This is a genomic window from Nocardiopsis sp. YSL2 (assembly GCF_030555055.1).
GTDB lineage: Bacteria > Actinomycetota > Actinomycetes > Streptosporangiales > Streptosporangiaceae > Nocardiopsis.
This window is the reverse complement of record NZ_JAMOAO010000001.1, coordinates 3095759-3207003: the sequence shown is the minus strand read 5'-3', so window position 1 is coordinate 3207003 and position 111245 is coordinate 3095759. Positions and strand designations below refer to the sequence as shown.

Here is a 111245-nt window from a genome sequence, read left to right as displayed (position 1 = left end):
TCCCACACCCGGGTGGGTCAGGTGAGGCGGACGGGGAGTGACCGCACGCCCCCGACGATGAAGGACGGAAGCTGCTCCAGGTCCTGCTCGGCCACGGCGAGGTCGAGTCCGGGGAAGCGCGCGAACAGGCGCGGCAGCAGTTCCAGGACCTCCATCCGGGCCAGGCTCGCGCCCAGGCAGTAGTGCCGGCCGTGGGAGAACGACAGGTGGGCGGAGTCCTCGCGGGTGATGTCGAACAGGTGCGCGGTCCCGCCGTATCGTTCGGGGTCGCGGCCCGCGGAGCCGTAGCCCAGCAGCAGCGGCTCCCCGGCGGGCACGGTCACCCCGGCCAGCTCGACCTCCTCGGTGGTGTACCGCATCGGCACGAACGCGCTGGCGCCGTCCCAGCGCAGGACCTCCTCCAGGGCGCGGTCCCACCCGACCTCGCCCGACAGCACCAGGTCGAGCTGCGCGCGGTGGCCGAGCAGCGCCCGCACCGCGTTGGCGATGAGGTTCATCGTGGTCTCGTAGCCCGCGCTGATGATCAGCACCAGGCTCCAGACCAGTTCGTCCTCGCTGAGCCTGTCGCCCTCGTCGCGGGCGGCGATGAGGTCGCTGGTCAGGTCGTCGCCCGGTTCCGCGCGCTTGGTGGCGACCAGCTCCGTCAGCAGCGCCCACATCTCCATGAAGGTCGCCATGGCCTCGTCGGGGCCGATGCTCTGGTCGAAGAACACGCTGACCTGGCGGTGCAGCTTCGGCCGGATGTCCTGGTCCAGTCCGAAGAGGTCGCTGATGACCGTCACCGGAAGCGGCTGTGCCACGGTCGCCTTGAAGTCGACGACCCCGTCGCCGGCCGCGGCGGCCTCCGCCGCCAGGGAGTCGAGGAGGCCTTCCACGAGTACGACGATGCTCTCGCGGAGCCGTTCGAGTCGGCGCGGGGTGAACGCGCGCGAGACCAGCTTGCGCAGCCGGGTGTGCTCGGCGCCGTCGCTGGTGAGCATGTTCTCGGCGATGATCCAGGAGATGAGCGGCCAGTCCGGGGGAACCTCACCGGCGTTGAAGGCCGTCCAGTGCTTCCTGTCCTTCTGCACCCTCGGGTCGGCCAGCGCCTCGTCGACGGCCGCGTGCGTGGTCACGACCCACGCAGCAACCTCACCAGGAAGTTCGACAGGGACGACAGGCCCCAGGGCGCGGAGGTGCTCGGTCTGGGCTCGGAGGTTTCCAGGGGCGAGTCGGACGGCGTCCACGACTCTCCTTCCTCGTGTGGGGAGCTGAGCGGGGACTGCGGCGTGAAGCGGACGGGCAGGTGCAGGGGGAGCCAGGTCAGCGTGGAGAGCTGGTAGCGCAGTTCGTCGGGCGCCACGGCCAGGGTCAGGCCGGGCAGCCGGGTGAGAAGTGTGCGCACGGCGATGGCCACCATGGTGGTGGCCTCGTCGATGGCCGGGCAGCGGTGGGGGCCCGCGCCCCAGGCGACGTGCGCCCGGTTGCTGGTCTCGGCCATCTCCTCGGCGTTCTCCTTGAGGAAGAAGTGGTCCGAGGCGGCGAAGCCCAGCAGGACCGGTGAACCGGCCTCGATGACGCGCCCTCCGCCGAGGGGCACGTCCACGCGCGGGTAGATCACGGGGTAGTTGGTGATCGGCGGGTCCTTCCACAGGACCTCGTTGACGACGTCGTCCAGGGCCGCCGCCGACAGCGAGGCGTCCGAGCCCGTGGTGACGCCCGGCCTGGTCAGGACCTCGCGGACGGTCGCGTACAGCAGAGCGGCCGTGGGCTCGTTGGACGCCGAGATGATGAGCAGGAGCTGGTGGAGCACCTCCTCGTCGGTCAGGGCCGCGCGGTGCTGGATCAGCCGGGTGGTGAGGTCGTCCCCGGGCACCCGGTGCTTGGCGGAGACCACCTCCGACAGTGCCCGCTCGGCCTCGGCGTTGGCGCGCTCGCTGTCCACGCCCGCCCAGATGTTGCGCATGGCGGAGGCGAAGCGCAGGCCCTGGTCCTCGCTGAACCCGAAGAGCTCGTTCATCACCAGCAGGGGCAGCATGCGGCCGTACTCGTTGAGGACGTCGGCCTCGCCGCGCTCGCAGAACTGGTCGATCAGGCTGTCGGCGTAGCGCCGGGTGGTCTCGGACAGCCGGCGCTCACTCACGCTGCCGAGGCAGTCGGTGAGGGCGCGGCGCAGGCGCTGGTGCTCGCTGCCGTCGACGAACAGGGCGTTGGGGCGGGGCGCCATCATCGGGATGAGGCCGGAGTCGACCCCCACCCGGCCCTCGCGGTAGTCCTTCCACAGCCGGGAGTCGTGCGTGAAGGTCGTGGTGTCCCGGGACCAGGAGATCAGGGTGGAGTAGTCGGTGACGAGCCACCCGTGCACGCCGGGTTCGAGCTCGACGGGGACCACGGGGCCGTGGTCGGCGCGCATCTTCTCGTACACGGCGTAGGGGTCGGGGTGCGGCTCACTGTGGTGGAGCGCTACGTGTGGGCATCCAGATGTCACGGGACCTCGGCTGGGGGGTGGGGTCGGGGACGGGAGGGGCCGTCCTTCCAGGGCTCGGGCACGGCGAAAGGCCGCGCGGGTTGGCGCGAGAACCCCCGACTACGGGGAGTTCTCGCGCAAACCCTAGCGGCCTCGTGCCCGGGAAGCGAGACCCCGGTCACCATCAGGGCACACTCCGTTGCTCGGGGCGCTTCACGCCGGGGCCCTCGTCGTCGCTACTGCCTGGCTCGTTCCCGCACCGTCGCCCGCCACCACCCTCAACGGACGCCTGCGGCGCGGCCCTTCCTGCTTTGGCCCGGACAGACCCCCTGTGGTCCCGGCAAGCGGGACCGCTTCGGCCAGGCCACCCTGGTCAGTCCTGGGGTGCGGGCTCGGTGAGCGGCCGGAAGCGGCGCAGCCGCTGGCTGTTGGTCACCACGAACACGCTCGACATCGCCATCGCCGCACCCGCCAGCATCGGGTTGAGCAGGCCCGCCGCGGCGATCGGCAGCGCCGCCGCGTTGTAGGCGAAGGCCCAGAACAGGTTGCCGCGGATGGTCTTGAGCGTGCGCCGGGACAGCCGCACCGCGTCCGCGGCGGCCCGCAGGTCCCCGCGGACGAGCGTCAGGTCGCTGGCTTCGATCGCCACGTCGGTACCGGTGCCCATGGACAGCCCCAGGTCGGCCTGGGCCAAGGCGGCGGCGTCGTTGACCCCGTCGCCGACCATGGCCACGGTGCGCCCCTCGGCCTGCAGCCGGGTGACGACGTCGACCTTGTCCTTGGGCAGGACCTCGGCGATGACCTCCTCGATCCCGACCTCGTCGGCGACGGCGCGTGCCACGGCCTTGTTGTCGCCGGTGAGCAGGATCGGGGTCAGTCCCAGGTCGCGGAACTGCCGGACCGCCTCGGCGCTGGTCGGCTTGACCGTGTCGGACACCACCAGCACGCCCCGGGCCCGGCCGTCCCAGCCCACGGCGACGGCCGTGCGGCCCCGGGTCTCGGCGGCCTCGACCGCGTCGGCGAGCTCCTCCGGCAGGTCCTGCGACCACTCGGCGAGCAGCGCGACCCGGCCCACGAGGACGGCGTGGCCGTCCACGACGCCCTGGACGCCCCGGCCCTCGATGTTGGCGAAGTCCTCGGGTGCGGGCAGCGCCCCCACCCTCTCGGTCGCGCCCTTGGCGATCGCCCTGGCGATGGGGTGCTCGGAGGCGTTCTCCAGCGCTCCGGCCAGGCGCAGCAGTTCGTCCTCGTCCTGCCCGTGGGCGGCGGTGACGGCGGCGAGGGCCATGGTCCCGGTGGTGACGGTGCCGGTCTTGTCCAGGACGACGGTGTCGACCCGGCGGGTGCTCTCCAGGACCTCGGGGCCCTTGATGAGGATCCCGATCTGGGCGCCGCGGCCCGTGCCCATCATCAGCGCCATGGGCGTGGCCAGGCCGAGCGCGCAGGGGCAGGCGATGATGAGGACGGCGACGGCGGCGGTGAACGCGGCGGCGGTCGGCTCGCCGGTTCCGAGCCAGAAGCCGAGGGTGCCGACCGCGATCATGATGGCGACCGGAACGAACACCCCGGACACGCGGTCCGCGAGCCGCTGCACGGCGGCCTTGCCGTTCTGGGCGTCCTCGACCAGGCGCGCCATCTGGGCGAGCTGGGTGTCGGAGCCGATCCGCGAGGCGCGCACGACCAGGCGGCCGCCCGCGTTGACGGTGGCGCCGACGACGGTGCTGCCGGGCGCGACCTCCACCGGGACGGACTCGCCGGTGAGCATGCTCATGTCGACCGCGGACGTGCCCGTCTCGACGGTACCGTCGGTCGCGATCTTCTCCCCGGGGCGGACCACGAAGAGGTCGCCGACGGCGAGCCGGTCGACCGGGACGAGCTCCTCGCGGCCGTCCCGCAGGACCGTGACCTCCTTGGCGCCCATTTCGAGCAGGGCGCGCAGCGCGGTCCCGGCCCGGCGCTTGGAGCGCGCCTCGAAGTACTTGCCGAGCAGGATGAAGGAGGTGACGCCGGCGGCGACCTCCAGGTAGATGTTGCCGGAGCCGTCGGTGCGGGAGATGGTGAACTCGAAGGGGTGCACCATGCCCGGCGTCCCGGCGGTACCGAGGAAGAGGGCGTACAGCGACCACAGGAACGCGGCGGTCACGCCGAGCGAGACCAGGGTGTCCATGGTGGCGGTGCCGAGCTTGAGGTTCTTCCACGCCGAGACGTGGAAGGGCAGGGCGCCCCAGACGATGACGGGGGCGGCCAGGGCCAGCGAGGCCCACTGCCAGTAGGTGAACTGCAGGGCGGGGACCATCGCCATGGCGATGACGGGGACCGAGAGCGCCAGGGAGATGACCACCCGGTCGCGCAGCGCGCGGGTGGGGTCGGCCTCCTCCTCGGACTCCTGGGCCGCGGACTTCTCCGTGCGGGGGACGGCGGCGGTGTAGCCGGCCTTCTCGACCTGGGCGACGAGCTCCTCGATCTCGATCGGCGCTCCGTCGAAGTTCACCCGCGCCTTCTCCGTCGCGAAGTTGACGCTGGCGGTGACACCGTCGAGCTTGTTCAGCCGCTTCTCGACGCGGTTGGCGCAGGCGGCGCAGGTCATGCCGCCGATGGCCAGTTCGACCGACCGCTCCTGGGTTCTGCTGGTCGTCACGTCACCGCTCCATGTCCGTGTCGTCGTGGCCGCCCGCCTCGTCGGGGTCGGCGGTGTCCTCGTGGCCCTGGTCCTCCGCGTGCTCTGTGTTCTGCGTCCGCTCCGGCAGAACGGGGCCGGCCAGGGAGCCGGCCCCGAACATCACGGCGAACACGGCCACGAGGCCCAGAACGTAGAGCCCGAGCTTCGTGGTCACGTTCATGTCAGGCACGCACCTCGTAGCCGGCCTCGTCGATGGCGGCACGCACCGAGGCGTCGTCGACGTCGCCCTGGCTGGTGACGGTCACCTTGCCGGACTCCAGGTCCACCTGAACGTCGGTGATCCCGTTGACCCCGGTGACCTCCTCGGTCACGGAGTTCACGCAGTGCCCGCAGGTCATGCCGTCGACCGTGTAGACAGCGGTAGCCATGTCGCCTCCTGATTCGTGTGGCGGCCCCTGATGCGGACCGCTCCAACAGGACCCGACTATACCCCTAGGGGGTATCCGTCCGTCAAGTTCCGCCGTCGCACGTCCGCGACCCGCTTCCTCACAGTACCCCAGGGGGGTACCAAGGAACGGCAAAGAAGCCCCCGCCCGGACGCGTCCGGATCTCGCGGGGGCCTGCGCTGGAGAGGAGGTGGGTGGGGGTGGGTGGGGGTGGGTGGGGGTGGGTGCGGGTCGGACCGGGACCGGGACCGGGACCGGTGGGATCGGCTCGGCCTCGGCGTTTCCGGGGCCGGTGGGGACGGCGGCCGGAGGCGGGCCTACTCCGCTTTGAGCTCCAGGCGGGCCACCACGCGCTCACTCAGGTGGTGCCCGGCCAGGGTGAAGCCGGCGCGGCGGAACATCTCCACCGTCCCGGTGTAGACCTCCGCGCTCGGGGCGCGCCCGCCCGCCGTGTCGACCGGGTAGGCCTCCAGCACCCGGGCGCCGTTGGAGCGGGCGTAGTCGATCGCCCCCTCCAGGAGGCGGCTGCCCAGTCGGCGCCGACGGCGGCGCGGCGGGAGCCAGAAGCACACCAGCGACCACACACCGGGCTCATGCGGGTCGGCCGGGCGCAGCGAGCGCGAGCGGGAGAGGCGGATGAAGTCCTCCCGGGGCGCCACCGACACCCAGCCGCACGGGCCGTCCTCGTCATAGGCGAGGAGCCCCGGCACGCGCCCGTCGAGGGTCAGCCGCCGCAGCTCCTCCCTGTTGTCCACACCCCGCTGCGACCGCTCGCACGAGGTGCTCGCGGTGTGGTCCTTGGCCCGTCTTCGGAAGAACGTGCACCAACAGTGCCCGTAGGCTCCGGTCGGCCCGAACAAGTTCTCCAAGTCTTCCCACCGCTCGGCGGTGGCGGGCTCGATTGAGACGATGGACATCGGACTCCCTCGACGAGACACACTGGCCGCCACAACTGTGATCCAGAACACTAGCGGTGATTCGCCGTGACCGAAAGAACACGCTTGCCCGCGAACGCCCGTTCCCGGGCCCTCCTGATGGCTTCGCCGCACGTCGGGCGCGAGAAGGGGCGGACCCCGACGGGATCCGCCCCCCGCGCCATGGTCGGGGTCAGGCCCGCGTCCCCTCGGACACGTCCGCGTCCTCGGTCGCCGGGTCCCAGCACTCCACGCCCTTCAGCCCCGGCACGCGGTCGCGCGTGAACACCGGGTCGCGGCCCTCGCGGCGCTGGTCGTTGTAGTCCTTGAGCAACCGGAACACGATCATCGCCAGCGGCGTGATCGCCACCAGGTTGACCAGGGCCATCAGGCCCATGGTCGTGTCGGCGAGCGTCCACACCAGGTCGATCGAACCCAGGGCGCCCAGCATGGTGGCCACCAGGAACACCACCTTGTAGCCGAACAGGACGCCCTCGTTCCGCGTCAGGTACTCGATGTTCGACTCGCCGTAGTAGTAGTTGCCGAGCACCGACGTGAACGCGACCAGGATGATGATCAGGGTCATCAGGTGCAGCGCCCACGGCCCCAGGGACGCCATGACCGCGTGCTGGGCCAGGTCGCCCTCCAGCCCGCCGTCGAGCGGCTCGTCCCCCCTGCCCAGCAGGACGATGCAGGCGGTCACCGTGCACAGCACCAGGGTGTCGAAGTACACGCCCAGGGTCTGGACCAGGCCCTGCTTGACCGGGTGGGTGACCGAGGCGCTGGCCGCGGCGTTGGGGGCGGAGCCCAGGCCCGCCTCGTTGGAGAACATGCCCCGGCGCACACCCTGGACGATCACCGTGCCCAGCGCGGCGGCGCCGAACTCACGGAGGCCGAAGGCGTGCTCGAAGATCATCACGAACACACCGGGGACCTCCTGGTAGTTCATCGCCATGATGACCAGGCCGATGACGACGTAGAGGGCCGCGAAGGCGGGGATGAGCGCCTGGGCGGTGTGCGCGATCCGGCGGACGCCGCCGAAGATCACCAGCGCGGTGGCCACGACGACCGCGACGCCGACGGCGGCCGACAGCCACAGGCCCGAGCCGGTGCCCAGGGCGTCGGAGGAGTTGGTCACGGCACCGGCGATGGTGTTGCTCTGCGCCGCGTTGAAGACCATCGGGAAGGTCAGGATGAGGATGATCGCGAAGAGGACCCCCAGCCAGCGCTGGCCGAGTGCCCGCTCCATGTAGTAGGCGGGGCCGCCGCGGTAGCCGGTGCGGTCACGGACCTTGTACAGCTGGGCGAGGGTGGACTCCACGAAACTGGCCGCGCCCACGATCAGCGCCATCGCCCACATCCAGAACACCGCGCCGGGGCCGCCCAGCGAGATCGCCACGGCCACACCGACGATGTTCCCGGTCCCCACCCGGGCCGCGGCCGAGATCATGAACGCCTGGAGCGAGGAGACGGCCTTCTTGCCGTCCGGAGCGATCTCGGGCTCGCCTCTGACGACCTTGAACATCTCCGGGATCATCCGGAGCTGGACCAGGCCCGATCCGAAGGTGAAGTAGAGGCTGACCACCACGAGCAGGGGGATCAGGATCCATGCCCAGAAAACGTCGTTGACGCCGCCTATGGCCTCGGTGAGACTCGCGCTGAGGGTGGGTGCTGCGTCTGCGGAAATCACGGGGGTCGAGCTCCTTCGCTCAGGTTGAGGGACAACCGCCCACTCATACCCGTGCAGAGGGCTCGTATCACCATGTGGACGACCCTTGTCTGGACATTGTCCGCCCGGTGATATTTCCGTTATACGGATCTTTGTCCAGATTCATCTCGCCGACCGATGCGCACCCGCCCCGGATCAGCCCTGGTGAACGAGGTCCGCGTACTCCGGGTGACGCTCCAGGAACGCCTGGACGAAGGGGCAGATGGGCACGATCCGCAGCTCCCGCGCACGGATGGTGTCCAGGGACTCCCGGACGAGGGCGCTGCCCACGCCCCGGCCCTCGTAGGCCGGGTCGACCTCCACATGGGGCAGGGCCAGCACCCCGTCGTCGATCAGGTGGTAGGCCGAGAACCCCGCCAGGTTCCCGTCCACCCTCACTTCGAACCTCGACCGCTCCCGCGCGTCCTCGACCGTCAGCTCCATGGCCATCATCGCTCCGTGCGTCGGCCCCGCACGCGGCGCGTGCGGGGTACGTGCGCCCCACAGAATGCCACGTTCCCGTTGCCGGTTCCGTGGTCGGATACCAGCGTTCCCGCCCTTTCCACCCGTGAAGTCCGTTCCGGCCACCACGACGGGAACGGCACCGCGGCCTCCTGACGACGGCCTCCGGCCCCTTCCCACGCGGTCGCGGACGTCCCCGCCCGGCCGGGAGGGAGCGGCGTCACCCCCGGACGACGTAGGGGTCGGTCACCCCGCCGGGGCACGCCAGCGCCGAGATCTCCCATCCGGCCAGACCGGCCCCCGCCCGGTAGGAGCTCTCCAGGAACTCCAGGACCGAGGCACGCGGGTCCGGCATCCGGCGCACGTCGGCGTAGCGGAGCAGCGCCAGGTGGCCGTTCCCGCTCTTGGTCCACTCCGCGGCCACCGGAGACAGCGGCTCCTGGGCCAGACCGTCCGGTTCCGGCGCCGTGTAGGAGTAGAAGCAGGGTTCGGGGACGGCGTCGTCGCCGAACCAGAAACCCGAGCTGACGACCTCCCGCGAGTAGGCCTCCCGGACGAGTCCGCCCGCGTCCCGCGGCTGCGGAACGGGGTGCGGGGAGAAGCGGGTGACGGCGATGTCGAAGGTGTGCCAGAAGTGGTGCACGGGGCTGATCTTGCCGGAGAAGCCTGACGAGAACTCCTCCAGCACCAGGTTGACCTGGCTCAGCACCTGCCAGTACCGCGTGGCGTGCTCGGGGACGTAGGTGGCGTGCTCGTGGTCCTGCGCGAAGGGCCGGTCGGAGTCCGGCAGGTCGAAGGGGCGCGCCACCGAGATCGACCCGTCCACACCCACGCCGTCCAGCAGCGACTGGAACCGCAGGTAGAAGTCGGCCACGCTCAGCCCCTCCAGCGGAAGGGAGGCCTCCTGCCCGTCGAGCGTCGACACGACCAGCCGGTGGCGGACGAAGTCGAAGTCGACCGTGAACACCGGGTTGCCGTCGCTCAGTCCCATCGGCCGGGAGGTGAGGCCGGACCCGGTCAGGTGGAAGGGCACGTGCCACCAGTGGTTGCGGCGGGGACTGTGCTCCAACCGCACCTTGCCGACGATCTGCTCGAAGCGGTGCAGGGTCTGCTTGGTGTCGTACCAGGAGTCGAGCGGGAAGTCCGGGAACAGTTCCATGTGGTGCTCCGTCTCTGTGTGACCAACGCTTCGGCACGCGCGCGGCGCGGCCCCTGCCCTGGGGAACCCGCCGCGCCGGCCGCCGGGGCCCTCAGGGCACGGGCGGGCCGCCCTCAGCCGACGCCTCCGGTGCCGAGCCCTGTCCCACCACCCCGCTCGCGCGGGTCCGCGGCGGTGGAACGCCGGCGCCGCAGGGATCCGCGCCGGCGTTCTCGGCGGGCGGGCGCTGCGCGGCCGGTCGGCGGGCGGCCTCGCGTTCGCCGTGCCCGGACGAGGGCAGCGTGAGGCGGACCGCGTCGAGCACGCGCGCGTAGACCGTCCCGTGGGCGTGCAGGGCGGTGCCCAGGAGTTCCAGGCAGGGCCGGAACCGCACCAGGAGCGCCTCCCCGGCGGCGGTGTCACCCCGGGCGGCGAACTCCAGGACCACGGCCAGATGGTCGGAGAGTGCGCCGTCGCTCACCCGCCACCCCGCCCGGGTGTAGGCGTCGGCCGCCTCGGCCAGTGCGTGGCCGCGCCGCCGCGGGTCGCCGCCGGTGTAGTGGGCCAGGTGCAGGGTCCTGCGGCGACGCGGGTCGAAGACGTCCGCGTAGTGCTCGCAGAGCTCCGGCTCCGGCGTGGTGGTGGCGTACTCGCAGAACTCGTCGAGGGCCTCGCGCACGGCGCCGCGCGGGATCCCGGCGACCGCTCGGGCCACCAGCGGCAGGCGGTCGAAGAAGAGCTCGTCCGGGTAGCCCAGCAGGACCGCGGCGGCCTGGCGCGTCACCGCGACGCGGTGCGCGCGCCGGGCGGCGCGCCCGGCGGCAGCTTCGGCGGCGTCGCCCCCGGGACCCCCTGGGCTCCCGAAGCCCCCTGGGCCCCCGGTGCCCTCCGTGGCGTTGGTGGTGGTGTCGGTCATCCCCGCTCCTCCTCCCGGATTGCGGTGCCCGCGCCGCGGTCGCCGTCGGTCTCCCGCGGCGGGAGCAGGCCGTCGGGCCGTCCGTTGCCGTCCCAGTCGAGGGGATCGGCGCGGTCCGGCCGCGCGGCCCTCCCGTCGCTCGTCCGGCGGTCGCGCGGCGCGTGGGACATCCGCACCGGCACGCCGCGGCCGTAGGTGTGGCGCACCCGGGCCGACGAAAGGGCGGACCAGGAGCACGTGGCGCCGCGCGGACCATCCCGCGGTCCGTGTTCCGGCCGTTCCGTACCCGCCGAACGGTCATCGGTCACCTGGTTCTCCCAGGTGATGGTTGCGTCCTTGGCATGAGCATTCCAGGAACAGAATCCCGCGCGGGTCACACCGCGGGCGGAACGCACCGCCGTGTCATGGCTCCACCGGCCCCGGTAGCACACGTCACCCTCTCCGAGCTGGGATCTCGTGCCGCCAACGGGCTCCGGCCGGGCCAGGGACGAACCCGCGCGCGGCGGGGCGCCGCCCCTTCCGCCGCCTTGACCTCGTACCGCCATCGCGAATACACCTCGTTGACCTGGGCGCCGCCCGGAAGGGACGAGCCGGAGCCGGCCTCCCACGACATTCCGTTCACGAATATGCCCCGCGTCGTGCCGAACTCCCACTTCCCACACCGCCCGGGACGACAATCGTGGTGAATCGCCGACAAGGGGTCCGTATGCGAGCGGAAGTGGGAAAGCCGTCAGACGCACCGGAACAGCGCAGGGCGACCCCGCCCCGGGGCGCGCCGACCGGCCGCCTCCGGCCCGAACGGTACGCGCCTCGGCGGGGCCTCCGGCCCACCCCCGGACGCCGTCCACAGCCTGTGGACGACGCGGCGGCGCGACTCCGTCAGGGGGCCACGTCGCGGGCGCGCACGAGCACGGCCGCGCGGTTGCCGACCTTCACCCGTTCCAGGGCGCGCACCCCGGGAGGCAGGACGACCCGGCGCGTGCGCGCGGTCACCACCACCACGGCGTGCGGGGGCAGGACCCGGCCCAGGGAGGCCAGCAGTGCCCCCATGGGGTCGTCACCGGGGATCCGGCCCCGCCAGTGCGTGAGATCGCCGTAGGGCACGTCCGTCACCACCAGGTCGGCCTCGACCGGCTCCGACAGCGTGAACACGTCCGCCACACCCGTCTCGTGGGGGAGGTCACCGCCCATCGCGACCAGACCCGCCGCCAGGGCTCCGGCGGTCTCGGCCCGCCCGACGAACTCCGCGCGGCCGAAGTCCAGCGCGGAGCGGCGCAGCTCCTCCTCGCGCTCGGCCAACCCGGCGCGCGTCAGCAGTGCGAGGTTGCGCGCGGCCAGGGCGACCGCGTCGGGGTCCACGTCCGTGGCCCGCGCGTGGACGATCCGGTCCCGGTGCAGCAGCCCCAGCACGGTCACCAGATAGCCGCTGCCGCAGCACGGGTCCCACATCCGGACCCGGGTCTGGGGAAGGTGCGCCAGGCCCCGCTGGAACAGCTCGCTGGCCAACCGCACCGGGAACCCGGGGAACCCCGGCGCGGACCGCAGCACGTTCCCGCTGGCCAACGCCGAGTGGTCCGCCCGTTCCGTGGCGTACCGGTAGACCACAACCGCCCCCTCGACTTTCCCCACAACAGCGAAGGCCCGGCGTCCTCAGACGCCGGGCCTTCCTCTGCGGTCCTGACGGGATTTGAACCCGCGGCCTCCACCTTGACAGGGTGGCGAGCACTCCTAACTGCTCCACAGGACCTCGCTGCGTGTACAACTCTAGCGCGACTTCGGAGTACTTCGTACCGGAGCCGTCCTAGAGTGACGGAGAACGCTCAACTCTCCAGAAGGGAACCGGTGTGAACGAGTCCTCGGCTCCCCTGCCGCCCGGCCCCGACTCCACCCGGGTCGACCGCTGGCTGTGGGCCGTGCGCCTGGTCAAGACGCGCGCGGACGCCGCCCAGGCCTGCCGCGGCGGGCACGTCCGCGTCAACGACCGCCCGGCGAAACCGGCCACGACCGTCAAGCCCGGCGACGAGGTACGGGTCCGCCTGCACGGGACCACGCGCATCGTCGACGTCGCGCACGTGCTGGCCAAGCGGGTCGGCGCACCCGTCGCCGCGCGCTGCTACGTCGACAGGACGCCCGCACCGCCCCCGGAGGCGGCGGTGCCGTTCGTGCGGCGCGACCGCGGCGCGGGCCGGCCGACCAAGCGCGACCGGCGCCAGATGGAGCGTATGCGCGCGGAGCTGCCTCCGCCGGTGTGAGGCCCCGGAAGTGGCCGTCAGGCGTGCAGCCGGCGGCTCGCGGGGCCGTGCTCGGCCAGGCTGTGCTGCTCCAGGAAGGACAGGACCGCCCGGGTCGAGTCCGGCTCGTCCTCGTGCAGGTAGCCGTGGCGCATCCCGGGCCGTGTCAGCAGGCGGGCGTCGGGGATGCGCTCGGCGAGCAGGACGGCGTTGCCCACGGGCGTGAGTTCGTCGTCCTCGCCGTGCACGACCAGGGTCGGCGCGGCGATGCCGGGCAGCAGGTCCCATCCGTCGTAGCCCGTGCTGGCCCCGAAGTGCAGGCGCTGGGCGCGCAGGGGCCCGCGCGGCAGGACGCGGGCGACGGTGTCGGGATGCTCGGCCGCCCAGGCGGGCGTGTAGAACAGGGGGCCGATCAGGTCGCGTCCGGCGGCCGTGCCGGCCTGGCGCAGCGCCAGCGTGGCGGACCGGGGCCGCTCCACCTCGCGGTCCCCTCCCGGCGCGGTCGAGCCCAGGACCAGCGCGCCGAGCCGCTCGGGCGCCAGCGCGGCGAGGGTCTGGGCGACCTTGCCGCCCATCGAGAAGCCGTAGACGTGGGCGCGACCGATACCGAGATGGTCCAGGACGGCGAGGGCGTCGCGGGCGAACAGCTCCAGGCTGTAGGGCTCCCCCAGCGGGGCGTCGCTGCCGCCGGTGCCGCGGAAGTCGGTCCGCACGACCCGGTGCCGTCGGACCAGGCCGGTGTGGACGCCGTCCCACATCTCGTGGTCGAGCGCCTGGCCGTTGAACAGGAGGAGGGGGTCGCCCTCTCCGTGGACGTCGTACCAGAGGCGGGTGCCGTCAGCGGCGATCAGGTGGCTCACGGGTCCGGACACTACCCGCGGGACCCGGATCGCGCCGCGTCGCGGGTCACACCCGGCCGGAGCGGCCGTCGGCGCGCACCGCGGACCTCGTTCATCCAGGACGGCGCCGCACTCCCGGCTCAGGTGGGCATGTGCGCGGGATTGCGCACCAGCGGCGAGAGGCTGGGCGTCCCCGTGACCGGGTCCGGGAAGACCTCGGCGGACAGCCCGAAGACATCGCGGACCAGGTCCTGGGTCACCACGTCCCGGGGGCGGCCGGCCGCGTACACCGAACCGTCGAGCATCGCCACCAGATGGTCGGAGTAGCGCGAGGCCAGGGTGAGGTCGTGCAGGACCATCACCACCGTGGTCCCCTGCGTCCGGTTCAGCTCCAGCAGCAGGTCCAGGACCTCCACCTGGTGCGCGATGTCGAGGAACGTGGTGGGCTCGTCCAGGAGCAGCAGGTCGGTCCGCTGGGCCAGCGTCATGGCGATCCACACCCGTTGCCGCTGCCCGCCGGAGAGCTCGTCCACCGACCGCTCCGCCAGGTCCAGCGTGCCGGTGGCCTCCAGGGCTTCCTGCACCGCCTCGTCGTCGCCGCTCGTCCAGCGCCGGAACCAGCCCTGGTGCGGGTAGCGGCCGCGTCCCACCAGGTCGGCGACGGTGATCCCGTCCGGAGCGACCGGGCTCTGCGGCAGCAGGCCCACGGTCCGGGCCACGTCGCGGGTGGGCAGGGTCCGGATGTCGGTGCCGTTGAGCAGCACGCGGCCCCCGCGCGGCGGCAGCAGGCGGGCCAGTCCCCTCAGCAGGGTGGACTTGCCACACCCGTTGGCGCCGACGATCGAGGTGACGACGCCGGGCGGAACCGCCATGCTCAGACCGTCCACGATGGTCCGGTCGCCGTAGCCGAGCGAGAGGTCCTCGGCCGCCAGGGCCGAGAACGCGGCCGAGCCGGCGGTGTGCGCGGTGTCGGACGGGATCATGTCAACCACCTGCCCCGGACCGGTTGGTCCGCATGAGGAGCCAGAGAAGGTACGGCGCGCCCACGATGCCGGTGACGACCCCCACGGGGAGGACGATGTCGGGGATCGTGAACTGCGCGAGGAGGTCGGACGCGAGCATGATGAGCGCTCCGATCAGCGCCGCGGGCGGCAGCGCCAGACGCCCCGACCGGACGGTGCGCCGGGCGATCGGAGCACTGACCAGGGCGACGAACGCGACCGGTCCGGTCACCGCGACCGCCGAGGCGGCCAGGGCGACCGAGGTCAACAGTAGCCAGAGCCTGGACCGCTCGGCGGGCACGCCGAGCGAGGTGGCGGAGTCGTCGCCCAGTTCGAGCGAGCGCAGGCGCCCGCCGAGCAGGACCAGGACCACCACCAGGACGGCGAAGCAGGCCAGCAGCGGGTTGAGGGTGGGCCAGTCGGCGCGCGCGAGGCTGCCGGTGATCCAGGTCAGGGCCACACGGGCGTCGCGGATGTCGCTCTGGGTCAGCACCCAGGAGACGACGCTGGTCGACAGCGCCGCCACCCCGATACCGATGAGCAACAACCGGTAGCCGACCACGCCCTGGCGCCAGGCCAGCAGGTAGATGGCCGTCGCGGCGGCGAGCGCGCCCAGGGACACGAACCCGGCCAGCGCGAGCCCGCTGAGGCCCAGGTAGACCACGCCCAGGACCCCGGCCGCGCTCGCGCTGTGGGTGATGCCGACGATGTCGGGACTGGCCAGCGGGTTGCGGACGATGGTCTGCAGGAGCGCCCCGGACAGGCCGAGACAGGCGCCCGTGACCACCGCGGTGAGCAGGCGCGGGAGCCGCAGCTCGATCAGAACGAACCGGGTGACCTGGTCGGCCCGCCCGGTGAGGAGGTCGAGGAGTTCGGGCAGGGACACCGACGCCCGGCCCACGCTCACACCGACGACCATCGCTCCGAGGAGCAGCAGGACGAGGACGGCCGTGACCGCCGCCTCGCGCCGGGCTCCGCGCCGACGCACGGCACGGACGGTCCGGCCCTGGCCGGTCGGACGGGTGGTGATCACAGCCGGACCGCCTTCCCCTTGCGCACCAGCGCGATGAACAGCGGCGCGCCGATCACCGCCGTGACGATCCCGACCTGCAGCTCACCCGGCCGGGCCACGACGCGGGCGATGACGTCGCAGGCCAGCAGCAGCGTCGGCGCGGCGAGCGCGCTGAAGGGGAGGATGAGCCGGTAGTCCAGGCCCACGATGCTCCGGGCGACGTGCGGTACGAGCAGGCCGACGAAGGCGATCGGTCCGACCGACGCCGTCGCGGCGCCGCACAGCGCGACGATCGCCACGGCCGCCGTGATCCGCGTCCGCGCGATGTTCTGGCCGAGCCCCCGGGCGACATCGTCGCCGAGCGCCAGCCCGTTGAGCGAGCGGCCCAGCAGGAGGGCGAGCAGCGCGCCACCGACGATGAACGGGGTGGTCTGGGCGACCACCGGCATCCCCCGCGCGGCCAGCGCCCCGACCTGCCAGAACCGCATCTGGTCCAGCGAGGACTGGTCGACCAGGAGCACGGCGGTGACGATCGAGGCCAGGGCGGCGGTGACCGCCGCTCCGGCCAGCGCCAGCTTGACCGGGGTGGCGCCCTCCCGGCCGAAACTCGACACCCCGTACACGACCACCGCCGACAGCGCGGCACCCCCGAAGGCGAACCACACGTACTCGCCGGGCGAGGTCACGCCCAGGAGGCCGATGGCGCCCACGACGAAGAGCGAGGCCCCGGCGTTGATCCCGAGCAGCCCGGGGTCGGCGAGCGGGTTGCGGGTCAGGCCCTGCATCACCGCGCCCGCCATGCCCAGGGCCAGGCCCGCCGTGAGTCCGACCAGGGTCCGCGGAAGGCGCTTCTCGATGACGACCAGGTGGTCGGGCAGGGCCGGGTCGGTGCGCAGCACCGCGTCGAGCACGACGCCCGGCGGCAGGGGGTTGGCCCCCACGGCGAGGCTGAGCAGCGCGGCCACCGCCAGGGCCAGGCCGAGCAGCGGGAAGCCGAACGCCACGCGCGGCCGAACGGGCTTGCGGGTGGCAGGGGCGGTGCGGGCACCGCCCCCGGTGGTGGTGGTCATCGGGGTGCCGCGCTACTCGGCGTTCTCGGCGGCGGCGACCAGCTCGGGCACGTACCGGTCGAGCATCCACGGGATGGAGAGCACGGTCGGGGCGCTGCTGGCCATGACGAAGTCCTCGCCCACGATCGGCGCGAAGCGGCCCTCCTGGACGGCGGGCATGGCGGCGACGAGGGGGTCGGAGGTGAACTCCTCCAGCGAGGCCTCGTCGGCGAAGTACATGACCAGGACGTCGGTCTCGATCTCCTGCAGGTTCTCGTAGCTGACCTGGAAGAAGAACGAGTCGTCGGGGTCGGAGTCCAGCTCGGACACGCTGGCGCCGGGCTCCATGCCCAGGTCGACCAGCATCTCCACGCGCGGGTCGTACTCCCGGTACACGTTGAGCACGTCGGCCTCGTTGGCGGCCGCGTAGAAGAAGGTGGTGCCCTCCAGCTCCGGGTTCTCACCGGCCAGGGCCTCGACCTGCGCCTGGGTGTCCTCCAGCAGCGCGGCGGCCTCGTCCTCCCTGCCGAGCGCACGGCCGACGATGTCGACCTGCTCCTGCCAGGTGGTGGCCCACGGCTGGTCGGGGTAGGCGACGGTCGGGGCGATCTCCTGCAGGCGGTCGAAGTCCTCCTGCGTGAGGCCGGAGTTGGGGGCCAGGATCACGTCGGGTCGGGCCTCGACGATCTCCTCCAGCGGCGGCGCGTCGGCGTGCGCGCCGGAGAGGATGGTGGGCTGCTCGCCGCCGAGCTCCTCGATCTTGTCGGCGTCCCACTCGAAGACGCCGTTCTCGTCACCGCCGTAGTCGTTGCGGGGCATGGCCACCGGTACCACGTCCAGGGCCAGCACGACGTCCTGCGCGGACCAGCCCCAGGTGACGACGCGTTCGGGCTCCTCGGCGATGACCGCCTCGCCCAGGGCGCTGTCGATGGTCACGGGGAAGGTGCCGTCGCCGCCATCACCGCCGGCCTGGGCGTCGTCGCCGGGGCCGGTCCCGGAGCAGGCGGTCAGGAGGGCGGCGCCGACGAGGGCGGCGGCGGTGATCTGGACGGGTCTGGACAGGGCGGTCATGCGGTGGGTCTCCTCGACGGGGGTACGGCCTCTGCCGACCGTGTCGGCACGGAGAGGGTTGGTTAGGCAAGGCAAGGCTAACAACACCTGACCTGCGCTTCGCCCCTGGCCCCCGCCGCCTCCCCCGGATGTGCGCCTCGCACCGCATCTTGAAAACAAAAAACCGATCTGTTCAAATAGACACACGAGGGCGGGTCACACCCGCCGCCGCGACAGGAGGGGAGCCGTCCCATGCCCGCCGCCTTCAGCGAGGCCGAACGCACCCGGATCACCGAGCGGCTGCTCAGCAACGGGGCACGGCTGTTCACCGCCCAGGGCCTGCGCAAGACCTCCCTGGAGGACCTGGTCGAGGGCACCGGTATCGCCAAGAGCAGCTTCTACCAGTTCTTCGCCGCCAAGGAGGCGCTCTACCTGGAGCTGATGATGCGGCAGGCCGCCGACGTCAAGCGCGAGGTCGTCGACGAGGCCCTGCTCAGCACCGAGGACGTCCGCGAAGGGCTGCGGCGCTTCCTGCACGCCACCCTCCGCCGACTCGAGACCGACCCGCTCTACCGGCGCCTCATGACCCATCCCGAGGAGATGGCCGCCGTCATGCGCCGGCTCGGCACCGCCGACCCGGGGACCGTCTCCGCCTTCGCCGCCTCGCCCGACAACCCCGCCAGGGCACTCGTGGACTTCATCTCCCGCCACCAGGAGGAGGGCGAGCTCCCCGGGCACGACCCCGCCGTGCTCGTCGGCGTGGTCCAGGCGGTCCTCGTACTCCCGCTCAACCGGGAGCTCCTCGGCGACCCCGGCCTGCTCCCCCGGATCCAGGACCTGCTGGTCGACATCGTCGCCACCGGCCTCACCCCTCGGAAGGACTGACCGCCATGACCGCCCGCGACACCCCACCGTCCGGCGCCGGGAGCGCCCTCATCGTCGGCGGCGGCATCGCCGGCCAGGCCGCGGCGCTGCGCCTGCACCAGGCGGGCTGGCGCGTCCGGATCATCGAACGCGCCCCGCGGCGACGCGGCGGAGGGTACGCCGTCTCCTTCGCGGGGATCGGCTACGACGCCGCCGAGCGGATGGGCGTCCTGCCCGACCTGCTCGACCGGCACATCACGCCGGACGCCCTGGTCTACGTCGGGAAGGACGGGACGGAGGCGTTCACCGTTCCCGGCCCGACCGTGCGGGCCCTGGCGGGCGAGCGCAACCTCAACCTGCTGCGCGGCGACATCGAGGACGTGCTGCACCAGAGGGTGCGCGATCACGCCGAGTTCACCTACGGCACGACCGTGGAGCGCGTCGAGCAGGACGCCGACGGCGTGCGCGCCACGCTCAGCGACGGCACCGAGGCCACCGCCGACCTGCTCATCGGCGCCGACGGACTGCACTCGGCGACCCGTGCCCAGGTCTTCGGACCGGAGTCGGCCTACCGCCGGGACCTGCGGCACATGGTGGGCGTGTTCATGCTCGACCGCCTGCCCGAGGGCCTGTCGCCCGGCGCCACCGCCTCGGTCACCGACACCGGCCGGACCCTGGCCGTCATCGACCTGGGCGTGAACGGGGCGGCGGCGTTCTTCGGCTACCGCTCCGACGACTCCGACCGTGAACTCGCCGAGGGCCCGCACACCGCCGTCCCGCGCGCCTACGGGGACATGGGCTGGGTGGCGCCCCAGGTGCTGGAGCAGCTCGCCGCGGCGGAGGACGTGTACTTCGACACCGTCAGCCAGATGGAGGTGGACGGGTGGAGCCGCGGCCGGGTGGTCCTGCTCGGCGACGCCGCCTGGTGCGTCACCCTCTTCGCCGGGTACGGCTCGGCCCTGGCCGTCGGCGGCGCGGACGCCCTGGGCACCGCCCTGGAGGAGTACCCGGACGACGTCCCGGCCGCCCTGGCCGCCTGGGAGCGGCGGATCCGCCCGGAGGCCGAGCGCAAACAGCGCCTGGGCCGCCGGGTCAAGGGCCTGTACGCGCCCAAGGACCCGTTCCGGCTGTGGCTGCGCGACCTACCGCTGCGCATGGCCTCCCACCCGCTCATGAGCCGGTTCCTCCAGCGCCGCCTCCAGATCCGCGGCTGAGCGGTGTGCCCCTGCCGCCGGGCTGTTCCGGTCAGGAGGACCGCTCCTCCTGGAGCAGCCAGGCGGCGGTTCCCCCGACCACCGCGCACCCGAGCACCATGAGCAGGAAGTGCCGACCGGTCTGCGGGTCGGCGACGTCGCTGAAATAGTCGGATTCCGCGGCAGCGGCCGCGGCCACCGCCCACTCGACCAGCAGGACGGCCGGCGGCACACACGCCAGCGCCACGACCGCCCCCAGCAGGAAGCGGGACGGACGGAGCAGATAGCGCACCACGACCCCCGCCAGCGCGGCCAGGGCCACCCAGAGGAGGACGGCGGGGAGCGTGGTGTCGTCGCCCGACGGAACCCAGCTCTCGTCGCTCGCCCACGGCAGAGCGCGCGACAGCAGCGCGACGACCATGCCCCCGGTCAGCAGGGCCGTGGCGGCCCGCAGCCGTTCCGCGTCGTAGGCGTGCGCGTGGAAGCGCACCTCCAGACGCTGGAGCCGCTGTCGGAGCTGTTCGGTCTCACTCGGCCGGTCGGCCGGGGAAGGCGCCATGGGGTCTTCTCCTGGGGGCGTCGTCGATGGAACACCCGTATGGGACCACGGCGGCGCGGCTCAGGTTCTCGCGGGTCCCCCGGGACGGCGCAGACCGACCTGGGCGTCGCGCACGTGCAGCGCCAGGTGCGTCTCCAGGCGGCGCGGGGAGGCGTCCCACCCCGCGCCGATCAGGACTCCGATACGGGTGAGCCGCTGCCGCACGGTGTTGCGGTGCAGGTGCAGCAGCTCGGCGACGCGCGCGACACTGCCGTCGGTCTCCAGGTAGTGGAAGGCGGTCCGGGCCAGGTCGGTGCCCCGCTCGTCGTCGTAGGCCAGCAGCGGGTCGACGGCGCGGGTGAGCGACCGCGGAAGACCGCCGGTCCGCGCCAGGTCCAGAAGCGCGTGAACCATGCCCAGCCGCTCGCCGTCGAGCACGCCGTCCCGGCCGAGGGTGACGAGCGACCCGAGAGCGAGCGACGCGCGCCGGTGCGCGTCGGGCAGGTCCCGAGGCGCCGTGACCGGCCCGGCGGCGCCCGCCCGCAGCGGCCAGCCGTGGCCGGCGAACGCGGCACGCAGCCCGTCCTCCCACGCGGGCGAGGCGGTGAGCAGGCACAGGTGGTCCTCGTGCACGATCATCACGGTCCGCCCGACCGCGGCGCGCAGCACCTGCCGGCACCGCCGCGCGTCCGCGAAGGACACGTCCAGGGCCACGCACCACAGGCGGTCGTCGGAGCGCAGGCCCCACCGGCGCATCCGCCGCTCCAGCCGGTCGTGCGGCAGATCCACCCCGGACAGCAGGTCGTCGACCAGCTCGTGCTGGCCGCGCAGGTCGGCGTCCTCCTCCGCACGTGAGAAGAGCAGGGCGAGGGCCGCGTGCACGGCCACCCTCTCCAGCAGCGCCCTGCCATCGGGGTCCAGGACCGACCCCGTGTGCAGGGTGCCCAGCGTCTCGGCCGCCGCGGTGATCGCGACGGCGGTGCCGGGCTCGGGGACCGCGTCCGCCGCCGCCCGGTCCACCGTCGCGGCGAGCAGCCCGCCTGAGGCGTCCCGCAGGTAGAGGTCGTCGTCGAGCGCGCCGCGTCCGATGGTGAGGACGCGGTCGACGTCCGGGGAGACCATCACCGCGTCCAGGAGCCTGCGGTCGAGCTCCAGCATCCGGGTGGCCAGCTGCAGCTCGGCGGCACTGCGCCGGTGCTCCACGTTGAGCAGTTCGGTCCGGCGGGCCATCTCCTCGAAGCGCAGCGAGTTGTCGATCGCGACCGCCGCCTGCTTGGCGATCGACTCGACGCAGCTGACCTCCTCCGGCTCGAACCGGCGGGACCGCCGCTCGGCCACGATGAGCGCGCCGATCACCCGGCCCGCCACGGTGAGCGGGGCGCCCATGATCGTCTCGACCGCCTCGGCCCGCACGATCTCGTCCACCTCCGGGTCGTGGACGACCGACGCGTCGCCCAGGTAGTCGGAGGTCTGGAACGGCGCCAGGCCGGTGGCCACCTGCCCCAGCACCCCGACCCCGAGCGGCATGCGCAGGGCCCGGTAGGCGGGCGTGGTCACGCCGTCGGACTGGCGGATGTAGGTGTCGCCGCGCTCGGGGTCGTTGAGGCTGATGTAGGCCATGTCCGCGCCGACGATGGCGCGCGTGCGGCGCACGATCGCCTGGAGGACGGCCTCCACGTCCCGCAGCGCGGTGAGGTCCGTGGCCGTGTCGAGGAGGACCCTCAGCAGGTCCTCACGCGAGCGCCGCATGGTGTTCGCCATGCACATAGCGTACGCGGATCAGTGGTCGCCAGCACATCGTGCCTCACATCACCGCCGCGTTAAGTTTCCGTAAGTTGCCTGGTCATCCGCCACGCGGTGGTGCGCACCGGGCCCCACGACCCGGAGGCCGCCCTCGCGCGGGCCGACACGAAAGGACGGACGACGGTGCAGATCACCGGGGCGGTACTGGAGCAGATCGGGCGGCAGCGCCCGTACGCGGAGTCGACCCCCATCAGCGTGACCAGGGTGGAGCTCGCCGACCCCGGCCCGACCGAGGTCCGGGTACGGATCGAGGCGGCCGGAGTGTGCCACTCCGACCTGTCGGTGCTCGACGGCAACCGCGTACGCCCGGTCCCGATGCTGCTCGGGCACGAGGCCGCGGGCCGCGTCGAGGCCGTCGGCTCGGAGGTGTCCGATATCGCCGTCGGCCGCCGCGTGGTGATGACGTTCCTGCCGCGCTGCGGTGCGTGCGACGGCTGCCGGACCGATGGCCGGCTGCCCTGCGGGCCCGGCAGCGCCGCCAACAACGACGGCCGGCTGCTGCACGGATCGCGCCACCTCACCCGCGACGGCGAGACCGTCCACCACCACCTGGGAGTCTCCGGATTCGCCACGCACGCCGTCGTGGACCGCGCCTCCCTGGTCCCCGTCGACGACGACGTACCGGCCGAGATCGCGGCGGTCCTCGGCTGCGCGGTGCTCACCGGTGGCGGCGCGCTCCTCAACGCGGTACGGGCCGCGGAGGGCGAGAGCGTCATGGTCGTCGGCCTCGGCGGGGTGGGCGTGGCCGCCCTGCTGGCCGCCGTAGCGGAGGGGGCCGGTGACGTCATCGCCGTCGACACCCTCCCCGAGAAGCTGGACCTGGCGCTGCGGCTGGGCGCCACGCACGCCTACACCCCCGACGAGGTGGCCGACCTGGGGATCAGGGCCGCCCACGCCATCGAGTGCGCCGGGCACCCGCGCGCCCTGGAGACCGCGTTCGCCGCCACCGCCCCGGGCGGGCGCACCGTGACGGTGGGCCTGCCGAACCCGACCGCCACGGCTCGGCTCTCCCCGCTCACGATGACGGCCGAGGCGCGCACCGTCATCGGGTCCTACCTGGGCTCCGCCGTCCCCGCGCGCGACATCCCGAAGTTCGCCCAGTGGTGGCGCGAGGGCCGACTCCCCGTGGAGCACCTGATCAGCCGCCGCATCCGGCTGGACGAGATCAACGAGGCCATGGACGAGCTCGCCGAGGGCAGGGCCGTCCGCCAGGTCATCGTCTTCGACGAGTGACCCCCGAGTAGCCACCGACCCGGGCACGACCGTGCCCGGGGATCACGAAAGTACTGGTCAATGAGTCAGACACCCTCCCGGCCGGACGCGGCTTCGGCGCACTGGAAGGCGGGCCCCTTCGAGGTCCGGCTGCCCTTCGTGCACTACAGGTTCCAGTGGCAGGACTACACCCAGGGCCTGGTCATGTGCGCGGTCGACCTCGCCGCGATCCCGCTGCTGACCGAACTCCTCGGAATGCCGTTCGAGGCGGCGCTCGCCGTCGTGGTCCTCAACGGGCTCCTCTACCTGGTCCACCACCTCCTGGGCGACCCGGTCGTGCCCGGCTGGATCACCCCGGCCATCCCGCTGCTGATGGTCTACTGCCAGCAGTTCCCCGAGGGCCCCGAACGGGTCCAGGCACTCGTCGCCTTCCAACTCGTCCTCGCGGCGCTGTCGATCACCCTGGGGGTGACCGGCCTGGCCTCGAAGGTCGTCCGCTTCATCCCGAACGCGCTGCGCGCGGGGATCGTCGTGGGCGCCGGCTTCGCGGCGGTCCAGAGCGTCTTCGCCGAGGGCGGCCGGTTCGAGACCTTCCCGTGGACGATCTCCATCGCCGTCGGTCTGGCCTTCGTCCTGCTGTACTCCAAGGGCTTCGCCAGGGCCCAGGCACACAGCCGGGTGCTGCGGCTGATCGGCAGCCTCGGCATCCTGCCGTGCATCCTGCTCGCCGTCGTCGTCGCCCCGCTCTTCGGCGAGGCGCCGTGGCCGACCCTGGAATGGGGCTTCGCCACACCCGACTTCGTCACCCTGTGGACGCAGTACACCGTCTTCGGTGTGGGCTTCCCCCCGGCGATGATGATGCTCAGCGCGATCCCCACCGTGGCCGCCGCCTACATCGTGGTCTTCGGCGACGTCCTGCAGGCGCGCGCCGTCCTCGACGAGGCCTCCGAGGTCCGCACCGACGAGAAGGTCACCTACAACCCGAACCGCGCCCACATCATCTTCGGCGGGCGCAACGCCATCATGGGCATCATCGGCCCGGACGTCACCATGTGCGGCCCCCTGTGGGCGGCCATGCACGTGGCCATCTCGGAGCGGTACAAGAAGGGCCGCGACGCCATGCAGTCCATCTTCGGCGGCGCCGGATCGTTCCGCTGGGGCACCAACACCGGCCTGTGGCTGCTGCCGATCGTCTCGCTGGTCGAACCCGTCCTCGGCGTGGCGCTCGCCCTGACCCTCATCATCCAGGGGTTCGTGAGCGTCAAGGTCGGCATCCTGGAAGCCCGCAGCCGCACCGACCTGGGCATCGCCGGTGTCACCGGCGCCGTCCTGGCCCTCAACGGTGCCGCCTGGGGCTTCGCCGTGGGCATCGTCCTCTGCCTGCTCGTGTACGGCCGCCGGTTCTTCTCCGGCGAGGACGACGGCGTGATCAACCACGACGGGAAGTCCATCGGCACGTCCCCCGACAAAGTCATGGAGGCCTGACCGGACGGTGGCGAGCTGACCGCCGACCCGAAGGGCCCGGACCCCGCGTCCGGGCCCTCAGCCATGCCCCGGGAGACCCACCCGACGCGCACCCCCTGAAGCCGCCCCCCGACGCTGGGCACGAAAAACGCCCGGAGCCTGTGGGCTTCCGGGCGTTGGTGCTGCTCAAGGTGAGTGGCTAGGGGCGGGGTCGAACCGCCGACCTTCCGCTTTTCAGGCGGGGTAAGTGGTGGGTCGGGGTGCTGGCCTGCGGGGTGGATATCCGCGTGGGTCCGGGTGAGTCCAACGCCGGTTGCTGTCGTTGCTGTCACCGCTGCTGTCAGACCACGGCTCTCCCCGCCTGCCCAGACGGAGCCACAGACCGCCCGCCACAGGGGTGCCGCACGGGCGCTCCTCCCCCGCCATCGCTCGATCAACCACAGGACGCCGGTCACCACGCCGCCGTGCCGAGGTGCCCGATAGCGCCGGGGCCGGCCACCCCAGACAGTCGCACTCCGCTATCGGGTACCTCGGGATCTGAGCACGTCATCAACCATTGGCACTCAAAGCTCTGCGCAACGGGTATGGCCTGCTTCACCATGGTTCTCTTCGGCAGCTCTGGCCCCACTCGCCGTGTGGACCTATCCGAACGGCCATGGAGCGCACGGCCAACGGCCGTGCGCTCGGGACCGGGCGGCAGCCCGCAGCCCGAGCGGCGGCCGAGGGCCGCTGCGACGGCGCTTGCGCCGTCGCCTTGATCCCATACAGCCCAATTCGGCACTGCTCAATCGATGAATACGGCTAGTGGATCAACTACCACAACCGGCCCCTCGATCACGAGAGAATCATGGCCGACCGAGGGCCCCAAACCCAGCTCTTTTGGCCAGTCTTCAAACATCTTCATCAAAGATTCCCTCATACCCTGGTTCCTTCTAATGGAACGAGGAAGAATGCGAAGATGGCTCAGAAGGTCAAGGCTATCCCCCTCTTTGATGACCTTGGTTGCCTTCCCAACCAAGGTAGCCTCCCCCTCCAAATCCTTAAGGTTTCGCAGCATGTACTGCTGCTGAGCAGAAAAGACCACAGACAATTCTCCGTCATTGCCCATCGAAACCAGCGAAGTTTCATCCTTCTTTTCATCGGGGTTCTGAAAGAGCACGGACATCATTGTAATGATTTGCCGCGATTCCGCGTCTTTCAGTTCAGGGGCATCCATCGACTGCATCATTTTGATAAGCTGAAAAAGTGAGTCGATCATATTGTTAATAGGGGAAAGCTCAAACTCCCTAGTAACCTCTACTGCACTTCTCTTCAGCGAAGAAACATCAACATCATCATCGATTTCAACCAAGCTCTCCTGCATCTTTCCATACAAGAGATTAAAGGAGTGCTTTTCTGAAATCTGAAGCACCCTCTCCCGCATCTTTTTCTGCGGCATTTGAACAATACCAGGATCAGCGTCCAACTCGACCACCCCAGGACCCTGGTCACTCTCCTGAGTTATAGTCTCCCTTATTTCTTTCGTGTCCCCAGGATCGAGATTTGAAATATAGTCAGAAAGTCGGGCGGTGTCCAGGTAGTAGAAGTCACGAAGGATCATTTTTCGTTCCTCTTTTTGCTTGGTGTTGCCGCCTGGTTCAAGGCTGCCTCAATCTCTACAACTTCAGCCTCAGTCAAAACGAGAGGAGAATTAGAGTAGGCAGCGTAGCTCCCAGGATGACGAACTCGTTCAAGATGAAGCGGAAATTTTCTGAGCAAGGACCACTTTTTTCTATGGCCCAACTTTACTCTCAGTCGAACATTAAATTCCTTGGGCGCCAGGATCGACTCAAAGCCCTCGCCCTTAAATTCCAAGAAGAGCTGCTGGGCACTCCTCCCTGGAACAAAAAAGACTGCCGGGAGATCCATCTTGTCTTCAGCACCTCTTGCAGCCATAAGAGTGGTTCTCACGCCATGCCACTTCATTTCGCGCCCTTGGGCGGCGTCAAATTTCATTGAAAGATTTTCTATCACCAAAGGCTGGGCACCAGGGTTATAAAAAACAAATGGAAATCGAAGCAAGATCGAATCGGGTGAAACCTTGGCTGCAAACGAGTGGGGAGGAAAGCACTTCAACCTCCCCCTTCTGGCATTCAACCACCAGAAAGAAGAAGCAGTAAAAAGGAGAGCCAAGACAGAGATTCCCACGCCTGGCTCCTTTTTGAGAAACCTGGCTAGACTGAGAACTATGTCCTGCAGTTGGTCTATCCACACCTAGCTATCATCACACAGAAGACCCAAGTTAGGCGAGGTCTGGAGCAAAATTGACCATCCGCCGAGAGCATGTTTGAGAGGTGTTCTACTTTTAGTACCACATAGTCCTAATTTTCCATTAGATTTCAAACCAGGTCTTGCGGCCGGAGAGGGTGGCGTGGCTGCCCCATGAGGTGGCCAGGGCGTCAACGAGGAACAGGCCGCGACCGTGTTCGGCGTCGGGTTCGGGCTGCGCCACATACGGAGCGTCGAAGTACGAACCCCCATCGTGGACAGTGACGCGCACACTGTGGCCGTGCTCGTGCTCGATGAGGACGCCGAACCCCGCCCCGGGAAGGTTGGACGGGGTGTGCTGAACGGCGTTGGTCGCTAACTCGCTCGTGAGTAGTACCGCGTCATCCACGACCGGGCAGTCGCCCAGGCGGTCGGCGACGAACGCGCGTACAGCGGCAACCTGGTCGGGGCGGCCGTAGAACCACCCGTGATGGATGGTCACGGTGTGCTGGGGCCTGTCTGCATGGAGGGACATGGGGTTTCACCTCGTGCTCTGAGCGCAGGGGGCGGACACTGAGCTGCATGACTAGTACTATTAGTACGGCTACCGTACATTGAATGCGTGTGTAGCGCACTGGTTTGCGCGCACAATAAGTACGGGTCTTGTAGTCGAAGTGAGGGAGAGTGCCCCATGTTCGGACTGTCTGTGCGGTTCACGCTCAAGGACGAGGCTGCTGCCGACGGCTTCGACGCCCTGGTGGCGGAGACGCTCCCGCACATCCGCCAGAGCGAACCGGGGACGCTCGTGTACGCGGTCCACACGGTGGAGGGCAAGCCGCTGGAGCGGATCTTCTACGAGCTGTACGCCGACCGCGCCGCCTTCGAGGCACACGAGGAACAGCCGCACGTGAAGCGGTTCCTGGACGCTCGCGGTGCCTTCCTGGCCTCGGTGGACGTGGACTTCCTCGCGCTGATGGACGGCAAGGGTGTCCAGGAATGAGCACCGACTACCAGAAGGCGCTGGGCCGCAAGGTGGCCAAGCACCGCAAACAGCGCGGCCTGTCCCAACGCGAGTTCGCCGGACTCGTCGGACGTTCCGAGACCTGGGTGTCCCAGGTAGAACGCGGGGTGCGCAAAGTCGACCGCATGGTGGTCCTCGAAAAGCTGGCCGAGGTCCTGGACATTCCCGTGTCCGAGCTCGCCGCGGAGGCTCCCATCGTCGCCGCCTCCAACGAGGAACCTCCGGGCAGTAGCCGCCTGCGGCTGATCCTGAGCGGATCGCACGCCCTGGCCGCGCTGCTGCGCCGCAACCCCGCGACGGTCGACATGGACGACCTCCGCCAGCGGGTCGATCGTGCCTGGGAGCTGACGCACGCCAGCGCCTACATGGAGCTGACCGAGATCCTGGAATCGCTGATCCCCGACCTGGAGTCGGCCGCACGCTCGGTCCCCAACGGCGAACGCCTGGAACTGTTCCGGCTCCTCAACGCCGCCTACCGGGCCTGCTCGTCCACGCTGTCCCGCCTGGGCGAGTACGAAGCGGCCTGGATCGCCGCCGACCGCGCCATCACTGCGGCCGAGCGGGCGGAAGATCCGCTCCTCATGGCGGCTGGCGAGTTCCGCCTGTGCCTGACCTTCCAGGGTGCGCGCCACTACGACCAGGTGGAGGCCACAGCGCAGACCGCGTGTGAGGCACTGGGCGGCCTGGTGGAGGAGGGCAACCCCGAAGCGATGTCCGTCTTCGGCGCACTGACCCTGCAACGGGCGGTCGCCGCCGCACGCGGCAACAAGGCCACGGTCGCCTATCGGCACGTGGCCGAGGCGAAACGCATCGCAGACGCCATCGGCGGAGAGCGCAACGACTTCAACACCGAGTTCGGACCGGCGAACGTGGGTCTGCACGAGGTGTCCGTGGCCGTGGACCTGGGCGACGCGGGCGTGGCACTGCGGGCGGCGGACGAGGTGGACGTGTCCATCCTGTCCCCGGAGCGCCGGGGCCGGTTCCTCATCGACGTGGCACGCGCCCAGCTCCAACGCCGCAACGCCGACACGGCCGTGTCCACGTTGGAGGAGGCCGAGCGGATCACGCCTGAACAGGTCCACTCGCACCCGATCGTGCGACAGGTCGTCGGTGACCTGCTGGCGATCCAGGACCCGGCCGGCACAGCGCTGACCGGCCTGGCTCGAAGGGTAGGCGCACTCTGAGTGCTAGCTAGTACTTCATGTACTAGACAAAACAAAAAGTGCGGATTAGTGTGTGGTAGGTCGCACGATCCTTCCTGCTGTGGAGGGGTGCGGCCGACCACACACTTTCGTTTGCGCCAACAGGCGTGGTGAGGAGTCCGCATGGCTATCCAGGGTGCGTTGCCGGTCGCGTTCGGGACGGTGTTCCCACACGGTGCGTTCGCGCTGGGTGTGGAGGCGATCACCGATTTCGAGACCAAGCGTCCGCAGATGGACAAGGAGTCGGGGTTGCCGCTGTGGGCGGTGGACGTGATCGACGCCGACCCAGAGGCGCGGGGCAAGGCCAAGTCGGTGAAGGTCAAGGTTGCCGCCGAGGTGTGCCCGACCCTGCCCGATGAGGTTCCCGGGCTGCCGTTCCGGCCGATCGAGTTCGAGGCGATGGCGGTCATGCCCTACGTCGACGACAACGGCCGCCGCCCCCGGGTGGCGTACTCGCTGCGGGCCCGTGGCGTGAAGGCTCCCGGTGGTGCTGCGGGCGGTCGTCGCGCCCCCGCCAAGGATGCGGCCTGAACGCCGCATGACATGAGACGGGGCGGCCTGGTGCTCCAACACCTAGCCGCCCCTACAACCCTCCCGGAAGCTTCCCAACTTTCAGAAGAGGTGTCCTCAGTATGTCCGAAAACCGACCCGACGTGTCCACGCTGACCGGCTCGCAGCTCGTCCGGGCCTTCCTCGCAGAGTTCGACAAGCCGCGCACGACCACGGCCGAGCGTGCGGCGTTCTTCGACTTCAAGGCGCGCGTGTTCGCCGCCATCGCCGAGCGGGACGACAACCCCGAAGCGGGCCGCGCCGCTTCTCGGGCCCGGGTGGCCCGTGACCGGCTCCTGGCAGAGATCGACACCGTGAACGGCGGTGAGGTGTGATGCTGCGTCAGCCCAAGGTGGGCGCTGCCCAGACCTCTCCGACGCTCCCCACTCCCGCCCAGGGGGTGCGGTTCACGACGCCAATCGTGGAAACCCCGGGCATCGTCGTGCTGGCCTCCTGGATCTGGCGGCTGACCCGGTTCCTGGTCGCGCTGCCGTTCCGGTTCCCCGTCCTCGTCGCCACCGTGACCGTGTCGTTCGCAGCGTGGTGGTGGCTGGGCTGGCCGGGTCTGGCCGGACTCTGGGCCACTGCCGCTGTAACCTCGCTGGTGTGGTGGCGCACCTGGCCCGACTCCTACCGGACCTGGGTCACCCTGCGCATGCTCGCCTGGTGGCGGCACGTGTTCGTCTACCGGCGGCACTGGCAACCCGTGCTGGTGATCTCCGGGCTGGCCGAGTCCTACCAGGAACGCCGCTACCTGCCTCGCATTCGTCGCGTCACCTGTGACACCTGGGCCGACCGCGTCCGGGTCTCCCTCGTCGCGGGCACCGCTCCGGCCGACTTCGAACACCGGGTGACCGAACTGGCGCACGGGTTCGCCGCCCCCTCCTGCCGGGTGATCGCGAACGGACCCCGTGACATCACCTTGGAGTTCCCCCGACACGACACCCTGGCCGAACCGATCGACGCCTTCCCGATGACCCACTACGTAGAACTCGACGCACTTCCTGTCGGGCGGCGTGAGGACGGCTCACCCTGGTTGCTCAAGCTCCATGGCACACACGTGCTGGTGGTCGGTGTGACCGGGGCTGGGAAGGGCTCGGTGATCTGGTCGGCGGTCCGGGCCATGCTTCCCGCGTTGGCTGACGGGACGGCACAGGTGTGGGCGATCGACCCCAAGCGCATGGAACTCGCCTACGGACGAGACCTGTTCGCCCAGCACGCCGACGACGGCGAATCCGCCGTGGCCCTGCTCGAACGGGCAGTGGCCGACATGCAGGAACGGGCGCAGCGCTACGCGGGCAAGCAGCGCTCTCACGTGCCCACGACCGATGACCCGTTCGTGGTCGTGCTCCTGGACGAGGTCGCGTTTCTGACCGCCTACCACCCTGACCGGGATGTGCGGCGTCGGGCTGAGAACGCCATCGCCACCCTGACCTCGCAGGGCCGTTCGGTCGGGTTCGCGGTCCTGGCCGCGCTCCAGGACCCCCGTAAGGAGGTCATGAACCTGCGCAACCTCTTCCCTGACAAGGTCGCCCTTCGGTTGGACGAGGCATCGCAGGTGGACATGGTCCTCGGTGAGGGTGCACGGGAACGCGGCGCTGAGGCTCACCTGATCGACCCCACGTTTCCCGGTGTGGCCTACGTCCGCCTGGAGGGCTCACCGGCCCCGGTGCGGGTGCGGGCCGCCTACGTCTCTGACGACGACATCACGGCCATGACCGAGGTCTACGGCGCGGGCTCGTCCTCGGACGGGGAGGCTTCCTGATGCGCGCGGTACTGAGCCAGGTCGTGGCGAAACATGAGGACGGCGAACGGCAGGAAGACCACTCCGAGCGAGAGCGCGAACCACGCGGTGGACAGGAGGCCGTACACGAGTTCGGTACAGGCGAAGGCGATCAGACCGCCGCTGACGAACAGGTTCCTCCTACTTGGGCGCTTGGTGTACATGCGGTGGGGGACTCCCGCTCTGTGGTCGTGGGGGTGGGCTGATGCCGACGCCTACAGGTAAGTCCACCCGGGCGGAACGGCTGGCGCAACCCCTGGCCCGTGAGGTCGCCGAACAGGTCGCCGCCGACCACGGGGTGTGCATCCGGCCTGTCTCCCTCCGACGAACTGATGTCACGACTGGGGCAACCGAGATCGTTGATGTCCCGTGCGGGTCCACGCTGGAATCGCGGTGTCCGGCCTGTGCCAAACGGAAGAGATCGCTTCGGCGGACGCAGTGCGAAGAGGGCTGGCACCTCGCCGAGGAACCCGTCGTAGAACCTGACCCGCCCTCCGAGGAACAGCGCGGGTGGGTGGAACAGCGGGCGATAGTGACCGCCGAACGGGACCGCCTGGCCTCCACGGGCGCGGCCTCGGCTGAGGACTTGGCGCAACTGGACGCCGTCATTGCTGACCTTGATGAGGAGATCACGGCGTCCGGACTGCGGGGCTCGGTCACCCGCTCGGCTGACTCCTCGTCGTCGGGGTCGCGCCGGGTGCGCTCGACCAAGCGTCGACAGGACGTCCCCGACCTTCCCAAGCGACCCATGACCCGCAAGACGGTCGGCCGGGCCTTCACTGACCCCTCGTCGGGCAAGGTGTTCCGGCCCTCGCTATTCATCACGCTCACGCTCGACTCGTACGGGCGGGTGCGCTCGGACGGGACTCCGGTCGACTTCTCGACGTATGACTACCGGCGTGCGGCTCGGGACGCGCTGCACTTCTCCAAGCTGGTGGACCGGTTCGTGCAGAACCTGCGACGGGTGGCCGGGTTCGACGTGCAGTACTTCGCAGCCGTGGAACCCCAACGCCGCCTGGCCCCACACCTGCACATGGCCACACGAGGCACCATTCCCCGGGCCGAACTGCGCCAGATCGCGGCCGCGACGTACCACCAGGTGTGGTGGCCTCCGGCTGAGCGGGTCGTGTTCGAGGGCGATCACCTGCCGGTGTGGGACGAATCCGCGGGAACGTTCCTCGACCCTGACACGGGCGAACTTCTACCCACGTGGGACGAAGCATTGGACGCCTTGGACGAGGACCCCGACGCCGAACCCCACCACGTCGCGCGGTTCGGCCGTCAGGTGGACGCCAAGGGTGTGGTTGCTGGCTCGGCTGACGCTGACCGGTGTGTGCGCTACCTGGCCAAGTACCTGACGAAGGACATCGCCGAGTGCCACGCCGCCGAAACCGTCCGGCAGGAACAGCACGTAGACCGCCTCCTGGACGCCTTGCGGTTCGAGCCGTGCTCGCCCCGGTGCGCGAACTGGCTCCGCTACGGCATCCAGCCCGAGAACGCCAAAGCGGGGATGCGTCCGGGATTCTGCCGGTCCAAGGCACACCGCCGCGAACACCTGGGCTACGCGGGCCGTCGCGTCCTGGTCTCGCGCAAGTGGTCAGGAAAGACCCTGGCTGACCACAAGGCGGACCGGCTGACCTGGGTCCTGGACGCCCTCGGCATCGACCCCACCAACCACGGCCAGGGCGACGAGGACAACCCTCGTCCCCCACTGCTGTCCGTCGCCTCGGGCTCCTTCGCCTGGGAGCTGGCCCGACCCACAGACCCGGACGTCGCTCCCCGCGAACAACGCCTCCTCCGGGCCGTGGGCGAAGCACTCAAACGCCGCGCCCAACTCGACGCCGCTCGTACTCCCGAACATTCGGCAACCCCTGAGCAGGAAGCAGCGTGATCATGACCGAACTCCTCCTGACCGTCGAAGAGGCCGCCGAGCGTCTCCGCGTGAGCCGCTGGATGGTCTACAACCTCATCCGCTCCCGCACCCTCCGCACGGTCAAGATCGGCCGCCGGCGCCTGGTCCCAGTCGCCGCGCTCCCCGAGTGCCTGGAAGCCCTGGAGGACGCCGCGTGAGCGCTTCTGAGAGCAACAACAACCGGCGCAAGAGTCGTCGGCGCGCCAACGGCGAGGGAAGCGTCTGGAAGCGCAAGGACGGCCGTTGGGCCTTCGCTGGATACGTGTTGGCCACTGACGGCACGTACAAGCGTGTCCAGGGCTACGGCCGCGACCAGGCCGACGCCCGGGCGAAGCTGAACAAGCTCCTGGCCGACTCCGACCGAGGTATCCCCGTCGCCTCCGAGAACTGGACGGTGGCCGAGTACCTGGCCTACTGGCTGGAACACGTCGTGCGGGCCGAGCGCCGGCCCAAGACCGTGCAGGGGTACGAGGGCGTCATCCGTCGTTACCTCGTCCCCAGTCTGGGAAAGAAGCGGCTGGCCAAGCTCACCGCTCGGGACGTGCGGACCTTCGTCACGACTCTTCGGCAACTGTGCCAGTGCTGCCGCAACGGCATCGACGCCGCCCGAGACAAACCCCGCTGCTGCGCGCTCCCCCAACCCCAATGCTGCGAGCACAGGCTCTCCGCGCGCATGGTGCAGTCCATCCACGCCGTCCTGCGCAACGCGCTCCAAACGGCGGTCCGTGAGGAGGTGATCCCGCGCAACGTGGCGTCCCTGGTCAAGGTCTCGCCGCCCCGCTACGCGGTGAACCGGGGCCTGGACGTCGCCCAGTCCCGGCGTCTGCTCAAGGCATCGGAGAACGACCGGTTCCACGCCCTGTACGTCCTGGCGCTGTGCCTGGGCCTTCGTCGGGGCGAACTGCTCGGACTGCGCTGGTGTGACGTCGACCTGGAGGCGGGTCGTCTGGAGGTGGTCCACACCCTGCAACGGGTGGGCGGAAAGCTCTCCCTGGTGCCGCCCAAGACCGAGGACTCGGCGCGGACCGTCCCCCTCCCCGGCTTCTGCGTGGACGCGCTCAAGGCGCATCGGAAGCGGCAGTTCCTCGAACGCTCGGACGCCTTCCCCGACTGGGAGGAACACGGGCTCGTCTTCCCCTCCCGCAGGGGGACTCCCCTGGAGCCGGACAACCTGCGGCGGAGCTGGGGGCCGCTGCGGCGCTCGGCCGGCCTGGAGGGGGTGCGTTTCCACGACCTGCGGCACACGTGTGTGACGCTGCTGCTGAACCTGGAGGTGCCGCCGCAGGTGGTCCGGGAGATCGTCGGGCACAGCGACATCGGGGTCACGATGACGATCTACGCGCACGCCTCGCTCGATGACAAGCGGCGGGCTCTGGGGAAGCTCGGGGAAGCGCTCGGCTGAGCCGGTTGCTGTCACGTTGCTGTCAACGGGGTACGAAAAACGCCCGGAGCCTGTGGGCTTCCGGGCGTCGGTGCTGCTCATACCGGGTGGCTAGGGGCGGGGTCGAACCGCCGACCTTCCGCTTTTCAGGCGGACGCTCGTACCAACTGAGCTACCTAGCCGCGTGCGACGATCTCTCGATCTCGCAGCGGTCCTGACGGGATTTGAACCCGCGGCCTCCACCTTGACAGGGTGGCGAGCACTCCTAACTGCTCCACAGGACCTTGTTCTGTTGTCGCACCCGGTCGCAGTGACCTGGCGCGTTGTCGCGGTACTCATTCTGCCAGATGTCCGGCAGTGCTCGAACCGCGCCGTACCCCCAACGGGATTCGAACCCGCGCTACCGCCTTGAAAGGGCGGCGTCCTAGGCCGCTAGACGATGGGGGCCCGTGTGACAGGTTCAGCATAGGGGAGATCCTCACCAACACCAAAGTGATTCTCCCCGCCGGGACAGCCCGAGCCGACCTGCGCGAACCCCCACCCTACGGGGTCCGCTCCGGATCCGTGGCATCGTCCTCGGACCCCTCCGGCTCGTCGCCGACGGGGCGATCCGGTTCCGGTTCGACATGCCGTTCGACCTGCGCCGACGTCAACCCGATGCCTCCGAGGTCGATGTCGTCGCGGGCCTGGAGCCGCCCTGTCTCGACGTCGAAGTACAGCACCGACGCCTGGTACGGCGTCGGCCGCCCCATACCGTGATCAAGCCCACTCAACCCGGCACCGCCCGTGGACCCCTGGACGAGGAACCGGGTCCCCTCTTCGCCCAGTGCGGTCGAGCGCATGTGGTCGCTGCCCGTCAGTACGAGCGGCACCACTCCGTCGAACGGGTTCCCCTGGGTGCGGGTGTGCAGCACCGCGACGTCGACCTCGTCCCCGGATCCGGTCACCGACGCCGCCTGCTCCTCGCCCAGCGCGGCCACGCCCTCCTCGTTCGGGTTGAGCCGGGTCGCGTCCGGCGTGTACCGGGGATCGCCGGCCCCGTAGAACGTCAGACCCGCGACCTCCTCGGTGTCGTCGTCCAGCACCACCGCGTTCGGCTGGGCCTCGACGGCGCGCTGCGTGCCCATGGAGTCGTGCTCCCCGCGCACCCACACGTACGGGACCTCCAGGCCGGCGATCTCGTCGGCGAAGACGTCCTCGGCCGCGCTGCCGCGGTCGGTCAGGTCGCCCGAATCCACGATCACGTCCGCCGCGTACTGCTCGCGCAGCGTCCGGATGATGCTCCACGACGCCGGGTTGAGCTGGATGTCGGACACGTGGAGGACCCGGACGACCGACTCGTCCTCCTCGTACACCGGCAGCGTCGACGTGGCCTCGTAGATCATCGCGACGTTGCCGACGAGTCCGGCGAGTTGTTCCTGGTACTGGTTGAACCGGCTGACCACGTCCTCCGCACCGCCCACGACCTGCGGCGCACCGGCGATCAGGCCGGTGTAGCGGGGCTCCGCGATGGCGCTCGGGTTGAAGGAGGTCGCCGCCAGCCCCCCGGACGTCACCAGCACCGCCAGCGAGACGAGCCCGCTGAACAGGGACCGCCACACGCTCCGGAACAGCAGCAGTCCCATGAGTACGGCGCCCAGCGCGGCGGCCAGGAGGGCCTGGACCACGAGGGAGACCACGCCCGCGCGCAGGTCCGAACCGATACCGGCGGCCATGCGGTTGATGGCGTCGGGGTCGGCGAACATCTCCTCGGCGGCCGACAGCCGGATGTCGGAGATGGTCGCCTCCAGCCGCAGCGGGGCGTCGTGCGTGTCGAAGGCGAGCTGCCCCAGCGGTCGAACGTCGACGACCGTCTCGCCCTCCCACTGCGGGCTCAGCGCGAGCGTGACGTCGGCCGGCCCGATCGGGGTGACGACCTCCCCGCCGAGCGCGAGCCCCAGCCAGCCCCCGACCAGCCCGGCCACGACGACGCCGCCCCACCGCCACGCGCGCCCGGCGCGCACCCTGTGAAAGGCACCACGGTAGTCGTAAGCACGAATCGCTTCCCAAGACACCACACCCCCATCATGCCGGTGACGCGGCCCGTTCCCAACGCTTCCTCCCACCCGGAGGGCTTTTGTGCCGTCGCGCCCCGCCCGCCCGGAGCGTTCACCGTGGACAGGACCCGCCAGAGGCGCCCCCGGCTTCCTCCGGCGGTCCTGCGCGGTTCCCGGCCCGCCGCCCGGCCGCCCCACGGCCCACCGCGCCACGGACCGCCGTCCCGTCGGCCGCTCCGAGGCCGCACAATGGCAGACGTGGTCGACATCGCACGCGAAGAATTCGAGGAACTGGTCGCCGACGCGCTGGACCAGATCCCCCCGGAGCTGACCCGCCTGATGGACAACGTGGTCATCACGGTCGAGGACGAGTCCCCTGACGGGCTCCTCGGCCTCTACGAGGGCATCCCGCTGACCGAGCGCGGCGACGGCTACTTCGGCGTGCTGCCGGACCAGATCTTCGTCTACCGGCTCAACATCTGCTCCTTCTGCGAAACGCCCGAACAGGTGGTGGAGGAGGTCCTCGTGACGGTCGTACACGAGATCGCCCACCATTTCGGTATCGACGACACGCGGCTGGGCGACCTCGGCTGGGGGTGAGCGTACGCGCACCGGGAACGTGCAGGACGTGGGCGCGCGGGCCGTGGGACGAGCACGCAGACCGGGGTGGGCGCGCGGGCCGGGCACGATCCCACACCACGAAACGGGCCCCGATTCCCGAAGAAACCTCGTTCCATTTCGGGTTCCGAGTGTGTCCGAGTGAGAACGGTTCGTGCGGCGAGAGCAGCGGGGCAATCACCCTGATCGCCCCAGAGAACCCATCCTTAGCTGGGGTAACACCACATTGCCCAGGAACCTGGTTCTACACCGAATCCAGGCAATACCCCTCACCCGTAGCAACGAATCAGACACGAATTTCCCGAACGGGCTTGCGACGCGGCCCGCCTTCCGGAACCGTTGGTCATTGGGACACGACACAGCGTGATTTCAACCATGTAACAGTTAGGGAGTGCCGGGTGGCCGAACCGCGCCTCAACCACACACCCGAAGACGAGGACGAACCCCGGTCCTCGGACGCCCCGGACGACTCATGGCGGAACAGCTACCGCCAGGTCATGGCCATCGGCGAGTTCCGCTCACTCTGGCTCGCCCACGCCCTGTCGACCATCGGTACCAACCTGCTCAACATCGCGGCCGTGACCCTGGTGTTCCAGCAGACCGACTCGCCCCTCGCCGCGGGATTCACGCTGGCACTGACGTTCCTGCCCCCGCTCATCGCGGGCCCGCTGCTGTCCGGCGTCGCCGACATCTTCCCCCGCCGCCGCGTGATGGTCGCCTGCGACCTGCTCCGCGCCTCCCTGATCTTCGCGATCGGCATCCCGGGCGTGCCCCTCTGGGCGATCTGGGCCCTGCTGTTCTGCTCGGTGCTGCCCACACTGCCGTTCGCCGCCGCCCGCGCCGCCCTGCTGACCGAGATCGTCCAGGGCGAGCGCTACGTGGCGGGACTGGCGATCTTCCAGCTCACCGCCCAGATCGGTACGCTGGCCGGGCTGGCCGCGGGCGGCTACATGGCCGCCATGCTCGGCGTCAACATGGCCTTCATGGCCAACGGAACCGTGATCGTCCTGGCGGCGCTCATCGTGCTGTTCGGCGTGCGATCGCGTCCCTCGCCGCGGGCCGAGGCCTCCGAACGCCCCCGGCTGCCGGTGATGATCCGCGACGGGTCCAAGCTCGTGTTCGGCGACCACCGCCTGCGCACCCTGGCGCTGCTGGCCTGGCTCGCGGGCCTGTACATGATCCCCTACGGGCTGGCCAGTCCGCTGTCGGAGCAGGTCGGCGGCGGCCCCACCTCCGCCGGGCTGATCATGGCGGGTCCGTTCATCGGAGCGTTCTTCGGCGGTTTCGTCCTCACACGGCTGATCCCGCCGCCCACGCGGATCCGCATGCTCGGCCCGCTGGCCGTACTCGCGTCGGTGCCACTGCTGCTGTGGCTCTTCGATCCCCCGCTGTGGATGATGATCGCGGCGCTGGTGGTCAGCGGTGTGTGCAGCTCCTACCAGATCGTCGCGAACGCGGCCTTCGTCCTGTGCGTCCCCAAGGAGGGCCGGGGTCTGGCCTTCGGCCTGGTCGCGGCGGGCCTGCAGACCGCCCAGGGCCTGGGCATCCTGCTCGCCGGCCTGCTCGCCGAGTCGTTCAGCCCCAACGTCGTCGTGGTGAGCGCCGGGGCCGTGGGCATCGTGCTGGCGGCCGGTCTCGCGTTGCCCTGGGCCCGGTTGGCGGGCCACACCGTCGAACTCATGGACCAGACGGAGAAGGCGTCCTAGGCCGTCCGTCCGCCGAAGGCGTCCGGGCGGGAGGGGGCTCGCCGCCGCCCGATGGGCGTTGCCGGCACCGCCTCCTGCTTCCCGCTCCCCGTCGCCTGTCCTGCGTTCCTGCCCGCTACCGCTCGCGTCCGCCGTCCGCCGAGGAGTCGCGGGCCTCGTCGGCCTCACACTCCTCACGCGGGGCGTTGATGTCGCGTCGCTGCCACCCGGGGTGGGCTCTCAGGGTCCACATCAGCTCTGGCTCGGCTTTCCTTGGAAGTTGCGGATGATCTGCTCCAGAAGGGAGCGCTGCTCGCTCTCGGCGGGCATCAGCAGCCACGCCAGGATGTAGACGAAGACGCCGCCGCCGAGGAACGCGAAGACCACGAAGATCAGGCGGACGATGGTGGCGTCGATCCCGGTGTAGGCGGCGATGCCCCCGCACACGCCGGTCAGGAACCGGTCGGAGTCACTGCGGCTGAATCGCTTGGTCGTGAAGTTCTCGCTCATGTCTCCAGACTGCCTCCTCACCACGACGTTTCCCATCGGGGACAGCCCTGGGCCGCCCCTGACATCCCCCCGACCCCCGGGAAGGGAGCAGGCGGAGGCGGCGCGACGCCCCCGTACCGAGTGGGACGGCACGGGGGCGCGAGTCGTTCCTGAGGCATGCGGCACATCTTGGTAACGCTGTCACCTCGTGGTGACAGTCAGACCGCTGCCGCCAGGCCTCGGCGGCGGATCACCTGGGTGTGGCACCCCGGCCCGACCCGGCGGCCGCGTCGGCGCCCCGGGTCCCGGTCTCGGGGGTCTGCCCGGGGTCCTCCGGGGGTGCGTCCGACGTGGGCTCGGGTGCGGAGCCGGCCGCCGCGTCGGGCCCGGCGCCGTTCTCCTGCCCGCGCCGGTCCGTGGACACGGCGCCTGAGCCGGGCCGGTCCCCGTCCCCGGGCGAGGTGTCCGACCGGCCCCCGGTCCCGTGCGCCGAACCGGACTCGTCCCGCCCCCCAGGCGCTGAACCGGACTCGCGGTCCGCTTCCGGCGCGGGGCCGACGGTCGTCGCCAACGGCTTCTCGGTGATGAACCAGGAGAGCACGAAGCCCACCAGCGCGATCGGCACCGCGTAGAGGAAGATCGGCGGCAGCGCGCCCGCGAAGGCCTGCTCGATGAACGTGCGCACCGGCGCGGGCATCGCCTGGAGCATCTGCGGTGTCATGGAGCTGATCCCGGCTTCGCCGCCCTGGAACTGCACTCCGCCGCCGGGCGCCTCGGCCATCCGGTCGTTGAGCCGGGACACGAAGATCGACCCGAACACCGCGATGCCGAAGGACGCGCCGATCTGTCGGAAGTAGTTGTTGGCCGACGTCGCCGCACCGAGATCGCGCCGGGGCGCGGTGTTCTGCACGATGAGCACCAGGTTCTGCATCACCATGCCGACGCCCAGACCCAGGACCAGCATCGCGGACCCGTTGTAGAGGTACGTGGTGTCGGTGTCCATCCGGGACAGCAGGACGAGGCCCACCATGATGATCGCGGTGCCGATGATCGGCCAGTGCTTGTAGCGGCCTGTGGCGGAGATGAGTCGTCCGGTCGTGATGGTGCTCGTGAGCATTCCGGCCACCATCGGGACCATGAGCAGGCCCGACTCGGTGGCGGAGGCGCCCTTGACCATCTGGAAGAACGTCGGGAGGTAGGAGACCGTGGAGAACATCGCGATACCGACCGTGATGCCGATGATCGCCGTGAGCACGAAGTCCCGGTCCCGGAACAGCCGCAGCGGGAGGATGGGCTCCGCGGCGCGCTGCTCGACCAGCACGAACAGGGCCGCGGCGACCACCGCGCCCACCGCCAGCCCGATGATCTGCGGGCTGGCCCAGTCGTAGGTGTGGCCGCCCCAGCTCGTGACCAGCACCAGGCACACGCTCGTGGCCGCCAGCAGCAGCGTGCCGAGGTAGTCGAGTCTGGGCCTGGGGCCGGACGGCTTGGGCAGGCGGATCGTGACGACGGCCGTGACGAGTGCGATCGCGCCGAGCGGCAGGTTGATGTAGAAGATCCAGCGCCAGTCGAGCTGGTCGGTGAAGAACCCGCCGAGCAGCGGGCCGGCGATCGAGGCCAGCCCGAAGACACCGCCGAGCACGCCCATGTACTTGCCGCGCTCACGCGGGGAGACGACGTCGGCGATGATCGCCTGCGCGCTGATCATGAGCCCGCCGCCTCCGATGCCCTGCAGGGCGCGGAAGAGGATCAGCTGGGTCATGTTCTGGGCGAGCCCGGCCAGGACCGACCCGAGGAGGAACACGGCGATCGCGAAGATGTACACGTGCCGGCGGCCGAAGATGTCGCCCGCCTTGCCGTAGATGGGCATGCCGACGGTGGCAGCCAGCATGTAGGCCGTCACGACCCAGGAGAGGTGTTCGAGGCCGTTCAGCTCGCCGACGATCGTGGGCAGCGCGGTCGCCACGATGGTCTGGTCCAGTGCGGCCAGCAGCATCGTGAGGATGATCGCCAGGAAGATCCAGCGCAGCCGTGAACGGCCGACGCCGGACTCGGCCGGTGGCGCGGTGGGTGTGGGCATGGGACTCCGTTCGCCTTCAGGAGGCGTCCCGGGTCAACGGACGGGGCCGAAGGCCTCTCCGAGGTTCTGGAAGGCGTCGCGGAGCTTCGCGCGGACGTCCGCGATCTGCTCGCCCTCCTCGAAGTGGAGGCGCTTCATGGTCTGTCGCATCACCGCCATGGCCGCGGCGGCGACCACGAACGGGCGGTTCTCCCCTGGCGGGTCCCCCCACCGCTCGGCGATGAGCGCGGCCACTTCGAGCTCCACGGTGTGGAAGCGTCCGAGGAGGCCGCGGGCGAGCTGGGGCTCGCGTTCCATGAGTTGCTTGCGCATCCGCATCCTGCGCCGGTGCGAGACGAGGTCTTCGGTGTTGACCAGGAACGATGTCAGCATGGTGATGAGGTCCTCGACGAAGTCGCCGGAGGGGCCGCCGGAGGCGAACTCCTGCCGTACCGGTTCGTCGGGGCGGGTGGGGAGGTCGCCGAGAACCGCCTCTTCCTTCGAGGCGAAGTAGTTGAAGAACGTCCTCGAGGACACGTCGGCCTCGGCCGCGATCTCCTCCACCGTCACGTTCTCCAGGCCGCGCTCCAGGAAGAGCTCGAGTGCCGCCTCCTGGAGGGCACGGCGTGTGGCCGTCTTCTTCCGTTCACGCAGCCCCATGCGTTCCTCCCCCGTACACCGACAATAGTTGCATGCCCTGCAAGCTTTCTCAAGATGAATTATTTCACCAGGCGCAAGTGCCACACGGCGCAACAGAAACGGCCCCGCCCGAGGGCGGAGCCGTCCGTCGAAGCCGCGCTGACTACATCTTCGTCGAGTGCACGGGGCGGACGTACACGACCACCCGCTCGTCACCCGGCTGGTGCCAGGGGTAGACGTCCTTGTTGATGTACTTCTTGGCCATCGCGTTGATGAAGGCGTTGTCCGGGTCGTCCTCGATCCGGTCCACCTCGCCGCGCACCTCCACGTACTGGTACGGGTTGTCGGGGTCCTGCACCGAGACCGAGATCCGCCCGTCCCGGCCGAGGTTGCGCACCTTCTGCCGCGTCTTGGTCTGGCTGAACTTGAGGAACTCCCCGTCCCAGTCGATCCATACGGGGTTCACCTGCGGCTCGCCCTTCGGGCCGAGCGTGGCCACGTGTCCGAACGAAGGCTTGGTGAGGATGTCCTTGCGGTCCTCGGGTACCACTGCCATGTCTTCCTCCACAACGTCGCTGTCGATCGGATTCGAGTAGACCAAGCCCGCGGGTCGGCGCCAAGGCGGCTCGCCCCGCCGACTCAGGGCATCGGCCCCACGTCCCATCCCACCACCCGGCAGGCGTTCGCCACCAGAGCGATGCCGCCGGACACGTGGACCACCTGAGGACCCGGATACGGGCCCCGGGGACGACCGGTCAGACCTGGTCGGGGACGCCATCCGCCGTCATCGAGCGGACGTCGGGGTAGAGGGCCGTCAGCATCGGCCACGTGAGCGCCGCCATCTCGTCCGGCGTGCGCGGGCAGTCGTTCTGGAGCCAGTCGATGGCCGTGGAGATGAGCGCGCCTGCGACGAACGCGGCCGCCACGTCGTACGGCGCGTCCGCGCGGCTCGGACTGTGAACGGAGCCGTCTCCTCCCAGAACGTCCACCATGGCCGTGTGGCAGGCCTGGGTGGTCCGTCGGCGGAGGTGGTCGATGACACGCGCGCTGCCCTGGGGGCCCAGCACGGAACGGAACAGACCGGCGTGTTCGGCGAGGTTGGTGAAGAAGAGCAGGAGGTTGGTGGTCGCGTTCCCGGGGTCGGGTTTCGGGATCGTGTCGACCACCGAGTCGATCACCGCCGTGCACGCGGCCTCGGAGAGTTCGTGCACGTCGCGGTAGTGGTCGTAGAACGTCGAGCGGCTCACGCCTGCCTGCTTCACGACGTCGGCGACGCTCACCCGGGACAGGTCCTGGTCCTTGATGAGTTCGGTCAGCGCGCCCTGCAGAGCCGACTGCGTGCGGCGAACACGCCGGTCAACGGGTTGACCCCTGTCTGCTCTCGTCACCACCACGCTGCTCAGCTTATGCCATCCCTACACATGCAGGTTAACCTACTGATGCACGAAAACCTACAGGTGTAGCTTAACTTGGCGGACGGCGCCACGGCAGCGGGTTCCGGCGCATCCCGGCGGTGAGGACGGCGTGATGATGACGTGTGCACAGCAGGGTGTCGACGCGGGCACGCGTCCGGAACCGCCGCCGGGCGTCACGATCATCGGCGCGTCGGCCGCCGGCCTGTCGACCGCGGAGGCCCTGCGCCGACGCGGCTACCGGGGGCGGCTCCGGCTGCTCGACGCCGAGGACCGGCTCCCCTACGACCGGCCGCCGCTGTCCAAGCAGGTCCTGTCCGGAGCGTGGGAGCCGACGCGGACCCGGCTGCGCGGCCCCGACCAGTTGGCCGCGCTGGACGCCGAACTCCTCCTCGGCGAGCGAGCCGTGTCCCTCGACGCCCTCAACCGGAGCGTCACCACCGACACCGGCCGGGTGCTGGCGGACGACACGCTCGTCCTGGCCACAGGCCTGACGCCCGTGGGACTGCCCGGGCAGGACGGCCTCGCCGGAGTCCACGTCCTGCGCACCGTCGACCACGCCCTGGCCCTGCGGCGCGACCTGGCCGCCGCCACCCGGGTGGTCGTCGTCGGTGAGGGGGTCCTCGGTGCGGAGATCGCCGCCACCGCCCGCGGGCTCGGCCTGGACGTCACCCTGGTGGGCGTCGGCCGCACCCTCCTGGCCGGGCAACTGGGCCGCACCATCGGCGGCGTCCTCACCGAACTGCACGCCGAGCGCGGAGTGCGGTTGCGGCTCGGAACGATGGTGGAGTCCATGGTCGGCAGCGGCGGCCGGGTGAACGGGGTGCGCCTGGCCGACGGCGAGACCCTGGCGGCCGACGTGGTCGTGGCCGCCGTCGGATCGCGTCCGGCGACCGCCTGGCTGGAGGGCAGCGGGCTCCCGCTCGGCGACGGTGTGGAGACCGATTCCCGCTGCCGCGCCGCCCCCGGGATCTACGCGGTCGGCGACACCGCGTCCTGGTACCACGAAGGGCTCGCGCGGCGGCTGCGCCTGGAGAACCGCACCAACGCCGTCGACCAGGCCCAGGCCGTCGCGTCAGCGATCCTCGGCGCCGACCGCCCCTTCACGCCCGTCCCCTACTTCTGGACCGACCAGTACGAGGCCAGGATCCAGGCCCACGGGGTGCCGTCGCCCGAGGCGGAGGTCTCGCTCGCCGAGGGCGACGTGGCCGACCGCAGGTTCGTCGCCGTGTACACCCAGGACGGCCGGACCACCGGCGTCCTCGGCTGGAACATGCCCAAACAGGCGCGCCTGCTGCGCCAGGAGCATCTGGCCCCGTCGAAGGCCCGGCCCCCGCAACCCTCCGCGACCTGAGCCGGCACGGCCTCCCGGCCTCCCGGACCGACCCACCGACAGCGACACAGACATCACCGGTTCAGACCCGAGAACAAAGGCAGGACTGCGATGAGCCAGAACGACCAGGTCCTCGACTTCCCGCTGCGGAGCGAGGAGGCGCTGGAACCGCCCGCGGAGTGGGACAACCTACGAAGGACGTGCCCCGTGGCCACGGTGAGGTTCCCCACCGGCGACGAGGCGAAGCTCGTCACCCGCTACGCGGACGTGAAGCAGATCCTGTCCGACCCCCGCTTCACCCGCAGGCTCGACGCCGAGGACGCGGCCCGGCTGTCGACGGAAGGCAGCGTGTTCAACAGTGAGATGTCGTCGATGGTCCCGGACAGCGGCGAGGGGCACCTGCGGTGGCGGCGGCTGGTCGGCAAGTGGTTCACGGCCAAGCGGATGTCCGCGCTGCGCCCGTCGATGGAGGCCATCGCCGAGGAGCTCATCGACGCCATGGTGGAGGGCGGGCGACCCGCCGACCTCAAGGCGGGCCTGGGCTTCCCGCTGCCGGTGTACGTGATCTGCGACATCCTCGGCGTCCCTGCCGAGGACCGGGACCGCTTCTCGCACTGGTCCGACGCCCTGCTCAACCTCACCCGCTACTCGCAGAGGGAGAACGCCGAGGCGATGGGCGCGTTCATCCAGTACATGTCCGCCCACATCGCGGCCAAGCGCGCCCAGCCGGGCGAGGACCTGCTCAGTGAGCTGATCAAGGAGACCGGAACCGACGGAGGGCTCACCGACCGGGAGCTGTTGGGCACCGGTATCGGCCTGCTGGTCGCCGGGCACGAGACCACCGCGAACATGATCGGGAAGATGGTCTCCATGCTCCTGGCGGACCGCACCCGATGGGAAGCCCTGCTGGCCGACCCGTCGCTGGTGCGCACGGCCGTGGAGGAGTCGCTGCGCTTCGACGCCAACGCGGGCGTCGGCCTGCCCCGCTACCTGCCAGAGGACGGCGAGGCCTCCGGCGAGGTGCTCCCGGGCGGCACCACCGTGATGTGCAGCATGGCCGCGGCCAACCGCGACGAGACCGTCTTCGAGGGCGCCGGTGAAATGGACCTGACCCGCAGCCCCAACCCGCACCTGGCCTTCGGTGCCGGAGCCCACTCCTGCCTGGGCCAGGCCCTGGCGCGCACCGAACTCCAGGTGGTGTTGACGGTGCTGCTGCGCAGGCTGCCCGCCCTGGAGCTCGCGGTGCCGCCCGAGGAGCTGGAGCGCGTGGACGGGCTGGTCGTCGGCGGCCTGCGCGAGGTGCCCGTCCGCTGGTGAGCGGACCCGGTCGAGGAGAGGAGAGTCGTATGAAGATCACCGTGGACGAGGACAAGTGCTGCGGCGCGGGCCAGTGCGTGCTGATCGCGCCGGAGGTGTTCGACCAGCGTGACGACGACGGCATCGTCGTCCTGCTGGACCCCGCGCCCCCGGAGGACCAGCACCCGCTGGTCCGCGAGTCCGCCGCGGTCTGCCCGGCCGCCGCCATCGAGGTCGCCGAGGACGCCTGAGGGGTTCCCCCTGCTCCGCTCGGAGGGGCGGGGCAGGGGGCCGGGGACCCGCCGAAAACCCACCTCCGGGGACCAATCCCCTGCTCTGTACCTGCTGTGGTATCCGGTAGACTCGGGCCTTGGCGATCCGACCCCACGTCAGTACGGGTCCGCCACGGGGCCTTAGCTCAATTGGCAGAGCAGCGGACTTTTAATCCGCGGGTTCAGGGTTCGATCCCCTGGGGCCCTACCACCGAAACCCCAGGTCAGAGCACATCCAGTGTGCTCCCGGCCTGGGGTTCTCGCATGCCTGGGACCTCGGAGATCCTCCTGGTGCGCTCCCCGGTACGGAGGGAGCACAAGATCAGCAGAGACCCATCTCAACACGACCCGGCGCGGAACGCCTCCCAGATGCGCACGAGACCGGCCAGCTCTTCGAGCTCTCCCGGCCCGCAGCGAACCGGCATCCGTGCCAAGGCAACCCGTACCGCACGCACATGATCGTCCTGCCGAGCCAGGTACGGTCGCGCCCCCGGTGACGCCTACGGCGCTTCCCACAGTGTCAATGGCTCCGGAAGAATCCGGAGCTGCGCTTCCCATGGCGGCGGCCACCGAGGTCAAGCAGCCGTGGACGAAACCCCGCCAGCCTGCCGCCGAGCACGCTCGTCCACCAGACACCGGACGGCGTCAGCATCGAGCTCGCCTCCGTCCGGAGCCACCGCGAACCACGCCCGCTTGCCCTCACCGCAGCGGTAGGCACCGCACACCTCACGGGTGAACGCCTGGATGAGCCCGAGTCCGCGCCCGTGCTCAGCCACCGCTTCCGCCAGATCCCACCCCTGCGGGAAGGTCGGCACGGTGGCCCCGGTGTCGTACACCTCAACCGCTGCGCAGTAGCCCGGTCGCGCCCACACCTCCACGCTGACTTCCGGGCGGCCATGGACGAGCGCGTTCGTGAACGCTTCACTCACAGCCAGCCGCAACCGCTCATCCGCCTGGTGGAACGCCTATGAGGACATCCCCGGCGGCGCGTACTACCCGCTGGAGTACGAGGCCGACCAGATCTTCGAGTACACCCTCGGGCTCTTCAGCGGCCTGGCCCAGCACCCCGACTACATCAGAGCCCTGATGGGTCGCGGAGCCGTGCCCGACCAGGCCGAACGAGAGCGCAGGTTGGAAGCCCGCGTGGAACGGACCCGCAGCGTCCTGCACCGCGAAACGCCCCCGCAGATGTGGTGGGTCATCGACGAACCGGTCCTCACCTGCCAGGTCGGCGGCCCGAAGGTCATGCGCGCTCAGCTCGAACACCTCCTCGAGCTGAGCGACCACCCCAGGATCGACCTCCAGGTCCTGCCCCAGTCCGAGGGCATGAGCCTGAACTACGGGCTCTGCCTACTCTGGATCGGTGACGACCGCGTCGGACACGTGGACGTCCCGCCACAGGGCCTGCTGTTCGACGCGCCCGAGGACGTGCAACACCACGAGTTGAGGTCCAACCACCTCCGAGCGGCGGCCATCTCCCAAGAACGTTCCCGCGACCTGATCCGAACCCGAATCACCGAACTCGACGTATGAACGAGGTCCCACAGATGAGCATCCCGACGAAGCCCTGGCACAAGTCCAGCTACAGCAACGAGGCCGGGACCTGTGTAGAGGTCTCGGAAGGGGCCGTCACCGGCGTCCGGGACAGCCAGAATCCGCACCTGGCTTCCCTGGAGTTTCCCGCCTCGGCCTGGAGCGGCTTCCTCTTGGGGATCGGCTCCCCCAGAACCTGAACCTCCGTGTGCCCGCCCGGCGGCGGGCACACAGCCGTCGTGTCACGTAGCGAACTGCGCCTTCACCAGGGACTCCCACGGAACGTCCTCGGGAACCGCGTCCATCAGCACGTCGTTGACGGTCTCGCCCAACCACTGGTTGGAGTTGCGCCGTAGGCCCTGTCGTTTGAACCCGGCCTTCTCGTACGCGCGGATCGCCCCGGCGTTGGGTTCGATCACCGTCAGGTACACGCACCGCAGGTTGGTCACGTGGAAGGCGTAGTCCAATACCAGCCGGGTCGCCTCACTGCCCACACCCTTCCCTCGGGACTCCCCCATGGCCACCACGTACTCCCCGTTGCGGCGCATCGGATCGACGTAGACCTGGGCCAACCCGACAGGACGGGGTTGGTCCCCAACCAGGTCGTAGACGGTGAACCGAAGCTCCCGATCCGAAGCGCGCCCGTAGCCCTCGACCAGGATCTCCCGGGTGGTCTCCATCGGCTGCGGAGTCTGCCGGTTGTAGCCGACGATCGTCGGGATCGACTGCTCCCACCGCCAGTACTCCTCCGCCAGGTCGGCGCGCAACGGGCCGATCCCGGCCTTGTCCCCACGAAGCCACATCAGGGGGTCGCTCACGTGCTCTCCTTCATGCTGGGAATGGTCAGCAGTGCGGTGCACCGCCGTGTGCTGTCCGGCTCCGCCACAGGCCGGCCCTCCACCTCGATCCAGGCGTGCAGTCGGATGGGATCCGCGATCACCCCATGACACCAGCGCACGCGGCGACCGCGCATGGCCAGGGACAACACCGCAGCCACCGATTCTTCCAAGCACGCGACGCGTGCGGGCGAGAACAGGCCCATCGTTCGTACCGCGTGCACGGCTTTCTCGGCCTGGTCGACGCTGGCCGTACGGCGATGCAGCTGAGGCGCGGCCTCCATGAGCCGGAGCATCCGCCTCATCCGGAATCGGCGTCGGCCACCCCAGGAGACACCGAGCACCAGGAGTAGCGCCGCTGCGGCCGCCCATCGGTAAGGGCCGGGGACTCGGGGAAACTCGGCGAATCCCATCGGGAGTTCCTGAACACCCCAACTCGCCTCCCAACGAAGTCCTCTGACGGGCTGTGACCCATGCACGGCCGTCTGCCTTCCGGCCTCAGGAGAAAGGACACGAACGGCGCCGGTTCCGTAGTCAACAACCACGGTCGCTGCTCCCAGATCGCAGGCACGGATTTCAGACAGGCCAACAGACGTGACCTTCATGCCGCCCTCACCTCGATCGATTCCCACGGGGTCGTCGGCGCAGAGCGGACCGCGCGAAGCCATGCCTCGGTGGCCACAGCGGACTCGACTTGGGCCAGTTCGTCACCCACACCCATAGCGGCGCGCCGCATCGATTCGCGCAACCCGGCGACATCGACCAGCCCCTCACCGGCGAGGTGGCCGTCCGCGAAATCAAGGAGTGCGGGCAGTGCCTTCCTCAACCCGTGGTGGTGGTCGCTGGAGGCGTCCCCCTTCGTGGTGCGCCGGGCAAGCCGTTCTGGGAACAGGTCCCGCATGGCCTCAGCCATGATCGGCTTGTAGCGGGCCGGCCCTGGAAGGCCGTCGACCGGAACGGACAGATAGGCGTCGATGACCTGGGAATCAAAGTAAGGGTTGTGGAGCGCGACCCCGAAGGCCTGAGCGATCTGTACGTCGGAGCGAGCTGTGCGCCCGGCATGGGCCATCGTCCGCATCAGGCTCCGCTGGGTCGGGCTCTCCAGTGAGAAGGGGTCCGCGCTGTCGACCACAGGTTGCTTCGCATCGACCCAGAACGGAACGGGGGCCGGTTCGATCCTGGAGTTCGCGGACCGGAAGCCGTCCAGGATTGACATCCGCCGTACGTGCGCCCAACGCGCCGTCTCACCGAGAGCCCGCCGGATCCTGCCTCGCTTCAGGAGTTCGACCAGGTAGTACGGGGGCGTGAGGAGAAGGGCGTCTCCTCCGTCCCCGGTCATGTGCATGTCGGAACCGACTTCTTCGGTGAGCCACGTCAATTGCCCGGAGAAATACGCGTAGGAGACCGTCGACGGCGCTGGTTCATCCGTTGCAGGGACCAAATCGAGCTTCCCGTAAGGGGTGTGATCGCCCGTGACCGGCATCCAGCGGTGATCGAGTCCCGGATGGTGGGCGGCCTCTAGGGCGTAGTCGAGGTCTCCGCCGTGATGGACACCGTCCGGGTGAACGGTCCCGCCCACGATCCCGCGCCCCTTCGGCGCCAGGTGCTCCGCCGCCAGAAGACCGAGGGCAGTGGAATCGAACCCGCCGGAGAAGTCCGTGCTCGGCCGTACCGAGTGGCCGACACGGACGGTTACTGCGTCTTCGAGCACGGACCGCAGCCGACGTGCGTGCCCATCGAGCATCGGGGTCGGTCGCCACACCGCCCTCGTGTCCGGTTCACTACGAACAGACAGCCGCAGCCGGTGACCGGGTGGTACCCGCTCGATCCCGTGGAAAAAGGAATCCGCTCCGGCCTCCGCCGTGTCAGGGCTGACCAGCCGGGCGGCCACCTTGTCCAGGTTCACCCTCGGTACTCCGTCGAAGCCGGCCAGCAGGCGTGAGCTGGAGGCCCACAGCACTCCTTCGGGCGTTCGTCGCGTGTAAACAGGGATCGCCGAGGCGAGATCAGTCCAGATCGTGACCGTTCCCGGCTCGATCTGCGCCACGACATAGCTGCCCGACCAGCGCCACGCCACGTCGTCCGGCACAGTGCGCGCTGTGACCCGAAACAGTTCCTCCTCATCAGCACCGCAAGGTCCCAGCACCACCACATGGCGCCCCCGATGGGAGGTGACATGTCGTTCGCACTCGGGCCAGTCAGTGCTCGTCCACACCTGCGGCAGATGCGATGAGAGAGGGCTGGAACCACTGGGACGGGCGAAGGGCGAACCTGTCGAACCACCGAACCACATGGGCGTTCTCCTGCGCTGTGAACGGGTGCCCGGGAGGGGTGGCCCCGGGCACCCGGGATGGTCAGTTGTAGGGACTGCGCTTGTTCTCATTCAGGGCGCGTCCCTGCCCGAGGGTCAGTTCGGCAGCGTCCCCCCACTCGATCACCACGGCTCCGATGGCCTCCGGGATCTCATTCCATGTCTCGTCCATCAACTGCTCTCCACTTCGAGGGATCGGTGTACCTGTCGAAGATCGTCGCGGAGAGTTGCCGGATGTGGCCATTCCAGCCCGGGTATCTCACGGTGGGATGTAGCGTCATCGGGTGACCGAGCGCTTGCTTCCCCTACGAGCCTGGGAATCCGAAGAAACCCGGGCAATCCTGCGCCGACGGGACATCGCCGCGCTGTTCCGAGTGTTCAGCGCCCACGGTGTCTCTCAGTCACGCATCGGTGCGGCCATCGATATGACACAGGCCCGGGTCTCGGAGATCTCCAATGGGTCCCGCACCGTGAGCGCGATGACCGTCTACGAGCGCATCGCCGATGGCCTTGGTATGCCTGACACCGCACGCGTGCTGTTCGGGCTCGCCCCGCGCCACCCTGCAGGGCTGGACCACCTCGGAGCATCCGGACGAGCCGAGATCGTCCAGGTCTACCCCTCCCAATCGGCGGCGGCCAACGAGATCCGTGCAAGCGCTGCTCATGCCGCCTCGCTCGACGTCCTCGCGGTTCGCGGTCTGGGGCTCCTAGGCATGAACGACTCGCTGCTTCGCGACGCCGTCCGCGAAGGACGGGTGAAACTGCGCCTGTTGCTTCTGGATCCGGACACCCCTGCCGCCGAACGCCGCGCCGAAGAGATCGGCGAGAGCCCGGAATCGTTCGCCGCGGGAATCCGTCTGGCTGTCGCACGTATCGGGGAGCTTGCCACTACGGGTGATGTCGAGTTGTACGTCTACGACGGCCTTCCGATCTGGCGAGTCATCGCGGTGGACGACCTGATGTACGTTTCCGCGTTCGACTCCGATTGGGAAGGGCACTCCTCGGCTATGTACAAGCTGGCGCCTACCCCCTACGGCGCTCTGCACCGCGGGCTGCGCAGACAGTTCGAGGAACTGCGCCGGGGTGCGAATCGTCTCCTGTGATCGAAGGGAAGGCACGAAGGTGATCGAAGCGGAGCTTAAGGCACGGGTCGCCAAGCCGGAACAGGTGCTGGAACTCCTGCGTGGCCGGGCCAAGGAAGAGGTCGCCGTCTACCGGGACACCTACTACGACCTCCCCGACCGGCCCCTCACGAGCCAGGGCCGCGAACTGCGAGTACGCGTCATCGAGCGGGGTGGCGACCAGAAGGTCGTGTTCACGTACAAGGCCCCGCCTGTGGACGAGGAAAGTGGGTCCAAGCCCGAACACGAGACCCGTGCCGAATCAGCCGAACAGCTTGACGCGATCCTGAACGGCCTGGGCTATGAGCACCTGGTGTCACTCACTAAGCACTGCGCCAACTTCTCGCTCACCACTGACGACGGCCGCGAATGCCTGGCCACGGTCGTCACCGTCCCCGAACTCGAAGGAACGTTCATCGAGGTCGAGACCCTGGTCCCCGAAGACGAGGTGACCGTGGGGCTGGCATCGGTCCGGAACGTGCTGAACAGTCTGGGCATCGAGGAGACCGACCTGACCACCGAGGAGTACACCGCTGCCGTCATGGCCCTCCGCGCCGCCCGAACGCACTAAGATGTCGGCAATCGATGATGCGAAGAAAATCGCAGCACTCGTTAAGGCATTCAGTTGAAGGCAGGTTTCTTATCTGAATGTGGGCTGGTTTCGCCAAGTCACCAGCGGACTGGAATCCGCGCCTCGGGGGCGGCCGGAAATCCTCCGTTCGTGCTCCGCAGTCCCGTGATCCCACAACACGGGGTAGTCCTGTGTGGTCTCCGGCAGCACGACGGCGCCTGGGCAACCGGGAACAAAGTCGTATATATGGGGCGAAACGGCAGCTTTCCCGTGGACTTTTGATCCACGGGTTCAGGGTTCGATCCCCTGGACCACCCCTCCATTCTCAAGGTTTTCCCGTGTCCGGCACCTCGAGAACGCTCCTGGTGCGCTCCCCGATACACGCCAAGTGCGCCCACCTCACCGAGCGTCCCGGAGCACACCCGCGCCTCCGCCAGAACGCCATTGTTCCGGGAATCCCCCACCCCACAGGGCTTTCAGCTCCTCCAGGACCCGCGTCCCACTCGACCCGAACTGAGCGAGAGTCTGCCAGTCGCTCCAACGGGATCGGCGTGCGCCTCGCCCGGCCCGGCGTCGAGTCCTCCCAGCGGCCGGGTCGCCACCGGTACAAGGTCGAGCGCTCGGTCGCCTGGCTGGGCTCCTACCGCAGGTTGAACGTGCGCTGGGGGCGCAAAGGCCTCCAACTTCCCGGCCATGCCCGGCATCGCCTGCGCCCTCACCTGCGACAAGCACCTGGCCACGCGCACCGACGACTCCTGAAAGGAGCTCAAGCCTTGCGCAAGAACCTGAAATCCCTTTCACAGGAGGGTTGACCAGACCCCTCTCCAAGGGAGAAGGTCAACCCCATGCCCGCACACGTACCGCCGATCGCCGACGAGCGCGAAGGCCTGCTCGCCTACCTCACCCAGCAACGCCAGACTCTGCGCGCCACCGCCCATGGACTGACGGACGATCAGGCAAGGATGACGCCCACCGCCAGTGAACTGAGCATCGGCGGCCTCATCAAGCACGCCGCACGGTGCGAGGCCCACTGGACCGACCTGATCCTCCAGCGGCAGCGCGGCCCCCAGCGGACGGCGGACGAGAGCGACTCCGCAGAATTCGTGCTCACCGCGGAGGAGACGCTCGCCGACGTGCTGGACCAGTACGAGGCCGCGGCCCAGGAGACGGATGCGGTGATCGCAGAAATCGCCGATCTCGGCCAGGCCGTGCCCGTCCCACAGGGACTGCCGTGGTTCCCCGCCGACGTGAAGAACTGGTCCGTTCGCTGGGTGCTGCTGCACCTCATCGAGGAGACCTCCCGACACGGCGGTCACTCCGACATCATCCGCGAATCCATCGACGGCGCGACCCTGTTCCCCCTGTTGGCCGCCGCCGAACAGTGGCCCGACCCATGGTTCCAGCCCTGGCAGGCCCCGACTGGCTGAGCGGCTCTGTCGGTGACCCTGAGACCCCCCGGACGCCGCCCAACGCGTCCTTGATCCGGCTTGTCGGCGTCCCTAGCGTGCGTCGTGGTCCCAGCGGCCCACGTTCGCCGGGCCGCCACCGCGGTGGGCCGCGTCATGCGTCGACGAGGAGCCGGCTCTCATGCCCGCGCGCGCCGGGCGAACGTGCCGCGGTAGGCACCGGGCGGCACCCCCGTCAGCCGGGTGAAGTGGTGGCGGAAGGTCACGGTCGAGCCGAACCCCGTCTCGGCGGCGACCCGGTCGATCGGTTGGTCGGTCGATTCCAGGAGCTGCTGCGCCCGACGGACCCGGGCCTGCAGGAGCCATCGCATCGGAGTGGTGCCGACCTGGGAGCGGAAGTGCCGGTTCAGGCTGCGCACGCTCAGAGCGGCCCGGTCGGCGATGTCCTCCAGGGTGAGGGGGCGGTGGAGGTTGGCGGCCATCCACTCCAGCGTGTGCCGCAGGGAGGGCGTGGGCGCCACCGGGTCGGGGTGCTCGATGTACTGGGCCTGGCCCCCGCTCCGTTCCAGGGGCATGACCGTGCGCCGCGCCGTGCCCGCGGCGACCTCCGCGCCCAGCTCCCGGCGGACCAGGTGCAGGCACAGGTCCAGGCCGGACGCCACTCCGGCGGAGGTCAGGACCGGCCCGTTGTCCACGTACAGGACCGAGGGGTCGACGTCGACGCGGGGGTGGCGTCTCGCGAGCTCGTCCGCGTACTGCCAGTGCGTGGTCGCGCGCAGTCCGTCCAGCGCGCCGGCCGCGGCGACGACGAACGCGCCGACGCAGACCGAGGCGACCACGGCGCCCTTCGACACGGCCCGCCTCAGTGCCTCGGTCACGTCCGCGGGCGGTTCCTCGAGGAACCGCGTGTGGCCCGGCACGACCACGAGGTCGGCCGAGGCGAGGGCGTCGAGACCCCACTCGGTGCGCAGCTCCGTGCGGCCGAACGCCGGGTCGGTCTCGACTCTGTGGCCCGGGGCGCACACGCGTACGTCGTAGGAGGGCTCCTGCGCGACGGCATTGGCAGTGCCGAACACCTGGCCCGGGATGGCCAGTTCGAAGCCGGCGACCCCGTCCAGCGCCAGTACGGCCACGGTCCTCATGGCCGGATGTTAACAGATGTTGGCATCCTGGCCACTGGTCCCGCATCCGCCCAGGTCGGATCGTGGGAGGGACACCACACGAGCCCTGGATCCCCCGGGCTCCGGCATCCCACATGGAGTGAACACCGTGCCTCGACCAGACCGTCGATCCGACTTCGGCCTTCCCTCGAGCGAACTCGCCCTCCGCACCCGGGAGTTCGCCCGGCGCCACCTGCCCGGGTGGCTGTACGGCCACTGTGTCCGGAGCTATCTGTTCGGCCGTGAGCTGGCGTCCGGCAACGGCCTGCGGCCCGATCACGACTATGACGACGAACTCGTCTTCGCCGCCTCCCTGCTGCACGACATCGGCGTGGTCCCTGCGGGCGCCGGCGGCCAGCGGTTCGAGGTCGACGGCGCCGACGCCGCAGCTCGGTTCCTGCGGGGACACGGTGTGGCGGAGGAGCGCGTGGTGAAGGTGTGGGACGCCGTCGCGCTGCACACCAGTGAGGGCATCGCGCACCGCAAGAGTCCGGAGGCCGCGGTGACCCAGCTCGGTGTGGCCGCCGACATCCTCGGGCGCGACCGCGACGCGCTGCCCGCCGGGTTCGCCGACCGGGTGCACGCCGCCTTCCCACGCCACGACCTCGGGTACACGCTCGCCGCGGCCATCGTCGAGCAGGCGGACGGCCACCCCGACAAGGCCGGACCCCTGAGCTTCCCGGGGCACTTGGCGGCCCTGCACGCACCGCACGGAACAGTGCCCACCTGGTTCGACCTCGTCGCGTCCGCGGGCTGGGGCGACCGGCCGGTGTACTGGGACCGGGTCGACGACGTCGCGACCCGTCCCGAGCAGCTGGGACCGCTCTTCGAACGCTTCCTCGCCGACGGCGACGTGGACCGTCTGGTGGACCTGTACGAACCGGACGCCGCCTTCGCACCCCGCCCAGGTGCCGTCGTACGCGGCCACGAGGCGATCCGGGACGCACTACGCGCCTATGTCGCCGAGGGTGTGCGGGTCCGCCTCGTGCGTCGCCGGGTCGAGGAGTCGTCGGGCCTGGCCCTGATGTCGCACGCCGCCTCGGTGTCCGGGCCGCCCGGCGCGCGGACGACGGAGACCGTGACGACCGAACTGGCCCGCCGCCAGCCCGACGGACGGTGGCTCTACGCGATCGACGACCCGTTCTTCGGCGAGGCGGAGCACGGGGGAATCGAAGCGGCGGGCAGGCCGCGGGAGACCGACGTGGTCCCGGGCCCGGGGGCGAAGGCGGCGCCGAGCTCCGAGGAGGCGGGCACGGTTCCGCGGCGGGCCTAGGGGCGCGGGGCGCCGGAGGCCCGCCAGGCGCAGGGCGCGGGCGTTCCGACGGAACCGGAGGTTCCGGAGCCAGGCGGAACGCGTCGCGTCAATAGGGGGCCTCACCGTGTGCGCCCGCCCCGGCGGCGGGCACACGGCGGCGGTTCCCGCCCGCGATCGGCCCGGCCACCGGCCGGGCCTGTCTCAGTCCTCCGGCCGGGCTTCGGCGAGGGCGGCCTCGTAGGCGGCCGCGCATGGTCGAGGAGGGCGACGTCGTCATGGCGGAGTTGACCGGATCGGTGCGCCAGGACACCGGCGAGGTGATGCGCATGTCCATGGCCGAGGTGTTCGTCATGCGCGAGGGCCTGATCGCCGAACGCCGCGCCTGGGTGGTCGAACTCAAGGAGAACGACCACCGGTGAGCCCGGGCGCCTTCCCTGTGACCACGGTGCGTCGACGCACGCCCCGCCGCACACCCACCGAGCTGAACGGAAGCCACCTCTGATGCGCGCACTCGTCTCCTTCGTCATGACCAGCCTCGACGGCTACTACGAGGGCCCGAACGGCGAACTCGACTGGGCGAACGTCGACGGGGAGTTCTTCGAGTTCTCCAACCGGCAGGACGCCTACATCGACACGCTGCTGTTCGGCCGGGCCGGCTACGAGCACATGGCCGCGTACTGGCCGGACGCGACCGATGCCGACCCCGAGGTCACCGCGTTCATGAACAGCGTCGAGAAGGTCGTGGTCTCCTCCTCGCTCGACCAGGTCGAGTGGAACAACGCCACGCTCGCCCGCGGCGGCCCGGCCGAGACCGTCACCGCGCTCAAACAGCGGCCGGGCAAGGAGATCGCGCTGTTCGGCAGCGTGCGGCTCACCGCGAGCCTGCTCGAACTCGGCCTCGTCGACGAGTTGCGCGTGATGGTGAACCCGGTCCTGCTGGGCGGGGGCGCCTCCCTGTACGCGTCGCTCCACCAGCGTGTTCGGCTCGAACTGCGCCAGACCAGGACCTTCCACTCCGGCAACGTCCTGCTGACCTACCGCCCGGCCTGACGGGGCCCGGCAGGGGCCCTGCCCCGGGCCGAAGTACGAGGACGCGCGTGCGCCACTCAGCGTCAGGGGCGCAGGAGGAACTCCCCCGCCAGGGTCACGGCTTCGCGCTGGGTGCGCCCGGAATGGTCCGCGGCGATGAAGTGGCGGCCGATCGCGAGCGCGAACGCCAGCGTGCACCGCGCCTCGACCTCGTCCGGGTCGTCGACGAACGACCGGAACGTCGTCCGGAGGAACTCCATCCGGACGTTGTCGACGCGCCGGAGCCGCTCCGCGACCTCCGGGTCCTGGCGGGCCCACTCACGGACCGCGATGTCGATCCGGTGCAGGTCGTCGGAGAACGTCAGCTCGCCGACGCGCCGGAACTTGTCGACCGGGTCCCCTCCCTCGGACTCCACCCGTGCGAGGACGTCGTTGGTGCTGCGTGCCTCCCACGCGTCCAGCATCTCCGTGAGCAGGGCCGCACGGCCGTCGAAGTAGCCGTAGAAGCCGCCCTTGGTGACGCCGAGGGCGGCGGCCAGGGACTCGACGCGCACGGCGTCGGGCCCGCCCCCGGCCAGAGCGTCGAGGCCCGCGTCGATCCAGCGGGCGCGTGGGGTGCGGGCGGTCGGCGGCACCTGCTCACCTCTCAGGGGTCCTCGTCTGTCGTGTCGTGAGTATGTACGGTACCGTACATAAAGAATGTACGGCTGCGTATAGAACGAGAGGTCGACATGGCACGCCTCGCGAAGACCGCCTACACCGAGCACCCGTGGATCATCCGCCGACTGGCCCCGGACTTCGACGTCGAGGACGTGTGGGCCTTCCGCACTCCCGGAGCCGGGCCCGACGACTTCCCCGCGATGCTCGCCGCGATGCGGGCGTTCGGCGCGGTGACGCAGCAGAGGGGCCCGGTCCGGTTCCTGTTCGCCGTGCGCTGGAAGCTCGGTGCGCTCCTGGGCTGGGACGACCCGGCGGCGGGCACCGGCGGGCGCGTCGCCTCCCTCCGCGACCGCCTGCCCGAGGACCTGCGCGCTACCCGGCCGGACCTCGCCGACGACGACACACCCATGGAGCCGGTCTACGAGACCGACACGGAGTCCGCCGGCGAACTCGCGAACCGGACCGTGCACACCGTCATGCACCTCGGCTGGGCGCCGGGCGCCGACGGCGACCACGAGCTGCGGATGACCGTCCTCGTCAAGCCCAACGGATGGTTCGGTCGGCTCTACATGGCCGCCATCGCGCCCTTCCGCCACCTCGTCGTCTATCCGGCGCTGACCCGGCGGTGGGAGCTGGCCTGGCTCCGCAGGGACGACGTCCCGACAGGACAGGGCGGAGGGGACCGATGACGGACACGGGACGGCGCCTGCTGCGCTGGGCGAGCGGCATCATGGTCGTGCTCGGCGCGGGGCACCTGGCGTTGCTGGCCGTCTTCTCCCGGGCGGACATCGCCGCGTGGGGGGAGCGCGGTGTGTGGGCGGCCGTACCGCTCGACCTGGCGGGAACCGGGGCGACCATGGTCTCGCTCCAGAACAGCCTCACCTTCTGGGCGGGTCCGGGGAGCTTCGCCGTACCGCTGATCCTGCTGGGCTGTCTGACCTGGCATCTCGCCGGACGCGGTGTGCCCGTGCCCGCGTGGCTCGGCTGGGGCCTGGCGGCGTGGTGCCTCGTCGGCGGCGTCCTGCTCGTGCCGTCCCCGTACTTCGCGGGTGCCGTCGCCGGCGCGCTCGTCGTCCTGGCGCGGCGGACGAACGGACGGGGGCGTACCTCCGCGGTTCCGGCTACGTTCGACCGATGAGCGGATTCGCCACGAACGGGGAACTGTCGGATGCGGTGCGCGACGCGCTGGGGTCCGGTTACCGGATCACCGGCGTCGACCGGTTGCGCGGAGGAAGCAAGAAGGGGGTCTACCGGCTCGGGCTCGACGGCGGGGCGGCGACGAGCGTGATCGTCTACAGGTGGGCGAGCGGGGAGGACTTCTGGCCCGGGACCGGCGGGGACGACCCGGCCGACCCGTTCGCGCCCGCGTCCGGACCCGCGCTGTTCCTGTCCGCACGTCGGACCCTGGACCGGTTGGGCGTGCGGGTCCCCCGTCTGCTGTGGACCGATACCGCGGACGGCGGCGGCCCTGGCGGAGCGGTCGGCGTCGCCGTGGTGGAGGACGTCCCGGGCGACACCCTCGAAACCGCCCTGGCCTCGGACCCGGGACGGCCGGCACCCGCCCTGGCGGACCTGGCCCGGTCGCTCGACCTGATGTGGCGCGACCGTTCTCCCCGCCACGGCCGGGTCGACCTGCTGGAGCGGGGCGGTACCTCCCTCGGCGCGTCCTGCGAGCAACTGGTCCTGGACCGGGCCCTGGTCGACCTGGCCGAGGCCGCGGGCCGCGGGCCGCGACCCCAGGATCGCGGCGGCCCGGGAGCGGATGGCCGACCACCTGCGGCGGCTGGCGGCACGGGTGGCCCCGCGTGCGGAGTACTCGCTCGTCCACGGGGAGCTGGGCCCCGACCACGTCCTCATCGACACCGACGGGCGCGCGGTGCTCATCGACATCGAGGGCCTGATGTACTTCGACGCCGAGTGGGAGCACGTCTTCCTGCGGCTGCGCTTCCCCGAGCACTACGACGCCCTGCGGCGCCCGGACCTGGATCCCGCGCGCCTGGACCTGTACGCGTTGGCGATGCGCCTGTCACTGGTGGCCGGGCCGCTGCGGCTGCTCGACGGGGACTTCCCCGACCGCGAGGTGATGCGGGGTATCGCCGAGCACAACCTGGGGCGGGCGCTGGCCCTGCTGCCCTGAGTCCCGCGTGACCGGAGCGGTGTGCCCGGACCGCTACGTCAGGACCCGCGTTCCCCGTACCTGCCAAGACCCGGCCAAGACCCCGGACGGATTGGGGCAACGAGTGAATCCGCCCAGGTCGGACGGGGGATAACGCGGGCGACCGCGTCCGATGGCCGGCACGGGTGGCAGTGCGGATCCCGTGCCCCCGGGACCTCGGGAGGAACCATGAGTACGGGAGAGCACAGGCCGGACCCCGGCGATCCGCGTCCGGGGATCCGCGAACAGCACCCCGCGCCGCCCCCTCCGCGGTCCCACGCGGAGGGGCGGCCGGCGGCGGACCCGGGTCCGCCCCGCCCGGAACGGCAGGGGCCCGGACGGTACGAGGCGTCCGCGGGCGGGCAGGGTGAGGCGGCCCCGGTCCCGCCGCCGACAGGGGCCGCCGCCGGCCGCCGGGCCGTGCCCGGCGACGTCGACGTCGTCTGGCGCCGGATCGCGCAGTACCTCATCGACTCGGTGATCTCCGGGATCGGTATCGCCCTCGCCTACGCGGTGTTCATCCCGCTGGCGCCGACGCCGGGCGGCGCGGAAGGCTCCCTCGCCCAGCCGTGGCTGGCCACGCTCGCCTACACGGTGTTCACGGTCCTGGCCGTCGCCATCTTCCTCGCCTACTGGGTGCTGGTCCCGATCATGAGCGCGAAGGGGCAGACGCTCGGCATGATGCTGATGGGGATCAGGATCGTGCGCGGGGACGGCGGCAGGGTGTCGGCGGCGCGGCACCTGGTGCGGGTGCTCCTGTTCATCGTCGACGGCATCCTCTCCGGCCTGGTCGGACTGCTGGTCATCCTGGGCTCCGACCGAAACCAGCGGGTGGGCGACATGGTGGCGGACACGCTGGTGGTCCGGGACCGCGGCTGAGCCGACACGCGGCGGGGCCCGTGATCCCGGGGGCGGCCGTGGGCCGCCCCCGGTTCAGCCGCGTTCCCTGAGCAGGTCCAGGACGGGCCCGTACATGCGGGTCTTGATGGTCCCGAGGGTCGGGCTCGCCGCCTTGGCCGCCTGCGAGCGGGCGAGTTCCACCGCGGTCGGGCGCACGTCGTCCTCGGGGACGGCCTGGTCGACGATGCCGGCTGCGAGCGCGTCGCTTCCGCCGTAGCGGCGGGCGGTGGTCATGGCCACGTGCGCGGTCTGGGGGGTCAGGCGGGCCTGGATGAGCGCGGACATCCCCGGTGTGAACGGGATGTCGATGTCGGCCTCGGGCAGGCACCAGAAGCCGCGGTCGGCGCGCATGACTCTGACGTCGTGGGCCAGGGAGAGCATCGCCCCGGCGGCGAAGGCGTGACCCTGGACGGCCGACACCGTGAAGAGCGGCAGGGACAGGATCCGTGCCAGGAGGTCCTGGACCCTCGCGAGGTAGTCCGGGTGCTGCTCGGGGTGGGCGAACAGCCAGTCGAGGTCCAGTCCGTTGGAGTAGAACTTGCCGGTCGCGGCGGTCACCAGGGCGCGCGGGCCCTCGGCCTTCTCCACCTCGTCCAGGGCCGCGTCGACCTCGGTGAGCCAGTCGGGGTGCAGGCGGTTCTCGCCCTCGCCCAGATCGAGGACGAAGACGTCGTCGTGGCGTTCAAGGGTGGGCATGCGGCTCCTCAGGGGGCGACGGCGGCCACTACTGAGAGGTAACCTACACCGCCGGTCCCCGACCGCGCCGAGAGCCCCGCGGACCATGCCCGCGGGCCGTACGGACGCCGTGCGGCCGGTGCGGCGGGTGCCCGGACCGGCCCGGCGACGCGGTGAACGCCCGCACCGGCCTTCCGGGGCGGTGGGCGCCCGGCCGGCGGCGTTCCCGCGACCTGGCGCCCGGTGCGGGCGGCCCGGTCAGCTCCGGATGGGGGTGCGGCTGCGGGCGAGCAGGGCTCGGACCTCGCCCGAGGGAAAGCGGCGGTGCCCCCCGGGCGTACGGAAACTGGGCAGGCGCCCCTGCACCGCCCACCTGGACACGGTCTTGACGTCGACCCGGAAGAGCGCCGCCACCTCCGGCGACGTCAGCAGGTCCTCCTCCTCGAAGGGGGCGCTGTGGTACGCGGGGAAGTCGGGGTTCGGAGGCACGTGAGAGTCCTTTCCTGGGACGTGTTCGGCGGACGGGGGTCGGGCGCCCCCGCGGGATTCGCGGGTGCGCGGCACGGCTCCGGTCACCGGCCACCGCGCGGGCGGCCGGTCGAATCGAGGTCGAACCACACGCCGGTGCACCCGTCACCGGGATGGTCCACACCCCAGCGCGCGGCCTTCAGCGACACCACACGCAGTCCGAGGCCGCCCGGCTCGGCCAGGTCGAGCGGCCGCACGTGCGGGCCGCCGGGCGACTCCGCGCGGGGGCCGTCGTCGACCATCCGCACCCGGATCCGGTCGGGCCACTCGTACACGCCGACGGTGACCGTGCCGCCCGGGTCGCCGCTGCGGCTGTGCAGCACCGCGTTCGCGAACAGCTCGGAACCCAGCCACACCGCGTGGGCGGCGGCCACCGGCAGCCCCGCGGTGAGGTCGTGCAGGTAGCGGCGGACCGGCCGGGCCTGGGACGGCAGGCCCGGCACCGTCAGCTCCGGGGCCAGCGGCCGTCCGCCGTCGGGCAGGATCGGCGTGAGATCACCGGGCGATTCCGGCAGTCCGGGTCCGGCCTCGCTGAGGCTGATGGTCACGGACAGGGCGGGTCGAGTGTCCACGGCTGCTCCCGGTCGGCGTCTGGTGCCACGACTGTGCACGGCGGCGGACATCCGGTCCGCACCCGTGCACTCCACGATCCCGCTGGGACGACCTCCGGGGAAGGCGTTCGGTAGCGCTTCGGATACCTTCCGGAGTCACCGGAATCTTCCGGAATAGCTCCACGGCGGAGGTGCCGTGTGCTGTGCTTGTCCTATGCCCCCTCACAAGCAAGCGCTCCTTCGCTACGGGCGGGAAGTGCAGCGTCTCCGCAACGAGGTGTCCTTGACACAGACGGCTCTGGCACGCCGCGTCAACAGCAGCAAATCCCAGATCTCGGACATCGAACGAGGAAAGGCGAACCCCTCAGCGCAGTTGCGGTCGGCGTTGGACGGGGCCATTGGATTCGGTCAACTGGAGCGTTTATGGGACGATCTCACCGGCGGCAGACGGCCGGCCTGGTTGGACGAGATCGCCACCGCCGTACAAGAAGCGGAAGCGGTGTACGAATACCAGGCCCTGGCCTTTCCGAGTTATCTTCAGACCGAGGGGTGCGCCCGCGCGCTCATCCGTTCCGCGCTGCCCTGGCTGCCGCCGGACGAGATCTCCGCACGCGTGCGCGAGCGCATGGACCGGGCCCGGCACATGGACGAGTCCCTTCATCCGATGCTGTGGCTGGTCATCGACCGGTCGTTGTTGAGTCGCAGGTACGGTGGTCCGCACGCCACGCGTGAGCAACTGGCGCACGTCGCCAGCCTGGCCGAGCGGGAACGGCTCACGCTCCAGGTCGTTCCGACCGACCATCCGAAGCATCCTGGAAACTCCGGGTCGTTTCGAGTTCTCACGATGCGCGATGATCCCGACATCGCCTATGTGGAAAGCGCGGAAGAGGGACGCGTTCTCACGAATTCGACATCCGTGGCACGACGTCGCATGCTGTTCGCCGCCCTCCAGGGCGTGGCCCTGGATCCGGAATCGTCACTGCGGGCGATCCACGAAGAGATGAAGAGGATGGAATAGCGATGTCTGCTGAATGGCACAAGTCGACGTACAGCGGTGGCAGCAACGACTGTGTCGAAATCCGGGAGAAACCGGACGGCGCGGACGTCCGCGACACCCGCCACCGCGCGGCGGGCCACCTGTCGTTCTCCCCGGCCGAATGGTGCGGCTTCCTGCGCGGGCTGCGCGGGAGCCGGTCCCGCCTACAGTGACGGCATGGACGTGGTCGACACACTGCTGAGCGGAGTCCGGGGGCGCGGATCGGTGTTCGGGAGGTCCGTCCTGCGACCGCCCTGGTCACTCCGGTTCACCGACGCCCCCTACCTCACGCTGTGCACGCCCTTGCGCGGCGCGGGCTGGATCGTGCCGTCGACCGGACGGCCCCGGCGGGTCTCGACGGGGGAGGCGGCGATCGTCCGGGGACCGGAGCCCTTCACCTTCACCGACGATCCTGCCGCGCCCGCGCCGGTTCCGGTACCGGTTCCGTCGCGTGGGGCCGGCGGCGCCTCCCACGCGGCCGCCTCCGAGGGCCCCGGAGAGCTGTCCGGCCGCACGGTGCTGCTGGCGGGGGCCTATGACGTGCGTGCCGAGGTCCCGCACCACCTCCTGCGCGTCCTGCCACCGGTGCTCGTCGTCCCCGACAACGGTGACTGCGCCCCGCTGCGCGACTACCTGGAGTCGCAGATCGCCACCGCCGGGCCGGGTCGTCAGACCGTCCTGGACCGGCTGTTGGACTGGCTGCTGGTGTGCTCGCTGCGCGACTGGTTCGACCGGCCCGAGGCCGAGCGGCCCCAGTGGTACGCGGCCCTGGGCGACGAGGTGGTCGGCCCGGCGCTGCGGGCCCTGCACGAGGCTCCGGCCGAGCCCTGGACCACGGCGTCGCTGGCGGCCCGCGCGGGGGTTTCGCGCACGACCCTGGCCAAGCGGTTCACCGAGCAGGTCGGCGAGGGCCCCGTCTCCTACCTGACGGGCTGGCGGATGACCCTCGCCGCCGACCTGCTGGCCCGGCCGGAGCTGACCGTCGCCGCGGTCGCCCGCCGGGTCGGCTACGCGGACGCCTTCGGGTTCAGCGCCGCCTTCAAGCGGGTGCGCGGGGTCAGCCCGACCGCCTTCCGCCTGGGGCTCGCCGCCGTGGAGCACGACGGCCCGCGGTCCCCTCGGGTGGAGGTCGCGGGCCCGGTCGGGTGAACCCCGGCGGGTTCCGGGGCGGCCCCGGTCGGCTCGGTGCCCGGGCGGCATGGAGCGGTGACGGGCACGGGGCGCCGGCCCCTCGTGACGGCGCCCCTCCGGGTCACTGCTTCCAGGCGCCCCGAGCGTCCTCGTCCCGCACGACGTCGGCGATGTCGCGCGGCTCCCGGCCCAGGGCTCGGCGCACTCCGTCGGCGACCACCGCGTCCCCGCTCGTGCGGATCGCGTGCATGGCGTCGGACCACAGCTTGGCCTCCTCGGGAGAGACGCCCTCCGCGACCAGCGCGTCCTGGAAATCGGTCTCGCCGACCGGAACGTAGCCCGTCTCGATCCCGGCGACACGGCCGATCTCGCCCAGCAGTTCGGCCAGGCCGACGGCGCGCGGCCCGGTGAGTTCGTAGGTCCGACCCGCGTGGCCGTCCCCGGTGAGCGCGGCGACCGCCACGGCCGCGATGTCCTCGGTGTCCACGAACGCCGCCCGCCCTTCCCCGGCGGGCAGTGCCAGCTCTCCCGCCACGATGGCGTCCCGGAAGTCTCCCTCGCTGAAGTTCTGCGCGAACCAGCTCGGCCGCAGGATCGTCCAGTCCACCCCCGATTCGCGGACCGCGCGCTCCCCCGCCAGGTGCAGCTCGCTCGCGGTGGTGTCGGCGCCGAAGTAGCCGGGCACGTCCACGCCGCGGGCGCTCAACAGCACCAGGCGACTCACTCCGGCGGCCACGGCGGCCTCGACCAGCGCGGGTGTGCGTGAGGGCGGCGCGTCCAGGGGGACGATGTACACCCCCGAGACCCCCTCCAGGGCCGGCTGCCACGTGTCCGGATCGGCCCAGTCGAACCGGACCTCTCCCGAGCGCGACGCGGCTCTGACCTCGATGCCCTGCTCCCGTAGGCGGGCGGTGACCCGGCGGCCGGTCTTGCCGGTCGCTCCGATGACGAGTACTGGTGCGTTGTCCATACCGGAATCCTGGCGCGCGGCACGGCCCGGCGGCCATGCGTCGGGATCCGCCGCGCATACGCGTGCGTACGGCGGCCGGTCGGGGCCGCGATCCGCCCTACGGGGTGGTCGAGCGCGTGGAGATCGGACCGGTCGGCGCCGGGCCCACGACCTGCGGTCCTGCTCCCGGTCAGCCGGCGTCCGGGTCGTCGCGCCGGTCCCCGTCCTCGCCCGGTCTCCCGCCCCCGTCCCCGTCCCGTTCCTCGGAGACCACCGTGCCCGCCGAACCGTCGACGGTGACGAGGTCGCCCGTGGCGATCTCCCGGGTGGCGTGGCGGACGCAGATCACGGCGGGGATCCCGTACTCACGGGCCACCGTGGGGCCGTGTGCCACGATCGATCCCGTCTCGGTCACCAGACCGCCGGCGGTCATGAACAGCGGCGTCCAGCCCGGGTCGGTGGTGGGGACGACCAGGATCTCCCCCGGCTCGATGCGCGCGCCCGCCGGGTCGTGGACGACCCGCGCCCGGCCCGTCACCCGGCCGGGGGCCGCGCCCAGGCCGCTGAGCGCGCCCTCCGGAGCGGGCTCGGACTGGACGAGCGCCTCCACGTCCGTTCCGTCGGACAGCAGGGCCACCGGCACGCCGCTGCGCCGCGTCTCCCGCGCGTGGACGGCCCGGCGCCCGGCGGCGAGCGCGCGCTGGTCGACTCCCTCGTGCACCGCCGAGCGCGCCTCGTCGACGTCGAGGAAGACGATGTCGTCGGCCCGGTCGAGCAGCCCTCGGGCGGCCAGGTCCGCGCCCACGAGCAGCAGTTGTTCGCGCATCCTCGCGTACGGGACCAGCCAGGCGAACTTCGCGAACTCGCGCATGCCCGAGAGTTCCCGGGAGCGGCGCATGGCCACCGCCGCGATCCGCCCCCGGACCGGGCGCCGGGCGCGGCCCCGGAGGGAGAGTTCCGTGACGGTCCGCCGGGCCCGGACCGCCGCCCGCTCGAACCGGCGGGCCGGAGACTGGTCGGGGTCGTCGATGCGCAGGTAGTTGGCGATGGTGGCGAACACCGGCGCGGGGTCCTCCGACCACCGGGGGACACCGATATCCACCTCGGCGGCGGCGCGGTGCCCGTAGGCGTCCAGGAACTCCACCAGCCCGATGTCGGGCAGCGTCCCTTCCCGGTCACGGGCGGCGAGTTCGGCCGGGTCGGTGCCGGCGAAGAGCGCGCCGTGCCGCCGCGCGTTCTGGGCCAGGCGCCACAGTGCCAGGTCCATCTCGGTGGTCACGTTGTGGGGCATCCCGCCGAGCACGTGGTCGAGCTCGTCCTCCGACGCCACCCCGTCGAGCAGAGCCGAGGGCAGCACGGTCAGCAGGAGCCCGGCCATGGTGGGCATCGCCGCGCGGATCATGTCCGCGCCGAGGATGTCGTCGTAGCCCTCCTCGGTCACGAACCGCAGCCGTTCCGCGGTGGTGGCCGTCGGCCCCGGTCCGGGACGGGTGCGCATGCGGCGCACCGCCGCCCAGGCGTCGGCGCGGGAGGCGCCCGGCCTGGCGAGTGAGCGGATCAGGCCGCCGACGAACATGGGCGCGGTCCTGGCGGCCACGGCGAGGGCCGTGCGCACGGGCAGCGGTTTCGGGGGCACGGGCGCGAACCGGGGGTCGTCCCGCATGAGTTCGACCGCCGCCCGGACGCGGGGTCCGTACACGTCCATGGCCTGCGGCAGCCGGTCGCGGACCCGGGGGTCGCGCAGGAGGCCCGTGATGTCGACGAAGAGCCGTCCGCCGATACCGACGGTTCCGAAGGCGGCGCCGGGGTCGACGGGGATGCTCATCCGCTCGCACCAGCGCACCCACACCCGGCCCATGAGGGAGAGGCCCATGGGGGTGAAGGGCCGGAGCATGCCCTGGATGTGGCCGAGTTCCAGGTACATGCGGGTGTCGGGGGTGCGCGGCGGCTCGGGGAACAGCGTGGTGATCGCGCGGGACTGGAGCAGCCAGAGCACACCGTCGCCGTCGAAGGCCCACTCCACGTCCTGGGGTGTGCCGAAGTGCGTCTGGAGCCGCCGCCCGGCGGCACGCAGCTCCTCCAGCTGAGCGGGTGTGAGGCATCCGTCCGGGGGTCCGTCCACGGGGGCGTCCCGGGGCAGGACGTAGTGGTCGGCGGGGCCCGAGCCGTCGACCACGGTGGTGCCCGGTCCGGGGGCGGCGTCGACGACCATCGAGGTGCGGCATCCGGTCATCGGGTCGGCGGTGAACAGCACGCCCGCCACCGAGGCGTCGACCATGCGCTGCACGACCACGGCCATGCGCACGCTCGCGCGGTCGATGCCCAGGGCCTCTCGGTAGCCGACCGCGCGTTCGGAGTCGAGGGAGTCCCAGCACCGCCGCACGGCCGCGACCAGGTCGTCGGTGCCCTCGACGTCGAGGACGGTGTCCTGCTGGCCCGCGAAGCTGGCGTCGGGCAGGTCCTCGGCGGTGGCGCTCGAACGGACCGCGACGCGGCCGCCGCCGAGTTCGTCGTAGGCGGCGGCGAGCTCCGCCCGGGGGATCTCTCCGGACGTGTGGGCCTCCGTCGTCAGGCAGAAGCCGGGCGGCACCCGTTCACCGAGCGCGACCATCGCGCCGAGCCCGGTGGCCTTGCCTCCGACCCGGTCGGTCATTCCGGCGCTGATCCCGTTCAGTGCCACGATGGTCATGCCTGGGCTCCTCTGGGCCGGGTCGGACGGCTGCGCGACGCGGCCGCGCTCGGCGCGCTCGGCGGGACCGGTCGAACGGGCGGAACACACAGGTGTCGTGCGTACGCCGCTGTGGTCGACATCCGCGGTCTATGCCTACCCGGGGACCGGAAACATAGCCCTGATGGGCCCCGGGACCGGTGCGGGCGCGGGGATCCCCACGCCCCGGTCCTGCGGCCGCGCCGCGGTCGTCAGGTTCCCGTGACCGGCCCGCCTGACCCATCAAGAACGCAGGACCCGTTGACCCCGGGCCCGGGCCTCACTCGCGCCGGGCACCCGTCGGCCAGACGACATCGACCGGGACCCCGCGCGTGCGTGCGGCCGCGACCGCGTCACCGGTGCCGCCCCTGCCCCCGGACGGCTCACCGTCCCACACGGCGAACAGGCGGTCGATCGTGCCGAGGACGGTCTCGTTGGCCGCCTCGTAGGCGGCCCGTCCCGCGGTTCGATGGGGCATGTAGCGCACGAGCGCCGATCGCATGAGCAACCCGTCGAACCGTTCGAGGTTGTCGGGCCTGACCTTCGCTTCCCGGTAGTCGACCGAGGGCAGGACGACCTCCAGGCTCCCGCCGGCGTCGAGCAGGACTTCGGCGAACAACTGGTCGGCACCGCGCGCCAGGCAGGACAGGCCGACCAGGTCACCGTCGGCGTACGGCGCCAGGGCGTCCGCCAGCGCACGCCGGACGATCGGCGCGCTGCCGGCGGACAGGTTCGAGTGACCGGTGATCCCGATACGCGTCACGTTCGCTCCTCGAGGTTCGACTGCCCGGCCGGCAGCGTAGTCGACGACCCGCGTCACCGCACTGGCGCGGCGAGGCGGGGCGTGTGTCAGGTGAGGACACCGCGCACGACGCGGTGGGCGTCGCGGCCCACCCCTCTCAGGCTGGCCGAGGAGTAGCTGCGCTGGAACTCCAGTCCCACGTACCCCAGGCCGGGGACGGTGGTGGAGACCCCGCCCGAGTGCAGGGGGCGGCCGTCGGCGTCCAGAGCCCCCGTGCCGTCCAGGAAGTCCAGTGCGGGCCGGTAGCCGGTGGCCAGCAGCACCGTGTCGACCGCCTCCGTGGCGCCGTCGGCCCACTCCACGGACTCTCCCCGCAGGCGCGTGAAGAGCGGTCGGCGGTCCGGGTTGCCGGTGGCGAACGCCGCACGGAAGCGGCCGTCGTCGATGACCGGCGTCCGCACCCGCTCCCACAACCGGCCCACAGGGGCGGAGTCCACGCCGGTGACGGCGCCCCACCAGTGGACGTCGCGGCCGAGGGGGCGCTGGTCCACCCAGCCGATCGGGGCCCGGCTGGCGAGGCTCACCCGGGCGACCCCCGCCAGCTCGACGGCGATCTCGACACCGGAGTTCCCGGCTCCCACGACCACGATCCGCTGCCCGCGGAAGGGTTCGGGTGCGCGGTACTCGCACGAGTGGAGCACCGTGCCGGTGAACCCGTCCAGACCCGGCAGCGGCGGCCGGTGCGGGCGCGTGAAGGTCCCCGAGGCCGCGACGAGCGCGCGTGCGGCGTGCCGGGTGCCGTCGGCCGTGGTGACGGTGAACCCGCCGCCGTCGCGCTCGACGCGGGTCACCTTCTGACCGAAGCGGAAGTCGGCGTCCAGCCGGTCGGCGTAGCCGCGCAGGTAGGCCGTGACCTCGTCCCGCCCGGGGTAGGTCGCTTCGCCGCCGGGCATCGCCCGGCCCGGGAGGGAGGCGTAGGGGGAGGGCGAGAACAGGGTCAGGCTCTCGTAGTAGTGCGGCCACGAGCCCCCGGCCGTGTCGGCGGCCTCCAGGACCAGCGGGCGGACGCGGTGGCGGTTGGCGGCCTCGACGGTGGCCAACCCTGCCTCTCCGGCACCGATGACGACCACGGGGGCCTCGGACATGGGAACCTTCCTGCGGTGGGGGACGCCGGAAAGGAAGGTACCAACGCGCGCGGGAGCGCGGCCGGCCGAGGTCCCCGCACGGGCACGGTGACCGTGGACGCGCTCCCGGTCATGGCGGGGTCGTCACTCCTCGCGCGGGGCCCGGAACGTGCGCCGGTAGCCCTGGGGAGTGACACCCAGTCGCCGGACGAAGTGGTGGCGCAGGTTGTCGACCGTGCCGAACCCGGTACGCCCCGCGATGGCGGTGACCGGGGTGTCGGTCGCCTCCAGGTGGTGCTGGGCCAGCAGGACGCGCTGCCCCGTCAGCCATTGCAGCGGAGTGGTGCCGACCTCCTGCTGGAAGCGCCGGGCGAAGGTGCGCGGTGACATGTGCGCGTGGCGGGCCATCTCCTCGACGGTCAGATTCCGGTCGAGGTTGGCCTCGATCCAGTTCAGGACGGCGGAGAGCGGGCTGGCCCCCTGCCGCGCCTGGGGGCGTTCGCGGTACTGGCGCTGACCGCCCTCCCGGTGCGGAGGCGCGACCATGCGGCGGGCGATCGCGTTGGCGACGGCGCTCCCGTGCGCCGCGCGGACCACGTGGAGGCAGGTGTCCACGCCCGCCGCGGTGCCGGCCCCGGTGATGATCGGGCCGTCCTCGACGTAGAGCACGTCCGACTCGACGCGGGCGCGCGGGTGGCGGCGGGCGAGTTCGTCGGTGTAGCGCCAGTGGGTGGTGCAGCGCCGCCCGTCGAGCAGGCCGGCGGCGCCCAGGAGGAAGGCCCCGGTGCAGATGCTCATGACACGGGCGCCCCGCTCGGCGGCGGCGCGCAGCTCATCGGTCAGGCGATCCGGCTGGGGCACCGCGAGATCGTAGGCGGGGACACAGATCAGGTCCGCGGAGGCGAGCCGGTCCACACCGTGGGAGGCCCGCACCTCGAAGCCGTGCCGGGTGCGCACACTGTCGCCCGCGGCCGAGACGAGGGCGAAGTCGTAGACGGGCAGTGCGCCGTCGCTCCGGTCGATACCGAAGACCTCGCAGAACACACCCAGTTCGAAGGCGTGGCCGCCCTCCAGGGCCAGGACGACGACATCACCGATCACGCGGGCCCGCTCCTTCCCTCGGATTGGCAGGAATTTCAGCCTATCTGTCATTTCTGCCACTCCCGCTGCGCTGACGCCCATGGAAACCTGGCGGCGGTTCCACGGACGACACCGACAGCGAGGCCACCCGATGATGACCGCACACCCCACCACAGCGACCACCGACCTCCCGGCACAGGCCGCCGAGGTCCTGCGCGGGCTCGCGCTCGACGAGGACCTGAAGTGGCGCGTCCCGGAGGATCCGGTCCTGGGCCCCGTGGCGGCCCGGGTCGCCCGGCGCTTCGTGGCGGGCGAGAGCCTGACCGACGCGGTGGAGCGCGCGCGGCGCGTCATCGCGGGCGGCCACCGCGCCAGCGTCGAGTTCATGGGCGAGAGCTGTCGCGACGAGCAGAGGGCCGCGGCGGAGACCTACGTGTTCCTCGAAGCCGCCCGGCTCCTGCCCGAGGGCTGTTCGGTCTCGCTCGACCTCTCGCACGTCGGTCTGGCCATCGACAGCGAACTCGCCCTGGCCAACGCCTCCCGGATCGCCCGGGCGACCGCCGGGTCCGGCCGCGAGATGATGATCTCGGCCGAGGGCTCCGACCGCACCGACGCCGTGCTGGCCGTGCACCGCGCCCTGTGCGAGGAGTTCGACCACGTCGGCGTGACCGTGCAGGCGCGGCTGCACCGCACGGCCGCGGACCTGCCGGGGCTCCTCGAGCTCCCCGGCCGGATCCGGCTGGTCAAGGGCGCCTTCCTCGAACCACGGGACATCGCCCTCCCGCGCGAGGACCCCGCCCTGGCCGACACCTACACCGCCTACGCCGAGCGGCTGGCCGACTCGGGCCACCTGTGCTCGTTCGCGACCCACGACTGGGACCTGATCGACCACATCGACCGCCACCTCGGCGGCAGGGGCCACGCGAACGCGCCCTGGGAGTTCGAGACCCTGCTCGGCCTCGGCCCCGACCGCCTCGACGCCATGGCCGAGCGGGGCCACCCCACCCGCGAGTACGTCGTCTTCGGCACCGAGTGGTGGCTCTACGTCTGCAACCGGCTCGCCGAGGACCCCCAGCGCGTGCTCCAGGCCCTCGTCGACGCCGCGTCCTGAACCGGCTCCGCCGCCGGGGTTCCGCCTCAGGGGGCGCCTCGGCCGTGCCGCCAGGGGGACGGCAGCGGACCGCCGTTCTTGATGTGCGCGTCCAGCGCCGTCAACAGCCGGTCGGCCTCGCGGATCACCCGGTGGGCCTCCCCAGCGTTGCGCGGGCGGACGCGCAGCGTCTCGGACAGTGCGTCGTAGAGCGCGTCCGACGCCGGATAGTCCGCCGCTCCCCTCCTCGGAAGGCGTCCACCGTCCGACGGGCTCCGGTCGGGTGTCGAGCGCGGGCGCAACAGCCGCGCCAGCTCGTCGAGAGCCACCCCGTGATCGGAGGGGTCGTCCGTCATGCAGCCTCACCTTCCGCGGCTCGCGTGGTCGGCTCGACGTTAGACCTGGTCACCCTCGGTGACCGACAGTGGAGTGAAGGTAAAGGACCCGCAGGATCCTGCGGGTCAGGCCACTCCGGCGCGCTGGGCGAGCGGGCGCAGCTCCGGCGTGGACGGCCGGTGCTCGCGCCGCATCAGCTCCTGGAGCACGCGGCCGGTCGACGGGTCGTGCCGGACCAGCTCCGGGGCGATCCGCTCGGCGTCCAGCAGGGTGTTCACCGCCGCGGCGTCCTGGCGTGTCTGCGTGTAGGCACGGGCCACGTCCAGGCACACCTGGGCACGACGGCCGACCAGCCCCGCGGGGAGCGCGTCCACGTCCAGCGCCTCCCCCGCGGCGACCGCCGCGCGGGCGTCGCCCACCTTGGCCCGAGTCGAGATCGTGTGGATGGCCACGTTGGTCGGACCGAACGCGGTCCCGTGCAGGTTCATGTCGCGGCCCAGGCGGTCGGCCGCGAGCTGCGCCTGCCGCAGCAGACGGGGCACCGCGGCCTTGTCGTACTCGGCCGCGGCGGCGGTCGCCGCGGCCAGGTGGAGACCGCCGTACACGCTCAGCTCCTCGGCGGTCCCCGGGCGCATCTGCCGTTCCAGTGCCGCCGCGGCGGCCATGGCCAGTTCGGCGGCGGCGGCGGGCCTGCCCCGGGAGACGAACACGTAGGCGAGCCGGTAGGCGCCCACGGCCGAGAGCAGGGTCTGGTCCGCCCACTCGGCCGCGGACATCGCCCGGTCGGCCGCCTGCCAGGCGAGGTCCTTCTGGCCCACCCGGCGGAGCACGGCCGCGGTGGTGTTGTAGACCATGGCGCGCACCGAGCACACCGCCGGGCGGTCGGCGCCCCGCCTGTGCGCGGCCGCCTCCACGTCCCGGATCAGGCGGGGCAGTCGGCGGCCGACCTCGCCGTAGCGGGTCGCCTGGTAGGCGGCGTGCGTGCGATGGGCCTCGGCACGCAGGCGCGCGAGGTCGGCGGGGCCGTCGGACACCTCGGAGTAGCGCATCATCGCGCGCTCGATCTCCACCGCCGCCGTGTAGCGGGGCGCGGGGTCGTGGTGGTCGGTTCCGGTCAGCTCGGCGAGGGGCAGGCGGAGGACGTCGGAGAGCCGGGTCAGGACGTCGTGGGAGTCGACGGTGAGGATGCCGCGTTCCACCTGCGAGAGCCAGGACTCGGAGCGGCCCACGAGCCCCGCGAGCACGGCCTGTGAGTAACCGCGCCGGGTGCGGTTGCGGCGGATGATCTGGCCCCTGGCGGCAGCGTCCACGCCGGGCCTCCCGTCTAGACGGTGCGAACGGTGGAAAGGATCCGCTCCCACGTGGGTATGCGGGACTCGTACGGCGCCTGCTCGTCGTACAGGAGCGTGACCGAGGGCAGTGAGCCCAGGGTGCTGAGGGAGCGGGTGAAGGCCGGATGGCTCGCGAGCTGGGGTTTGCAGTGGGGGACCACGACGGTGGGAACCGCGTGGCCGACCATCTCGCAGAGCAGGCCGATCGCGAAGTTGTCGGCGTGGCCGTCGGCGAACTTGTTCGTCGAGTTGAAGGTGAGCGGGCAGGCGAGCACCAGGTCCGCCGGGGGTAAGGGTGTACCGGTGCCTGGACGTCTGTACTCGACACGCACCGGTTCCCCGGTCAGGGCCGCCAGCGCGTCGGCGTCGTGGAAGCGCTGCCCCATGGGGGTGGACAGGCACCGCACGGTCCAGTCGTCGGCCTGGAGCAGCCGGACGAGCGAGGGAAGGCCCTCGGGCGCGGGAGCACCGGACATGACGAGGTAGAGGGTTTTCGCCATGCCGCGAGTGTAGCCCCGGATGTCCGGAGTGCGCGGTGCTTCGGATGAGCCCGGTGTGACAAAGGGATGCCGCTGACCTGCAACGAAGCCGGTTCGGAGCTCGTTCTGCCCCACCGCCGACCGCGCCCGGGGCATGATGGGTCCGCCCGCCGATCCCCCGCGCAGAGAGCGAGGTCCCCGTGGACGTCAACGGCCTGACCGCCGAGGTGGAGCAGGTGTCGCGCGGCTACGCGGCGCGCTTCGGCATCGAACGGGACGCCGACTGGTTCGTCCTCAAGCTCCACGAGGAGATGGGCGAGCTCACCCAGGCCTTCCTGGCACTGGACGGCCGCGGCCGCGCCAAGGGGCTCGACGACCGGGAGCGGTCCGCGCGGTTCCGGGCGGAGCTGGCGGACGTGTTCTGCCACGTGCTCCTGCTGGCCGACCACCACGGCGTGGACCTCACCGCCGAGGTGCGCGCGAAGTGGCTGGACCGCTGGGGGGCGTCCCAGGGCACGGTCGGCGGCCCGCCCGGGAGGTCGGGCGGGGGGACGGTCGACGGCGTCCAGTAGCGTCATGCCGGTGGCCCCCTCGACACGCCCGCGCGCTCGTGCGCGTCGCGCAGCGCCGGGGAGAGGACGTGTTCGCGCCCGTTCGACGACTCGCTCCCGGTCCACGACCACGAGCGCGGGATGGTGGCCGGTGGACCTTTGCGGTCACCGCGCCAGGGCGTGTTCCGTGGATGCCGCCCGTCGCGAGCGGCGTTCCGGTGCGGCTGCCGCAGGGCCGAAGAAGGCATCCCGGTGTGGCTGTCGACTGATGAGAACGCGGCGAGAGCCGTGCCGGGGCGTCGCGCGGCAGGGTGAGTGTCCGCGGAACACGCCCTAGGCGTCAGGGGCGGGGGACTCCGGTCGCATGACGGGGTCGGGCAGATCCTGGACGCCGCTCTCGGCGGTGGGGTCGGCGGTGTCGTCGCGGCGGCGTTCGAGGACGACGACGTCCCTCCACTGCCCGCCGTGCCGGACGAGCCGCTCGCGTACGGCGAGGGTGCGGTAGCCCGACGCGTGCAGCAGGGCGAGCGCCGCCTTGTCCTCGGGCAGGACGGTGGCCTGCAGGGTCCACAGTCCCGCGAGGTCGGCCTCGACCACCTGCGTGCGCGCCAGCGCCTTGCCGACGCCCCGTCCGCGCTCGCCCTCGGCCACGTGGATCCGCGTCTCGGCCACGCCCGCGTAGGCGCTGAGCCGGGAGACGGGCCAGGCGGCGGCCCAGCCGACGACCGTCCCGTCGCGTTCGGCCACCCACGCGTGACCGTCGAGCCAGCCGGTGTCCGGGCCGCCGTTCTCGGCGGCGTCCGCCTCGCCGCCCTCGGCGAGGATGTCCCCGGCCGCGGCGCCGGCCGCGTGGAGGCGGCGTACGGCGGGCAGGTCGGCGTCGGTCAGGGCGCGGACGGTGACGTCCTCGGGCACCTCGGTGGGGCAGCACGGGCGCGCCGCGAGCATGCCCATGACCGCGTCGGCCGCGTGCGGCAGGCCGGTGCAGCAGGCGGCGTTGACCGCGACCCGGGTGGACGTGCCGACGCGGGAGGTGGTCACGAAACCCACCTCGGCGAGTTTGCGCAGGTGGTGGGAGACGGTGGGCTGCCGCACACCCAGGGCCTCGGCCAGCTCCCCGACGCTCATGGCGCCCGGATAGGTGGCGATGGCGTGCAGCAGGCGGACGCGTGTGGGCTCGGCCAGGCACGCGAACCAGGCGGCGTAGGTCTCGGCGTCCCCGGTCGGCAGCAGCCCCGCGGTGTGTTCGTGCGTGACGGTCATGCTCCCAGTATCGACGACGATCTATGGTTGCGTCCATCGACGTTCGTCTATAGAGTCCTGATTCATAGACGCCCGTCGATGAAAGGAAGCGTCATGGCAGAGGTACACCCCGTCATCGTGATCGGTGCCGGACCCACTGGGCTGGCCGCCGCCGCCGAACTGGTCCGGCGCGGCCTCCCCGTCCAGGTCCTGGAGCGGGGCCCCTCCGCCGGCGCCGCGGTCGCCGAGTGGGGGCACGTCCGGCTGTTCTCCTCCTGGCGCGACCTCGTCGCCCCGGCCGCGGAGAAGCTGCTGGCCACCACCGGCCGGCGGCGCCGCGACGACGACGCCTACCCCACCGGCCGCGAGTGGGTCGACGCCTACCTGGCCCCGCTGGCCGCCGCCCTCGGTGAGCGGGTCCGCTACGGCACCGAGGTCACCGGCGTCAGCCGCCTGGGCCGGGACCGGGTCGTGGACTCCGCCCGCGACGAACAGCCCTTCACCGTCCGGATCCGCACCGAGCGGGGCGAGGAGCGCCTCCTGGCGCGCGCCGTGATCGACGCCTCCGGCACCTGGGGCTCCCCCAACCCCCTGGGCGGCGACGGCCTGCCCGCCCTCGGCGAGGGCGACCCCGCGCCGGCCGACCGCCTGTCCTACCGCGTTCCCGACACGGCCGACCCCTCCGTCCGGGCCCGGTACGCCGGACGCCGCACGGCCGTGGTCGGCAGCGGCCACTCCGCGCTCACCGCCCTGGTGGCGCTGGCCGGACTCGCCGCCGACGACCCCGGCACCCGCGTCGTGTGGGTGCTGCGGCGCGGAGAGGCCGGGGACGCCTTCGGCGGCGGCGCCGACGACCAGCTCGCCGCCCGCGGCGCACTGGGCACGCGCGCCCGGAAGGCGGTCGAGGCCGGGCACATCGAGACGGTGGCGGGCTTCCGCACCTCCGAGGTCCGCGCGGAGGGCGGGGCCGTGGTACTGGTCGACGGGGGCCGCGACCGCGACGGTGACGTCCGCGCCCTGGCGCCGGTCGACGAGGTGGTCGTCCTCACCGGCTTCCGCCCGGACCTGTCCTTCCTCTCCGAGATCCGGCTCGGCCTGGACGCCACGCTCCAGGCTCCGGTGGCGCTGGCCCCGCTCATCGACCCCAACGTCCACTCCTGCGGCACCGTCTACCCCCACGGCGCCGCCGAACTGGCCCAGCCGGAGTCCGGCTTCTACCTGGCCGGGATGAAGTCCTACGGCCGCGCGCCCACGTTCCTCGCGCTCACCGGCTATGAGCAGGTACGCAGTATCGTCGCCGCACTGGACGGTGACCACGAGTCCGCCGCCCGCGTGGAGCTGACCCTGCCCGAGACCGGTGTCTGCAAGGGCAGCGGGCTGACCGACCCGGACGACGCGGCGGAGGCCGCCGGAGAGGGCGGCTGCTGCGGAGGGCCCGGCCCGGCGGCGGTCGACCTCCTCACGCCGTCCGGCTCCGTCGCCACACCGTGAGCCGATCCGCCTTCCCCGCCGGGGCTCCCGCACACGGGCCCCGGCGGGCCCCCGGGGCGGGACGGGCCCTGGCCGCGCTCTGCGTCACCGTCACGACCGGCTACGGCGTGCTGTTCTACGCCTTCCCCGTGCTCGCTCCGGCCATCGCCGCGGACACCGCGTGGTCGCTGGCGGGGGTCACCGCCGTGTTCTCCGCCGCGCAGGTGGTGGCGGGACTGAGCGGGATCGCCGTGGGCCGGTGGGTCGACGCGCGGGGGCCGCGCCCGGTGATGACGGCGGCGGCCGTCCTCGCGGTCCCGGCCGTGGCGGCGCTCGGCCTCGCCCCGAGCCTGTGGGCCTTCGGCGCCGCCTGGCTCGTCTGCGGGGCCGCGATGGCGGGGCTGTTCTACCCTCCGGCCTTCGCCGCCCTGACCCGCTGGTACGGGGAGGAGCGTGTGCGGGCGCTCACCGTCCTGACGCTGGCCGCCGGGTTCGCCAGCACGGTCTTCGCTCCGCTCACGGCCGTCCTGGAGGCGGCGCTGGGCTGGCGCGGCGCCTACCTCGCGCTCGCGGGCGTGCTCGCGGCGGTGGTCGTGCCCCTGCACGCCCTCGCCCTGACCCCGCCGTGGGACCGGGCACCGCGCCGCCGGGGACCGGACGGCGCCCGCCGGCTCCCCTCCGCGGTCCGGGACCCCGCGTTCGCGGCCCTGGCCGCGTCGCTGGCCCTGGGGTCGTTCACGGTGTACGCGGTGGTGGTCAATCTCGTGCCCCTGGTCGAAGGACGCGGGTTCGGCACGACGGCCGCCGCGTGGGCCCTCGGGGTCGGCGGTGTCGGCCAGGTCCTGGGCCGCCTCGCCTACGCCCCGGCGGAGCGGTGGCTCGCACCGGTACCGCGCACCGCGCTCGTCCTGCTGGCCTGTGCCGCCACCACCGCCCTGTTCGCCCTCGTCCCCGGCCCGCTCCCGCTTCTGCTCGGGATCGCCCTGCTCGCGGGGGCCGCGCGCGGCGTTCTCACCCTGCTCCACGCCACGGCCGTGGCCGACCGGTGGGGCACCGGGGACTACGCCACGCTCAACGGCCTCCTGCACACGCCGCTCATATTCGCCACCGCGCTGGCCCCCTGGGCGGGAGCCGCCCTGGCCGGACCGCTGGGCGGACATCCCGCGGTGTTCGCCCTGATGGCCGCACTCGCCGCCCTCGGCGCGCTGCTGGCCCTGGCGACCCGCACCGAACGCACGACCGACAAGGACGCACACCTGTGGAACACGCACACCTGATCGTGGTCGGCGCCGGCCAGGCGGGACTGGCCGCCGCGCACGAGGCCGCCCGGCGCGGCGTCCGCCCCCTCGTCCTGGAGGCCGCCGACCGCGCGGGCGGCGCCTGGCCGCACCACTACGACAGCCTGACCCTGTTCTCCCCCGCCCGGTTCTCCGCCCTGCCCGGCCGCCCGATGCCCGGGGACGGCGACCGCTACCCGCGCCGCGACGAGGTCGTGGCCTACCTGCGCGCCTACGCACGGGACCTGGACGCCGACATCCGCTACGGCCAGCGCGTCACCGCGGTGGGACGCGAGCGCGGCGGCGGCCTCACCGTCACCACCGCCGACGGGACGCGGATCCAAGCTCCCGCGCTGGTGGCCGCCACCGGAGGGTTCTCCCGTCCGCACCGGCCCGCCCTGCCGGGCCTGGACGCGTTCTCGGGCACCGTGCTCCACAGCGGCGAGTACCGGTCGCCGGAGCCGCTGGCCGGCCGACGCGTGGTGGTGGTCGGCGGCGGAAACTCCGCCGTACAGATCGCCGCCGAACTGGCGGACACCGCGAGGGTGACCCTGGCCAGCCGGGCGCCGATCGCCTGGGTACGACAGCGGCCGCTCGGCCGCGACCTGCACTGGTGGTTCACCCGCAGCGGGCTGGACACGGCCCCGGTCCGCCGGTTCTGGGAGCGGGGACCGGCCCTGGTCATGGACGACGGGCGCTACCGCGCCGCCTTCGCCTCCGGCAATCCGGACCGGCGCCCGATGTTCACCCGGGTGTGCCCGAACGGGGTCGAGTGGGCGGACGGCACCAGGGAGGAGGTGGACGCGCTCGTGCTGGCCACGGGGTTCCGGCCCGCCCTGGGGTACCTGGCGGGAACAGACGCCCTGGACGACGACGGACGGCCCCTCCAGTCGCGCGGCGTCTCCGCGACCGTGCCCGGCCTGGGCTACGTGGGCCTGGAGTTCCAGCGCAGCTTCTCCTCGGCGACCCTGCGCGGTGTCGGCCGCGACGCCCGCCACGTCCTGCGCCGGATCCTGTAGCCACGGGGGTCGGGGCCATCCGCGCCCGCCCGACCCGGCCTTCCCCGATGAGGGGCCCTGCGTCGTGGGGCGCCTCAGGACATGACGGTGCACACTGCACCGACGGGAGGACGAGGTCTCCGAGAGGGCGGAACACCATGGGAGGATCGGCTCGCCGAGCTCGGTGTCCCCTTCCTCGCCCGCGGCCTCGGCACGCTCCACGAAGCCGAGCTCACCGTGGTTCCGACGACACCCGGCGAAGCGCCACCAAAGCCGAACGCGTGCACCGCGGTCCGGCCTGGGCTCGGCCTTCGTCGGGGAGGCGGATCAGTGTGCCCGCTCCGCGCCCAGGTCCTCGGCGATGCGGGCGACGGCGGCCTTAGCGGTACGGCCCGCCCCGATCAGCGTGGCAGAGGCGGCCCCCGTCCAGTCGCCGTAGCCCAGCAGGTGCAGGCGCGGCTCCCTCAGACACCGCGCACCGTCGAGCGGGACACGCCCGTCGGCGTCGAACGGCTCCAGCGGCGCCAGGTGGTCCAGAGCGGCGCGGAACCCGGTGCACCACACGATCGCGTCCGCTTCCATCGCGCTCCCGTCGGCCCAGACGACTCCCGTCCGGGTCAGCCGCTCGGCCATCGGCTGCGCCTTGAGCACCCCCCGGTCGCGGGCCGCGCGCACGCTCGGCACCATCACGATGTCGCCGAGGGCCCCGACACCTCCGTCGGCCCCGCCCAGCGTCCTCCTGGTGGCCACGTCGAACAGCACCCGGCCGTCGACGTCGTCGGGCATCAGGCGCGGCGGCCGCCGGGTGAGCCAGGCGGTCCGCGCGACCTCGGACAGCTCGGCCAGGATCTGTGCCGCGGAGTTGCCTCCTCCGACCACCACGACCCGTTGGCCGGCGAACTCCTCCGGGCTCCGGTAGTCCACCGTGTGGAGCTGTCGGCCCTCGAACAGGTCGCGCCCGGGCACGTCGGGCAGGAACGGGCGGCTCCAGGTCCCGGTCGCGCTGACCACGTGCCGTGCCCGCCACGTCCCGGCCGCCGTGACCGCCTCCAGGCCGCCGCCGGCGCGGCGGACCTCCGTCACGGCGACCGGTCGGCGCACGGGCAGGTCGTACCGGCGCTCGTACTCGGCCAGGTAGTCGGTCACGTGCCGCGCCGAGGGGTACTCCTGCCCCGGCTCCTCCGGCATCCACCAGCCGGGCAGCGGGCTGTGCGCGGCCGGTGAGAACAGCCGGAGCGAGTCCCAGTAGTCACCCCAGGCCCCACCGGGCGACTCGCGGTCGTCGAGGATGACGAACCGCGCCTTGGCGCGCCGCAGGAAGTACCCGGCCGCCAGTCCCGCCTGGCCGCCGCCGATCACCACGACGTCCGTCTCGGCGTCCGCGGATGCGCCCACGTGTCCTCCTGGAAGCGGTGACGGTCGTCCGACAGTCACATGACCGATGTTGCGGCCATAGCCGCCTCCCTAGTGTCGGCGACATGGACGACCACAGCGAAAACCACGGAAAGTACCTCGTCACCGGCGCCACGGGCAAGGTCGGAGGCAGCGCTGTCCGACAACTGCTCGACGCCGGCTACGGCAACGTCCGCGCGCTGGTGCGCGACCCCGGACGTGCCCGGCTCCCAGCGGGAGTGGAGGTGGTGCGCGGCGACCTGACCCGCGCCGCCTCCCTGGACGCCGCGCTCGACGGAGTCACCCGGGTCCTGCTGGTCTGGCCCACGCTCCAGGCCGACGGCACGGCGCCCGCGGCCGTCGCCCGCATCACCCGCGACGCCCGGCGCGTGGTGTACCTGTCCGCCGCGGGCGCCGAGGCCCCCTCGGACGAGAACCCCGTCGCGGGCTCCCACGCGGAGCTCGAACGGCTGATCCGCGGCTCCGGCGCCGAGTGGACCTTCGTACGCGCCGGCGGCTTCGCCGGCAACGACCTCGGTTGGGCGGAGGAGGTCCGCACCACCGGCGTGGTCAGGGAGGCGTTCCCCGGCTGGAAGCGCTCGCCGATCCACGAGGCCGACCTGGCCGCGGTGGCCCTGCGCGCCCTGACCACCGACGACCACGTCGGCGCAGCCTACGAGGTGACGGGGCCGGAGAACCTGGACCAGGCCGAGCGGGTCCGGATCATCGGTGAGGTCACGGGACGGCCGCTGCGGTTCGAGCCGCTCTCACCGGAGGAGGCCCTGGAGGGCTACCGGCGGTGGCTGCCGCCGGAGGCGGTCGAGGACACGCTCAGGCACATGGCCGAGATGACCCGCCACCCCGAACCGGTCACCACGGCCGTCGCCGACGTGACCGGCCGCCCCGCTCTGACCTACCGGCGGTGGGTGGCGGACCACATGGCCGACTTCCTCCCCGAGGACGCCCGAGAGGCCGGTACCCCCGCCCGGATCGCCGCCGGCTAGGTCGGCCCTGAGCGGGGCCACTCCGGTTCGGGGCGCCTGGTAGGCGGAGCCGTCCCGCCCGCTCCGGTGCACGCCAGGGCCCGTCGGCGCCCGTGCGGTGCCGGGCTTCGGTGGCGGGTGTCAGCCCTGACCGCAGGGGGTGGCCGGCCACAGCGGGAGGGGCCGCGCCGCAGGTGTCCGCGGAGGGCGGTGGCGGGCGACGGCGTGGGCACGGGCAGGGCAGGTCGACGGCGAAGGCCCCGGCGTGAAGCGCCCCGAGCGCCCCGAGCACTGTAGCGTGGGCGCGTGCTGCGCGGACGCGACGGTGAGACGGCGAGGATCGACGCGATCCTCGCCGCGGCCCGTTCCGGCCGCAGCGGGGCCCTGGTGCTGCGGGGCGAGGCCGGTATCGGCAAATCGGCCCTGCTGGACCACGCCGAACGCGAGGCCGCGGCCGCCGGGATACGGGTGCTGCGCGGCGCCGGAGTGGAGTCCGAGAGCGATCTGCCCTACGCGGGCCTGCACCTGCTGCTGGGCCGCGCGATGGGGCACGCGGACGCGCTGCCCGACCCGCAGGCCAGGGCACTGCGCGGCGCCCTCGGGCTGACGGACTCCGCGTCGCCGAGCCGGTTCCTGGTGGGCCTGGCGGTCCTGACGCTCCTGGCCGAACTGGCCGCCGCCGGGCCGGTGCTCTGCCTGATCGACGACGCGCACTGGCTCGACCGGGAGTCGGCCGAGGCGCTGCTGTTCGCGACCCGGCGGCTGGAGGCCGAGGGGGTCGCGGTGCTCCTGGCGGTCCGCGAACCGCACGCGCCGCTGCTGTCCACGCCCCACCTCGACGAACTGCGGCTGCGGCGGCTGCCCCGGGCCGACGCGCAGGCGCTGCTCCTGGAACACGCCGCCGACCTCCCCCGACAGGTGCGCGGACAGGTACTGGCCGAGGCGGCCGGCAATCCGCTGGCACTGCTCACCCTGACCGCCGTCCAGCGGGACGGGTACTCCAGCACCCGGATGGGCGTTCCGGGTCGGATCCAGGACACCTTCGCCGGCCAGGTCGCCGCCCTCCCCGAAGGGACGCGGGCACTCCTGCTCGTCGCGGCGGCCGACGACTCCGCCGACGCCGCCACGGTGCTGCGCGCGGCCCGCGACCTGGACGCGCGTCCGGACGACCTGGGCCCCGCCGAGCGCCTGGGACTGCTGCGCGTGGCGGGGAACCGGGTGGAGTTCGCGCACCCGCTGATCCGCGCGTCCGCCTACGAGCACGCGACGTCCGAGGAGCGCGCGGCGGCCCACCGTGCCCTGGCCGGGGTGTACGCCGACCATCCGGAGGCCGCCGACCGCCGTGCGCGGCACCTGGCCGCGGCGACGCCCACCACCGACGAGGAGGTCGCCGCCCTCCTGGAGACGGCCGCCGAGCGGGCCCGCGCCCGCGGCGGCCTGTCCGCGATGGCCACCGCCTACGAGCGCGCCGCCACGCTGTCGCCCGACCCCGCCGACCGGCGGCGCCGCACGATCGCCGCCGCCGGGGCCGCCGCCTACGCGGGCGACCACGGACGTGCGGCGGACCTCCTGGGATCCGTCACCGGTACCGACGACACCGCGCAGCGCGTGACCGTGGCCAGGCTGCACTCGATGCTCGCCGCCGCCGAAGGTCGCGCGGACACCTCCTACCGGGTCCTCTTCGCGGCCGCGCTGGAGACCGGGGCACAGCACGGGCCGGAGGACACGCACCGGCACGAGGGGGCCGCCGTGTCCGCCGGGGCCGAGGGCACCGCCACGACCGACGGCACAGCCACCGGGACCGCCACGACCGACGGGACCGCCACGGCCGACGCGGCCACGGGGGCGGACCGGACCACGGAGAGCGGGAAGCTCCTGTTGGAGGCCGTGCGGGCCGCGTGGGTGGCCAACGACTTCGACTGCGTCGCGCGGATCGGCGACCACGCCGCACGGCACCCCGGCGGCGCCCCGGCTCGGACCCTCGCCCGGGCGGCGCTCGCCACCAACCGACTCGACCAGGGCCACACGGCCGAGGGCGTGGCCGCGCTGCGCGCCTCCCTGGACGGCCACGACGCCCTGGTGGCCCGGTCCCTGAACGACCGCGTGCTCTACGCACGCCTGCACCTGATCGCCGGGGACTTCGACGCGGCCCACCGGGCCGCCGTCGACCTGGAGGCCGAGTGCCGCTCCCAGGGCGCGCTCGCCGTGCTGCCGCAGGTCCAGGTGATACTCGCGCGTACCCAGTTCTTTCTCGGCAGCCACCGCGACGCGCGCGCCACGGTCGAGGACGGACTGCGCACCGCCACCGACGGCCGCCAGCCCACGTCCCGAGCGGAACTGGCCGCGATCGGCGCCGAACTCGCCGCCGTCCGGGGCGACGCCGAGCGCTGCCGCGCGCTGGCGGCCGAGCCGCTCGAACTCGGTGTGGCCCCCGCGTCCGTCCACGCCGCCGTCGCCCTGAGCCTGCTCGACCTCGGCCAGGGCCGCCCCGAGGAGGCCCTGGCCAGGTTGGAGTCCGTCGTGGAGGGCACCCGACCGATGGGGATCGTCGGCAACCTGCCCCTGCTGGTCGAGGCCGCGTTCCGACTCGGCCGCACCGACCGGGCCGCCGACGCCGCCGACCGGTACACCGCCTGGGCCACCGCCGTCGACCGGCCGTGGGCCACGTCGCTGGTGCTGCGCTGCCGCGCGCTGCTCGACGGTTCCGAGGACGCCTACCGCGGCGCGCTCGCACTGGACGCCTCCCCCTTCGACCAGGCGCGGACCCGGCTGCTCTTCGGTACGTGGCTGCGCCGCGCCCGCCGCACGACCGAGGCCCGCGAACAGCTCCACCAGGCCGCCGACGCCTTCCGCCGCTGGGGGGCTCGTCCCTGGGAGGAGCGGGCCGGCGCCGAACTGCGCGCCACCGGGGAGACCCGGGCGGCCGACACCCTGGCGCGCGACCGCTCCGAGGACCCGCTGGACCGGCTCACACCCCAGGAGCTCCAGGTCGTCCGGCTGGCCGCGACCGGGCTCACCAACCGCGACATCGGCGCCCGGCTCTTCCTGAGCCCCCGCACGGTCGGTCACCACCTCTACAAGGCCTACCCCAAGCTCGGTGTGGCCTCCCGGGCCGAACTCGCCGCTCTGGGCCTCCATCGTGACCAGGAACGACGACGGTCGGACGGGGGCCGGGCCGAAGCGCCCGTCGGATGACTGATGCTGTGCCGGGGTGACCGTCCGTAGCGTCATCCCCATGAAGACAGCACATGTGGAGATCACCTTCGACGTCGGGTGCACCTGGTCCTACCTCGCCTACACCCGCTTCCAGCGGGCCGCCGCTCGCTTCCGGGACGAGGGCGGCACCCTCGCCGTGGCGTTCCGCCCCTTCCAGCTCGATCCCGGAGCGTCGCCGGACGGCGAGCCCAAGCGGGAGGTGCACCGCCGTCACTTCGGCGCGGACTTCGACCACGAGGGCGCCATGGACGAGATGAGCGCCCTGGGCGCGGACCTGGGTCTGGTGTTCGGCCACGACGCGGTCTGGGCCGACAGCTTCGAGGCGCACCGGCTGGTCGCGGTGGCCTCGGACCAGGAGCGCGGCGAGGCGATGGTGGAGCGGCTGTTCCGCGCCCACCACAGCGAGGGTCTGAACATCGGCGACGGGTCCGTCCTTCGCCGCCTGGCCCAGGAGACCGGGGTCGAGTGGAGCACCGCCGGAGCCGACGGGGTGCGGGCCGAGCTGGCCCGGGTCCGCGCCGACGGCATCCGCGGCGTCCCGGTGTTCGCGTTCTCCGGATCGCGCGTCCCCCTCGTCGGCGACCAGAGCGAGGCCGCGCTCGACGCGGCCCTGCGCTCCGCCGCCGCGGCCGACGCCTCCGCCTGATCCGCCCCGTCCCATCGACACGAGGAGTACTGCCATGAGGTTCATCGAGGTGGGCCGGTTCGGCGCCCCGGAGGTCCTGACCGTGCGGGAGGGCACCGACCCGGTCCCGGAGGCGGGGCAGGTCGCACTGGAGGTGTCCGTGGCCGACGTCATCTTCCTGGAGACCGCGATCCGCCGGGGCGAGGCCGGCCAGTGGTTCGACGTCCGGCCGCCCTACGTGCCCGGCGGAGGCGTCGTCGGCACCGTGACGGCGGTCGGCGCGGGTGTCGACCCGTCGTGGGTCGGCCGGCGCGTGGCGACCACGGCGGCGCGGGGGTCCTACGCCGAACGGACACTGGCCCCGGCCGACCGGCTGGCGGCGGTCCCCGACGGTCTCGACGCGCGGACGGCGGCGGCCCTGGTCCACGACGGGGCGACCGCCCGGTCGATCGTCACGGCGGTCGCCCCCGAGCCGGACCAGTGGGTGCTGGTCACGGCCGCGGCCGGGGCGATGGGGCTGCTGCTGGTGCGGATGGCGCGCGAGGCCGGGGCCCGTGTCGTCGGCGCGGCGCGCGGGGCGCGCAAGCTGGAACTGCTGCGGTCCCGGGGCATCGAGGGCGTGGTCGACTACTCCGAGCCGGGGTGGACCGAGCGCGTCCGGGAGGCCGCCGGCGGCCGGGACCCGGAGGTGGTCTATGACGGCGCGGGCGGGGCGATCGGTCGGGCGGCCTTCGCGATCACGGCCCGCGGGGGACGGTTCTCCGCCCACGGCGCACCCAGCGGAGATTTCGCCGAGGTCGGCCGGGAGGAGGCGGACGAGCGCGGCGTGACCCTGTACTCGCTCGCCGATCTGCACCAGGACGGGGCCGCCGCGACGCGGAACATCGAGGACGTGCTGGCCGCGGCCGCGGCGGGGCGGATCGTTCCCGTCATCGGCCGGACGTTCCCCCTGGAAGGGGCCGCCGAGGCGCACGCGGCACTCGAGGAGCGCACGATCGTCGGCAAGGCGCTTCTGGAGGTCTCGCACCGGCGGGGGCCTGACGGTCAGACGGGGTCCCCCAAGTGACAAGTAATTTTTTCTAGAAAATTACTCTAGTTCTGGTCTAGAGTGGCTACCGGACGGCATCGATGCGGGCTCACACCGCAACGGTGAACGGCGTGGGCCGGGCCATGGCCCGGCCCACGTGTCCGCAGGAGTGGCCGAAGCGCGGTGCGCGGCCCCCTACTCCGGCCGAAGGGAACGGCAGATCCGGTCCGGCAGCGCACGCGCGGCCTGGGCGAGGTCGACGGTGTGGGGGCTGGCCAACCAGTGCCGTGCGATCGCCACCACCGGGCCCATGGCCAGCGCCTCGATGACCGGTCCGGGCAGAGGCGCGATGTCCCCGGCCTCCACGCGCCTGCCCACCCACTCCGAGATGCCGCCCAGCATGTCCGCCCGGATCTGCTCCGTGTGGGTCTCGATGAGGCCGGAGGAGACGGCCGAGTGCAGGAAGAGCGCCACGTCGAGGTTCTCCTCGATGAAGCGGAGGTAGGTCACCACGAGCGCGCGGATACCGCCACGGGTCGTGCGGGTGGGTGTGACGGCCGCGCTCAGCTCGTCGAAGAGCCGTTCCGAGCACCGGAGGAACAGGGCGACGGTGAAACCGTCGAAGCTACCGAAGTGGTGGTAGAGGCTGCCGAGGCTCACGCCGCTGGCCGCGGTGACCGCGTTCACCGTGAAGCCCTGCTCTCCCGAGGAGGCGTAGACCTGGAGGGCCGCGGTGAACAACCGCTCGACGGTGGCCTCGCCCCGCTTCTGCTTAGGAGGCATAGCGTGAACTCGTCGGCGTCATACCGGTCAGGATATGCCTTCGGGCGTGCCGTGCTCCGACGCCTGCGGCCGGGGTCGCGCCTCCCGGTCCGCGCACCTCGGGGAAAGGTCCCGTCGTCCTCCCACGACGCCAGAAGCTCAACTATGGTGCAGGTATTGCGCATGGCGACGAGATGTGACTCATGACACATTCCACCGCCAAGGCTCCAGGTGAGGGACGCAAGGGGTCCCTGTTACGGATGGTACAAGCGCACAATCCCAATGACGGCTGAACTCCCGTGCACTAAGGTCTGCCTATATGGCGCGTTCAGTGGTCAGTCCCCTACCAGACACTCTCGCCCGGGACGACGACACGGAACTCTCCCGAGCGCTATCCGCGCTCCTGGGAGCCCGTGTGGCACCCCGCGCGTTCACTCTCCCGGACGGAACCCGGGTCGGAGTCGACTTCGCGGACGAGGGCCGCCCCACGATCCTCGGCCAGTGCGCGCCAATGCGTGGCCCGGTGAAGTCGGTCCAGCGCAACAAGCTCATCGCCGACGCGTTCAAACTCGTCTGGTTGCGCGACACCCACTTCCCCGACGCCCGCGTCGTCCTGGCCATGGGCGAGCAGCTCTCCCGTCACCTGGCCCGCGGCTCCTGGCTGCGGGCGGCCTTCGCCACGCACGGGATCGCCGTCGCCCTGGTGGACGACAGCACCACCGTCCGGTCGCTCGACACCATGACGTGACCGGGACGTCATAGTCAGTTAAAACCGTGTCACTAGCTTTGACGCGTCAACGATCCCCGCGGGCCGTCGACTCATACGCTTCCGCCCGCTCTCCACCGTTCTCCTCGGTGTTGCCAACCGAGGACAGATACCTGGAGGGTGTCCCGTGGGCTCTTCCCATGTGGCCGCACTTGTCGGCAACCCACGCCCGGGCTCGCGTACGGCCCGGACCGCCGAGCACGTCGCCCGAATGCTCGCCCCCCTCGCGGGCGGCGACCACGTCACCACCATCGACCTGTCCGACCACGGCCCGGCGGTCCTCGACCCCGGTGACGCCGCGGTGAACGAGGCGGTCGAGACCGCCCGTTCGGCCCGGCTCCTGGTCGTGGCCAGCCCTGTGTACAAGGGCACGTTCACCGGCCTGCTCAAGGCCTTCCTGGACCGGATGCCTCCCGAAGGGCTGCGCGGCACGATCGCCGTCCCCCTCATGGTCGGCGCCTCGGACGGGCACGCACACGCCGCCGAGTCGGCACTGCGCCCCGTCCTCGTCGAACTCGCCGCGTCCTGCCCCGCTCCCGCGCTGTACCTGCGGGAACAGACCCTGAGCGAACTCGGTACGGACACCGACCCCGCCCTGGCCTGGTACGACCGCCACTGCGCCACCCTCTCCTCCGTCATGGGCACCTCCACCGCGCCCCTGTGAGCCGGACGGACCCGGCCCGGGTACGCACCCGTCCGGCGGACCCGACCGGTCCCGCCGACACCCCGGCGCCCACGGATCCGTCGACCGCGCACTCCACCGGCGACGGAGTGCGATGGCTCACACACACCGAGGAGTAGGAATGACCGCACCGCAGCCCGTACCGGGCTCCACCGACATACGACACGAGCCGACGGCCCTGCGCGACGGCCTCGCCCGCATGGCCACGTCGGTCAGCGTCGTCACCTCCGAGGTCGACGGCCGACGCCACGGCTTCACCGCCAACAGCGTCGTCTCGGTCTCCGCAGACCCGCCGCTGGTCGCGATCTGCCTCGCCGACACCGCCGAGTGCCACGAGGCCTTCACCCGCGCCCGGAACGTCGCGGTCAACGTCCTGGCCGACGGCCAGGAACAGCTGTCCAGGGTGTTCGCCACCCGCGGCGCCGACAAGTTCGGCGCGGCCCCCTTCACCACCGGCGACCTCGGCGCGCCCGTCCTTCCGGGCGCCGCCGTCGCCCTGGAGGGCACCGTCCACTCACGGCACCGCGCGGGCGACCACACGATGATCCTGCTCGATGTCGCCTACGTGCGACTGGGCCGGACCGCGCCGCTGGTCTACCAGGAGCGCAGGTTCCACCGGCTGGACGCCGCATGACCGACGACCGCATCCGGGTGCGCGGCCTCACCAGGTCCTACGAGGGCGGCGATCCCGCCCGGCCCGCGCTCGACCGCGTCGACCTGGACGTCCCCCGGCGCCACTTCGTCAGCCTCATCGGCCCCAGCGGCTGCGGCAAGTCCACGCTGCTGCGTGTGCTCGCGGGCCTGGAACGGCCCGACGCCGGAAGCGTCGCCGTCTTCGGGTCCACACCCGAGAGGATGTGCGCCGCCAAGGCGGTCGGCCTGGTCCCCCAGACGCCCGCGCTGCTGCCGTGGCTGAACGTGCGCCGCAACGTGGCCCTGCCCTCCCGCGTCAACCGCCGCGCGGGCAACGCCGCCGGCGATCCCGACGCACTACTGAGCATGGTGGGCCTGGAGGACGCGGCCACCAAGTATCCGCACCAACTGTCGGGCGGCATGCAGCAGCGCGTCGCGATCGCACGCGCCTTCGGCATCCGCCCGGAGGTCCTGCTGATGGACGAGCCGTTCTCCGCCCTGGACGAGTTCACCCGCGAGGCGCTCCAGCTCCATCTGCTGCGCCTGTGGGAGCACATGTCCACGACGGTCGTGTTCGTCACCCACTCGGTGCGCGAGGCGGTCACGCTCTCCGACCGGATCGTGGTCATGTCCGCCCGCCCCGGACGGGTCCACGAAGTGCTCCCCGTCGACCTGCCCCGCCCGCGCGGCGCCGGCGTCGCGGCCGACCCCCGCCTGCACCAGGTGGAGGACCGCGTCCGCGCCTCGCTGCAGCGCGCGTGGGAGGCCGGCGCCGCCCCCGACGACCTCGTACCGCTGTGAGAGGACTACCGGACATGGCCACGGGCACTTCCCCGGACGTCCGTCCCCGCCCCACCACCGCTCCCGCCGCCCGGCCACGGCGCCGCGGGCGGTCGGTCGTGCACCCCGCCCTGTGGCTGCCCACGGTCGTGGCCGTGCTGCTGGTCGGCGCCGCCTGGACGGCGGTCGCCACCGCGCAGCCCTACATCCTGCCCCCGCTCCCCGAGGTCGGCGCCACCCTGGCCGACGATCCGGAGCTGTTCCTGAGCAACGCCTGGTCCACGCTCCAGATCGCCCTCCTCGGCGTGGCCTGGGGTGCCGGACTGGCGTTCGTGCTGGCCCTGCTGATGTCCGAGATCCCGGTCCTGCGCAGGGCGATCATGCCGCTGGCCGTGGTCCTCAACGTGACCCCGGTCATCGCTCTGGCGCCCGCCCTGGTCGTCGCCTTCGGCTTCGGCATGGCGCCCAAGGTCATCGTCACCGCGATCATCACGTTCTTTCCGGTGCTGATCAACGTCACGACCGGGCTGCGTTCCGTGCCGCCTCCGGTCCTGCACGTGTTCTCCACCCTGCACGCCTCGCGCCTCGAGGTGCTGCTGCGCCTGCGCGTCCCGAGCAGCCTTCCCTACACCCTGGCCGCCCTCCGGGTCGTCCTGCCCCTGTCCATCGTGGGTGCCGTCGTCGCGGAGTTCGTCGCCGCCGGCTCCTCCAGCGGGCTCGGCACGATGATCCGCACCGCCGCCTCCAGCGCCCGGCTGCCGCATGTCTACGCGGCCGTCGCCTGCCTGGCCGCGATGGGCGTCCTCATGCTCGCGTTCACGGCCACCGTCGAACGCAGGTTGCTGTTCTGGCACGAGTCACAACAGAGAACCCCCTGATGATCGGAGCTAGCACCATGTCCACCCCCACCGCCCACCCCAGACGCCTCCTTCTGCGCTCCGCCGCGGCCGCGACCACGGCCTCCGCCGTTCTGCTGGTCTCGGCGTGCGGCAGCGGAGAGGTCGAGGACAACGCCCCGGAGGTCGCCTCCGTCATCGACGACGAAAGGTGCCAGACCAACCGGGACGCCGGAACGATCACCTACGTGACCGGCTACCAGTACCAGGCCTCGGTCAGCATCCTGGAGGCCATCGCGGCCGACGCCCTGGGCTACTTCGACGCCGTGTGCCTCGACGTCGAGATCCAGCCGGGCACGGGCGACACGATCGGCAACGCCCAGATGGTCGCCGCCGACACCGCCCAGCTGACCTCGCTGGGCAACGAGGCCGAGATCCTGCAGGCCCACGACAACGACATCGACGTCATCGGGGTCGCCACCTACGGCCACGTCCCGATCGCCACGCTGTTGACGGGCACGGACATCGGGGAGCTCAGCGACCTGGAGGGCTCCACCCTGGGCCACAAGGGCATGCTGCCCGCGCCGCTGGAGGCGATGCTCGTCTCCGACGGCGTCGACATGGACTCCATCGAGCAGGTGGAGGTCGGCTACGACCCGAGCGTCCTTCCGCGCGACCAGGTCCAGGCACTGACCGGGTTCCGCTCCAACGAGCCGTTCCTCCTCGGTGACATGGAGGAGGAGTTCAACGAGTGGCTGCCCGAGGACTACGGGGTGGTCGGCTCGTTCGGTGTCATGGCGACCAGCCCCGACTTCGCCGACGAGAACCCCACCGTGGTGGAGGACGTGCTGCGGGCGATGTCCCACGCCTTCGACTACTGCGTCGACAACGGTGAGGAGTGCGTGCAGTTCGCCGCCGACCTCGCCGAGTCCGGCTACGACGTCGACCACAACCTGCGCATCTGGAACGCCGAGCACGAGCTGGTGACGGCCTCCACGCAGGAATCCTCCCCGGTCGGCTACATCGACCTCACCCTGACCGAGGCCGAGGGCCAGACCCTGGTCGACAACGGCCAGCTCGACGAGATGCCCGACCTGGAACCGCTGTTCGACCCCCGCTACCTGGAAGCCGTCCACGTCGCGGGCGGGGTGGCCTGGCCCGCCGAGTAGCGCCCCGGGTCCGGGTGGCCGGTCCGGGCGACCGCGCCGGCCACCCGGGCCCTGTCCCACCCCCCACACCATGAACACGAAGAACGAGGAGCCACGCATGGCGGCACCGGCTGGGACGGCCGACACGGAGTACGGGATCTTCCTGCCCATCGGCAACGGTGGCTGGATCATCTCCGAGACGTCACCGCACCCGGAGGCGAGCTACGACTACAACAAGAAGGCGGCGGTGCTGGCCGACGCCCACGGCTTCGACTTCATCATGTCCATGGGCAAGTGGCGCGGCTACGACGGGTCCACCGACCACTGGGGCCGCACCCTGGAGTCGATGACGATGATGGCGGGGCTGGCCGAGGCCACCGAGCGGGTGAAGGTGTGGGCCACCATCCACACCAACCTGTTCAACCCGGCCATCGCGGCCAAGATGTACACGACCCTGCAGGACATCAGCGACGGCCGCGCCGGCATGAACATCGTCGTCGGCTCCTACGCCGACGAGTTCGCGCAGATGGGCCTGTGGAACGAGGACCTGGACCACGCGGCGCGGTACCGGTACACCGAGGAGTGGACCTCCCTCCTCGAACGGCTGTGGACGGAGGACTCCGTCACCCACCAGGGCGAGTTCTTCACACTGGACGACTGCCGCTCGCGCCCCCACCCCAACCCCGCGCCCACGCTGATCAGCGCCGGCCGCTCCGACACCGGTCTGGAGTTCCAGGCCCGGCACTGCGACGGCTCGTTCCTGACCGCGCAGGACCTGCCGGGCCTGCGCGAGGCCAGCCGCGACGTGAAGGCGCGCGCGGAGAAGCAGGGCCGGTCCATCCGGACGTACTCGATGCTCACCGTCATCATGGACGAGACCGACGCCGCCGCCGAGGAGCGGCGCCGCGAGTACGGGCGCGGCGCCGACGTGGACGCGATCGTCAACATGAAGCGCTCGTGGGGCCTGCCCCTGGACAAGGCGCTGTCCCTGACCGCCGAGAACCCCGCGGACGAGGCCTTCCAGACCCCCTTCGTCACCGGGTCCCCCGACACCGTGACCGCGCGGATCCGGGAGATGGTCGAGTACGCGGAGCTGGACGGGCTGATGCTCATCTTCCCCGACTACCACGCGGACCTGGCGACCTTCGGCGAGAAGGTCATGCCGCGGCTGCGGGACGCGGAGGCGGCACCGACCGGCGAAGCGGGGACGCGTTGAGCGGGGAGACGGGCATCACCGATGTGTCCGGGCGCGTGTGGGACCGGCCCGGCACGGCCCGGGAGTGCGCACTGCTGGTCGTCGACGTACAGCGCGACTTCGCCGACCCGGCCGTGCTCACGTGGTTGGACGAGGCGGGCCGGGACCGGGTGGCCGCCGCCGTGGAGCGCACGTCCGGCCTGGTCGCCGCCGCCCGCGCCGCCGGTGTACGCGTGGTGTGGGTGGGGCTCGGGCAGGACCCGGCACAGCCCTGGGCCGCCTCGCGCTGGCTGCGCGGCCTGCCCGCGGACCCCGCCGACGACCCGGCGGAGGAGCCCTGCGTGGAGGGGTCGCCCGGCGCCGCGTGGTTCGGGGTGGCTCCCGAGCCCGGGGAGGAGGTCGTGGTGAAGCGGCGGTACTCGGGCTTCCACGGCACCGGCCTGGCGGACACGCTCCGGTCGGCGGGCACGACCTGGGTCGCCGCCGCCGGTCTGACCACCGAGTGCTGTGTGGACGCCACCGTGCGGGACGCGTTCCAACTGGGGTTCCGGACCGTGGTGGCGGCCGACGCCACGGCCGCCTATGAGGAGGACGCCCACCGGCACGCGCTGGCGGTCCTGGGCCAGAACGCGGCCGTGGTCGCCACCGCCGACGCCATCGCGGCGGCGTGGGGCAGGGACCCGGAGAGCGCGGGAGCCGCGGGGACGAACGGACGGAAGGTGACCTCGTGAACCGGATGAAGCTGGCGTTCGACCTGTCCTTCACCCATACCGAGGGCGGCTGGTCGGCACCGGGGTCGTGGGTGGGCGCCGCCTACCCCGACGTGCGGATGTTCACGGAGTTGGCGATCGCGGCCGAGCGCGGCGGGATCGACATGCTGTTCTTCGGGGACGGCACGGGGATCCCGGACACGTGGGAGTCGTCGATGGACGCGGCGGTCCGGCACGGCGTGCAGTGGCCGCGCCAGGACATGAGCCCGTTCGTGGCGGCGATGGCGCAGGCCACGAGCCGGATCGGGTTCGGGCTGACCTACTCCTCCACCTACATGCACCCGTTCTACGTGGCACGGCTGCTGAACTCGCTGGACCACGTGACGGCGGGCCGGATCGCGTTCAACGTGGTCGCGTCGGGCCGGCTGGCGGACGCGGCGAACTACGGCTACGACGGCCTCATGGACCACGACGCGCGCTACGAGCGCATGGAGGAGTTCGTCGAGGTCTGCCGTCGGCTGTGGGACTCGGTCGAACCGGGCGCGATCGTCGCGGACCGGGAGACGGGGGTGTTCGCCGATCCGTCGAAGGTGCACCGCGTCGACCACGACGGCACCCACTTCCGGGTGGCCGGTCCGCTGCCGGCGGTCCCCAGCCCGCAGGGGCGGCCGGTGCTGGTGCAGGCGGGGGCCTCACCCCGTGGCATCGCGGCGTCGGCGGCCTTCGCCGACGTGGTCTTCGGCCTGGGCGGGCACCTGCCCTCACAGGTCTCGCACCGGTCCCGACTCGACGAGGCACTGGTCGCGGCGGGCCGCGCTCCCGAGGACGTCGGCATCCTGTGGGCGATCCAGGTGGTCCTGGGCGAGACCGAGGCCGAGGCCGAGGCCAAGAAGAAGCGCATGACCGGGAGTCTGCCGCCGGAGGCCGTGGGCGCCTACCTCTCGCACAACCACGGATTCGACTTCTCGACCCTGCCCGAGCGGTTCGCGCTGGCGGAGGTCGCGGAGGCGATCACGGCGGCGCAGGCGACGCAGGCGGGCTTCCTGCAGCGGCTGATCGCCCTGCGCGGCGAGGACGCCGAGATGGACAGGGCGGAGTTCTTCGACGAGGGCTGGCGGTTCGCCACCGGCTACGACCAGACGATCGCCGGTACGCCCGCCACCGTCGCCGACGAACTGGAGAAGCAGTTCGCGGCGACCGGGTCCCGCGGCGGATTCATGATCTGCAATCCGGTGTCGATGCCGTCGTCGCTGCTGGACGTCGTGCACCTGTTGGTGCCTGAGCTGCGCCGACGCGGCGCCGTGGGCACCGGTTACACGGGCACGACCCTGCGGGAGAACCTCCTGGGGTCCTGACCGCCACCCGACCGGCCGCCGGGCCCGTCCGTCCTTCGGGCCCGGCGGTCGAACCCTCCGTGACGCCACGGACACCCATCGTCGCGCGTGCGCGTCCGAGCCGGGGGCGCAGCCCGGGTCGGGCCGCACCCGGGGGCGTGGCCGCTAGGCCGCCTGGCGGTGGCGCTCACGCAGGGGCTCGCCCGCCTGGTGCATGTAGGTGAGGGCCTCGACGTGCGAGCGCACGAAGCCGGTCTCGTGGTACGGCACGCCGATCTCCCCGCAGTACTCGCGCACGATCACCTGCGCGCGCCCCAGGTGCGGGGTGGGCATGTTGGGGAACAGGTGGTGCTCGATCTGGTAGTTGAGACCGCCCAGGGCGATGTCGGTGAACCAGCTTCCGCGCACGTTGCGCGAGGTCAGCACCTGCTTGCGCAGGAAGTCGAGCTTCTCGCCCTTCTTCAGGGTGGGCATGCCCTTGTGGTTGGGCGCGAAGATGCAGCCCAGGTAGACACCGAACAGGCCCTGCTGCACCGCGATGAACGCGACCGCCTGGAGCGGGTCCAGGACCGTGAACACGGCACCGAGGTAGAGCACGAAGTGGGCGGCCAGGAGGGCGCCCTCCAGGACGCGCTGCTTGGTGCTGCGCCGGAAGAGCGCGCGCACACTGCCCACGTGGAGGTTCAGGCCCTCCAGCAGCAGGAAGGGGTAGAAGAGGAACGCCTGGTAACGGCCGACGAAGGCGGGCAGCCCCTTGGCGGCGCGGGCCTGGTCCTCGGACCACACGAGGAGGTCGGGCTGGACGTCGGGGTCCAGCTCCTCGTGGTTCGGGTTGGCGTGGTGCCGGGTGTGCTTGTCCTGCCACCACCCGTACCCCAGTCCGATACCGAGGTTGCCCACGATCCGGCCCAGGGCCACGCTCGGGCCGCGCTTGGAGAGGATCTGCAGGTGGGCGAGCTCATGGGACACGAGCCCCACCTGCCCGAACACCGCGGCCATCGCCACGGCCGTACCCAGTTGCCACCACGTGTTCCCCAGGAGGAAGAACAGGGCCCACACTCCGACGAAGGACAGGGCGATCAGCGAGAGCCGCACCGCGAAGTACACGGGTGTGCGCTCCATCAGACCGGCCTTCTGGACCCGTCGCGACAGCTCGGAGAAGTCGCTCCCGCGCCGGGTTCCCACGGTCGCCGTAGACGAGGCCGTACTCGCGTTGTGCATACATTCCCCCTGGTGACATGGATGGCGGGTATACCGACCACGCTAGGCGCGAAGTGTGACGAGGGCCATGGCACCACCACGCCGCGATTTAGGGGTGCAGGCACCCCTGTGTTCTGGCACTCGGTTCGGGACTACCCGCTGGTCACCTTCGCGGGAGAGCGGAGCGGGAGCGGGCGTCCCGCCCGGTCGGCGATCATGGAGCATGCGCACTCCCGCCGCCGAGGTCGACACGAGCCCCGCGCTCGTCACGGCACTCCTTCGCGACCAGCACCCCGACCTGGCCGCTCTTCCCGTGACCGAGGAAGCCAGCGGCTGGGACAACACCCTCTTCCGGCTCGGCGACCGCCTCGCCGTCCGGCTGCCCCGCCGTGAGGCCGCGGCCCGACTCGTCCGGAACGAGCAGCGCCGGCTGGGACCGATCGCCGCACGGGTGGGCGCCACGCGCTCACCCAGGCACTCGACTCCTGATCGCCGCGCGACCTTCGGCGCGCTGCGCGCGGAGATCCTCTCCACTTGGGCCCGCGGGGCCGGGGGAGCCGCGACCCGGTTCGGGCCCGCCCGGTCCGGCCCGCGGGTCAGGAGTCGCCTCGGCGTATGCGGGCTTGTCGGCGTTCCCGAGCGATCAGCACAGCCGCCAGACCCAGACCGGTCAGGAAGAGCGCGCCGGAGATCCCGAAGCCGACCGACGGGCCGGTCAGCGCCAGGGGCCGCTGCGGGCGCTGGCCCTCCCGGCCGGTGTCGCCGACCGGTTCGAGGTCCGAGGCACCCGGAGCGCCCTCCCCGAGGTCCGGTGCTCCGATCCGGTCGTCCGGCGGCACGGGCGGCATCGGCGCGGGTGACGGCAGCGGCCGCTCGGAGGGCTGTGGTTCGGACCAGGACGGTTCGGACGAGGACGGCTCGGCAGGAGACCACGGGCGGGACGGCGCGGGTTCGGCCGACGGCAGCGGCCGCTCCGATGACGGTGGTGCGGGCGACGGGGCCGGCTCGGGTGACACAGGCCCGGGTGAGGGCCGCTCGGACGACGACGGCGGCGGGCCGGACGGCGCCGGTGACTCGTCGGTCGGCTCCTCGGAGGGAGTCCGGTCCCACGGCGGCGCCGGGTCCGACGGCTCGGGCAGTCCGGACGGCTCGGGCGGCGGTGGAGGCTCAGACGGCTCCGGCACCTCGAGAGGCCCCGACGGCGGCGCCGGATCGGGAGACTCGGACGGCATAGGCTGCTCGGACGGCCCCGAGGGCCGGGGCACCTCGGCGGTCTGCTCAGACTGCTCCGCGAGCTCGCCGACCCGCACGTCGGCGGCCTCCTGACGCCGGTACACCGTGCAGGTGACCGACGCCCCGGCAGGGACCTCCACCGTGAAGCCGGGCCTGCCGGGCACGGAGTCGTCGTTGGTGACGGGCAGGCTCTCTCCGGCGGTCGAGAGGTCGGCGCACACCGCGTTGGCTCCGCCCTGGGTGACCGGGCCGTACCCGGACCGCGGGGCGCCCGTCACGGTGATCGGGGCGGCGGCGGTTCCTCGCGGGTGGACCAGGACGAAGTGCACCGACCCCGTCCCGTCACCGGTCGTGGTCCGTGACCCCGGAATCCCCTCGACACCGGAGACCGTGGTGTCGGCATCGAACCGCCGACCCTCGCCCGTCGGCACCGACCCGGTGACGTCCTCGCCCTCGTTGCTCCGCGGCACGACCCGCTGGACGACCGTCAGAGATCCGGTGTCCGGCCGCTCCGAACCCGTGGCACTCACAGCGCCGGGGAGCGAGATCGCGGCCACGGCCGTCAGTGTGACCGTGGCCGTCCCGGACACGAGCGCCCGACATCCGTAACGCAGGGAACGCGTGCGGTCGCGTAGTGGGCTGATCGAAGACATGTCCACCCTCATGTCACTCATGGTAGTTATCAACTACCAAAAGTGATGGAAGCGGACGTTGGCGGGGTGTGCGGCGACCGAACGCGCCTGCGTCAGTCGAGCTCGCGGAGCAGAGCGGCGACCGGAGCCGGGTCCTCCAGCGGGCCGAGGTGCCCCAGGCCCTCCATGACGTCGACCTCGGCGCCCAGCAGCCGGTAGGCGGGCCCGTGCAGGCGGGCGGGCGAGAAGAGCGTGTCCTCGGAGCCGGTCGCGACGATGAGCCGGGTCTTCTGCCAGGGGCGCAGGCACTCCATCGGAAGCGCCGCCGGAGCCAGACTGGTCCGGCAGTGGCGCCCGACGAGCGTCATCCAGGGGGCCAGCGGGTGCACTCCCTCGGCGACGTGGGCACGGCCGCTCATGGCGTTGAGCAGCCGGGTGCTCTTGCTGTCGCGCGGTCCGATCATCCACGGCAGCGCCGCGCGCAACAGCTCGGGGGTCGTACCGGCCGCGGTCAGTCCTGCCGGGGACACCAGCACCAGCGCACCGACCAGCGGCGACGGGGACGCCGCCAGGGCGACCATGGCCCCGAGGGAGTGGCCCAGCACGATGGCGGGTCGATCGGTCACCAGGGGCAGCACCTGGTCGAGCCAGGCGCCGTAGGCCTTGACCCGCGCCCCGCGCGGGCGCACGTCGCAGCTCAGGCCGGGTTGGCCGGGCAGGTCGAGGGAGATGACGGGCCGGTCGGCGGACAGGGCCCGGATCGGCTCGACGGAAGTGGCGGTGTTGAAGTTGGTCCCGCTGAGCAGCACCACGGGGTCGCCGTCACCCCCGGAGGCGCGGAACGCCCGGGTCGTGCCGAGTTCGGTCTCCAGGGCGGGGAGGGCGGTGAGCTCTGGGCAGGCGGCGATCTCCCGCTCGCACCACTCGCGCACCACCCGCGCACCGTCCTGCGAACGGTAGACGTGCGCACCGCGCACTTGGGAGTCGAGCATCAGCAGCCTTGTTTCCGGTAGGGGAAGCCAGTGTCGACCATTGTCCCTCCCGCCGCCCACCATCGCCGACTGGGAGTGCGGTCACCCGCAGGGGTCGGCTACCACCCTCAACCGAGACGCTACGCGCCCCCGCCCACCTCCCGCCGCCCACCATCGCCGACCGGGCGCCGGAGGTGTCCGCCTGCCGGACGGGGACATCCCAGGAACCCACCCCCAAGGTTCCGTATTCCGGATACAGGATTCCAGAAAACGAACATGAACACCGAACTTTCGGGGTAGGAGACGACTTGCTGTTGGGCCGACCCCCAACACACCGCCGCGGATCAGACGCCAGTGAGACATGTCACGCGCACACGCGAATGCGAGGTGACCGTTTCATTGACCTATGATGTGCATTGCCCGTTTTCGCAGGTGGCACTGTCCGTCGCAGGAGCGCACACATGCTCCTACGTCACCAGTCGTAGTCGTGCATCACGCCCGTTGACATCGGCAACACGCGCAACTTCCACCCGGTCCGCAGCGGTAAACATCGGATCCGGGGGACGACGGCTCCAGCAGGGCCCGACCACCGCGCCAAGCGCGGGTCCCACATGGGACACATGCCCTCTGGACTGGACATTTCTCCCTGCGTCCGTGAACATGGGCGAGGCGCGAGCGCCTTAGGTGTGCCGGGAAGACTGGTCGGCGAAGTCCCTGACGTCTCACGCCTTGGAAAGTTCATATGAGCATCGACCCGATCGAGCACCCCGCTCATCCGGGCCCCATCGCCAAGTTCGCCGATTCCCTGCGCAGCGACACCGTGGGGGGTTTCCTCCTCATCGGCGCCGCCGTCCTGGCGCTCGTGTGGATCAACTCGCCCTTCGGCGACATCTACGAGTCGATGCGGTCGTTCAGCATCGGCCCGGAGTCCCTGCACCTGAACCTGTCGCTGGAGACCTGGGCAGCGGACGGACTCCTCGCCGTCTTCTTCTTCGTCGTGGGCAACGAGCTCAAGCAGGAGTTCGTCCACGGTGAGCTGCGCAACCCCCGGCGCGCGATGCTCCCGATCGTCGCCGCGATCTGCGGCATGGTCGTGCCCGCCGCCGTCTACGCCGCCATCAACATCACCTCCCCGGAGACGCTGGGCGGCTGGGGCATCCCGATGGCGACCGACATCGCCTTCGCGCTGGCCATCCTCGCCGTCATCGGCCGCGGCCTGCCGCCCGCGCTGCGCACCTTCCTGCTGACCCTCGCGATCGTCGACGACCTCGGCGCGGTCATCGTCATCGCCGTCTTCTACACCGCCGACATCAACTTCGTCGCCCTGGGCATCGCCGTCGTCGGCCTGGTGGTCTTCGGCTACCTGCAGCGCGGTCGCGGCCTGGCGGCCAAGCTCAACTCCTCCCCGGTCCCGAACTGGCTGGTCTACCTGCCGCTGGCGATCCTCATCTGGGTCCTCGTGCACGAGAGCGGCGTGCACGCCACCATCGCGGGTGTGGCCATGGGTCTGCTCATGCGCACCACCAAGTACGAGGGCGAGCACCACGACCCCAGCCACGGCATGGAACAGCTGCTGCGCCCCTGGTCCGCCGGGCTGGCGCTACCGATCTTCGCGTTCTTCTCCGCCGGCGTCGTCTTCGACGGTTTCGGCGAGGTCGTCACCGACCCGGCGGCGCTGGGCATCATCGCCGGCCTCGTCGGCGGAAAGGTGATCGGCATCGTGGGCGGTTCGTGGCTCACCACGAAGCTCACCCGGGCCGAGCTCAACCCCAGCCTCAAGTGGATCGACCTGGTCGGCATGTCGCAGCTCGCGGGCATCGGCTTCACGGTGTCGCTGCTGATCGCCGAGCTGTCCTTCGCCGGCGCCGAGCACCATCTGGCCCACGCCAAGACCGGTGTCCTCATCGCCTCGCTGATCGCCGCGCTGCTGTCCATCTTCATCCTGGGGGGACGCTCCCGGCACTACCGCCGCCTGGCGGCCGAGGGCCAGGGCCCCACGGCGCCGTCCGACGCGAGCCAGGGTTCCTAGGCCCCGAAGCACGGCCCCGCCCCCTCCACCGGCCCCGCGCCGGAGACCGACAGACGCTCCGAACGACGGCCCCTGCCACCCCGCGGTGGATTCCAGGGGCCGTCGCCGTGCGCGCGCCATGGCGGCGGGACCGGCGTCAGATCCGGCTCCGGCCCGAACGTCAGCCCCGGGCGAAGGCGGTGAGCGCCGCGGTGAGCTCGGCGGGCGCGTCCTCCTGGACCAGGTGCCCCGCGCCCTCGATGAGCCGGACCTCGGCGCCCGGGATCAGTCCGCCGAGTTCGTGCGCCTTGGCGGCCGGGATCCAGCTGTCCTCCGTGCCCCAGCACACGAGCACCGGAACGTCGATCGTGCCGAGCCGGTCGTGGAACTCGTCGGTGTCCCGCGGGGTCGCCTGCGCGATCTGGCGGTAGAAGGCGGCCTGCCCGGTCGGACCCGTCCACGGCGCGACCACCTCGCGCAGCACCTCCGGGTGCAGACCGCGCGGGCTCACCGAGGAGACGTACTCCTCGACCAGCGCGCGGTGCAGTCCTTCGGGCAGGGCCGCGAACACCTCGGCGTGCTCGCCCAGGTGCCGGAAGGACGGCGAGCCCCACGGCCGCAGCGCCACCACGTCCACCAGGGCCAGTCGCCGGTACGGCACGCCGTGCAGCAGGTGGGCGCGCAGGGACACCGCGCCCCCGAAGTCGTGCGCGAACACCGTGGGCCGGTCCAGGCCCCAGTGCGCCAGGAGCTCGGTGAACACCCGGCCCTGGGCCGCGAGCGAGACGTCCTGGCCCTCGGACTTGTCCGAGCTCCCGTAGCCCGGCATGTCCCAGACGTAGACCTCGTGCGTCTGCGCGAGGGCCCGTGCCACCGACCGCCACACGTACGACGAGAACGGCGTGCCGTGGCAGAGCACGACGGGTTCGCCACGGCCCAGCCGGTCCCAGCGCACGCGGCCGGACGACGACTCGAACGACTCGCCCAGCTTCCAGTCCGTCAACGGCTCATCCTTCCGTCGGTTCCGTCGTCGCGCCATCCTCCCCTGACGCGGCGACGGCCCACCGGACCGGGGGCGGGAACACGCGGGAGAACGACCCGTCGAGAGGATCCGGCCCGGGTGTCGAGCCCGGCGGCCCGAGGATCCGGCCACTCACGCGTCGGACCAACGCCCCACGAAAACAGCATGCAACATACGCAAGATCTTGCAACGCCGAAAGCGTGCTTGCCCGCGTACATTGCTAACATGCGCTGACACAGCGGTGAAATCCCTTGCGTAGTCTTGCGCAAGAGAGCCGATTGTCCCTAGGTTCGAGGCATGGCAAACCTCATGACACGCGCATCGCGCCCGGCCGCCCTCATCGCCACCGCCGCGGCGGGTCTCCTGATGTCCCTCCCGTCCACCGCGGCAGCCGACACCACTCCCCCGGAGTGCGTGGAGTACTTCTCCAACTGGCGCTACACCCACGTCAACAACGACTGCGACACCACCGTCGCCGTCGAGCTCGAGTACACCGACGGCATGGTCTCCTCCTGCCGCGTCATCGAACCCGGCGCGTGGGCGACCTTCTCCGGCTACGGCACGAACGGCAACTACGTCACCGAGATGCGGACCTGCGAGCCCGCCTCCGTCGCGGCCGACGGCGCCTGAGCCCCGACCTTCCGCTCACGTGGGCGCGGGACCTTCGGGTACCGCGCCCACGGCCCCGGCAGCCCGACCGAGGACGGGCCGCACCCGCTCGCGGGCCCGGGCACGGACGGCGGTGACGCGCACCCCGCCGTGGACGCCCAGGCCCGCGGGTGACCCGACCGAACCCCAGCCCCGCGGCGGCAGGGGCCCGCGCGATCCGGTCAGTCCCGGCGCGACTCCAGGTAGGCCGCCCAGCCGCCGTGCTCGGTGATGTCGTCGGCCCCCTCGGCGGCGGACCCGTCACAGCCGAACCCGACCACGCTGCGGCCGTCGGCCAGCGTCACCGAGCCCAGCGACATCGGCGCGGGCAGGTGGGCGAGGAACGTGCCCAGGGCCGCCCGGGAGATCCTCCAGACCTCGCAGCGCAGCGGCCGCCCCCCGTCGCGCACCCGCAGCACGCCCGGCTTCGGCGGTGTGGTGGGCAGCGCCACCATCCGGTAGTCGGCGCTGGTCTCGGTCGCCTCCACGAAACGCGCGCCCGGATCGGTGAGCTGGTGGTTGAGCGGCTGCCCGCGCAGGTGCGCGCCGAACACCGCCAGCTCCACACCCTGGTCCGAGACGGCCTCGCCAGGGTCCTCCCCGGCCAGGGTCGCCGCCAGGTCCAGGAGCACCTGGTCCTCGAAGGCCCCGGCGATGAGGCTGACCCCGAACGTGTGCCCGTCCGCCTCGCCCGCGGGCACCGCCACGGCCGCCATGTCCAACAGGTTCACGAAGTTCGTGTACGTGCCCAGACGCGAGTTCTCACCCACCGGGTCCGCCGCGACCTCCGCCAGCGTCGGATGCCCGACGGTGGTGGGCAGCATGAGGGCGTCGAACCCGGAGAGCATCTCGCGCGCCGCGGCCCGGTACTCCACCAGCCGGTGCTGGTCGGCGGCCAGCTCGTGGGCGGGGATCCTTCCGGCCGGCACGATGATCCCGCTGACCGTCGGGTCGGCCGAGTCCGGGCCGCTCGCCAGGAACTCCCCCACCGCGGCGTAGCGCTCGGCCACCAGGGCACCGTCGTACAGCAGCCGGGCCGCCTCCAGCAGCGGCGCCACGTCCACCTCCGTGGTGCCTGCCCCGGCTGCCCGGAGCGTGTCGGCGGCCGCGCGGAACGCCGCCCGCTCGGCCTCGCCGAGCGGCTCCAGCCCCGCCTCCGTCGGAACGGCCACCCGGGCCGGGAAACGGGGCCCCAGCCGGACGTCGGCGGGCCAGTCCCGGCTGAAGGCGTCCCCTGAGTCGGGGCCCGCCATCGTCGTCAGGGCCCTCCGGGCGGTCGCCAGGTCCTGGGCGAAGACCGTCACGCAGTCGTAGGGGCGCGCGGCCGGAACCACACCGGTGGCCGGGACCAGACCGACCGTGGGCTTGAGCCCGACGATGCCGTGCAGGGCCGCCGGGACCCGGCCCGACCCGGCGGTGTCGGTACCGATGCCGATGTCGGCGATGCCCAGCGCCACCGCGACCGCCGATCCCGCGCTGGAGCCGCCGGAGACCCGCTCGGGGTCCAGGGCGTTGCGGACGGCACCGTACGGGCTGCGCGTGCCCACGAGACCGGTCGCGAACTGGTCGAGGTTGGTCTTGCCGAGGACCAGCGCGCCCTCGTCCACGAGACGTCGGACGGCCGTCGCGGTGGTGCCGGGGGTGCGGGCGAACTCCCGGCACGCCGCCGTCGTGGGCAGGCCGGCCACGTCGACGTTGTCCTTGACCGCCACGAGCGTTCCGGCCAGCGGGAGGTGCTCCCCGGCGGCGAGCCGCTCCTCCAGGGCCTTGGCCTCCACGGCCAGCTCCTGTTCGGGGCGCAGGTGGATCCACACCTCGGGACGGTCGGCTTCGGCGATCCTCTGGTAGGCGGACCGGACGCGGTCGGTGGGGGTGGGCATCAGGCGGTCTCTCCTTGCGTGATGACGGCCAGGGCACGCCCCGGATCGAGGTGCTGCCCCGGCGCGACGAGGATGTCGGAGACCGTACCCGCGACGGGTGCGCGAACGACGACCTCCAGCTTCATGGCTTCCAACCGGACCACCGGCTGGCCCTCCTCCACCGTGTCGCCCGGGGCCACGTCCACCTTCCACACGGAGGCGGACAGCGGCGCCTCGACGAGGCTCGCGTCGGGCGGGAGGTCGAGTGTTCCGGTCTCGGGCACGGGCGCGGGTTCGGGCTTGTCGTCGAACTCGCCCGCGGCCTCCCACGCCTGGCGCTCGGTCTCGAACGCCGCCGCCTGGCGGTCGCGGAAGGCCGTGATGGACTCGGCGTTCTCGGCGAGGAAGCGCTCGTGGTCGGCGAGCACGAACTCGCCCTCGCCGATGGCCGGCTCGTACCGGCCGGCCAGGAGGTCGGCCCGGATGTCGAGCAGTTCCTCGTGCTCGACGGGGTACCAGCTGATGCGGTCGAAGAACCTGAGCAGCCACGGGGTTCCGGGTTCGAAGGGTCCGTACTGGCGCAGCCCCGACCAGATCGGCACCGTCCGGCCGATGAGCTGGTAGCCGCCGGGGCTCTCCATCCCGTACACGCACAGGTAGGCGCCGCCGATGCCCACCCCGGCCTCCGGGGTCCAGGTGCGGGCGGGGCTGTACTTGGTGGTGACCAGCCGGTGCCGGGGATCGAGCGGCGTGGCGGCCGGCGCCCCCAGGTAGACGTCGCCCAGCCCCAGGACCAGGTAGGAGGCGTCGAAGACGATGTCACGCACCTGCTCGACGGAGTCCAGGCCGTTGATCCGGCGGATGAACTCGATGTTGTCGGGGTTCCAGGGGGCGTCGTCGCGCACGGCGACCCCGTAGCGGGCGATGGCCTCGTGGATGGAGGGGTCGTCAAAGGACATCGGCAGGTGCAGGGTCCGGCTGGGCACGCTCAGCCGGGAGGTGGGCGGCAGTTGCGCCTCGATCTCCTGGAGCAGGCCGAGCAGGGTGCGCAGCGGCAGGACCTCGGGATCGATGTGCAGGTGGAGCGACCGCACACCGGGTGTGGTGTCGACGATGCCCTCGGGCGCCGCCTCGTCCAGCGCCGCCATGAGGGCGTGGACGCGCATGCGCAGCCCGAGGTCGAGCACCATGGGACCGTACTCGACCAGGACGTTGTCGTGGCCGCTGCGCCGGTAGGTCACCTCGGGGGTGTCCTCGCCGGCGAGGACCCGGGCGAGCACGCCGTCGTCGCCGTCGGGCCCCGTGCCGCGCAGCAGCGGGGCGGCGGCGGGGGCCGAGTGCAGCTTCTCGGCGGCGGCCTCGGTGACCGGGTGGAACCGGACGGTGTCGCCCGGACGGAGCTGGCCGACCTTCCACCGGGAGCCGGTGACGACCGTGACGGGGCACACGAACCCGCCCAGGCTGGGGCCGTCCGGGCCGAGGAGCACGGGGGTGTCGCCGGAGAGGTTGACCGCGCCGATGGAGTAGGCGGTGTCGTGGACGTTGGAGGGATGCAGCCCGGCCTGGCCGCCGTCGGGGCGGGCCCAGGTCTGCTTGGGTCCGGACAGCCGGACGCCGTTGCGCGCGGACTGGGGGTGCACCCTCCACGCGGTGGCGTAGAAGTCGGCCAGGCCCTCGCGGGTGAGGAACTCCGGAGCCGCGTGCGGTCCCTCGGACACCTCGATGTCCCAATGGGAGTGGGCGGCGGCGGGGGACGGGAGCGCGGCGGAGGACGCGTCGGGCGCCCCGGAGTCCGTTCCCGCCCCGACCGGGGCCGCGAAGTCGGGCCGCTCCGCCTCGGGCACGGGCCGTGGCACGGGCGCGTCGGAGCCGACCGGGCCGGGGCGCAGCGCGTCGCCCAGCCGCAGGGCCCGGCCACCGTGGCCGCCGTACTCGCCCGCGGTGAACGTGGACGCGCTCCCAAGGTAGGCCGGGACGTCCAGGCCGCCGCGCACCAGCACGTACGTGCGCATGCCCGGGCCGCGGGCGGCACCGACGTCGAGCCGCGCGCCCGCGGGCACCTCGACCGGTTCCCACTGGGGGACGGCCGCGCCGTCCACGGTCACGTCGGCGGGGGCACCGGTGACGCACACCGTCATGGCATGGGAGAACCGCAGGGCGGGCCCCTCCATGGTGCACTCCAGCCCGGGGGCTCCCTCGGGGTTGCCCAGCGCCCGGTTGCCCAGCCGCAGGGACAGGTCGTCCATGGCCCCCGACGGCGGCACGCCCACCTGCCAGTACCCGGTGCGCCCGGGCCAGTCCTGGACGGTGGTGAGCGTTCCGGCGCGCTCCACCTCGATGCGCGGCTCCGGATCGCCGACCCCCGCGCACGTGGCGGTGGTGTGGTCGACCGCGCGGACGTCCCCGTGCGCGGTCAGGGCGCGCAGCAGTCCCAGGTTGGTCTGGAGGCCGTCCACCCGGACCTCGGACAGGGCGCGGCCGAGCCGGTCGAACGCGTCGTCGCGGTCCTCGCCGCGCACGATCACCTTGGCCAGCATGGGGTCGTAGTCGCTGGTGACGCGCTGGCCGGTCTCCACCCAGGCGTCGACGCGCGCGTCGGAGGGGAACTCGACACGGGTGAGCAGGCCGGAGCTGGGCCGGAAGTCATGGGCGGGGTCCTCGGCGTACACGCGGGCCTCGACGGCGTGGCCGGTGAGCGCGGGGCCCTCCGGGGGAACGCCGGCCAGCACGTCCTCGCCGCGGGCCAGGCGCAGCATCCAGGCGACCAGGTCGATCCCGGCGACCTCCTCCGTCACCGGGTGCTCCACCTGCAGGCGGGTGTTGACCTCCAGGAACGAGGCCTCGCCGCGGTCGGCGTCGAAGACGAACTCCACCGTGCCCGCGCTGCGGTAGGACACACCGGCGCACAGTTCACGGGCGGTGCGGTGCAGTTCGGCGCGCAACGCGTCGGGCAGTCCGGGCGCGGGCGCCTCCTCCACCACCTTCTGGTTGCGGCGCTGGAGGGAGCAGTCGCGGTCGCCGACGGTGACCACGCCGCCCCGGCCGTCACCGAAGACCTGGACCTCCACGTGGCGGGCCCGGGAGACGAAGCGCTCGACGAAGACTCCGCCCCCGCCGAAGTGGGTCTCGGCCATCCGGCTGACCTGGTCGAAGGCGGCACGCAGTTCGCCGGGGTCCGCGCAGGCGCGCAGCCCGATCCCGCCTCCGCCGGAGGTGGACTTGAGGATCACGGGGTAGCCGATGGCCTCCGCGGCGGCCACGGCCGCGTCGGCGTCTGGCAGGGTCTCGCTGCCGGGGACCATGGGGAGCCCGGCCGCCGCGGCGGCCTTGCGCGCCGTGTGCTTGTCGCCGAACTGTTCCAGGTGGCGGGGCTCGGGGCCCACGAACACCATCCCGGCGTCCTCGACCGCGCGGGCGAAGGCCGCGCTCTCGGACAGGAAGCCGTAGCCGGGGTGGACGGCTCCCGCCCCGCTGGCCGCGGCCGCGGCCAGCACGCGTTCGATGTGCAGGTAGCTCTCGGCGGCGGGCGCGGGGCCGAGCCGGACCGCCTCGTCGGCGAGCCGGGTGTGCGGGGCTCCCGCGTCGGCGTCGGAGTAGACCGCGACGGTTCGCAGGCCGATGTCTCGGGCTGAACGGATGATGCGGCAGGCGATCTCGCCGCGGTTGGCGATGAGCACGGTGTCGAACACGCTGGCTCTCCTTCTGTCCCGGGTCAGAGCCCCGGGGGCAGGGCGGCGGTCAGGTCAGTGGGTGTCGGGGTGCAGGGCCATCTGGGTGAGGGCGCGTTGCGCGCGTTCCAGGACGACCGCCATGGACGCTCCGACGTGCTCGTGCATGGCCCGGTAGGCGAGGTCGAGTTCGTCGGCGAGGAGGTGCTCGACGATCCGGATGTGCTCGTCGATGGTGGAGGTGATCCGGTCCCCCGTGAGGAAGTCGTACATGCGCACGCGCCGGATGCGCTGGTTGACGGAGACGAGGGAGTCGGTCAGCGCGCGGTTGCCGGACGCGGTGGACAGGGCCGCGTGGAACTCCTCGTCCAGGAGGACGAAGGAGGGGTCCGGCTCCGGGGGTTCGGCGCGCAGCTTCTCCCAGCGGTCGAGTTCGCCGACGAGGATCCCGCGGTCGTGGCGGATGGAGGGGTCCTCGATGGCGCGGGCGATCCCCCGCAGTTCGAGGGCCACGCGCAGCTCGTAGAGGTCGCGGAGCTCGGGAAGGTTGGGGACGGTGGCGTAGAAGCCGTTCTCGCGCCGCTCGACGAGGCCGTCGGAGTGCAGGCGGGCGAGGGCCTCGCGGACGGGCGTGCGCGAGACCCCGAAGCGTTCGGCGAGCCTGACCTCGCCCAGGCGCGTGTGGGGGGCGACCCGGCCGCTGAGGACCTCCTCCCGCAGCAGCCCGTAGACGCGGTCCCGGCGGGAGGTGGCCGTCGCGCCGGAGGACGGGCCGGGACGTGTATACATCGGTGTGTCCATGGCCCCAGACGCTAGGAAGCGCGTGTTTCCAGGGCCCTGTC

Annotated in this window: 109 protein-coding genes, 5 tRNA genes and 1 pseudogene; 54 read left to right on the top strand and 61 right to left on the bottom strand. The window is 71.7% G+C overall.

What is annotated here, in order from left to right:
- Positions 1-17: 17 nt before the first annotated feature.
- The 13 genes from M1P99_RS14240 to M1P99_RS14180 form a co-directional block, all read right to left on the bottom strand.
- Entirely contained in the window at positions 18-1115 is a 1098-nt protein-coding gene (locus tag M1P99_RS14240) for a cytochrome P450 (RefSeq protein ID WP_304453135.1), read from the bottom strand.
- Positions 1112-2404: a cytochrome P450 gene (locus tag M1P99_RS14235; protein WP_304453134.1), complete on the bottom strand. Its 1293-nt coding sequence runs from the start codon at positions 2402-2404 to the stop codon at positions 1112-1114. The genes M1P99_RS14240 and M1P99_RS14235 overlap by 4 nt, the downstream gene beginning before the upstream one ends.
- Positions 2405-2819: 415 nt before the next feature.
- Positions 2820-5084, bottom strand: coding sequence for a cation-translocating P-type ATPase (locus M1P99_RS14230; protein ID WP_304453133.1), 2265 nt, complete (start codon positions 5082-5084; stop codon positions 2820-2822).
- Position 5085: 1 nt separating this feature from the next.
- Positions 5086-5286 (bottom strand): hypothetical protein, encoded by a 201-nt coding sequence (locus tag M1P99_RS14225; RefSeq protein WP_304453132.1) that lies wholly within the window; start codon positions 5284-5286, stop codon positions 5086-5088.
- A 1-nt stretch (position 5287) separates the two neighbouring features.
- On the bottom strand, positions 5288-5494 hold the full coding sequence (locus M1P99_RS14220; RefSeq protein ID WP_304453131.1) for a heavy-metal-associated domain-containing protein: 207 nt from the start codon (positions 5492-5494) through the stop codon (positions 5288-5290).
- A gap of 335 nt (positions 5495-5829) precedes the next feature.
- On the bottom strand, positions 5830-6429 hold the full coding sequence (locus M1P99_RS14215) for a GNAT family N-acetyltransferase (protein ID WP_304453130.1): 600 nt from the start codon (positions 6427-6429) through the stop codon (positions 5830-5832).
- Positions 6430-6619: 190 nt separating this feature from the next.
- Positions 6620-8116: a sodium:alanine symporter family protein gene (locus M1P99_RS14210; RefSeq protein ID WP_304453129.1), complete on the bottom strand. Its 1497-nt coding sequence runs from the start codon at positions 8114-8116 to the stop codon at positions 6620-6622.
- Positions 8117-8290: 174 nt separating this feature from the next.
- Entirely contained in the window at positions 8291-8578 is a 288-nt protein-coding gene (locus tag M1P99_RS14205) for a GNAT family N-acetyltransferase (protein ID WP_304455688.1), read from the bottom strand.
- Positions 8579-8816: 238 nt separating this feature from the next.
- A complete protein-coding gene (locus M1P99_RS14200) occupies positions 8817-9755 on the bottom strand; it encodes a DUF5996 family protein (RefSeq protein WP_304453128.1) in 939 nt (312 codons plus the stop codon).
- A 91-nt stretch (positions 9756-9846) separates the two neighbouring features.
- Complete coding sequence (gene narJ / locus M1P99_RS14195) at positions 9847-10650, bottom strand: nitrate reductase molybdenum cofactor assembly chaperone (protein WP_304453127.1); 804 nt, start codon at positions 10648-10650, stop codon at positions 9847-9849.
- On the bottom strand, positions 10647-10856 hold the full coding sequence (locus M1P99_RS14190) for a hypothetical protein (RefSeq protein WP_304453126.1): 210 nt from the start codon (positions 10854-10856) through the stop codon (positions 10647-10649). The genes narJ and M1P99_RS14190 overlap by 4 nt, the downstream gene beginning before the upstream one ends.
- Before the next feature lie 673 nt (positions 10857-11529).
- Positions 11530-12255, bottom strand: coding sequence for an rRNA methyltransferase (locus tag M1P99_RS14185; RefSeq protein WP_304453125.1), 726 nt, complete (start codon positions 12253-12255; stop codon positions 11530-11532).
- 67 nt (positions 12256-12322) lie between these two features.
- Positions 12323-12397 (bottom strand) — tRNA-Asp (locus M1P99_RS14180).
- Between the two features lie 97 nt (positions 12398-12494).
- Between M1P99_RS14180 and M1P99_RS14175 the strand changes: the two genes are divergently transcribed.
- The gene (locus tag M1P99_RS14175) at positions 12495-12902 is read left to right on the top strand and encodes an RNA-binding S4 domain-containing protein (RefSeq protein ID WP_304453124.1); all 408 of its coding nucleotides are present in this window, start codon (positions 12495-12497) and stop codon (positions 12900-12902) included.
- Between the two features lie 17 nt (positions 12903-12919).
- Here the strand turns inward: M1P99_RS14175 and M1P99_RS14170 are convergent, their stop codons facing one another.
- The 5 genes from M1P99_RS14170 to M1P99_RS14150 all read right to left on the bottom strand — a co-directional run bounded on the left by M1P99_RS14170 (position 12920) and on the right by M1P99_RS14150 (position 17853).
- Positions 12920-13741, bottom strand: a complete 822-nt coding sequence (locus M1P99_RS14170) for an alpha/beta fold hydrolase (RefSeq protein ID WP_304453123.1) — start codon at positions 13739-13741, stop codon at positions 12920-12922.
- Between the two features lie 119 nt (positions 13742-13860).
- Positions 13861-14703: an ABC transporter ATP-binding protein gene (locus M1P99_RS14165; protein ID WP_304453122.1), complete on the bottom strand. Its 843-nt coding sequence runs from the start codon at positions 14701-14703 to the stop codon at positions 13861-13863.
- A gap of 1 nt (position 14704) precedes the next feature.
- Positions 14705-15754 (bottom strand): iron chelate uptake ABC transporter family permease subunit, encoded by a 1050-nt coding sequence (locus tag M1P99_RS14160; RefSeq protein ID WP_304453121.1) that lies wholly within the window; start codon positions 15752-15754, stop codon positions 14705-14707.
- A complete protein-coding gene (locus M1P99_RS14155) occupies positions 15751-16803 on the bottom strand; it encodes an iron ABC transporter permease (protein ID WP_304453120.1) in 1053 nt (350 codons plus the stop codon). Before M1P99_RS14155 ends, M1P99_RS14160 begins: the two co-directional genes overlap by 4 nt.
- A 12-nt stretch (positions 16804-16815) precedes the next feature.
- Positions 16816-17853, bottom strand: coding sequence for an iron-siderophore ABC transporter substrate-binding protein (locus M1P99_RS14150; RefSeq protein WP_304453119.1), 1038 nt, complete (start codon positions 17851-17853; stop codon positions 16816-16818).
- 231 nt (positions 17854-18084) lie between these two features.
- On the opposite strand from M1P99_RS14150, the gene M1P99_RS14145 reads away from it, so the two are divergent.
- A complete protein-coding gene (locus tag M1P99_RS14145; protein ID WP_304453118.1) occupies positions 18085-18717 on the top strand; it encodes a TetR/AcrR family transcriptional regulator in 633 nt (210 codons plus the stop codon).
- Between the two features lie 5 nt (positions 18718-18722).
- Positions 18723-19910 (top strand): FAD-dependent monooxygenase, encoded by a 1188-nt coding sequence (locus tag M1P99_RS14140; protein ID WP_304453117.1) that lies wholly within the window; start codon positions 18723-18725, stop codon positions 19908-19910.
- A gap of 31 nt (positions 19911-19941) precedes the next feature.
- Here the strand turns inward: M1P99_RS14140 and M1P99_RS14135 are convergent, their stop codons facing one another.
- Together M1P99_RS14135 and M1P99_RS14130 are read right to left on the bottom strand one after the other, a co-directional pair.
- Positions 19942-20448, bottom strand: coding sequence for a hypothetical protein (locus M1P99_RS14135; protein ID WP_304453116.1), 507 nt, complete (start codon positions 20446-20448; stop codon positions 19942-19944).
- 60 nt (positions 20449-20508) lie between these two features.
- The gene (locus M1P99_RS14130) at positions 20509-22188 is read right to left on the bottom strand and encodes a GAF domain-containing protein (protein WP_304453115.1); all 1680 of its coding nucleotides are present in this window, start codon (positions 22186-22188) and stop codon (positions 20509-20511) included.
- 165 nt (positions 22189-22353) lie between these two features.
- On the opposite strand from M1P99_RS14130, the gene M1P99_RS14125 reads away from it, so the two are divergent.
- Positions 22354-23463 (top strand): alcohol dehydrogenase catalytic domain-containing protein, encoded by a 1110-nt coding sequence (locus M1P99_RS14125; RefSeq protein WP_304453114.1) that lies wholly within the window; start codon positions 22354-22356, stop codon positions 23461-23463.
- 60 nt (positions 23464-23523) lie between these two features.
- A complete protein-coding gene (locus M1P99_RS14120; protein WP_304453113.1) occupies positions 23524-24927 on the top strand; it encodes a hypothetical protein in 1404 nt (467 codons plus the stop codon).
- A gap of 763 nt (positions 24928-25690) precedes the next feature.
- Here M1P99_RS14120 and M1P99_RS14115 read toward each other — a convergent pair.
- The 3 genes from M1P99_RS14115 to M1P99_RS14105 all read right to left on the bottom strand — a co-directional run bounded on the left by M1P99_RS14115 (position 25691) and on the right by M1P99_RS14105 (position 27688).
- A complete protein-coding gene (locus M1P99_RS14115; RefSeq protein ID WP_304453112.1) occupies positions 25691-26506 on the bottom strand; it encodes a hypothetical protein in 816 nt (271 codons plus the stop codon).
- Positions 26503-27093, bottom strand: a complete 591-nt coding sequence (locus M1P99_RS14110) for a hypothetical protein (protein WP_304453111.1) — start codon at positions 27091-27093, stop codon at positions 26503-26505. Before M1P99_RS14110 ends, M1P99_RS14115 begins: the two co-directional genes overlap by 4 nt.
- 184 nt (positions 27094-27277) lie before the next feature.
- Positions 27278-27688 carry an ATP-binding protein gene (locus M1P99_RS14105; RefSeq protein ID WP_304453110.1) on the bottom strand — a complete coding sequence of 137 codons (411 nt, stop codon included), beginning with the start codon at positions 27686-27688 and terminating at the stop codon, positions 27278-27280.
- A 156-nt stretch (positions 27689-27844) separates the two neighbouring features.
- Here M1P99_RS14105 and M1P99_RS14100 point away from each other — a divergent pair, with 156 nt between their 5' ends.
- From M1P99_RS14100 to M1P99_RS14080, 5 genes are all read left to right on the top strand, one after another.
- Positions 27845-28153, top strand: coding sequence for a putative quinol monooxygenase (locus M1P99_RS14100; protein WP_304453109.1), 309 nt, complete (start codon positions 27845-27847; stop codon positions 28151-28153).
- The gene (locus M1P99_RS14095) at positions 28150-29358 is read left to right on the top strand and encodes a helix-turn-helix domain-containing protein (RefSeq protein WP_304453108.1); all 1209 of its coding nucleotides are present in this window, start codon (positions 28150-28152) and stop codon (positions 29356-29358) included. The genes M1P99_RS14100 and M1P99_RS14095 overlap by 4 nt, the downstream gene beginning before the upstream one ends.
- Positions 29359-29499: 141 nt before the next feature.
- Positions 29500-29907, top strand: coding sequence for a plasmid replication, integration and excision activator (locus tag M1P99_RS14090; protein WP_304453107.1), 408 nt, complete (start codon positions 29500-29502; stop codon positions 29905-29907).
- A 101-nt stretch (positions 29908-30008) separates the two neighbouring features.
- Positions 30009-30260: a hypothetical protein gene (locus M1P99_RS14085; RefSeq protein ID WP_304453106.1), complete on the top strand. Its 252-nt coding sequence runs from the start codon at positions 30009-30011 to the stop codon at positions 30258-30260.
- Positions 30260-31690, top strand: coding sequence for an FtsK/SpoIIIE domain-containing protein (locus M1P99_RS14080; RefSeq protein WP_304453105.1), 1431 nt, complete (start codon positions 30260-30262; stop codon positions 31688-31690). The genes M1P99_RS14085 and M1P99_RS14080 overlap by 1 nt, the downstream gene beginning before the upstream one ends.
- Here the strand turns inward: M1P99_RS14080 and M1P99_RS14075 are convergent.
- Positions 31651-31872, bottom strand: coding sequence for a hypothetical protein (locus M1P99_RS14075; protein WP_304453104.1), 222 nt, complete (start codon positions 31870-31872; stop codon positions 31651-31653). The two genes, M1P99_RS14080 and M1P99_RS14075, sit on opposite strands and share 40 nt — an antisense overlap.
- A gap of 41 nt (positions 31873-31913) precedes the next feature.
- On the opposite strand from M1P99_RS14075, the gene M1P99_RS14070 reads away from it, so the two are divergent.
- The 3 genes from M1P99_RS14070 to M1P99_RS14060 are packed head-to-tail and all read left to right on the top strand — an operon-like array spanning position 31914 to position 35022.
- Positions 31914-33599, top strand: a complete 1686-nt coding sequence (locus M1P99_RS14070) for a replication initiator (RefSeq protein ID WP_304453103.1) — start codon at positions 31914-31916, stop codon at positions 33597-33599.
- 2 nt (positions 33600-33601) lie between these two features.
- Positions 33602-33778 (top strand): helix-turn-helix domain-containing protein, encoded by a 177-nt coding sequence (locus tag M1P99_RS14065; protein ID WP_083926642.1) that lies wholly within the window; start codon positions 33602-33604, stop codon positions 33776-33778.
- Positions 33775-35022, top strand: a complete 1248-nt coding sequence (locus M1P99_RS14060) for a site-specific integrase (protein WP_304453102.1) — start codon at positions 33775-33777, stop codon at positions 35020-35022. The genes M1P99_RS14065 and M1P99_RS14060 overlap by 4 nt, the downstream gene beginning before the upstream one ends.
- Positions 35023-35109: 87 nt before the next feature.
- Here the strand turns inward: M1P99_RS14060 and M1P99_RS14055 are convergent.
- The 4 genes from M1P99_RS14055 to M1P99_RS14040 all read right to left on the bottom strand — a co-directional run bounded on the left by M1P99_RS14055 (position 35110) and on the right by M1P99_RS14040 (position 37055).
- Positions 35110-35183 (bottom strand) — tRNA-Phe (locus M1P99_RS14055).
- Positions 35184-35210: 27 nt separating this feature from the next.
- Positions 35211-35285, bottom strand: a tRNA-Asp gene (locus tag M1P99_RS14050).
- Between the two features lie 90 nt (positions 35286-35375).
- A tRNA-Glu gene (locus tag M1P99_RS14045) sits at positions 35376-35448 on the bottom strand.
- Between the two features lie 95 nt (positions 35449-35543).
- Positions 35544-37055, bottom strand: a complete 1512-nt coding sequence (locus tag M1P99_RS14040) for a metallophosphoesterase (protein WP_304455687.1) — start codon at positions 37053-37055, stop codon at positions 35544-35546.
- Between the two features lie 231 nt (positions 37056-37286).
- Between M1P99_RS14040 and M1P99_RS14035 the strand changes: the two genes are divergently transcribed.
- Together M1P99_RS14035 and M1P99_RS14030 are read left to right on the top strand one after the other, a co-directional pair.
- The gene (locus M1P99_RS14035) at positions 37287-37637 is read left to right on the top strand and encodes a metallopeptidase family protein (RefSeq protein ID WP_304453101.1); all 351 of its coding nucleotides are present in this window, start codon (positions 37287-37289) and stop codon (positions 37635-37637) included.
- A 416-nt stretch (positions 37638-38053) separates the two neighbouring features.
- Positions 38054-39361, top strand: coding sequence for an MFS transporter (locus M1P99_RS14030; RefSeq protein ID WP_304453100.1), 1308 nt, complete (start codon positions 38054-38056; stop codon positions 39359-39361).
- Between the two features lie 231 nt (positions 39362-39592).
- Here the strand turns inward: M1P99_RS14030 and M1P99_RS14025 are convergent, their stop codons facing one another.
- The 5 genes from M1P99_RS14025 to M1P99_RS14005 form a co-directional block, all read right to left on the bottom strand.
- On the bottom strand, positions 39593-39850 hold the full coding sequence (locus tag M1P99_RS14025; protein WP_304453099.1) for a PspC domain-containing protein: 258 nt from the start codon (positions 39848-39850) through the stop codon (positions 39593-39595).
- 229 nt (positions 39851-40079) lie between these two features.
- The gene (locus M1P99_RS14020; RefSeq protein ID WP_304453098.1) at positions 40080-41909 is read right to left on the bottom strand and encodes a DHA2 family efflux MFS transporter permease subunit; all 1830 of its coding nucleotides are present in this window, start codon (positions 41907-41909) and stop codon (positions 40080-40082) included.
- A 33-nt stretch (positions 41910-41942) separates the two neighbouring features.
- Positions 41943-42548: a TetR/AcrR family transcriptional regulator gene (locus M1P99_RS14015; RefSeq protein ID WP_304453097.1), complete on the bottom strand. Its 606-nt coding sequence runs from the start codon at positions 42546-42548 to the stop codon at positions 41943-41945.
- Positions 42549-42690: 142 nt separating this feature from the next.
- Positions 42691-43083, bottom strand: coding sequence for a PPOX class F420-dependent oxidoreductase (locus M1P99_RS14010; RefSeq protein ID WP_304453096.1), 393 nt, complete (start codon positions 43081-43083; stop codon positions 42691-42693).
- A 199-nt stretch (positions 43084-43282) separates the two neighbouring features.
- Positions 43283-43915 (bottom strand): TetR/AcrR family transcriptional regulator, encoded by a 633-nt coding sequence (locus tag M1P99_RS14005; protein WP_304453095.1) that lies wholly within the window; start codon positions 43913-43915, stop codon positions 43283-43285.
- 139 nt (positions 43916-44054) lie between these two features.
- Here M1P99_RS14005 and M1P99_RS14000 point away from each other — a divergent pair, with 139 nt between their 5' ends.
- The 4 genes from M1P99_RS14000 (at position 44055) to M1P99_RS13985 (ending at position 47051) form a co-directional block, all read left to right on the top strand.
- The gene (locus M1P99_RS14000; RefSeq protein ID WP_304453094.1) at positions 44055-45293 is read left to right on the top strand and encodes an NAD(P)/FAD-dependent oxidoreductase; all 1239 of its coding nucleotides are present in this window, start codon (positions 44055-44057) and stop codon (positions 45291-45293) included.
- 90 nt (positions 45294-45383) lie between these two features.
- Complete coding sequence (locus M1P99_RS13995; protein WP_304453093.1) at positions 45384-46589, top strand: cytochrome P450; 1206 nt, start codon at positions 45384-45386, stop codon at positions 46587-46589.
- A 29-nt stretch (positions 46590-46618) separates the two neighbouring features.
- Positions 46619-46819, top strand: coding sequence for a ferredoxin (locus M1P99_RS13990; RefSeq protein ID WP_304453092.1), 201 nt, complete (start codon positions 46619-46621; stop codon positions 46817-46819).
- A 156-nt stretch (positions 46820-46975) separates the two neighbouring features.
- Positions 46976-47051: transfer RNA gene (locus tag M1P99_RS13985), tRNA-Lys, on the top strand.
- Positions 47052-47415: 364 nt separating this feature from the next.
- Here M1P99_RS13985 and M1P99_RS13980 read toward each other — a convergent pair.
- Positions 47416-47769 (bottom strand): ATP-binding protein, encoded by a 354-nt coding sequence (locus M1P99_RS13980; protein WP_304453091.1) that lies wholly within the window; start codon positions 47767-47769, stop codon positions 47416-47418.
- Here M1P99_RS13980 and M1P99_RS13975 point away from each other — a divergent pair.
- On the top strand, positions 47753-48373 hold the full coding sequence (locus M1P99_RS13975) for a DUF5753 domain-containing protein (protein WP_304453090.1): 621 nt from the start codon (positions 47753-47755) through the stop codon (positions 48371-48373). The genes M1P99_RS13980 and M1P99_RS13975 overlap by 17 nt on opposite strands.
- A gap of 14 nt (positions 48374-48387) precedes the next feature.
- Positions 48388-48573 (top strand): DUF397 domain-containing protein, encoded by a 186-nt coding sequence (locus M1P99_RS13970; protein WP_304453089.1) that lies wholly within the window; start codon positions 48388-48390, stop codon positions 48571-48573.
- A gap of 42 nt (positions 48574-48615) precedes the next feature.
- Here M1P99_RS13970 and M1P99_RS13965 read toward each other — a convergent pair whose 3' ends face one another.
- From M1P99_RS13965 to M1P99_RS13950, 4 genes are all read right to left on the bottom strand, one after another.
- Complete coding sequence (locus tag M1P99_RS13965) at positions 48616-49191, bottom strand: GNAT family N-acetyltransferase (protein ID WP_304453088.1); 576 nt, start codon at positions 49189-49191, stop codon at positions 48616-48618.
- On the bottom strand, positions 49188-49622 hold the full coding sequence (locus M1P99_RS13960) for a lasso peptide biosynthesis B2 protein (RefSeq protein WP_304453087.1): 435 nt from the start codon (positions 49620-49622) through the stop codon (positions 49188-49190). The genes M1P99_RS13965 and M1P99_RS13960 overlap by 4 nt, the downstream gene beginning before the upstream one ends.
- 188 nt (positions 49623-49810) lie before the next feature.
- Positions 49811-51502 (bottom strand): albusnodin/ikarugamycin family macrolactam cyclase, encoded by a 1692-nt coding sequence (locus tag M1P99_RS13955; RefSeq protein ID WP_304453086.1) that lies wholly within the window; start codon positions 51500-51502, stop codon positions 49811-49813.
- A gap of 61 nt (positions 51503-51563) precedes the next feature.
- The gene (locus tag M1P99_RS13950) at positions 51564-51692 is read right to left on the bottom strand and encodes an albusnodin family lasso peptide (RefSeq protein ID WP_304453085.1); all 129 of its coding nucleotides are present in this window, start codon (positions 51690-51692) and stop codon (positions 51564-51566) included.
- 112 nt (positions 51693-51804) lie between these two features.
- Between M1P99_RS13950 and M1P99_RS13945 the strand changes: the two genes are divergently transcribed.
- From M1P99_RS13945 to M1P99_RS13935, 3 genes are all read left to right on the top strand, one after another.
- Positions 51805-52623, top strand: a complete 819-nt coding sequence (locus M1P99_RS13945; protein ID WP_304453084.1) for a hypothetical protein — start codon at positions 51805-51807, stop codon at positions 52621-52623.
- Between the two features lie 19 nt (positions 52624-52642).
- Positions 52643-53212, top strand: coding sequence for a class IV adenylate cyclase (gene cyaB, locus M1P99_RS13940; RefSeq protein WP_304453083.1), 570 nt, complete (start codon positions 52643-52645; stop codon positions 53210-53212).
- An 845-nt stretch (positions 53213-54057) separates the two neighbouring features.
- Positions 54058-54639 (top strand): DinB family protein, encoded by a 582-nt coding sequence (locus M1P99_RS13935; protein WP_304453082.1) that lies wholly within the window; start codon positions 54058-54060, stop codon positions 54637-54639.
- A gap of 158 nt (positions 54640-54797) precedes the next feature.
- On the opposite strand, the gene M1P99_RS13930 is transcribed toward M1P99_RS13935, so the two are convergent.
- On the bottom strand, positions 54798-55760 hold the full coding sequence (locus tag M1P99_RS13930; protein WP_304453081.1) for a GlxA family transcriptional regulator: 963 nt from the start codon (positions 55758-55760) through the stop codon (positions 54798-54800).
- A gap of 127 nt (positions 55761-55887) precedes the next feature.
- Here M1P99_RS13930 and M1P99_RS13925 point away from each other — a divergent pair, with 127 nt between their 5' ends.
- The 3 genes from M1P99_RS13925 to M1P99_RS13915 all read left to right on the top strand — a co-directional run bounded on the left by M1P99_RS13925 (position 55888) and on the right by M1P99_RS13915 (position 58083).
- Positions 55888-57051 (top strand): nuclear transport factor 2 family protein, encoded by a 1164-nt coding sequence (locus M1P99_RS13925; RefSeq protein ID WP_304453080.1) that lies wholly within the window; start codon positions 55888-55890, stop codon positions 57049-57051.
- A gap of 233 nt (positions 57052-57284) precedes the next feature.
- Positions 57285-57452, top strand: a complete 168-nt coding sequence (locus tag M1P99_RS13920; RefSeq protein WP_304453079.1) for a hypothetical protein — start codon at positions 57285-57287, stop codon at positions 57450-57452.
- 82 nt (positions 57453-57534) lie between these two features.
- A complete protein-coding gene (locus M1P99_RS13915) occupies positions 57535-58083 on the top strand; it encodes a dihydrofolate reductase family protein (protein ID WP_304453078.1) in 549 nt (182 codons plus the stop codon).
- 62 nt (positions 58084-58145) lie between these two features.
- On the opposite strand, the gene M1P99_RS13910 is transcribed toward M1P99_RS13915, so the two are convergent.
- Entirely contained in the window at positions 58146-58697 is a 552-nt protein-coding gene (locus M1P99_RS13910; RefSeq protein ID WP_304453077.1) for a TetR/AcrR family transcriptional regulator, read from the bottom strand.
- 96 nt (positions 58698-58793) lie between these two features.
- On the opposite strand from M1P99_RS13910, the gene M1P99_RS13905 reads away from it, so the two are divergent.
- The 4 genes and pseudogenes from M1P99_RS13905 (at position 58794) to M1P99_RS13890 (ending at position 61756) form a co-directional block, all read left to right on the top strand.
- The gene (locus M1P99_RS13905; protein ID WP_304453076.1) at positions 58794-59411 is read left to right on the top strand and encodes a DUF2867 domain-containing protein; all 618 of its coding nucleotides are present in this window, start codon (positions 58794-58796) and stop codon (positions 59409-59411) included.
- Positions 59408-59860 (top strand): DUF6463 family protein, encoded by a 453-nt coding sequence (locus M1P99_RS13900; RefSeq protein WP_304453075.1) that lies wholly within the window; start codon positions 59408-59410, stop codon positions 59858-59860. Before M1P99_RS13905 ends, M1P99_RS13900 begins: the two co-directional genes overlap by 4 nt.
- A gap of 570 nt (positions 59861-60430) precedes the next feature.
- A pseudogene (locus M1P99_RS13895) lies at positions 60431-60859 on the top strand (phosphotransferase); the annotation flags it as partial.
- 207 nt (positions 60860-61066) lie between these two features.
- The gene (locus tag M1P99_RS13890) at positions 61067-61756 is read left to right on the top strand and encodes an RDD family protein (protein ID WP_304453074.1); all 690 of its coding nucleotides are present in this window, start codon (positions 61067-61069) and stop codon (positions 61754-61756) included.
- 54 nt (positions 61757-61810) lie between these two features.
- Here the strand turns inward: M1P99_RS13890 and M1P99_RS13885 are convergent, their stop codons facing one another.
- From M1P99_RS13885 to M1P99_RS13875, 3 genes are all read right to left on the bottom strand, one after another.
- Positions 61811-62473, bottom strand: coding sequence for an enoyl-CoA hydratase/isomerase family protein (locus M1P99_RS13885; RefSeq protein WP_304453073.1), 663 nt, complete (start codon positions 62471-62473; stop codon positions 61811-61813).
- 237 nt (positions 62474-62710) lie between these two features.
- Positions 62711-62941 carry a BldC family transcriptional regulator gene (locus M1P99_RS13880; RefSeq protein WP_304453072.1) on the bottom strand — a complete coding sequence of 77 codons (231 nt, stop codon included), beginning with the start codon at positions 62939-62941 and terminating at the stop codon, positions 62711-62713.
- An 83-nt stretch (positions 62942-63024) separates the two neighbouring features.
- The gene (locus M1P99_RS13875) at positions 63025-63552 is read right to left on the bottom strand and encodes an ATP-binding protein (RefSeq protein WP_304453071.1); all 528 of its coding nucleotides are present in this window, start codon (positions 63550-63552) and stop codon (positions 63025-63027) included.
- Between the two features lie 193 nt (positions 63553-63745).
- Here M1P99_RS13875 and M1P99_RS13870 point away from each other — a divergent pair, with 193 nt between their 5' ends.
- The 3 genes from M1P99_RS13870 to M1P99_RS13860 are packed head-to-tail and all read left to right on the top strand — an operon-like array spanning position 63746 to position 65716.
- Entirely contained in the window at positions 63746-64549 is an 804-nt protein-coding gene (locus tag M1P99_RS13870) for a helix-turn-helix transcriptional regulator (protein ID WP_304453070.1), read from the top strand.
- Between the two features lie 2 nt (positions 64550-64551).
- Complete coding sequence (locus M1P99_RS13865) at positions 64552-64740, top strand: DUF397 domain-containing protein (RefSeq protein WP_304453069.1); 189 nt, start codon at positions 64552-64554, stop codon at positions 64738-64740.
- A gap of 4 nt (positions 64741-64744) precedes the next feature.
- Entirely contained in the window at positions 64745-65716 is a 972-nt protein-coding gene (locus tag M1P99_RS13860) for an AraC family transcriptional regulator (protein ID WP_304453068.1), read from the top strand.
- Between the two features lie 103 nt (positions 65717-65819).
- Here M1P99_RS13860 and M1P99_RS13855 read toward each other — a convergent pair whose 3' ends face one another.
- The 5 genes from M1P99_RS13855 to M1P99_RS13835 form a co-directional block, all read right to left on the bottom strand.
- Complete coding sequence (locus M1P99_RS13855; protein WP_304453067.1) at positions 65820-66668, bottom strand: NAD(P)H-binding protein; 849 nt, start codon at positions 66666-66668, stop codon at positions 65820-65822.
- Between the two features lie 169 nt (positions 66669-66837).
- Positions 66838-69336, bottom strand: coding sequence for a PEP/pyruvate-binding domain-containing protein (locus M1P99_RS13850; protein WP_304453066.1), 2499 nt, complete (start codon positions 69334-69336; stop codon positions 66838-66840).
- A 298-nt stretch (positions 69337-69634) separates the two neighbouring features.
- Positions 69635-70117, bottom strand: a complete 483-nt coding sequence (locus M1P99_RS13845) for a hypothetical protein (protein ID WP_304453065.1) — start codon at positions 70115-70117, stop codon at positions 69635-69637.
- An 86-nt stretch (positions 70118-70203) separates the two neighbouring features.
- Positions 70204-71241: an NAD(P)/FAD-dependent oxidoreductase gene (locus M1P99_RS13840; RefSeq protein WP_304453064.1), complete on the bottom strand. Its 1038-nt coding sequence runs from the start codon at positions 71239-71241 to the stop codon at positions 70204-70206.
- Positions 71242-71364: 123 nt separating this feature from the next.
- Positions 71365-72321, bottom strand: a complete 957-nt coding sequence (locus M1P99_RS13835) for a GlxA family transcriptional regulator (protein ID WP_304453063.1) — start codon at positions 72319-72321, stop codon at positions 71365-71367.
- A gap of 133 nt (positions 72322-72454) precedes the next feature.
- Between M1P99_RS13835 and M1P99_RS13830 the strand changes: the two genes are divergently transcribed.
- On the top strand, positions 72455-73411 hold the full coding sequence (locus M1P99_RS13830) for a proline dehydrogenase family protein (RefSeq protein WP_304453062.1): 957 nt from the start codon (positions 72455-72457) through the stop codon (positions 73409-73411).
- A 26-nt stretch (positions 73412-73437) separates the two neighbouring features.
- Here the strand turns inward: M1P99_RS13830 and M1P99_RS13825 are convergent, their stop codons facing one another.
- The 3 genes from M1P99_RS13825 to M1P99_RS13815 all read right to left on the bottom strand — a co-directional run bounded on the left by M1P99_RS13825 (position 73438) and on the right by M1P99_RS13815 (position 75557).
- Positions 73438-73746, bottom strand: coding sequence for a hypothetical protein (locus tag M1P99_RS13825; RefSeq protein WP_304453061.1), 309 nt, complete (start codon positions 73744-73746; stop codon positions 73438-73440).
- A gap of 105 nt (positions 73747-73851) precedes the next feature.
- Entirely contained in the window at positions 73852-75036 is a 1185-nt protein-coding gene (locus tag M1P99_RS13820) for a helix-turn-helix domain-containing protein (protein WP_304453060.1), read from the bottom strand.
- A gap of 14 nt (positions 75037-75050) precedes the next feature.
- Entirely contained in the window at positions 75051-75557 is a 507-nt protein-coding gene (locus tag M1P99_RS13815) for a flavoprotein (RefSeq protein ID WP_304453059.1), read from the bottom strand.
- 179 nt (positions 75558-75736) lie between these two features.
- On the opposite strand from M1P99_RS13815, the gene M1P99_RS13810 reads away from it, so the two are divergent.
- On the top strand, positions 75737-76108 hold the full coding sequence (locus M1P99_RS13810; RefSeq protein WP_304453058.1) for a pyrophosphatase: 372 nt from the start codon (positions 75737-75739) through the stop codon (positions 76106-76108).
- A gap of 312 nt (positions 76109-76420) precedes the next feature.
- Here M1P99_RS13810 and M1P99_RS13805 read toward each other — a convergent pair whose 3' ends face one another.
- The gene (locus M1P99_RS13805) at positions 76421-77350 is read right to left on the bottom strand and encodes a metalloregulator ArsR/SmtB family transcription factor (RefSeq protein WP_304453057.1); all 930 of its coding nucleotides are present in this window, start codon (positions 77348-77350) and stop codon (positions 76421-76423) included.
- Between the two features lie 93 nt (positions 77351-77443).
- On the opposite strand from M1P99_RS13805, the gene M1P99_RS13800 reads away from it, so the two are divergent.
- The 3 genes from M1P99_RS13800 to M1P99_RS13790 are packed head-to-tail and all read left to right on the top strand — an operon-like array spanning position 77444 to position 81095.
- Complete coding sequence (locus M1P99_RS13800) at positions 77444-78820, top strand: FAD-dependent oxidoreductase (protein WP_304453056.1); 1377 nt, start codon at positions 77444-77446, stop codon at positions 78818-78820.
- Positions 78817-80076, top strand: a complete 1260-nt coding sequence (locus tag M1P99_RS13795; RefSeq protein WP_304453055.1) for an MFS transporter — start codon at positions 78817-78819, stop codon at positions 80074-80076. The genes M1P99_RS13800 and M1P99_RS13795 overlap by 4 nt, the downstream gene beginning before the upstream one ends.
- Positions 80058-81095, top strand: a complete 1038-nt coding sequence (locus M1P99_RS13790) for an NAD(P)/FAD-dependent oxidoreductase (RefSeq protein WP_304453054.1) — start codon at positions 80058-80060, stop codon at positions 81093-81095. The genes M1P99_RS13795 and M1P99_RS13790 overlap by 19 nt, the downstream gene beginning before the upstream one ends.
- Before the next feature lie 306 nt (positions 81096-81401).
- On the opposite strand, the gene M1P99_RS13785 is transcribed toward M1P99_RS13790, so the two are convergent.
- Positions 81402-82469: an ArsO family NAD(P)H-dependent flavin-containing monooxygenase gene (locus M1P99_RS13785; protein WP_304453053.1), complete on the bottom strand. Its 1068-nt coding sequence runs from the start codon at positions 82467-82469 to the stop codon at positions 81402-81404.
- Between the two features lie 83 nt (positions 82470-82552).
- On the opposite strand from M1P99_RS13785, the gene M1P99_RS13780 reads away from it, so the two are divergent.
- From M1P99_RS13780 to M1P99_RS13765, 4 genes are all read left to right on the top strand, one after another.
- Positions 82553-83470, top strand: a complete 918-nt coding sequence (locus tag M1P99_RS13780) for an SDR family oxidoreductase (RefSeq protein WP_304453052.1) — start codon at positions 82553-82555, stop codon at positions 83468-83470.
- 285 nt (positions 83471-83755) lie between these two features.
- A complete protein-coding gene (locus M1P99_RS13775; RefSeq protein WP_304453051.1) occupies positions 83756-86644 on the top strand; it encodes a helix-turn-helix transcriptional regulator in 2889 nt (962 codons plus the stop codon).
- Between the two features lie 40 nt (positions 86645-86684).
- Positions 86685-87311: a DsbA family protein gene (locus M1P99_RS13770; RefSeq protein ID WP_304453050.1), complete on the top strand. Its 627-nt coding sequence runs from the start codon at positions 86685-86687 to the stop codon at positions 87309-87311.
- 34 nt (positions 87312-87345) lie between these two features.
- On the top strand, positions 87346-88356 hold the full coding sequence (locus M1P99_RS13765) for a zinc-binding dehydrogenase (protein WP_304453049.1): 1011 nt from the start codon (positions 87346-87348) through the stop codon (positions 88354-88356).
- Positions 88357-88512: 156 nt separating this feature from the next.
- On the opposite strand, the gene M1P99_RS13760 is transcribed toward M1P99_RS13765, so the two are convergent.
- Entirely contained in the window at positions 88513-89100 is a 588-nt protein-coding gene (locus M1P99_RS13760) for a TetR/AcrR family transcriptional regulator (protein WP_304453048.1), read from the bottom strand.
- Positions 89101-89494: 394 nt separating this feature from the next.
- Here M1P99_RS13760 and M1P99_RS13755 point away from each other — a divergent pair, with 394 nt between their 5' ends.
- From M1P99_RS13755 to M1P99_RS13715, 9 genes are all read left to right on the top strand, one after another.
- The gene (locus tag M1P99_RS13755) at positions 89495-89827 is read left to right on the top strand and encodes a hypothetical protein (RefSeq protein ID WP_304453047.1); all 333 of its coding nucleotides are present in this window, start codon (positions 89495-89497) and stop codon (positions 89825-89827) included.
- A gap of 145 nt (positions 89828-89972) precedes the next feature.
- Complete coding sequence (locus tag M1P99_RS13750) at positions 89973-90509, top strand: NADPH-dependent FMN reductase (RefSeq protein WP_304453046.1); 537 nt, start codon at positions 89973-89975, stop codon at positions 90507-90509.
- Positions 90510-90648: 139 nt separating this feature from the next.
- Positions 90649-91161 carry a flavin reductase family protein gene (locus tag M1P99_RS13745; protein ID WP_304453045.1) on the top strand — a complete coding sequence of 171 codons (513 nt, stop codon included), beginning with the start codon at positions 90649-90651 and terminating at the stop codon, positions 91159-91161.
- Positions 91158-91961, top strand: coding sequence for an ABC transporter ATP-binding protein (locus M1P99_RS13740; RefSeq protein ID WP_304453044.1), 804 nt, complete (start codon positions 91158-91160; stop codon positions 91959-91961). Before M1P99_RS13745 ends, M1P99_RS13740 begins: the two co-directional genes overlap by 4 nt.
- Positions 91962-91975: 14 nt before the next feature.
- Positions 91976-92818: an ABC transporter permease gene (locus M1P99_RS13735; protein WP_304453043.1), complete on the top strand. Its 843-nt coding sequence runs from the start codon at positions 91976-91978 to the stop codon at positions 92816-92818.
- A 17-nt stretch (positions 92819-92835) separates the two neighbouring features.
- Positions 92836-93945: an ABC transporter substrate-binding protein gene (locus M1P99_RS13730; RefSeq protein ID WP_304455686.1), complete on the top strand. Its 1110-nt coding sequence runs from the start codon at positions 92836-92838 to the stop codon at positions 93943-93945.
- A 97-nt stretch (positions 93946-94042) separates the two neighbouring features.
- Positions 94043-95140 carry an LLM class flavin-dependent oxidoreductase gene (locus M1P99_RS13725; RefSeq protein ID WP_304453042.1) on the top strand — a complete coding sequence of 366 codons (1098 nt, stop codon included), beginning with the start codon at positions 94043-94045 and terminating at the stop codon, positions 95138-95140.
- Complete coding sequence (locus M1P99_RS13720) at positions 95137-95850, top strand: cysteine hydrolase family protein (protein WP_304453041.1); 714 nt, start codon at positions 95137-95139, stop codon at positions 95848-95850. Before M1P99_RS13725 ends, M1P99_RS13720 begins: the two co-directional genes overlap by 4 nt.
- A 5-nt stretch (positions 95851-95855) precedes the next feature.
- Positions 95856-97184 carry an NtaA/DmoA family FMN-dependent monooxygenase gene (locus M1P99_RS13715; protein ID WP_304455685.1) on the top strand — a complete coding sequence of 443 codons (1329 nt, stop codon included), beginning with the start codon at positions 95856-95858 and terminating at the stop codon, positions 97182-97184.
- Positions 97185-97328: 144 nt separating this feature from the next.
- Here M1P99_RS13715 and M1P99_RS13710 read toward each other — a convergent pair whose 3' ends face one another.
- From M1P99_RS13710 to M1P99_RS13695, 3 genes are all read right to left on the bottom strand, one after another.
- Positions 97329-98285, bottom strand: a complete 957-nt coding sequence (locus M1P99_RS13710) for an acyl-CoA desaturase (protein ID WP_304455684.1) — start codon at positions 98283-98285, stop codon at positions 97329-97331.
- Between the two features lie 674 nt (positions 98286-98959).
- Positions 98960-100261, bottom strand: coding sequence for a hypothetical protein (locus tag M1P99_RS13700; RefSeq protein ID WP_304455852.1), 1302 nt, complete (start codon positions 100259-100261; stop codon positions 98960-98962).
- An 80-nt stretch (positions 100262-100341) separates the two neighbouring features.
- Positions 100342-101220 (bottom strand): alpha/beta fold hydrolase, encoded by an 879-nt coding sequence (locus M1P99_RS13695; RefSeq protein WP_304453040.1) that lies wholly within the window; start codon positions 101218-101220, stop codon positions 100342-100344.
- A 721-nt stretch (positions 101221-101941) separates the two neighbouring features.
- Here M1P99_RS13695 and nhaA point away from each other — a divergent pair.
- Positions 101942-103228 (top strand): Na+/H+ antiporter NhaA, encoded by a 1287-nt coding sequence (gene nhaA, locus M1P99_RS13690; protein WP_304453039.1) that lies wholly within the window; start codon positions 101942-101944, stop codon positions 103226-103228.
- 160 nt (positions 103229-103388) lie between these two features.
- On the opposite strand, the gene M1P99_RS13685 is transcribed toward nhaA, so the two are convergent.
- The gene (locus tag M1P99_RS13685) at positions 103389-104210 is read right to left on the bottom strand and encodes an alpha/beta fold hydrolase (protein ID WP_304453038.1); all 822 of its coding nucleotides are present in this window, start codon (positions 104208-104210) and stop codon (positions 103389-103391) included.
- 315 nt (positions 104211-104525) lie between these two features.
- Here M1P99_RS13685 and M1P99_RS13680 point away from each other — a divergent pair, with 315 nt between their 5' ends.
- On the top strand, positions 104526-104858 hold the full coding sequence (locus tag M1P99_RS13680) for a hypothetical protein (protein WP_304453037.1): 333 nt from the start codon (positions 104526-104528) through the stop codon (positions 104856-104858).
- A gap of 200 nt (positions 104859-105058) precedes the next feature.
- On the opposite strand, the gene atzF is transcribed toward M1P99_RS13680, so the two are convergent.
- From atzF to M1P99_RS13665, 3 genes are read right to left on the bottom strand one after another with little or no spacing between them, the layout of a single operon-like run.
- The gene (gene atzF, locus M1P99_RS13675) at positions 105059-106756 is read right to left on the bottom strand and encodes an allophanate hydrolase (RefSeq protein WP_304453036.1); all 1698 of its coding nucleotides are present in this window, start codon (positions 106754-106756) and stop codon (positions 105059-105061) included.
- On the bottom strand, positions 106756-110424 hold the full coding sequence (gene uca / locus M1P99_RS13670) for an urea carboxylase (protein WP_304453035.1): 3669 nt from the start codon (positions 110422-110424) through the stop codon (positions 106756-106758). Before uca ends, atzF begins: the two co-directional genes overlap by 1 nt.
- Before the next feature lie 54 nt (positions 110425-110478).
- A complete protein-coding gene (locus M1P99_RS13665) occupies positions 110479-111192 on the bottom strand; it encodes a GntR family transcriptional regulator (RefSeq protein WP_304453034.1) in 714 nt (237 codons plus the stop codon).
- Between the last annotated feature and the right edge of the window lie 53 nt (positions 111193-111245).

Excerpts from the sequence above, each read along its gene's own strand:
- M1P99_RS13915 (WP_304453078.1), top strand. The coding sequence starts at position 57,535 with ATGCGCGCACTCGTCTCCTTCGTCATGACCAGCCTCGACGGCTACTAC.
- M1P99_RS13855 (WP_304453067.1), bottom strand. The coding sequence starts at position 66,668 with ATGGACAACGCACCAGTACTCGTCATCGGAGCGACCGGCAAGACCGGC.
- M1P99_RS14140 (WP_304453117.1), top strand. The coding sequence starts at position 18,723 with ATGACCGCCCGCGACACCCCACCGTCCGGCGCCGGGAGCGCCCTCATC.
- M1P99_RS13815 (WP_304453059.1), bottom strand. The coding sequence starts at position 75,557 with ATGGCGAAAACCCTCTACCTCGTCATGTCCGGTGCTCCCGCGCCCGAG.
- narJ (WP_304453127.1), bottom strand. The coding sequence starts at position 10,650 with ATGACCGACACCACCACCAACGCCACGGAGGGCACCGGGGGCCCAGGG.
- M1P99_RS13970 (WP_304453089.1), top strand. The coding sequence starts at position 48,388 with ATGAGCATCCCGACGAAGCCCTGGCACAAGTCCAGCTACAGCAACGAG.
- M1P99_RS13700 (WP_304455852.1), bottom strand. The coding sequence starts at position 100,261 with ATGAGGGTGGACATGTCTTCGATCAGCCCACTACGCGACCGCACGCGT.
- M1P99_RS13935 (WP_304453082.1), top strand. The coding sequence starts at position 54,058 with ATGCCCGCACACGTACCGCCGATCGCCGACGAGCGCGAAGGCCTGCTC.
- M1P99_RS14090 (WP_304453107.1), top strand. The coding sequence starts at position 29,500 with ATGGCTATCCAGGGTGCGTTGCCGGTCGCGTTCGGGACGGTGTTCCCA.
- M1P99_RS14120 (WP_304453113.1), top strand. The coding sequence starts at position 23,524 with ATGAGTCAGACACCCTCCCGGCCGGACGCGGCTTCGGCGCACTGGAAG.
- M1P99_RS13760 (WP_304453048.1), bottom strand. The coding sequence starts at position 89,100 with ATGCCTCCTAAGCAGAAGCGGGGCGAGGCCACCGTCGAGCGGTTGTTC.
- M1P99_RS13765 (WP_304453049.1), top strand. The coding sequence starts at position 87,346 with ATGAGGTTCATCGAGGTGGGCCGGTTCGGCGCCCCGGAGGTCCTGACC.
- M1P99_RS14100 (WP_304453109.1), top strand. The coding sequence starts at position 27,845 with ATGTTCGGACTGTCTGTGCGGTTCACGCTCAAGGACGAGGCTGCTGCC.
- M1P99_RS13890 (WP_304453074.1), top strand. The coding sequence starts at position 61,067 with ATGAGTACGGGAGAGCACAGGCCGGACCCCGGCGATCCGCGTCCGGGG.
- M1P99_RS13715 (WP_304455685.1), top strand. The coding sequence starts at position 95,856 with ATGAAGCTGGCGTTCGACCTGTCCTTCACCCATACCGAGGGCGGCTGG.
- M1P99_RS13990 (WP_304453092.1), top strand. The coding sequence starts at position 46,619 with ATGAAGATCACCGTGGACGAGGACAAGTGCTGCGGCGCGGGCCAGTGC.
- M1P99_RS13840 (WP_304453064.1), bottom strand. The coding sequence starts at position 71,241 with ATGTCCGAGGCCCCCGTGGTCGTCATCGGTGCCGGAGAGGCAGGGTTG.
- M1P99_RS13680 (WP_304453037.1), top strand. The coding sequence starts at position 104,526 with ATGGCAAACCTCATGACACGCGCATCGCGCCCGGCCGCCCTCATCGCC.
- M1P99_RS13850 (WP_304453066.1), bottom strand. The coding sequence starts at position 69,336 with ATGACCATCGTGGCACTGAACGGGATCAGCGCCGGAATGACCGACCGG.
- M1P99_RS14095 (WP_304453108.1), top strand. The coding sequence starts at position 28,150 with ATGAGCACCGACTACCAGAAGGCGCTGGGCCGCAAGGTGGCCAAGCAC.
- M1P99_RS13905 (WP_304453076.1), top strand. The coding sequence starts at position 58,794 with ATGGCACGCCTCGCGAAGACCGCCTACACCGAGCACCCGTGGATCATC.
- M1P99_RS13950 (WP_304453085.1), bottom strand. The coding sequence starts at position 51,692 with ATGGACGAGACATGGAATGAGATCCCGGAGGCCATCGGAGCCGTGGTG.
- M1P99_RS14205 (WP_304455688.1), bottom strand. The coding sequence starts at position 8,578 with ATGGAGCTGACGGTCGAGGACGCGCGGGAGCGGTCGAGGTTCGAAGTG.
- M1P99_RS13745 (WP_304453045.1), top strand. The coding sequence starts at position 90,649 with ATGACCGCACCGCAGCCCGTACCGGGCTCCACCGACATACGACACGAG.
- M1P99_RS14035 (WP_304453101.1), top strand. The coding sequence starts at position 37,287 with ATGGCAGACGTGGTCGACATCGCACGCGAAGAATTCGAGGAACTGGTC.
- M1P99_RS14135 (WP_304453116.1), bottom strand. The coding sequence starts at position 20,448 with ATGGCGCCTTCCCCGGCCGACCGGCCGAGTGAGACCGAACAGCTCCGA.
- M1P99_RS13770 (WP_304453050.1), top strand. The coding sequence starts at position 86,685 with ATGAAGACAGCACATGTGGAGATCACCTTCGACGTCGGGTGCACCTGG.
- M1P99_RS14165 (WP_304453122.1), bottom strand. The coding sequence starts at position 14,703 with ATGATCCCGTCCGACACCGCGCACACCGCCGGCTCGGCCGCGTTCTCG.
- M1P99_RS14200 (WP_304453128.1), bottom strand. The coding sequence starts at position 9,755 with ATGGAACTGTTCCCGGACTTCCCGCTCGACTCCTGGTACGACACCAAG.
- M1P99_RS14075 (WP_304453104.1), bottom strand. The coding sequence starts at position 31,872 with ATGTACACCAAGCGCCCAAGTAGGAGGAACCTGTTCGTCAGCGGCGGT.
- M1P99_RS13710 (WP_304455684.1), bottom strand. The coding sequence starts at position 98,285 with ATGGAGCGCACACCCGTGTACTTCGCGGTGCGGCTCTCGCTGATCGCC.
- M1P99_RS13780 (WP_304453052.1), top strand. The coding sequence starts at position 82,553 with ATGGACGACCACAGCGAAAACCACGGAAAGTACCTCGTCACCGGCGCC.
- M1P99_RS14155 (WP_304453120.1), bottom strand. The coding sequence starts at position 16,803 with ATGACCACCACCACCGGGGGCGGTGCCCGCACCGCCCCTGCCACCCGC.
- M1P99_RS14025 (WP_304453099.1), bottom strand. The coding sequence starts at position 39,850 with ATGAGCGAGAACTTCACGACCAAGCGATTCAGCCGCAGTGACTCCGAC.
- M1P99_RS13695 (WP_304453040.1), bottom strand. The coding sequence starts at position 101,220 with ATGCTCGACTCCCAAGTGCGCGGTGCGCACGTCTACCGTTCGCAGGAC.
- M1P99_RS14070 (WP_304453103.1), top strand. The coding sequence starts at position 31,914 with ATGCCGACGCCTACAGGTAAGTCCACCCGGGCGGAACGGCTGGCGCAA.
- M1P99_RS13825 (WP_304453061.1), bottom strand. The coding sequence starts at position 73,746 with ATGACGGACGACCCCTCCGATCACGGGGTGGCTCTCGACGAGCTGGCG.
- M1P99_RS13870 (WP_304453070.1), top strand. The coding sequence starts at position 63,746 with ATGCCCCCTCACAAGCAAGCGCTCCTTCGCTACGGGCGGGAAGTGCAG.
- M1P99_RS14010 (WP_304453096.1), bottom strand. The coding sequence starts at position 43,083 with ATGGCAGTGGTACCCGAGGACCGCAAGGACATCCTCACCAAGCCTTCG.
- M1P99_RS14145 (WP_304453118.1), top strand. The coding sequence starts at position 18,085 with ATGCCCGCCGCCTTCAGCGAGGCCGAACGCACCCGGATCACCGAGCGG.
- M1P99_RS14220 (WP_304453131.1), bottom strand. The coding sequence starts at position 5,494 with ATGGCTACCGCTGTCTACACGGTCGACGGCATGACCTGCGGGCACTGC.
- M1P99_RS14020 (WP_304453098.1), bottom strand. The coding sequence starts at position 41,909 with ATGCCCACACCCACCGCGCCACCGGCCGAGTCCGGCGTCGGCCGTTCA.
- M1P99_RS13830 (WP_304453062.1), top strand. The coding sequence starts at position 72,455 with ATGACCGCACACCCCACCACAGCGACCACCGACCTCCCGGCACAGGCC.
- M1P99_RS14150 (WP_304453119.1), bottom strand. The coding sequence starts at position 17,853 with ATGACCGCCCTGTCCAGACCCGTCCAGATCACCGCCGCCGCCCTCGTC.
- M1P99_RS13885 (WP_304453073.1), bottom strand. The coding sequence starts at position 62,473 with ATGCCCACCCTTGAACGCCACGACGACGTCTTCGTCCTCGATCTGGGC.
- M1P99_RS13865 (WP_304453069.1), top strand. The coding sequence starts at position 64,552 with ATGTCTGCTGAATGGCACAAGTCGACGTACAGCGGTGGCAGCAACGAC.
- M1P99_RS13730 (WP_304455686.1), top strand. The coding sequence starts at position 92,836 with ATGTCCACCCCCACCGCCCACCCCAGACGCCTCCTTCTGCGCTCCGCC.
- M1P99_RS13920 (WP_304453079.1), top strand. The coding sequence starts at position 57,285 with ATGGTCGAGGAGGGCGACGTCGTCATGGCGGAGTTGACCGGATCGGTG.
- M1P99_RS14080 (WP_304453105.1), top strand. The coding sequence starts at position 30,260 with ATGCTGCGTCAGCCCAAGGTGGGCGCTGCCCAGACCTCTCCGACGCTC.
- M1P99_RS14215 (WP_304453130.1), bottom strand. The coding sequence starts at position 6,429 with ATGTCCATCGTCTCAATCGAGCCCGCCACCGCCGAGCGGTGGGAAGAC.
- M1P99_RS13960 (WP_304453087.1), bottom strand. The coding sequence starts at position 49,622 with ATGGGATTCGCCGAGTTTCCCCGAGTCCCCGGCCCTTACCGATGGGCG.
- M1P99_RS13735 (WP_304453043.1), top strand. The coding sequence starts at position 91,976 with ATGGCCACGGGCACTTCCCCGGACGTCCGTCCCCGCCCCACCACCGCT.
- M1P99_RS13995 (WP_304453093.1), top strand. The coding sequence starts at position 45,384 with ATGAGCCAGAACGACCAGGTCCTCGACTTCCCGCTGCGGAGCGAGGAG.
- M1P99_RS13955 (WP_304453086.1), bottom strand. The coding sequence starts at position 51,502 with ATGTGGTTCGGTGGTTCGACAGGTTCGCCCTTCGCCCGTCCCAGTGGT.
- M1P99_RS13900 (WP_304453075.1), top strand. The coding sequence starts at position 59,408 with ATGACGGACACGGGACGGCGCCTGCTGCGCTGGGCGAGCGGCATCATG.
- M1P99_RS13805 (WP_304453057.1), bottom strand. The coding sequence starts at position 77,350 with ATGACCGTCACGCACGAACACACCGCGGGGCTGCTGCCGACCGGGGAC.
- M1P99_RS13800 (WP_304453056.1), top strand. The coding sequence starts at position 77,444 with ATGGCAGAGGTACACCCCGTCATCGTGATCGGTGCCGGACCCACTGGG.
- M1P99_RS14085 (WP_304453106.1), top strand. The coding sequence starts at position 30,009 with ATGTCCGAAAACCGACCCGACGTGTCCACGCTGACCGGCTCGCAGCTC.
- M1P99_RS14225 (WP_304453132.1), bottom strand. The coding sequence starts at position 5,286 with ATGAACGTGACCACGAAGCTCGGGCTCTACGTTCTGGGCCTCGTGGCC.
- M1P99_RS14105 (WP_304453110.1), bottom strand. The coding sequence starts at position 27,688 with ATGTCCCTCCATGCAGACAGGCCCCAGCACACCGTGACCATCCATCAC.
- M1P99_RS14065 (WP_083926642.1), top strand. The coding sequence starts at position 33,602 with ATGACCGAACTCCTCCTGACCGTCGAAGAGGCCGCCGAGCGTCTCCGC.
- M1P99_RS13665 (WP_304453034.1), bottom strand. The coding sequence starts at position 111,192 with ATGTATACACGTCCCGGCCCGTCCTCCGGCGCGACGGCCACCTCCCGC.
- M1P99_RS14115 (WP_304453112.1), bottom strand. The coding sequence starts at position 26,506 with ATGATCCTTCGTGACTTCTACTACCTGGACACCGCCCGACTTTCTGAC.
- nhaA (WP_304453039.1), top strand. The coding sequence starts at position 101,942 with ATGAGCATCGACCCGATCGAGCACCCCGCTCATCCGGGCCCCATCGCC.
- M1P99_RS14015 (WP_304453097.1), bottom strand. The coding sequence starts at position 42,548 with ATGGGGCTGCGTGAACGGAAGAAGACGGCCACACGCCGTGCCCTCCAG.
- atzF (WP_304453036.1), bottom strand. The coding sequence starts at position 106,756 with ATGCCCACCCCCACCGACCGCGTCCGGTCCGCCTACCAGAGGATCGCC.
- M1P99_RS13860 (WP_304453068.1), top strand. The coding sequence starts at position 64,745 with ATGGACGTGGTCGACACACTGCTGAGCGGAGTCCGGGGGCGCGGATCG.
- M1P99_RS13930 (WP_304453081.1), bottom strand. The coding sequence starts at position 55,760 with ATGAGGACCGTGGCCGTACTGGCGCTGGACGGGGTCGCCGGCTTCGAA.
- M1P99_RS14130 (WP_304453115.1), bottom strand. The coding sequence starts at position 22,188 with ATGGCGAACACCATGCGGCGCTCGCGTGAGGACCTGCTGAGGGTCCTC.
- M1P99_RS14000 (WP_304453094.1), top strand. The coding sequence starts at position 44,055 with ATGATGACGTGTGCACAGCAGGGTGTCGACGCGGGCACGCGTCCGGAA.
- M1P99_RS13725 (WP_304453042.1), top strand. The coding sequence starts at position 94,043 with ATGGCGGCACCGGCTGGGACGGCCGACACGGAGTACGGGATCTTCCTG.
- M1P99_RS13740 (WP_304453044.1), top strand. The coding sequence starts at position 91,158 with ATGACCGACGACCGCATCCGGGTGCGCGGCCTCACCAGGTCCTACGAG.